At 36.3% G+C, this 115,343-nt stretch carries 91 protein-coding genes, 1 tRNA gene and 1 pseudogene (1 of these 93 running past the window's edge); 45 read left to right on the forward strand and 48 right to left on the reverse strand.

Annotated elements, in window-relative coordinates:
- The 5 genes from IEW45_RS03085 to IEW45_RS03105 all read right to left on the reverse strand — a co-directional run.
- The coding region (locus IEW45_RS03085; RefSeq protein WP_188619776.1) for an FIDD domain-containing protein at positions 1–3,042 on the reverse strand (3,042 nt) is incomplete at its 3' end.
- Between the two features lie 215 nt (positions 3,043–3,257).
- Positions 3,258–6,251, reverse strand: a complete 2,994-nt coding sequence (locus IEW45_RS03090) for an Ig-like domain-containing protein (protein WP_188619777.1) — start codon at positions 6,249–6,251, stop codon at positions 3,258–3,260.
- A gap of 101 nt (positions 6,252–6,352) precedes the next feature.
- Positions 6,353–10,708, reverse strand: coding sequence for an Ig-like domain-containing protein (locus IEW45_RS03095; RefSeq protein ID WP_188619778.1), 4,356 nt, complete (start codon positions 10,706–10,708; stop codon positions 6,353–6,355).
- Between the two features lie 87 nt (positions 10,709–10,795).
- Positions 10,796–12,190 carry a peptide-N-glycosidase F-related protein gene (locus tag IEW45_RS03100; RefSeq protein WP_188619779.1) on the reverse strand — a complete coding sequence of 465 codons (1,395 nt, stop codon included), beginning with the start codon at positions 12,188–12,190 and terminating at the stop codon, positions 10,796–10,798.
- 96 nt (positions 12,191–12,286) lie between these two features.
- Entirely contained in the window at positions 12,287–16,231 is a 3,945-nt protein-coding gene (locus tag IEW45_RS03105) for an ATP-binding protein (protein ID WP_188619780.1), read from the reverse strand.
- A gap of 497 nt (positions 16,232–16,728) precedes the next feature.
- On the opposite strand from IEW45_RS03105, the gene IEW45_RS03110 reads away from it, so the two are divergent.
- Complete coding sequence (locus IEW45_RS03110) at positions 16,729–23,721, forward strand: RemA C-terminal-like gliding motility protein (protein ID WP_188619781.1); 6,993 nt, start codon at positions 16,729–16,731, stop codon at positions 23,719–23,721.
- 194 nt (positions 23,722–23,915) lie between these two features.
- The gene (locus tag IEW45_RS03115; RefSeq protein WP_188619782.1) at positions 23,916–25,562 is read left to right on the forward strand and encodes a hypothetical protein; all 1,647 of its coding nucleotides are present in this window, start codon (positions 23,916–23,918) and stop codon (positions 25,560–25,562) included.
- Between the two features lie 80 nt (positions 25,563–25,642).
- Here IEW45_RS03115 and IEW45_RS03120 read toward each other — a convergent pair whose 3' ends face one another.
- The 5 genes from IEW45_RS03120 to IEW45_RS03140 all read right to left on the reverse strand — a co-directional run bounded on the left by IEW45_RS03120 (position 25,643) and on the right by IEW45_RS03140 (position 34,428).
- Positions 25,643–28,909, reverse strand: a complete 3,267-nt coding sequence (locus tag IEW45_RS03120) for a collagen-binding domain-containing protein (RefSeq protein ID WP_188619783.1) — start codon at positions 28,907–28,909, stop codon at positions 25,643–25,645.
- A gap of 321 nt (positions 28,910–29,230) precedes the next feature.
- A complete protein-coding gene (locus IEW45_RS03125; protein WP_188619784.1) occupies positions 29,231–30,283 on the reverse strand; it encodes an Omp28-related outer membrane protein in 1,053 nt (350 codons plus the stop codon).
- 41 nt (positions 30,284–30,324) lie between these two features.
- Positions 30,325–31,077 (reverse strand): T9SS type A sorting domain-containing protein, encoded by a 753-nt coding sequence (locus IEW45_RS03130; RefSeq protein WP_188619785.1) that lies wholly within the window; start codon positions 31,075–31,077, stop codon positions 30,325–30,327.
- A 101-nt stretch (positions 31,078–31,178) separates the two neighbouring features.
- A complete protein-coding gene (locus tag IEW45_RS03135; RefSeq protein WP_188619786.1) occupies positions 31,179–32,684 on the reverse strand; it encodes a T9SS type A sorting domain-containing protein in 1,506 nt (501 codons plus the stop codon).
- 265 nt (positions 32,685–32,949) lie between these two features.
- The gene (locus IEW45_RS03140) at positions 32,950–34,428 is read right to left on the reverse strand and encodes a TlpA family protein disulfide reductase (protein ID WP_188619787.1); all 1,479 of its coding nucleotides are present in this window, start codon (positions 34,426–34,428) and stop codon (positions 32,950–32,952) included.
- A 286-nt stretch (positions 34,429–34,714) separates the two neighbouring features.
- On the opposite strand from IEW45_RS03140, the gene IEW45_RS03145 reads away from it, so the two are divergent.
- The 3 genes from IEW45_RS03145 (at position 34,715) to IEW45_RS03155 (ending at position 37,978) form a co-directional block, all read left to right on the forward strand.
- Complete coding sequence (locus tag IEW45_RS03145) at positions 34,715–35,191, forward strand: TlpA family protein disulfide reductase (RefSeq protein ID WP_188619788.1); 477 nt, start codon at positions 34,715–34,717, stop codon at positions 35,189–35,191.
- Positions 35,192–35,194: 3 nt separating this feature from the next.
- Entirely contained in the window at positions 35,195–36,880 is a 1,686-nt protein-coding gene (locus tag IEW45_RS03150; RefSeq protein WP_188619789.1) for a DUF6029 family protein, read from the forward strand.
- A 123-nt stretch (positions 36,881–37,003) separates the two neighbouring features.
- Positions 37,004–37,978 carry a Gfo/Idh/MocA family protein gene (locus IEW45_RS03155; protein WP_188619790.1) on the forward strand — a complete coding sequence of 325 codons (975 nt, stop codon included), beginning with the start codon at positions 37,004–37,006 and terminating at the stop codon, positions 37,976–37,978.
- Positions 37,979–37,988: 10 nt separating this feature from the next.
- On the opposite strand, the gene IEW45_RS03160 is transcribed toward IEW45_RS03155, so the two are convergent.
- Positions 37,989–38,990 (reverse strand): GntR family transcriptional regulator, encoded by a 1,002-nt coding sequence (locus IEW45_RS03160; protein WP_188619791.1) that lies wholly within the window; start codon positions 38,988–38,990, stop codon positions 37,989–37,991.
- 101 nt (positions 38,991–39,091) lie between these two features.
- Here IEW45_RS03160 and IEW45_RS03165 point away from each other — a divergent pair, with 101 nt between their 5' ends.
- From IEW45_RS03165 to IEW45_RS03175, 3 genes are read left to right on the forward strand one after another with little or no spacing between them, the layout of a single operon-like run.
- The gene (locus IEW45_RS03165) at positions 39,092–40,132 is read left to right on the forward strand and encodes an aldose epimerase family protein (RefSeq protein ID WP_188619792.1); all 1,041 of its coding nucleotides are present in this window, start codon (positions 39,092–39,094) and stop codon (positions 40,130–40,132) included.
- 6 nt (positions 40,133–40,138) lie between these two features.
- Positions 40,139–41,311 (forward strand): galactokinase, encoded by a 1,173-nt coding sequence (gene galK / locus IEW45_RS03170; RefSeq protein ID WP_188619793.1) that lies wholly within the window; start codon positions 40,139–40,141, stop codon positions 41,309–41,311.
- Between the two features lies 1 nt (position 41,312).
- On the forward strand, positions 41,313–42,362 hold the full coding sequence (locus IEW45_RS03175; RefSeq protein WP_188619794.1) for a UDP-glucose--hexose-1-phosphate uridylyltransferase: 1,050 nt from the start codon (positions 41,313–41,315) through the stop codon (positions 42,360–42,362).
- 65 nt (positions 42,363–42,427) lie between these two features.
- Here IEW45_RS03175 and IEW45_RS03180 read toward each other — a convergent pair whose 3' ends face one another.
- The gene (locus IEW45_RS03180; RefSeq protein ID WP_188619795.1) at positions 42,428–42,742 is read right to left on the reverse strand and encodes an HPF/RaiA family ribosome-associated protein; all 315 of its coding nucleotides are present in this window, start codon (positions 42,740–42,742) and stop codon (positions 42,428–42,430) included.
- A 214-nt stretch (positions 42,743–42,956) separates the two neighbouring features.
- On the opposite strand from IEW45_RS03180, the gene IEW45_RS03185 reads away from it, so the two are divergent.
- From IEW45_RS03185 to IEW45_RS03195, 3 genes are all read left to right on the forward strand, one after another.
- Positions 42,957–44,054 (forward strand): mechanosensitive ion channel family protein, encoded by a 1,098-nt coding sequence (locus IEW45_RS03185; RefSeq protein WP_188619796.1) that lies wholly within the window; start codon positions 42,957–42,959, stop codon positions 44,052–44,054.
- Between the two features lie 85 nt (positions 44,055–44,139).
- Positions 44,140–45,174, forward strand: a complete 1,035-nt coding sequence (locus IEW45_RS03190) for an AI-2E family transporter (protein WP_188619797.1) — start codon at positions 44,140–44,142, stop codon at positions 45,172–45,174.
- Between the two features lie 52 nt (positions 45,175–45,226).
- Entirely contained in the window at positions 45,227–45,943 is a 717-nt protein-coding gene (locus IEW45_RS03195; RefSeq protein ID WP_188619798.1) for a porin family protein, read from the forward strand.
- Between the two features lies 1 nt (position 45,944).
- Here the strand turns inward: IEW45_RS03195 and IEW45_RS03200 are convergent, their stop codons facing one another.
- The 3 genes from IEW45_RS03200 to asnS form a co-directional block, all read right to left on the reverse strand.
- Complete coding sequence (locus IEW45_RS03200) at positions 45,945–46,562, reverse strand: hypothetical protein (protein ID WP_188619799.1); 618 nt, start codon at positions 46,560–46,562, stop codon at positions 45,945–45,947.
- Position 46,563: 1 nt separating this feature from the next.
- On the reverse strand, positions 46,564–48,030 hold the full coding sequence (gene rpoN / locus IEW45_RS03205) for an RNA polymerase factor sigma-54 (RefSeq protein ID WP_188619800.1): 1,467 nt from the start codon (positions 48,028–48,030) through the stop codon (positions 46,564–46,566).
- A gap of 123 nt (positions 48,031–48,153) precedes the next feature.
- Entirely contained in the window at positions 48,154–49,587 is a 1,434-nt protein-coding gene (asnS, locus tag IEW45_RS03210) for an asparagine--tRNA ligase (RefSeq protein WP_188619801.1), read from the reverse strand.
- A 136-nt stretch (positions 49,588–49,723) separates the two neighbouring features.
- On the opposite strand from asnS, the gene IEW45_RS03215 reads away from it, so the two are divergent.
- Complete coding sequence (locus IEW45_RS03215) at positions 49,724–50,050, forward strand: DMT family transporter (protein ID WP_188619802.1); 327 nt, start codon at positions 49,724–49,726, stop codon at positions 50,048–50,050.
- Here IEW45_RS03215 and IEW45_RS03220 read toward each other — a convergent pair.
- The 4 genes from IEW45_RS03220 to IEW45_RS03235 all read right to left on the reverse strand — a co-directional run bounded on the left by IEW45_RS03220 (position 50,047) and on the right by IEW45_RS03235 (position 54,772).
- A complete protein-coding gene (locus IEW45_RS03220; RefSeq protein ID WP_188619803.1) occupies positions 50,047–52,527 on the reverse strand; it encodes a DUF5686 family protein in 2,481 nt (826 codons plus the stop codon). The genes IEW45_RS03215 and IEW45_RS03220 overlap by 4 nt on opposite strands.
- A 94-nt stretch (positions 52,528–52,621) precedes the next feature.
- On the reverse strand, positions 52,622–53,182 hold the full coding sequence (gene frr / locus IEW45_RS03225; RefSeq protein WP_188619804.1) for a ribosome recycling factor: 561 nt from the start codon (positions 53,180–53,182) through the stop codon (positions 52,622–52,624).
- Positions 53,183–53,215: 33 nt separating this feature from the next.
- Positions 53,216–53,923 carry a UMP kinase gene (gene pyrH, locus IEW45_RS03230; protein WP_188619805.1) on the reverse strand — a complete coding sequence of 236 codons (708 nt, stop codon included), beginning with the start codon at positions 53,921–53,923 and terminating at the stop codon, positions 53,216–53,218.
- A 69-nt stretch (positions 53,924–53,992) separates the two neighbouring features.
- Complete coding sequence (locus IEW45_RS03235; protein ID WP_188619806.1) at positions 53,993–54,772, reverse strand: patatin-like phospholipase family protein; 780 nt, start codon at positions 54,770–54,772, stop codon at positions 53,993–53,995.
- 101 nt (positions 54,773–54,873) lie between these two features.
- On the opposite strand from IEW45_RS03235, the gene IEW45_RS03240 reads away from it, so the two are divergent.
- Complete coding sequence (locus tag IEW45_RS03240) at positions 54,874–55,485, forward strand: thioredoxin family protein (RefSeq protein WP_188619807.1); 612 nt, start codon at positions 54,874–54,876, stop codon at positions 55,483–55,485.
- An 18-nt stretch (positions 55,486–55,503) separates the two neighbouring features.
- Here the strand turns inward: IEW45_RS03240 and IEW45_RS03245 are convergent, their stop codons facing one another.
- The 6 genes and pseudogenes from IEW45_RS03245 to IEW45_RS03270 form a co-directional block, all read right to left on the reverse strand.
- On the reverse strand, positions 55,504–56,124 hold the full coding sequence (locus IEW45_RS03245) for a YiiX/YebB-like N1pC/P60 family cysteine hydrolase (RefSeq protein ID WP_308421023.1): 621 nt from the start codon (positions 56,122–56,124) through the stop codon (positions 55,504–55,506).
- A complete protein-coding gene (locus IEW45_RS03250; protein ID WP_188619808.1) occupies positions 56,121–56,741 on the reverse strand; it encodes a hypothetical protein in 621 nt (206 codons plus the stop codon). Before IEW45_RS03250 ends, IEW45_RS03245 begins: the two co-directional genes overlap by 4 nt.
- Positions 56,725–57,417 (reverse strand): tRNA pseudouridine(55) synthase TruB, encoded by a 693-nt coding sequence (gene truB / locus IEW45_RS03255; protein ID WP_188619809.1) that lies wholly within the window; start codon positions 57,415–57,417, stop codon positions 56,725–56,727. Before truB ends, IEW45_RS03250 begins: the two co-directional genes overlap by 17 nt.
- 6 nt (positions 57,418–57,423) lie before the next feature.
- Positions 57,424–58,233 carry an undecaprenyl-diphosphate phosphatase gene (locus IEW45_RS03260; RefSeq protein WP_188619810.1) on the reverse strand — a complete coding sequence of 270 codons (810 nt, stop codon included), beginning with the start codon at positions 58,231–58,233 and terminating at the stop codon, positions 57,424–57,426.
- Between the two features lie 86 nt (positions 58,234–58,319).
- Positions 58,320–58,568: pseudogene (locus IEW45_RS03265) on the reverse strand (DUF3098 domain-containing protein); the annotation flags it as partial.
- A 70-nt stretch (positions 58,569–58,638) separates the two neighbouring features.
- Positions 58,639–59,511 carry a cell division protein FtsX gene (locus IEW45_RS03270; RefSeq protein ID WP_188619812.1) on the reverse strand — a complete coding sequence of 291 codons (873 nt, stop codon included), beginning with the start codon at positions 59,509–59,511 and terminating at the stop codon, positions 58,639–58,641.
- Positions 59,512–59,653: 142 nt separating this feature from the next.
- Here IEW45_RS03270 and IEW45_RS03275 point away from each other — a divergent pair, with 142 nt between their 5' ends.
- The 3 genes from IEW45_RS03275 to IEW45_RS03285 all read left to right on the forward strand — a co-directional run bounded on the left by IEW45_RS03275 (position 59,654) and on the right by IEW45_RS03285 (position 64,384).
- Positions 59,654–62,719 carry a leucine--tRNA ligase gene (locus IEW45_RS03275; protein WP_188619813.1) on the forward strand — a complete coding sequence of 1,022 codons (3,066 nt, stop codon included), beginning with the start codon at positions 59,654–59,656 and terminating at the stop codon, positions 62,717–62,719.
- A 140-nt stretch (positions 62,720–62,859) separates the two neighbouring features.
- Positions 62,860–63,579 carry a hypothetical protein gene (locus IEW45_RS03280; RefSeq protein ID WP_188619814.1) on the forward strand — a complete coding sequence of 240 codons (720 nt, stop codon included), beginning with the start codon at positions 62,860–62,862 and terminating at the stop codon, positions 63,577–63,579.
- A 109-nt stretch (positions 63,580–63,688) separates the two neighbouring features.
- Complete coding sequence (locus tag IEW45_RS03285; RefSeq protein ID WP_188619815.1) at positions 63,689–64,384, forward strand: zinc metallopeptidase; 696 nt, start codon at positions 63,689–63,691, stop codon at positions 64,382–64,384.
- 86 nt (positions 64,385–64,470) lie between these two features.
- On the opposite strand, the gene IEW45_RS03290 is transcribed toward IEW45_RS03285, so the two are convergent.
- Positions 64,471–64,752: a hypothetical protein gene (locus tag IEW45_RS03290; protein WP_188619816.1), complete on the reverse strand. Its 282-nt coding sequence runs from the start codon at positions 64,750–64,752 to the stop codon at positions 64,471–64,473.
- A 242-nt stretch (positions 64,753–64,994) separates the two neighbouring features.
- Positions 64,995–66,365 carry a saccharopine dehydrogenase family protein gene (locus IEW45_RS03295; RefSeq protein ID WP_188619817.1) on the reverse strand — a complete coding sequence of 457 codons (1,371 nt, stop codon included), beginning with the start codon at positions 66,363–66,365 and terminating at the stop codon, positions 64,995–64,997.
- 98 nt (positions 66,366–66,463) lie between these two features.
- On the opposite strand from IEW45_RS03295, the gene IEW45_RS03300 reads away from it, so the two are divergent.
- Together IEW45_RS03300 and pckA are read left to right on the forward strand one after the other, a co-directional pair.
- Positions 66,464–66,850 carry a DUF423 domain-containing protein gene (locus IEW45_RS03300; protein ID WP_188619818.1) on the forward strand — a complete coding sequence of 129 codons (387 nt, stop codon included), beginning with the start codon at positions 66,464–66,466 and terminating at the stop codon, positions 66,848–66,850.
- 79 nt (positions 66,851–66,929) lie between these two features.
- On the forward strand, positions 66,930–68,531 hold the full coding sequence (gene pckA, locus IEW45_RS03305; protein ID WP_188619819.1) for a phosphoenolpyruvate carboxykinase (ATP): 1,602 nt from the start codon (positions 66,930–66,932) through the stop codon (positions 68,529–68,531).
- A gap of 154 nt (positions 68,532–68,685) precedes the next feature.
- Here the strand turns inward: pckA and IEW45_RS03310 are convergent, their stop codons facing one another.
- The gene (locus IEW45_RS03310; protein ID WP_188619820.1) at positions 68,686–69,432 is read right to left on the reverse strand and encodes a uroporphyrinogen-III synthase; all 747 of its coding nucleotides are present in this window, start codon (positions 69,430–69,432) and stop codon (positions 68,686–68,688) included.
- 15 nt (positions 69,433–69,447) lie between these two features.
- The gene (locus tag IEW45_RS03315; protein ID WP_188619821.1) at positions 69,448–70,116 is read right to left on the reverse strand and encodes a DUF4271 domain-containing protein; all 669 of its coding nucleotides are present in this window, start codon (positions 70,114–70,116) and stop codon (positions 69,448–69,450) included.
- 101 nt (positions 70,117–70,217) lie between these two features.
- Between IEW45_RS03315 and IEW45_RS03320 the strand changes: the two genes are divergently transcribed.
- The 3 genes from IEW45_RS03320 to IEW45_RS03330 are packed head-to-tail and all read left to right on the forward strand — an operon-like array spanning position 70,218 to position 72,760.
- Positions 70,218–70,940 carry a polyprenol monophosphomannose synthase gene (locus tag IEW45_RS03320; protein WP_188619822.1) on the forward strand — a complete coding sequence of 241 codons (723 nt, stop codon included), beginning with the start codon at positions 70,218–70,220 and terminating at the stop codon, positions 70,938–70,940.
- A 22-nt stretch (positions 70,941–70,962) separates the two neighbouring features.
- Entirely contained in the window at positions 70,963–72,306 is a 1,344-nt protein-coding gene (locus IEW45_RS03325) for a dihydroorotase (protein ID WP_188619823.1), read from the forward strand.
- Positions 72,307–72,325: 19 nt separating this feature from the next.
- Positions 72,326–72,760 (forward strand): DUF4296 domain-containing protein, encoded by a 435-nt coding sequence (locus IEW45_RS03330; RefSeq protein WP_188619824.1) that lies wholly within the window; start codon positions 72,326–72,328, stop codon positions 72,758–72,760.
- Positions 72,761–72,788: 28 nt separating this feature from the next.
- Here the strand turns inward: IEW45_RS03330 and IEW45_RS03335 are convergent, their stop codons facing one another.
- Entirely contained in the window at positions 72,789–73,805 is a 1,017-nt protein-coding gene (locus IEW45_RS03335; RefSeq protein ID WP_188619825.1) for an NAD-dependent epimerase/dehydratase family protein, read from the reverse strand.
- Positions 73,806–73,922: 117 nt separating this feature from the next.
- Between IEW45_RS03335 and tyrS the strand changes: the two genes are divergently transcribed.
- The gene (gene tyrS / locus IEW45_RS03340) at positions 73,923–75,224 is read left to right on the forward strand and encodes a tyrosine--tRNA ligase (protein WP_188619826.1); all 1,302 of its coding nucleotides are present in this window, start codon (positions 73,923–73,925) and stop codon (positions 75,222–75,224) included.
- Between the two features lie 48 nt (positions 75,225–75,272).
- On the opposite strand, the gene IEW45_RS03345 is transcribed toward tyrS, so the two are convergent.
- From IEW45_RS03345 to IEW45_RS03370, 6 genes are all read right to left on the reverse strand, one after another.
- Positions 75,273–76,253 (reverse strand): LuxE/PaaK family acyltransferase, encoded by a 981-nt coding sequence (locus IEW45_RS03345; RefSeq protein ID WP_188619827.1) that lies wholly within the window; start codon positions 76,251–76,253, stop codon positions 75,273–75,275.
- 82 nt (positions 76,254–76,335) lie between these two features.
- Positions 76,336–77,289: a T9SS type A sorting domain-containing protein gene (locus IEW45_RS03350; RefSeq protein WP_188619828.1), complete on the reverse strand. Its 954-nt coding sequence runs from the start codon at positions 77,287–77,289 to the stop codon at positions 76,336–76,338.
- Positions 77,290–77,420: 131 nt separating this feature from the next.
- On the reverse strand, positions 77,421–78,224 hold the full coding sequence (locus tag IEW45_RS03355; RefSeq protein WP_188619829.1) for a T9SS type A sorting domain-containing protein: 804 nt from the start codon (positions 78,222–78,224) through the stop codon (positions 77,421–77,423).
- Positions 78,225–78,335: 111 nt separating this feature from the next.
- Positions 78,336–78,683: a T9SS type A sorting domain-containing protein gene (locus IEW45_RS03360; protein ID WP_188619830.1), complete on the reverse strand. Its 348-nt coding sequence runs from the start codon at positions 78,681–78,683 to the stop codon at positions 78,336–78,338.
- A 122-nt stretch (positions 78,684–78,805) separates the two neighbouring features.
- Complete coding sequence (locus IEW45_RS03365; protein ID WP_188619831.1) at positions 78,806–79,933, reverse strand: beta-helix domain-containing protein; 1,128 nt, start codon at positions 79,931–79,933, stop codon at positions 78,806–78,808.
- A gap of 143 nt (positions 79,934–80,076) precedes the next feature.
- A complete protein-coding gene (locus IEW45_RS03370; protein WP_188619832.1) occupies positions 80,077–82,875 on the reverse strand; it encodes a TonB-dependent receptor in 2,799 nt (932 codons plus the stop codon).
- A gap of 182 nt (positions 82,876–83,057) precedes the next feature.
- Between IEW45_RS03370 and IEW45_RS03375 the strand changes: the two genes are divergently transcribed.
- On the forward strand, positions 83,058–83,741 hold the full coding sequence (locus tag IEW45_RS03375) for a response regulator transcription factor (RefSeq protein ID WP_188619833.1): 684 nt from the start codon (positions 83,058–83,060) through the stop codon (positions 83,739–83,741).
- A complete protein-coding gene (locus IEW45_RS03380; RefSeq protein ID WP_188619834.1) occupies positions 83,741–84,784 on the forward strand; it encodes a sensor histidine kinase in 1,044 nt (347 codons plus the stop codon). The genes IEW45_RS03375 and IEW45_RS03380 overlap by 1 nt, the downstream gene beginning before the upstream one ends.
- On the opposite strand, the gene IEW45_RS03385 is transcribed toward IEW45_RS03380, so the two are convergent.
- Complete coding sequence (locus IEW45_RS03385; RefSeq protein WP_188619835.1) at positions 84,758–85,819, reverse strand: glycosyltransferase; 1,062 nt, start codon at positions 85,817–85,819, stop codon at positions 84,758–84,760. The two genes, IEW45_RS03380 and IEW45_RS03385, sit on opposite strands and share 27 nt — an antisense overlap.
- A gap of 97 nt (positions 85,820–85,916) precedes the next feature.
- On the opposite strand from IEW45_RS03385, the gene trmB reads away from it, so the two are divergent.
- The 8 genes from trmB (at position 85,917) to IEW45_RS03425 (ending at position 91,180) form a co-directional block, all read left to right on the forward strand.
- Positions 85,917–86,591: a tRNA (guanosine(46)-N7)-methyltransferase TrmB gene (gene trmB / locus IEW45_RS03390; RefSeq protein WP_188619836.1), complete on the forward strand. Its 675-nt coding sequence runs from the start codon at positions 85,917–85,919 to the stop codon at positions 86,589–86,591.
- 1 nt (position 86,592) lies between these two features.
- Positions 86,593–87,234: a LysE family transporter gene (locus tag IEW45_RS03395; protein ID WP_188619837.1), complete on the forward strand. Its 642-nt coding sequence runs from the start codon at positions 86,593–86,595 to the stop codon at positions 87,232–87,234.
- Between the two features lie 16 nt (positions 87,235–87,250).
- Positions 87,251–87,583, forward strand: coding sequence for an MGMT family protein (locus IEW45_RS03400; protein WP_188619838.1), 333 nt, complete (start codon positions 87,251–87,253; stop codon positions 87,581–87,583).
- A 127-nt stretch (positions 87,584–87,710) separates the two neighbouring features.
- Entirely contained in the window at positions 87,711–88,841 is a 1,131-nt protein-coding gene (locus tag IEW45_RS03405; protein WP_188619839.1) for an Mrp/NBP35 family ATP-binding protein, read from the forward strand.
- Position 88,842: 1 nt separating this feature from the next.
- Positions 88,843–89,082 carry a NifU family protein gene (locus IEW45_RS03410; protein ID WP_188619840.1) on the forward strand — a complete coding sequence of 80 codons (240 nt, stop codon included), beginning with the start codon at positions 88,843–88,845 and terminating at the stop codon, positions 89,080–89,082.
- Between the two features lie 125 nt (positions 89,083–89,207).
- Complete coding sequence (locus IEW45_RS03415; protein WP_188619841.1) at positions 89,208–90,260, forward strand: NAD(P)/FAD-dependent oxidoreductase; 1,053 nt, start codon at positions 89,208–89,210, stop codon at positions 90,258–90,260.
- A 4-nt stretch (positions 90,261–90,264) separates the two neighbouring features.
- Positions 90,265–90,597, forward strand: coding sequence for a 2Fe-2S iron-sulfur cluster-binding family protein (locus IEW45_RS03420; protein ID WP_188619842.1), 333 nt, complete (start codon positions 90,265–90,267; stop codon positions 90,595–90,597).
- Between the two features lie 109 nt (positions 90,598–90,706).
- The gene (locus tag IEW45_RS03425; RefSeq protein ID WP_188619843.1) at positions 90,707–91,180 is read left to right on the forward strand and encodes a glycosyl-4,4'-diaponeurosporenoate acyltransferase CrtO family protein; all 474 of its coding nucleotides are present in this window, start codon (positions 90,707–90,709) and stop codon (positions 91,178–91,180) included.
- A gap of 52 nt (positions 91,181–91,232) precedes the next feature.
- Here IEW45_RS03425 and IEW45_RS03430 read toward each other — a convergent pair whose 3' ends face one another.
- From IEW45_RS03430 to IEW45_RS03445, 4 genes are all read right to left on the reverse strand, one after another.
- Positions 91,233–92,606 carry a T9SS type A sorting domain-containing protein gene (locus IEW45_RS03430; protein WP_188619844.1) on the reverse strand — a complete coding sequence of 458 codons (1,374 nt, stop codon included), beginning with the start codon at positions 92,604–92,606 and terminating at the stop codon, positions 91,233–91,235.
- 156 nt (positions 92,607–92,762) lie between these two features.
- Entirely contained in the window at positions 92,763–94,817 is a 2,055-nt protein-coding gene (locus IEW45_RS03435) for a M43 family zinc metalloprotease (RefSeq protein ID WP_188619845.1), read from the reverse strand.
- A 107-nt stretch (positions 94,818–94,924) separates the two neighbouring features.
- Positions 94,925–95,710 carry a DUF3050 domain-containing protein gene (locus IEW45_RS03440; protein ID WP_188619846.1) on the reverse strand — a complete coding sequence of 262 codons (786 nt, stop codon included), beginning with the start codon at positions 95,708–95,710 and terminating at the stop codon, positions 94,925–94,927.
- A 228-nt stretch (positions 95,711–95,938) separates the two neighbouring features.
- Positions 95,939–97,117 (reverse strand): acyl-CoA dehydrogenase family protein, encoded by a 1,179-nt coding sequence (locus IEW45_RS03445; protein WP_188619847.1) that lies wholly within the window; start codon positions 97,115–97,117, stop codon positions 95,939–95,941.
- Positions 97,118–97,276: 159 nt separating this feature from the next.
- On the opposite strand from IEW45_RS03445, the gene IEW45_RS03450 reads away from it, so the two are divergent.
- Entirely contained in the window at positions 97,277–98,242 is a 966-nt protein-coding gene (locus IEW45_RS03450; RefSeq protein WP_188619848.1) for a peptidase associated/transthyretin-like domain-containing protein, read from the forward strand.
- 1 nt (position 98,243) lies between these two features.
- Here the strand turns inward: IEW45_RS03450 and IEW45_RS03455 are convergent, their stop codons facing one another.
- The 3 genes from IEW45_RS03455 to IEW45_RS03465 are packed head-to-tail and all read right to left on the reverse strand — an operon-like array spanning position 98,244 to position 100,114.
- Entirely contained in the window at positions 98,244–98,966 is a 723-nt protein-coding gene (locus IEW45_RS03455) for a tRNA1(Val) (adenine(37)-N6)-methyltransferase (RefSeq protein WP_188619849.1), read from the reverse strand.
- A 55-nt stretch (positions 98,967–99,021) separates the two neighbouring features.
- Positions 99,022–99,552 (reverse strand): ribosome maturation factor RimM, encoded by a 531-nt coding sequence (gene rimM / locus IEW45_RS03460; protein WP_188619850.1) that lies wholly within the window; start codon positions 99,550–99,552, stop codon positions 99,022–99,024.
- A gap of 16 nt (positions 99,553–99,568) precedes the next feature.
- Positions 99,569–100,114 carry a 30S ribosomal protein S16 gene (locus IEW45_RS03465; RefSeq protein ID WP_188619851.1) on the reverse strand — a complete coding sequence of 182 codons (546 nt, stop codon included), beginning with the start codon at positions 100,112–100,114 and terminating at the stop codon, positions 99,569–99,571.
- A 230-nt stretch (positions 100,115–100,344) separates the two neighbouring features.
- On the opposite strand from IEW45_RS03465, the gene IEW45_RS03470 reads away from it, so the two are divergent.
- From IEW45_RS03470 to trxA, 3 genes are all read left to right on the forward strand, one after another.
- A complete protein-coding gene (locus IEW45_RS03470; RefSeq protein ID WP_188619852.1) occupies positions 100,345–100,827 on the forward strand; it encodes a DUF6252 domain-containing protein in 483 nt (160 codons plus the stop codon).
- Between the two features lie 146 nt (positions 100,828–100,973).
- Complete coding sequence (dnaE, locus tag IEW45_RS03475) at positions 100,974–105,470, forward strand: DNA polymerase III subunit alpha (RefSeq protein WP_188619853.1); 4,497 nt, start codon at positions 100,974–100,976, stop codon at positions 105,468–105,470.
- 118 nt (positions 105,471–105,588) lie between these two features.
- A complete protein-coding gene (trxA, locus tag IEW45_RS03480) occupies positions 105,589–105,906 on the forward strand; it encodes a thioredoxin (RefSeq protein ID WP_188619854.1) in 318 nt (105 codons plus the stop codon).
- Positions 105,907–105,961: 55 nt separating this feature from the next.
- Here trxA and IEW45_RS03485 read toward each other — a convergent pair whose 3' ends face one another.
- Positions 105,962–106,309: a winged helix-turn-helix transcriptional regulator gene (locus tag IEW45_RS03485; RefSeq protein WP_229665883.1), complete on the reverse strand. Its 348-nt coding sequence runs from the start codon at positions 106,307–106,309 to the stop codon at positions 105,962–105,964.
- A 111-nt stretch (positions 106,310–106,420) separates the two neighbouring features.
- On the opposite strand from IEW45_RS03485, the gene IEW45_RS03490 reads away from it, so the two are divergent.
- The 3 genes from IEW45_RS03490 (at position 106,421) to IEW45_RS03500 (ending at position 108,654) form a co-directional block, all read left to right on the forward strand.
- Complete coding sequence (locus IEW45_RS03490) at positions 106,421–107,485, forward strand: NADH:flavin oxidoreductase (RefSeq protein ID WP_188619855.1); 1,065 nt, start codon at positions 106,421–106,423, stop codon at positions 107,483–107,485.
- Positions 107,486–107,566: 81 nt separating this feature from the next.
- The gene (locus IEW45_RS03495) at positions 107,567–108,493 is read left to right on the forward strand and encodes a DUF58 domain-containing protein (RefSeq protein ID WP_188619856.1); all 927 of its coding nucleotides are present in this window, start codon (positions 107,567–107,569) and stop codon (positions 108,491–108,493) included.
- Between the two features lie 87 nt (positions 108,494–108,580).
- Positions 108,581–108,654: transfer RNA gene (locus IEW45_RS03500), tRNA-Asp, on the forward strand.
- A gap of 185 nt (positions 108,655–108,839) precedes the next feature.
- Here the strand turns inward: IEW45_RS03500 and IEW45_RS03505 are convergent.
- Positions 108,840–110,135: a hypothetical protein gene (locus IEW45_RS03505; RefSeq protein WP_188619857.1), complete on the reverse strand. Its 1,296-nt coding sequence runs from the start codon at positions 110,133–110,135 to the stop codon at positions 108,840–108,842.
- 1 nt (position 110,136) lies between these two features.
- Positions 110,137–110,979 carry a hypothetical protein gene (locus IEW45_RS03510; protein WP_188619858.1) on the reverse strand — a complete coding sequence of 281 codons (843 nt, stop codon included), beginning with the start codon at positions 110,977–110,979 and terminating at the stop codon, positions 110,137–110,139.
- 192 nt (positions 110,980–111,171) lie between these two features.
- On the opposite strand from IEW45_RS03510, the gene IEW45_RS03515 reads away from it, so the two are divergent.
- The 6 genes from IEW45_RS03515 to IEW45_RS03540 all read left to right on the forward strand — a co-directional run bounded on the left by IEW45_RS03515 (position 111,172) and on the right by IEW45_RS03540 (position 114,968).
- Complete coding sequence (locus tag IEW45_RS03515; protein ID WP_188619859.1) at positions 111,172–111,648, forward strand: hypothetical protein; 477 nt, start codon at positions 111,172–111,174, stop codon at positions 111,646–111,648.
- A gap of 66 nt (positions 111,649–111,714) precedes the next feature.
- Positions 111,715–112,266, forward strand: coding sequence for a crossover junction endodeoxyribonuclease RuvC (gene ruvC, locus IEW45_RS03520; RefSeq protein WP_188619860.1), 552 nt, complete (start codon positions 111,715–111,717; stop codon positions 112,264–112,266).
- A gap of 7 nt (positions 112,267–112,273) precedes the next feature.
- Positions 112,274–113,449 carry a radical SAM family heme chaperone HemW gene (hemW, locus tag IEW45_RS03525; RefSeq protein WP_229665884.1) on the forward strand — a complete coding sequence of 392 codons (1,176 nt, stop codon included), beginning with the start codon at positions 112,274–112,276 and terminating at the stop codon, positions 113,447–113,449.
- 15 nt (positions 113,450–113,464) lie between these two features.
- Positions 113,465–114,229, forward strand: a complete 765-nt coding sequence (locus tag IEW45_RS03530; protein WP_188619861.1) for a cyclase family protein — start codon at positions 113,465–113,467, stop codon at positions 114,227–114,229.
- Positions 114,226–114,576 (forward strand): DUF4260 domain-containing protein, encoded by a 351-nt coding sequence (locus tag IEW45_RS03535; RefSeq protein ID WP_188619862.1) that lies wholly within the window; start codon positions 114,226–114,228, stop codon positions 114,574–114,576. The genes IEW45_RS03530 and IEW45_RS03535 overlap by 4 nt, the downstream gene beginning before the upstream one ends.
- A gap of 26 nt (positions 114,577–114,602) precedes the next feature.
- Complete coding sequence (locus IEW45_RS03540; RefSeq protein WP_188619863.1) at positions 114,603–114,968, forward strand: MmcQ/YjbR family DNA-binding protein; 366 nt, start codon at positions 114,603–114,605, stop codon at positions 114,966–114,968.
- A 3-nt stretch (positions 114,969–114,971) separates the two neighbouring features.
- On the opposite strand, the gene IEW45_RS03545 is transcribed toward IEW45_RS03540, so the two are convergent.
- Positions 114,972–115,343 carry the final stretch of a phosphatase PAP2 family protein gene (locus IEW45_RS03545; protein WP_229665885.1) on the reverse strand. Its footprint extends 486 nt past the window's final position, so 372 of the gene's 858 nt are visible here — the last part of the coding sequence; its start codon lies off the right edge, out of view; it ends in the stop codon at positions 114,972–114,974.

Consider the following 115,343-nt stretch of genomic DNA (forward strand, 5'->3'; position numbering starts at 1 on the left):
ACCAGGGTCTAAATCGGTGCCGAGTACTTCTCCGTCTTTGATGGTTAGGTCAAAGATTGCCTCTCCGTCGGTGTCGTCACTGCCGTTGTCGCACAGCTCGTAGTCACTTGGTAGTTGTGCTTCGGGTGTCGGGTGTACAATCAGGTCGAGTGTTACGATGTCGAAGCATTCGGTTTGACTGCTTTGTACGCGGATATACAGGGTTTGTTGCCCGTTGCTGGTTTGGGCTTGTATGTTGCTGTAGTTTCCGGTGTTGGGTATTGGGTTGGCATTGTATGTGGCATCTGCTTGGGTTTCGTGTACGGTGATGTCTACGTTTCCGCCCAGGGCGTTGCTTATTTGTTGTAGTACGGGGTCTATGTTAAAGATAGCTACCTGGTCGTTGTTGAAGTCGCATTCTTCGAGTGGTGCGGGTTGGGGTGCTATGGGTGCGGGCAGTACTTCGAGTTCCACGGGTGTGATGGTGACACACAGGGTGGCTTGGTCTACTACGCGGGCATAGATGGTGCTTGTGGGTGCGGTGAACGGGCTGCTTAGGTTGTCGTTTCCGCCGGCTATTGCTGCGGCTTGGTCGGTATAATAGTATACGTCGTAGCCGGATGCGCCGTCGATGACTACGGGGGTCATCTCGGGGGTTTCGAATTGGCCTTCTCCCGGGATTTCTTCACAGGCGTAGAAGGGTTCTAGGTTGGGGTTGATTACGGGTAGTGGGTTGACGATGATGTCAAAGGACCCTATGCTGCGGCATCCGAAGTCGGATACGGCGGCTACCCAGATGGTTTCCCCGCCCGGGGTGGTGTTTTGGTAGGCTTCGGGGGTGGTGATTGGGTTGTTGCCGCTTTGGGCGTCGTTTTGGCTTGTATAGTATTCGGCGGTTACTCCTGCTGCGCCGTAGGTGATTTCGGCTTCACGGGTGGTGAGGTCGAAGGTTTCTACTCCATCGGGTGAGTTGTTGTCGTCGCATAGTTCGTAGTTGCTCGGGGTTGGTAACTCGGGTCTTGGGTGTACGATGAGTTCCAGGGGTTCTACGCCGGCGCAGTTGGTGGTGTTGCCTTCTTCTGTGACGCGGATGTAGATGGTGCCGGTGATGGCGGAGTAGTTGGCTATATCGGCTATTGGGGTGCCGCCAAAGGTTGCGCCGTCTTCGGTTTCGTGGAAACTTATGGTGTAACCGCTCTGGTTGTTTATTACTTCTGAGACTGCAGGGGTTAAATTGAATATGGTGTAACCGTCGTTGTTGTCGTCGCATTCTTCTAAAGTGGTTACAGGGAAGGTGGTGGGAGCTTTGTTTATAGTTATGCTTACTGTAGTACTGCTTTCTGAAATACAGTTTTCAGCATCTTCTGCTACAGTATATGTTATATCATGAGTTCCTGCAATACTTGATGTAAGGTCTATGATTCCTGAATCAGCATCTATTACTACACCTGCTGATGCTGTAAATGTTCCTCCTGTCGTTGCATTTGTATCCATTACAGGGGTTACTGTATTTTCGCTTTCACATACTTCACTTGGTAAAGTGAAATCAGTTATAGGTGTTTGTCCTTCAACTATTGTCACAACTAAAGGAACTGCTGTACTTTGGCAACCTTCATTTGTTTCCTGAATAACGTAATAGGTTGTACTGCCTAAATTAGAGGTGTCAGGTGTTGGTGCATTTGGTAACTCTGAACCATTTAAGTAATAAAGAATTGTATTGTTTGGGTTGTCTAAAGGAACATCCAACGGTATTGCTGTTTGATTTTGGCAATAAGTAATATCTGTTACTGTAGGGTCAGGAGGGTTATCTCCTGTAAAGATTACTTCTATTGAACTTGTACAATATTGTGTAGTCCAATCAAAATAATAACTTCCCTGAGCAGTAAAACCAGATATTTCGACATTATTAGCTGTAGGATCTGAAAAAGTAACAGGTGAAGGGTTATTAACATCGGCTGACCATGTTCCCGTTCCTGCTGCTTCAAGATTAGCTACTAATTCCCCACAATTTAAATAAAAGGGGCTTGGAGTGATTATACCGTTATTTGCTGTAAAACTAATAGAGTCCAGAAAATTTCCTACACTGGCTCCGCCTACACTTGATACTGACTGAAATATAAAACGGGTTACTGTTTGCCCGGCGGGTACAGTATATGAACCTGTATTATAACTCCATGCGGTATTACCTGTAGAAACACTGGTTACAGGGCTATATGGTCCTCCCGGAGGTCCTGCAAGTAGCTGACAAGTATCTGTACCTTGCCTTCCCCTATGGGCAAAACCGTAATTAAATACAGTGGGTTGTGGTGTTTCATAATCCTGATATACACCTGATACTACATTAGCATTTAATTCGATAAACTGATCTCCACTGTACGAAGGTATATTTTCAAAGTTAGGAGCCTGCCAAATTTCCATCATCTGATCAGAAGCAGTAGTTCTCCACCCCTGCATAGTATTGTGATTAACAAATTCAGGATAAAGTGAAGATGCTAAGTCAGGTGATTCAAAATCATAATTTATAGTAGTAATTAAACAATCTGTTTGATTATTTCCTGATGGTGGCGGGGGAGTAGTTATACAAACATCGAGCGTATTACTAAGGCTTGGCACTGATGTGTTGAAATAAATTTTTACTTTATATACTTCGCCTATTGTTAAATTTGTTGCATTAAGTACATTATTTTGGCTACACGAAAGCTGTGTTAAGCTCCCGCAGTTTCCATCATACAATACTATAACGATGGGTTGTGCCGTTCCTGTGAAATTAGAAAGGCTGATAGTTTGCGATGTGGAAGTTGCTGTAAACTCATACCATATATCTGCACCATTTTGTGAAGTACAGTTATCACCTTCTGTTGATGTTGTAGCTTGAGTAAATGTAACCGTAGTACTGTTAGTACATGTTTCATCAGAATTAACAGGAAGTGGAATTGATCCCGAGCAATTGTTATTGCTGGGAGGCAATAGCAATTTATTTTTGGCAAAACTATAATTACATATTAATAGTATTAGAGTAAAAGCAATAGTTTTTATTTTATAATAATTCTTTTTCGATTTCATGGGTAATGCAATTTTTGCTTGGCTTTCTTCTTTTCTTTTTTAATACTAGTTTTTTTGATTTTCAGGGTGTATTACTAATTGTTATTTCGAGTCTAAAAATAGAGCAAAATTCTTATATAGAAATTGCAGGCTACCAAAATAATGAAAAACTACTATTTATCATTTGTTGCTATCTATGAAAAAAGGTAGCCTGCTCATTCTGTTTGTTTAAATAACTATTGCTGTCTGTTTATATAAACCCAGCCTGTTTTATTTTTACCTGTGTTTAACTGTAAAGAATAAAAGTAAGTACCGGTAGGCAGTTCATCTCCATCGCTAGATTGACCACTCCATTGATTTGTATAATTACCGTAGCTGAATACTTCTTTACCATAACGGTTAAAAATACTTATACTGGTTACATTAAATCCGGTAAGGTCAAATGTATCATTCATATCGTCGCCGTTAGGCGAAATACCACGAGGTATTAAACAAGCTATGCTATCTACATTTTGTATTAGTGTTGCAGAACAACTGTTTCCTGCCACAGGAGTTATTATAACGGTATAGTCACCTTCCTGTTCAGCCTCAACTGTGCTTTCGGTACTTATTACAGTGCCCGAAGGGTCGAGCCATTGGATAGTTACATCATCAAAAGTATAATTTCCATCCAGTGAAACTTCCAGTGTATAAGCAGCATCTACACAGCCTCCTATAATTCCTAAAACAGGTGTAGGTATTATTGCTATATCAAAACTACTTTCGTCAGTACAATTACTTCCCGGTGTTTGGGCATATATATAAATAGTTTGATTGGCTGTTATTTCTGCCCCTGCCGTAAGCATATCTCCTGTAGCTCCTGTACCGGTATAATAATTATTATTAGCACTAAGAGCCGGTAATATATAAGAATCACAGGCGGTTTGGTTATTTATTAAATCAGCTTGTGGCATTGCTATAATTGTTACTGTAAGCGGAACTCTTGTACTTTCACATCCGTTTGTTTCCGATTGGCTTACATAGTATGTTGTAATACCTGCCACAGATGTATCAGGTGTTGGGGCTTCGGATAGTGGTGTGCCTCCTGTTTCATCGGTATACCATATTGCTGTATGGTTTGCCAGTACATCCGCCGTAAGTGCTGTTGCTGCTGTCCCCTGACAATAATTTACATCAGTTACTGTAGGTGCTGGTGTGTTGATGATTGTAATACTAAAACTACTTTCGTCATTACAGTTTGTACCTGCAACCTCGGCATATATGTATATTGTTTGGTCGGTTGTTATTTCATTACCAGCCGTAAGCATATCCCCTGTACCTCCTGAGCCGGTATAGTAATTATTGTTGGCACTTAATGCCGGTAATGTATAAACACCGCACTCATTTACATCAGGTAAAATGTCTGCTACCGGCATTTCTGTAACAGTAACAGTTATGGCTGCTCTGGGGCTTTCGCATCCGTTATTGCTTAGCTGACTTACATAATATGTTGTAATACCTGCTACAGATGTATCCGGGGTAGGGGCTTCCGCTAAAGGTGTACCTCCTGTTTCATCGGCATACCAAATTGCTGTATGATCAGTTAAAATATCAGCAGACAGTACTGTTGCAATATCTCCTGTACAATAGTTTACATCGGTTACTAGGGGTGCAGGAACATCGCCACCGGCATAGTTTATTACTATGGTACTGCTGCAAAAAGGCGTACTCCATTCGTAATAATAGTCTCCGGAAAGCGTAAAGCCTGATATTGTAGTGGAATTACTGTTAGGGTTTGCTATTATAGTAGGTGCAGGGTTTGTGCCCAAAGGAATCCAGGTACCCGCGCCTATTGCTTCAACATCTACTACGGGATCTCCACAATCCGCAAGAACAGGACTAGGTGTTATTATACCTGTACTTGCTGTAAAAGATATAGCATCTAAAAAGTTACCAATTGTAGAACCTCCGGTACTGCTTACTGATTCAAAAATAAATCGGGTAACTGATTGTCCTGCAGGTACTGTATAAGTTCCGGTATTATAATTCCAACCGGATGTATCTGCAGTAGAAGTAGTTACTGTTGTATACGGTCCTCCGGGAGGTCCTGCCAGTAATTGACAAGTATCAGTACCCATACGGCCTCTGTGTGCAAAACCGTAATTAAATACTGTTCCTTCAGGAGCGGTATAGTCCTGATAAACGCCCGATACAAGATTAGCATTTAATTCTATAAATTGGTTACCACTATAAGAGGGTACTCCGTTAAATCCTGTAGACCAATATTCCATCATCCCATCTGAGGCTGTAGTTCTCCAGCCCGGTACAGCGTTTTGATGAAACATTCCCCAGCCGCCTAAATCAATTTCAGGTTGTTCGAAATCAAAATTTATTGTGGTTACCAAACATTCATTATTACCTTGACTAGCATCAGGGGTTGTAACGCAAATATCGCAAACATCACTTAGTAAAACCGGAGTACTTGAGTTAAGTGTTATTCTTACTTTATAAGTATTACCTGTTGTAAGCCCTACTGCACTTATACCATTGTTAGTGTTGCAGTATAGCGGTGCACCCAGCGTGCCACAATTGTCTTCGTAAAGTGATAGGGTATAGGGCTGTGCGGTATTATTACCTACCGTAAAGTTGCTCAGTGTAATAATATGAGATGGGTTTTCAGCTACAAATTCATACCACACATCTCCGCCATTAACACCTGTACATACGGCATCAGCAGAAGGAGTTGCTCCTGAAAAAGAAACATCTGCAAAATCTACACAGTTAGAATCTGGGTTTACTGTAAGTTCGGTGGCTCCCGAACATTCATCATTAGTAATAGGCGTTATACATGTAATAGTAGCCATCCACCCTGTATTAGGATTTAATCCTGATGTAAACCGGAATGTTATACAGCCACCAGGAGTTGGGGAAACAATGGTTCCCGGATTGGTTGCTGAGTATGTTCCTATTAAAGGAGCAGATGTATCTGTACCATCATAAGCATAAAGGAAATCAACGTTTCCGTTTAATACGAATTGAGTGAATTCAAATCGTAAAAGGTCATTGGCACTATCAGAACAAAAAGTCATAGTACGGTCTTCCTGTGGGCCATAGTTAACAAATTGCCCTCCTGAGTCGGTAAATGTACCTGAACAGGTAGTTATATTGGCACCATCAATCATACTATAAGTCTGCCCTTGCATAATGTGAAGTGCAAAAAGACAAACCACGGTGAATAATAACTTTTTCATAATTTTTTAATGTTTTTAGGTCATATAGCCTTGGTGTGATTAAAAAGCCAATGCAGATATAGCAAAACTATACCTGCATAAGCTTTAGACAGATTCAATAATTACTGTTTCAGCACTTTAACTGTACTGATATTATTATCAAAATGTATCTTAACTATATAGTAACCTGCTTGTAAATTTTGAAGGTTAACGTTACTTGATGTTCCTGTATATACTTCCTGACCAATCATATTATACACTTTAACCTGTTGTATTTGGTTTGTTGTGTTTATATACAATATATCTGATACAGGATTAGGATAAACAGAGAATTTGTCTTTATTAAATTTTTCGGTTGATAATGGAATGTTTATGACTATTTCTATTTCATCGAAAATAGTACCATCAGCGTCTGATGTTGCTCTTACAGTTACAGTACCGTTTGCTATTGCCGTTACCACACCATTTTCATCTACTGTAGCAAATTCACTTCCTGATGTTATCGTCCATGTTACATCAGTATTCGTAGCATCCTCAGGAGTTATTGTAGCTATAAGCTGTAAAGTACCTCCTTCGGTAGTAATTTCTGCCGGAGCATTGTCTTGTACTGTTACGGTTAAACCTGTTACCGCTACAACTTGGTTAGAGATTGTTATCTCTATTTCGTCATAAACAGTACCATCAGCGTCTGATGTTGCTCTTACCGTTACTATACCGTTTGCTATTGCTGTTACTATACCATTTTCATCTACCGTAGCAAATTCACTTCCTGATGTTATCGTCCATGTTACATCAGTATTAGTAGCATCTTCAGGAGTAATAGTAGCTATAAGCTGTAAAGTACCTCCTTCGGTAGTAATTTCTGCTGCTGCATTATCTTGTACTGCTACAGTTAACCCTGTTACAGCCACTACCTGATTAGATATTGTAATCTCTATTTCGTCATATATTTCTGAGTCGCTTGTTAAAGCTGCTCTTACTGTAACTGTTCCGTTACCTATAGCTGTTACTAAACCGGTATTGCTTACTAACGCATATTCAGCTCCGTCAACTATAGTCCATGTTACCTGTTCTGTTTCCGGTGTTACAGTTGCTTCCAGTTGTAATGTACCGTTATCTGTTGTTATTTCAGCAGGGACATTATTTTGTGTACTAACTGTTATACTAGGGTTTTGTTCTTCTGTAATAACAATAGTGTAATCATGGAAGTTACCGCTTCCTTCTCTGTCAAAAGTATCACATGCCTGACCTGCTGTAATAGGAGGGTTTGCAGCATTATCTCCCCAAACAGCAACTACTCTCATTCTATACGTTCCCGGAGTAATATCTGATGGTAATACAAATGAATTTTCAACTATTTCTACAGGGTTAACCCATTCCGGCGTGCCTGCAAACAGCATTTCTCCTGCATCATCAAAATCTCCATCAGCATTAAAATCAGCATATATTGCAAAGGACATCCAGTTTCCTAATGTTATAGAAAAATCTACTGTTTCTCCTATTTCATGTGTCGTACTTAATGCTAAGTAATCATAATCAAGACAGCTTGCAGTAGTAGCATCATTGTTTATATCTCCTATGGATACGGTTCTTAATCTGTAATTTCCACATCCAAGACCTGATGTAAATACAGGTGTACAATAACTGATTTCCTGACCTGAAACGGTGATTGTAATTGTATTACTAACAGTACCGTCAACGCTGGATGTAGCTGTTACAGTAACAGAGCCGTTGCCTGTAGCAGTAACTAAACCATTTTCATCAATAGTAGCGAACTCAGAACCTTCTGTTATTGTCCACTCGACTGATTGTGAAGCTCCTTCAGGCAATACAACTGCTTCCAATTGAAGTGTGCCACCATTTGTTGTTATTTCAGCAGGAACATCGTTTAGCGTGTTTATAGCTAATGTTTCAGGGTTTACTGTTTGTGTAGCCTGCGTTTCGCAGATACTTAAAGCAATAACAGCTGTTGTAGTAGCATCATTACCCGAAGTTTCTTTATTGAAAGTTACAGACTCTATCAGTTTGTTATGATTTTCTTCATCTAACAGAAATTCTGTTTGGAAAAGCTGCGTTTGTGTTAATCCGCTAAAGCTGTTAACCGGAGCCCAGGCAGCTGTTGTTATTACTGAAACTCTACCAATACTTCCCATAGCTACTGTAGAAGCGTCAGGGCTTGTTGACCACCAGTCTGAAGCATTTTGTGAAGCAAAAGTTTGAGAAGAACCATCAGTAAAATTAACTACTACATCAACATTATTACTGCCTTCGGCACTTACCCACGCTATATAAAGTTTCTCGGCTTTTTTCTGCTCCGTCAGTTCCAGAGTGCCGGTATTACTGGTTGTGTTTCTTAAAACTAAAGCATTATTACCTGTGTAATCTGCTATTTGATATGCTAAACCTTCTGTAGCACTGCTTTCTATATATCCGCTGTTAGGAAGCCCACCTCCGTATGCTGCTGCGCTTGCTCCTGAAAAGTGCGGGTTAGTTGGTACAAAATCCTGAGCATAAAATGCGTTTGCCGCATCTATTTGGTGGGTTGCTTTTTCATTAGCATCACCTCCTGTACCTTCTGCTACAACATCATGGTTAAATCCTGTAAGTGACAATGGTGTAAATACACATTCTCCTGATTGAACAGACTCTGTACTTTCGGCACTTACCGCTAATAGGGATAAACGGATTTCGCTGCCCCATTCGGCTGTCTGGTCGCCATCAAAAGAGAAAGATAAACTTGTTATGGTTTTATTTTGGTTCGCTTCGTCAATAGCTATTGTATATTCGTAAAGTCTTGGGTTTGTAGCATCACCTTCCAGATTGTTGTTTGCTCTGTTAACCCTGCCCATACCTTGTATTGCTGCTCCTGTACCATTGTACCAGTCTGATACGGTAACTGTAGCTGCCTGTGTGGTACTGTCATCAAAATTAACCGTAACATTTAACGGTAAATATTGCACTCCGCCTCCTGCCATAGCAGTAAGTAAATATAAATTACTGGCATTTTCTACCGAAAGTTCAAGTGCTCCTGTACTTGTTCCTGTACCTACATAATCAGGGGTAAGAAATAATGCATTATCTCCTGAGTAATCAGCAAGCTGAAATGTAACACCGGGAGTAAGAGCGCTGTTTATTAAACCATCAGCGGGTAATCCGTATGTTGGGAAACCGGATCCTGAAGTTTCCTGAAAATCTAATGACACTAATGCTCTGCTGTTTACTTCATCAAAGCCTATATCTGAGCTTGCAGAAGCATCACCAATACCATTCGCTATAATATCATGGTTAAAGCCTGAAGTAATGGTTACCGGGTTAATAGTTGTTACGGGAGTTTCTACCGAAGCATTAAGGTCATATTCCATCATTACAAGTTTTCCCAGACTGTTATCTGAAAAAACTAATAGTAAGTGGTCATCTGAATTAACCTGTAATGAGTTATATGTAGCTTGTCCTGCAGAGATATATCCATCTCCTATTTGTTCCCAAGTGTTTTCTGATTCATTATAGCCTACTACATAGTTTTTAAGAAAATCGACATCTTCCCAGTTGCTAACTGCAACATAGGGTGTACCGTCAGAACTAACAGCTATACTCACGTGTTGTACTCTTCCTGCTGTAAAATTTGCAGTACCTAATTGTGTCCAGGAAGTACCATCGTATTTTTTTACATTTAGTTTTTGTCCTCCGGCTGAATTGGAAACATAAGCTAAATAAAGATTATCATTATCATCTACAGTTATTGCTGATTTGTAATTTTCTGAATCAGAAGCAGGAGCGATATTTGCTTCTCCGCCTGTAGGTATCCACTCCGTTGAGGCGTCTGCTGTTACATCATTTTCATATACATGTACATAACCATTGCTATTAAAACTAATATACATCTTGTCATTAGAGTCTATAACAGCATCTATAAAGAAAGGTACTCCTCCTGCAAAGCCTGTTGTACCAACCTGCTCCCATGTACTGCCTACATATCTTTTTACAGTACCGCTATCCTCGCCGTTTGCAACCAATAGTATATCGCTATTACTTACGGCACTGGTTTGGTGGTTAATTCCGTTTTCTGTAGGTTTCGGTAATTCTGTCCATGATGTGCCGTCAAAAAGCCGAACTTCCATACCTGAATCAGGCCAACTGCTTTGATTTGTGAAATATACATTTCCGGAGTTATCAATACTAAATGAGTTATAGTTGGCATAGCTATCTGTAATACCTGCTGTACCGCCTACATAGCTCCATGCACCATCAGAATATTGTTGAACTGTTCCTTTTGAAACAGAAAGATCATAATAGGATACATAAACTGTTCCGTCTTCAGTTAGAGCAGTACTTACAGAACCTCCTCCTCCGGCAGAGAAGCCTGAAGATGGATCTATATATTCCCAGCTTTGAGCATTTAAACCTGTATAAAACAAGATTGTTAGCAGGGTAAGAAGGGTTTTACTTCTCCCGTGCAGACTTAAGGTAATTTTATTCATAACATAGGATTTTTAGGTTAATTATTCTGGTTGTAAAAGTAATAATTTTTATAAAGTCTAAATAAAAATAAAAGATTTTGTAAGTTTTTACTGTTTAACTACTTTGCTTATAGCAATTTGGTTATTAGCAAATGTGATTTTAACTATATATAAACCACTTTGCAGTGTTGAAAGGTTTAATATAGAGGATTTTGATTGTAATACTGTTTGTCCTGTAATGGAAGTTATTGTTATATTTTTTACAGTTTCCTGAGTATTAATACTTAATACATCTTTAACAGGGTTTGGTATTAAACTGTATTTTGGCTTTTCAACAACAGTTGCATCAAGAGTTTCACTATAGCTTTGTAAGTATACGGACATTGGGAACTCTCCTTGGTCTCCGCTAAACACTGCGTCGGGTACATCTATTTTAAATGAGTGTTCTCCTGCTGAAAGGTCTCCAAGATCTATTACACGGATAGGAATTTTATCTCCTGGGCACCAGTTGCTGAAAGACGCCCATTCAGCTTCTGTTCTCGGGCTTGGTCCATATATTCCGTTTCCTTGTGTATTGTATTCTCTAAATGGTTCGCAAGATTCTCCTCCCGGCTTATAACTTAATGCCAGCTCCTCATCAAAGTATATATAATGCCATCTTCTGATGTATTCTTCTCCTCCTGCATTAGCTCCGTGGTTTGATGTTATAAGGTGTAGTTTTGCGTTTGGTACATCTTCTTCAAGCGTAAATGTTATAGTTCTTACTGTTTCTCCTAAAACATCAGTACCTTCAAGTGTGTAATCCCTAAGTAGGTATTTAAAAGAAAGAGGCAGTAAAAAGTTATCTCCATATTCTACTGTAGTATCTAAATCGGTTACAAATTCTAAAGTACCGTAGAAAACATCATTTCTGCCGGCACAACCTGCTACTTCTGTATTAGCAGCGTATGGAACGCCAAATAGTTCTAATTCAATCCAGATATCGTATTCTGCTAAAATTGTCTCATCTTTAAAAATCTGAGCAACATTATCTATTGTAAAATTATAGGGTACTTCATCAGGTTCTATATTTTTATTCATAAAAGGGGTGATGTATCTGCCTATCTCTATTCTTTCTACTTCATCATAGGTATATGATTCCTGATTTTTTGGTACAAATGCTATGTTTGCACTACCAATTCTGTCATAATTATCACATGCAGCTTTAATAGTAATATTCATTGTTAATGTATTGCCGAAAGTTGCTAATTCATCTTCGCTAAGTTTTCGGGTATAGCAAGAATTACTAAGACGTAGTATTCCTTCAGGAACAGGTTCATTTACTGTTTCGGCATATCCATCATAAAACAGGATTTCATCAAATACAGTAAAGGTAGAAGGATATTCCTGGGCAATACTTTTTGATGCGCTACTTATAAGTACAGTTAGCATAAAAAGTTTTACAATACTCTTAAAGTTGATTCCTTTTACATAAGGATTAAAAGGGAAAGTAGTTTTATTCATAGTTAAAGTAAAGTTTAAAAAAATGTTAAAGTGTAAAACTCTAATTTTTTTAACATTAACTATGTAAAATATGTTTCAAATACTGTAAATAATGTTTCAGTTTATATTTTTTTGGCTGTATTCCGTAGGGGTTACAGCGTATACCTCCTTAAAACATTTACTAAAGTATGATGGGCTTCCAAAGCCTGTTTTATATGCTACTTCTGATATGTTATAGTTTTCCTTTAATAGTAAAACTGCTTTTTTAAGGCGATATACTTTAATTATTTCACCTGTACTCATGTTGGTGAGTGTTTTTACTTTTCTGTGTAAACTTGTTCTGCTCATATTTAATTCTGCAGCCAATTCTTCAACATTCAAATTTTCATCATCTAACCTTTTTTCTATAACATTATATACTTTTTGTAAAAAAACATCTTCTACTACATTTTGCTTTTCTTCAGTTTTTTCATCATCAGGTAGCACTTTAAATTTTCTGTAGATGTAGTTTCGTTGCTTTTTTTGTAATTCAAGCCTGTTTTCTATTCTCATTAATAATTCTGAAATATTAAACGGCTTGGTAATATAGTCATCTGCTTTATAAGACAATCCTTCCAATTTACTTTCGGTATCTGATTTGGCAGTTAGGAGTATAATGGGGATGTGGTCTGTATTAATATCTTCTTTTAAAAACTTACACATTTCAAACCCATCCATTTCGTCCATTAAAACATCACTTAATATTAAATCAGGAATAATTTTAAGAGCCATATTAATACCAATTTTACCATTTTCTGCATGGTATATATTGTAGTAAGGCTTTAGGCTTGTAGCTATAAAAGAGGCTAATTCATAATTATCTTCAACTAAGAGTATTGTTGGTTTATTATTTGCTGTTTCAGTTAAATTTATTTTTTCTTTTATTTTAGTATTTTCAGGATCATTAACTGTAGTTTGGTTGCTTATTTTGTTGTATGGCAGGAAAATATTAAAAGTAGTTCCGTGATTTTCTTTTTGTATTGAACTATTTACATTTATTGCTCCTCCTTGTAATTCCACAAGTTCTTTTACTAGTGACAGCCCTATCCCTGTACCTACTTCTTTTTTATCAGACTCGATATGATAAAATCTTTTAAAAATATTCTTAAGTTCATTTTCCGGAATTCCTTTACCTCTATCCTCTACTTGTAGCGTAATACCTTCATGTTCTTCTGTTAGTTTTACGGTAATAGTATCTTTATTATTACTATACTTAAGTGCATTGGAAAGCAGGTTGTATAAAATTCTTTCTACTATTTCCGGAGCAAAAAAGTATTCAGCTTTTTGAGGTCCTTCAAACCTTATACTGTTATTTTTAATAGCAGCTTCTTCACTAAATAAGCTAATTACCTGTTTTATTTCAGATATAATATCCCCCCAACGCATGTGTGGTTTTAAAGCACCTGCCTCCAGTTTAGCTATATCCAGTAATTGATTAGTAAGATTTAAAAGGTTATTGGCATTTTTTGTTATTATAGACAGGAGGTGTTTTTGTTGTTGTTCTTCTTTTACTTTTTTTAGTTGTTCCGCAGGTCCCATAATCAGGGTTAGGGGAGTTCTTAATTCATGTGTTATGTTAGAAAAGAAACGACTTTTAACTTCATCCATCTCTTTAAGTTGTTCCGTTTCTTTTTGTTTTAGCAGTATTTCATTTTTTATTAACCCTTGCTTTATACTATATTTTATAAACACTATAGTTATGAATAGTGCTAAAAAAATGTAGATACCAAATGCCCACCACGTAGCCCACCACGGAGGAGATATTTTTATAGCGAGTGATTTTACTATGGTACTCCACTTTCCTGTAGTATTAGTAGCATTGGTTTCAAAAATGTAATTTCCCGGAGGGATTTTTGTATAAACCGCTTCTTTTTTATTTCCTGCAACTACCCAGTTATTATCGTAGCCTTTTAATCGGTATCTGTATATTATATCTTGCGGCTGGCTAAATTCCAGTGCAGCATACTCTATTGCCAGTGTATTTTGGTTATAAGGTAAAGCAATACTTGTTATTGTATTGAATGGTGTTTCAGTCTCTGTATTAAAGGAGAGGTTATTTATTTTAATTCCTGTAATTGCAATATTAGGGTTAAAATTATCTTCTTTTATTTTCAGAGGATCAAATAGTACTCCGCTCTCAACACCTCCAAATGCAACTTTACCATTTGGGAGGTATAATTGATGATATCTGTTAAACTCGAAACAGGGCAATCCATGACGTTCTGTAAAAGTTCTGGTTTGGCGTGTTTCAGGGTTAAACCTGCATATACCTTTATTAGTACCCATCCAAATGTAGCCTGATTCATCTAACAGGATAGAATATATAACATTATCAGGAAGACCATCCTCTACAGAAAATAAAGTGCTTTCATAGGTGTCTTTAGAAAAACGAATCAAACCATGGCTGCTGGCAATCCATAAAATATTTTTTTCTTTTTCATCAGGTATGCTACCATATAATTTTTGAGAAGGGATTTTATATTTTTCAGTATCACCGGAAATACGTGTAACTATATTTGTAATTAGATTGACATTAATTAATCCGTCATATTCTGTAGTTATCCATAAATTATTATCGTCAGCATATATATTACTAGGAGAAACCCTATAGCCAATTACGCTTTTTAATTGAGAGCCGGAGAAAATTATTTCCCATGATGAGGCTTCCTCTTCGTATCTGTATATAGTATTCTTTTTGTCTATTACTATAGGAGTTTTGTTTTTAGATAGTGTTATACCGGCTATTTCATTAGAAACAGTAGGCGAGGTATCAGGTAAGGAAGGGAGTTTGTATAATTTATTTTCAAAAGTGTAAAAAAAGCTAACAGTTCGGTTAACGGCTATCCAAATTTTATTTTTTTCACTATCTCGAACAGATCTTAAATAGTAGGCAGGAGGCAAATCACCTCGTTTTGACGAGTTGATATCAAAAAAATTGTAAAAAGATATTTTCAATTCTTTTTCAATTAAGTCTACTGCAAAATCTTCTTTATATTTAAAGGCTTTAAAGTCTGTTTTTAAGTCAACCAGATAAATACCATCAGTATTGGCTCCCAGCCAAATTAAACCTGATTTATCTACTAACAGTGATTGAGTTTCACGACTATTATTTATAACTACTTTTTTGGTAAAGCCTGCTTTTTCAGTATAACTGTAAAGAGTTCTGTTTAATTGTAGGTATTCTTTATCTGTATCAGCTTTAGCTAAAAGTTTTCCGTTAAAAGTAACTTCTTCAGGTAATTTTATTTGTTTAAATTCAATTTTTTCAGGAGTAAAAATATATAGAGATTTTTTCCCTATCCACATTAAATCCCCGTTTTCCTTTTCAAGGATAGAAGGTATTTCTTCGCCAAAATCAAATTTATAATCTGCATCAAACGGGTAGGGGGTGTTGTATTTAATAAATTCATTAGAGGCTGTGTCAAATTTATTTATAGCATTTTTACTGAGTACCCATATATTAGATTTAGAATCCTCTATAATAGAGTAAATTTCATCTGTACTAAAACTATATTCATCAACTATAGCTTTTGTTGTTGTTTCTTCTATAGCAGGTAAATTAAATTTACATACTTTACCATTTTGTGATATATACCAAAAAAAATCGTCTTGAGAAATTAACCATCCTCTTCTTGCAATTATTATCTTATTCTGGTCTAAAAAGTCTCTACTTATAATATGATTAACCTTGTGTGTTGTCATGTTAAACACATCAATGGCACCGCTATCAAAACGTAGCCACAAATCTCCGTTTTTCCCCTTTATTGAGTTAGATATAAAATTTGAAGAAATAGAGGAGTTATCTCCGGGTTTATTCTGGAAAATTTCAAAATTATTTCCATCATAACGTGCTAAACCGTTATGTGTACTTATCCATATAAAGCCTTCTTCATCTTCCGATATACCGGATACAAAGGATTGAGGTAACCCGTTTTTAACAGATAAATGCCTTACGTTTTGCGGGAAAGATAAAGTATATACTAATAAAAAAGAGAATAGATATATTAATCTTTTTTTAATCATTTTAAGATAAAATAACTTTGATTGATTTCTTTTTGTTATGAATTTTATCGCAATGTAGTTAATAATTTATGACTACCGTAGGGTAGAGGTGTTAAAGTAGGCTGTACGAAAAGTCTCTGATTTTTTTAAATAAATTACTCTAAAAGATTATTAAAAAATTGTTTAATACGTTATGAACTATACAACTATCATTTTGGGATTAACTATTTTAATTTCGAAATAATTGAAAAGACTAGAGTTCTTTATAGTTGTACTTGTCTTTATCCTATTATATAGTATAATAATATAAGATTACTGCTTAAACTGAGAGGTTATTTATTAAAGTTTTATTACAGCCTGAAAGCCCCATTCTCCTTAACATTTGTAATGTTTTTTAATAAAATTAATATAGTTAATAAAATTTTAAAAAAGTTAAAAAATTTAATGTAAATATACGATGTTTGTAGATTTATAAAAACATAGCAAAAAAAATATCTAATAATTAAATAATTAGCAAAATGAATAAAAAATTACTTTTTAGCTTAAACGTTATGCTAATGCTCTTCTCAGTCACTATTACCTCTGCACAAACTACAGTTTTTAGTGATGATTTCAGCACTTCAACCGGTAGCAGCTACACATCAACTAACGGTGCTGTAGGAACCAGTACAAGTTGGGCGCAAATTCGTAGCGGTACGGATATGGGTGCCAGAATCAATTCCGGATTTCTAACACTTACCAATGATGCAACGGGAGCAGGAAATTCTAATGGCTGGATTCTTGCCTATGTGTCTTCCGCATCCTTCAGTACTCCCTATATAAGTACTTTGAATAATAATCCGGGTATGGTTACCTGGACGTTCAATATGCGTCAGATTCGTTCAAACCCATCAGGCCCGGCAAACGGAAGTTATGCAAATGCTTTTGTATTGGCAGGAACTTCCAATACCACTGCAACAACAGGTTCAGGATATGCAGTACTATTGGGTAATAATGGTAAAACCGACCCTTTACGACTTGTGAGATACACTGCGGGTCTTCGTACATCAACGAATATACTATCATCTAATACAAGTGGATTATCAGATTTTGGAAATACGCATTTAAGTGTAAAAGTTACTTATACTCCAGGGTCTAACACGTGGGAACTTTTTGTAAGGCAAGACGGCGGTACGTTTAGTAACCCTGAATCAGGCAGCCTTGTTTCTCAGGGAACGGCTGTAAATAGTAGCTCTACAGGAACATCATTACCCTTAACAGGTGCGTTTTGGAATGCTTCTACTAAAAAAAACCAGACAGCTTATTTTGATAATATTGTAGTTAAGGTTACAGAACCGGTTATCACCTCTTTATCTCCATCTTCTGCAATAGCAGGTACCGGAGCTTTTACACTAACGGTGGAAGGAACTGATTTTACTCCTTCCAGCACAGTAAGGTGGAACGGTAGCAGTAGGACAACTACTTATGTGTCTGACACACAGCTTACGGCTTCAATCCCGGCTACCGATGTTACTACGGCAGGTTCTGCCAGTGTAACGGTAGCTACCGGGACGGCAACATCTAACACGCTGACCTTTATAATAGATCCTGCTGCAACGCCATCTATTTCAACCTCAACAACTGCACTCACAAGTGTTACCACGGTTACAGGAACGGCATCAACAACGCGAAGTTTTACAGTTACGGGAGCTAATCTTACCAATAATGTAACTGTAGCCGCCCCTGCAAATTTTGAGGTTTCTACCAGCAGTTCTTCGGGATTTGCCGACAGCATCAGCCTTACACAATCCGGCGGGACTTTAACAGGGCAACCCGTTACGGTCTACTCAAGAATAAAAGCTTCGGCACCTGCAGGTATTTATTCAGGAAATATAATACTCTCTACAACGGGCGGTACTAACAAACAGGTAGCAGTATCAGGTAAAGCCCTTGCTCTTGAGCCTGCAACCTCTGCTACCAATGTTACTTTTAATAATGTAGGGGCTTCTGCTTTTACTGTTAATTTTACTGCCGGTTCGGGCACTAACAGGTTGGTAGTACTAAAACAGGGAAGCGCTGTAACAGCAATTCCCACAGACGGAACATCGTATACCGCCTCTGCTACATTTGGTTTAGGTTCAGATATCGGTTCGGCAAGCTATGTGGTGTATAACGGAACTGCTTCTTCTGTTACAGTAACAGGGCTTACAGCCTCTACAAGTTATCATGTGGCAGTATTTGAATTTAACGGAAGTGCGGGAACGCAAAATTATAAAACCACAACACCTGCTACAGGCAACAGAACAACGCTTAATGCACCTTTAGGGCTACAGGTAGCTACGGCAAATACAGCGTATAAAGTAGATTTTGACAGTACTGTTGACGGTGTGAATAATGGCACTTATGCAGGTACAGGAGTATCCAGTGTTCCGGAATCGGGAGAGCTTAACTCGTATTCATGGGCTTTTACAGGCTTTACAGATGGTGCTGTAAACTATGGAGGGGACAGCGGAGAGGATACGGTATATGACTCGGGCAGTTCCGCAGGAGGGGAAACCGCTGGCGGTATTTATGCTTTTGAGGTAGAGCAGGGCAACTACGCTTTGGGAATACAGCCTTCCACAGGAAATTTTGCTCCGGGTAGCATTACATTCCGTTTCCAAAACCAAACAGGAAGTACCATTACCTCATTAAGTGTAGGATATAAAGTATATGTGTATAATGATGAAGCAGGCTCTAATAGCCTTAATTTAAGCTATTCTTCCAACAACAGCACTTATACCAATGCTACCGCTGTAAACCATACCACAACAGCCGTAAGCGATGCCGTACCGGGATGGAAGGCTTATTATAAAGTAGTAACCATTACCGGATTAAATATTGCAACCAATAATTATGGCTATTTACGTTGGAGCGGAACAACTGTTTCAGGTACAGCATTTGATGAAATTGCCCTTGATGATTTAGTGGTTGTAGCTAACCCTACCACCTCGTTTGCATCATTTGCCGGTAATGCCGAAACATTTACGGTTGCGGGTAATGCCGAACTTTCAGGAAATATAACCGTTTCGGGTACAACTACTTTCTCAAACAACAGTTGGTTGAATCTTTCATCCAGTACACTAACGCTGGAAGGGCAGGTTATCAATACCACTATAGGAGGGTTAAGAGGTAACGGAACAGGCTCATTAATAAGTTCGGGTACAACCAACCAAACTTTGAGCTTTGACCAGACTACGCCCGGTACAACTAATACCTTTACTAACTTTACAGTTAGTACAACATCGTCCAATACAGTTACTGCAGGAAATGTACTAAATGTTTCAGGTATACTGACTATAGATACGGACCAAACACTAAATATGGGCAGCAACGCTCTGGGAGGGGCATTATCTACCATAAGTAATGACGGAACCATTTCGTCACAAAATACCTCTGCTGCTCCCTGGACATCAGGCAGGACATGGTCAGGCACAGGGAAAGTTATACTTAATAATAGCTCATCAGCGCAAACGCTGGTTCCCGGTACGTATAATGATGTGACCATAAGTACCCCCGGAGGAGCTACAACTTCGGGTGATGTTACAGTAAATGGTGCATTAAATATTACAGTATCCAATCCTTCATCTTCAGCAGGTGGGCTGGCTACAGGAACTAATACTTTGTATATGGGAGGAGATGCCACTAATACAGGTATTGGCGAAGTTAGCGGTATTGTAACCCGAAATACAGGCATTATAAGTAATAAATTGTATACGTTTGGAAACCCATATACCTCAATACGGTTTGCGGACGAAGGTATATTGCCTACTTCTATGAGCCTGAAAATTACACCGGGTACAGCTCCGGCGGGTAAAACAGATGCTATTTTAAGAACTTATGATTTTATACAGACCGGCGGAAGCGCCACCAAAGCCGTTATCAGTGCCCGTTACCAGGATTCAGAGTTGAACAGCAATGATGAAAATCGTCTTGTGGACTGGGTAGTGGTTGTTTCTCCGTTGCAAACCATTGAACAGAGTCGTACCAACTACAGTACTACAAATAATTATGTTGAATTAGCTAACGTGAATGTTGCATTTTTTGAGAGCACTTTCGGTAACAGACTTTTAACATTAGCCGATGCAGAAGTAGCCACAGCAGTATGGAACGGATCGGTAAGCGACTCGTGGACTACAGCCGCCAACTGGACACCTAATGCCACACCTTCGGACAATACTAACGTAATTATTCCGGATGCTGCTACCACACCAAACGATCCAACATTAAACCCAACAGTTACTATAGGAACACTATCAATTGAAGCAGGAGGAATTGTAAATGCTCCTGATGACTCCCAATTAATTATTACCGGAAATAATGGAGCCTGGATAAATAACGGCACCTTTAACCCGGGAGGTGGTACAAGTACTGTTACTTTTAATAATACTACGGCAGATGCGACTATTGCGGGAAATACTGATTTTAATAACATTACTATTGCAAGCGGTACGTTATTGCGTACGCTTACCAATAATCAAATGAATATAGCCGGTACATTTACCAATTCAGGCACATTTATATCTAATGTTGTAGAAAACACGGTAGAGTATAGCGGTACTAATCAAACTATTGTTGCACCCGGTGGCAGTACTCCTGCCTATCATAACCTTATAATCAGCGGAACGGGTGCTGTTTTCCCAACGAGTTTAAACATAAGGGGCGACCTTACCCTTAATCAGACTGTTGATTTTACAGGAAAAACAATAGCCATGACAGGAACCGAAGCACAATCTATCGGGGGTACTTCAATGCCTGACTTTAATAATCTTACGATCAACAATTCGTCTGCTGATGTTTCGTTAGCTGCTGATGTAACAGTATCAGGTACACTTACGCTTACCACCGGACTCTTCAATATAGGAGATTATGACCTTACTTTGGGCGCAAATGCCGTGTCGGGTTCATTCTCATCTACCACCATGATAGTTGCCGATGGCGACGGGTTAGTGAGGAGACCTTACACAGCAACAGGTTCCTATACTTTCCCTGTTGGTGAAAAAGTAAGCAATACAACTTATTCACCCATAATAGTTAATGTAACTTCAGGTACGTTCAGCAATGCTTATGTAGGGGTTAATGTGCGTGATGCCGTACACCCAGACAATAATAGTATTGATGCTTACCTTACCCGATACTGGAATGTTACCCAAACAGGAATAACAGATGCTATAGCTAATATTACCGCTACTTATGTAATTGGTGATGCTGTTGGTGGCGAGGCAGCTTTAATATCGGCACAACTTGATGGAGGTTTTGATGTTGTCTCTAATCCGTGGGTAAAATTCAGTGCACTTTCTGGCAACACGCTAACAGCTAATAATGCTTTATTAACAGAAGGTCAAACTTCTGTATTTACAGGAATTACTGCTCAAAACATATCTGCACAAATAACTGGAGAAGGTACTTTCTGTCAGGATACCGAAGTTACCCTTACAGCTGAGGTAACCGGCGGTGATGCTCCTTACACCTATGAATGGAGCAATGGACTCGGTAGTGGAGAAACTGCTATACCTCCAACAGATACTGCCGGTACAATAACCTATACGCTTACCGTAAGAGATGCCAACGGTATTGCTTCAACAGATACAGCCGATGTAGTTGTTACAGAAAACCCAGAGGCAGGAACGTTATCGGCAGATCAGGTAATTTGTGCAGGCAGTACCCCAAGTGCCATTACACTTTCCGGATTTACCGGAACAGTGGTAAGGTGGGAACGCTCTATTACAGGTACTTTTACAAACCCTGCATTTATATCGAGTACTTCGCCTACCTTAACCGGAGCTGAAATGGGTAGCTTTACCACTACCCGTTACTTTAGGGCTGTGGTGCAAAATGGCTCATGCCCGGTAGTATATTCTAATGTTGTGGCCGTTACTATAACCTCTACAACATGGGACGGAAGCACATGGAGTAACGGTGAACCCGATGCAACAAAATCAGCCATATTTAACGGAGATTATACCGCATCGGCAGATATAGAGGCTTGTACCATACAGGTAAACGGCACGGCAAATGTTACCATCCCCTCCGGCTTTAATGTAACTGTTAACGGGGCAATAACAGTATCTGGAGGCAACTTTATAGTAGAAGATAATGCCAATCTTCTTCAACTTACAAATGCGGTTAATTCAGGTAATATCATAGTGTATAAAAACAGTTCATTGCTGTACAGGCTCGACTATACCATATGGTCTTCGCCGGTGGAGGGACAAAATCTAAAGGATTTTTCACTGTATACGCTCAATGACCGTTTTTATTTATATAACTCCCTTACTTCGTTATTTGAAACTACCGATCCTACCGCGCAGGATTTTGAACCGGGATATGGCTATTTAATACGAATGCCTAATTCAGACAGTGAGCCAGGCTACAATAACGGCTCAACACCTATTGTGTTTACAGGAGAATTTACAGGTGTACCCAATAACGGAGATATTAATGTGAGTGTTACAACGGCAGGCGACGCTTATAATATGTTAGGTAACCCTTATCCATCAGCAATAAATATTCATGCTTTCTTCGATACCAATGTGGGAGCTATAAACCAAAGTTCGGCGTTATACTTCTGGAGAAAAAGAAATAATCCTGATGCCACAACTTATGCAACCATAACTAAGCTTGCTTATACGGCTAATGATGCCGAGGGAGGCGATACCGGTTCATCTACTTTTGTGGGAGATCCTTCGGAATGGGTTATTAACACAGGTCAGGGCTTTTTTGTACAGGCAGAGAGTTCTTCAATAGTGTTTACCAATGATATGAGAAGGGCGGTTAATAACGGACAGTTTTTCCGCGCTCCCCAAACAGATGAACAGCCCTTGATATCAAGATTGTGGCTTAACCTTAAAGATACCCAAGGTTTAGGTTTCTCTCAAACCGCAGTGGGGTATACTGATGAAACTACTACAGGTATAGATTACGGTTGGGATGGAAAACTATTATCTGATGGCACAATTGCACTATATTCGCTTGCCGAAGGTCTCGAACTTTCGGTTCAGGCAAGGAATCAATTTACTATAGACGATGCTGTTCCTTTAGGGTTTATGGTTAGCGAACCCGGTATATATGTAATTGAAGCCGATCATTTTGATGGCGTTTTTGCAGAAGGGCAACTAATATATATTCATGATTTATATACTGAGACTTATACTGAGTTGTCTCAGGGAAACACTTATGAGTTTAATACCGATGCCGGTAGGTTTGATAATAGGTTTGAAGTTGTTTATACAGCCGAAGCTCTTGGTAATAATGATGTAGAAGCAGATCCAAATACAACCTTTATTTATAAGCAGGATCAAAACCTGATAGTTAAGAGTTCTTCAATGCTTAAATCAGTCTTTATATACGATATAAGAGGAAGGCTGATACATAGTAAAGCTGATTTAAACAAAAAAGATTATACTATAAACAACCTTGTTGCCGAAGAACAGATGTTGATTATTAAATTAAACACTGAAAACGGAACAATCTATAAAAAACTTGTTTATTAACTTATTTGTCATTCAGTACTTACAACAAAAAGGGATAAATCATTTCGATTTATCCCTTTTTTATATGATTCTAAATATTTTTAAACTTCTTTGTTTAAGTTTTTGTAAACTATTAAAAATCCCCATTTATAAGTACTTTTTCTCTTTTTTAATTGTTTAGCTTAGTAGCTACTAATTTATTACAACTAAAAATTATGAAAAAAGCCGAGTCCTTATCTGCGGATTTATTGATTACTGAGAGTCTTAGCAGTAGTCTTTTTCAGGAAATAGCAAACGAACTGGAAACAGGAGTTGCTGCCCCTGATGCTAAACTTGTAGAGTTTAAAGTAGAGCAAAAAATTACCAATCTTGATGCCAGTGCCGAATTTAATTTCGGCGGGTTTGTAAATTCAAACTCTAAGGTAAATTCAATGAATACCAATTATACCGCAGCATTGCTTTCGGATAAATACCAAACCATTACTAATGCCGATGGAGAGGTACTGATTTTAAAACGTTACGGTATAGGTTTCTCTTTAATGTTGGAAGTTAAAGATGTTGAAACTAAAATAAACGCAAACTATGGTGTGGTTGCAGCAGCGGGAGCATTAAACCTTTCTAAAGTTGGTTATAAAATATCAGTATATGGCGTACTGTCGCCACAACTGGTGCAGTACTTACCAAAACAGGAGGGTGATTTTACAAATGAAGTTTTCGGTCAGATTCAAACATTTTTTGAAAAAGCAAAAGAGCATATTGGTGATATGAGTAACTCATCTTTATATCCTATAGAGGTGATTAAAAGTTCTCAAATGAAACCTGAAAAAGATAATATTAAGTCAATTTACTTTGCCGCTAAAGCTGTGGCTTCAGGAGAAAGGCTTGCAGATTGTATAAAAAGGTATCAGTCTAAAAATCTTGCTGTTGATGATAATGTAGTACAGTTTATATATGATTATTTTGGAGTTAAAGATGCCTATGTAACACCCGGAGTTACACAAAAGCAAAATGCTGCAAAATGGCTTGCGGGACAATACAATAAAATTGAGAGGACACCTCTTGAGGGAAGTTGGGTAGAGATTGACTCTTCTTATGTTAACAGTATTGACCAAGATAGTGAATATAAACCTCACCCTGTTCCTGCTGACTGGGCTACTGTAGGTAAGGTGCTGGAAGATGAAGCGTTTGAGGTAAGTGCTAATTATTCTTCTGAAATAAAAATAGCAGCAATGCTTAATACATCTTCTAAGTTCAATACTTATACACTAGGCAGACGCATTGTGCATTACCTTGATACCTCCGATAACGCTCCTGCGGGCAGTAAAGTAATGGAAACCCGTTATGGTGTTGGTATAAGGGTATTACTGAAAATTTCGGGTGTGGAGTTTGGTACAGAGATTAGCTTTGCTAATATTGGTGCAATAGCCGAATTGAATTTAGGAAATGTAGAATACGAAATTTCAGGGATAGGAATTAATGATGTTGAATTGGTTAAGTTATTGCCTGTGCCGCAGGATATAAATCAGAATACTTTTAATGAAATAAATAAAACGATTGAAGATTTAAAGACTAAAATATCTGAACTGGATCCTGCTGATTTTGAACCACAGGCTTTACGTATAAGAGTAGAAGAGCCTGAAAAGGTAGACCCGACTTTAAAAGCACAGGCTGCAGTATTAGCATACCGAAATATTGTAGAGAAAGAAAGGCTTAACGAAACGCTTAGTAAAGCTAAGGCATTAGGGTTACCCGAAGAGCCTATTAAAGAAGTTTACAAAGAACTAGACATTGAGGGTAATGACAGACCAAGACGATCTGATAAACTTGAAGCAAGGGACTGGCTTGAGTTTGATGAAGAGTAAGTAGAATAATTTGAACTATTTGTAAATAAAAAAGAGCTGCCATTCGGCAGCTCTTTTTATATTATAATACAATGTGTTTATTATTTAAACACGATTTTAGAAGTTCCGAAATCCATTGTAGGGCTTGTAATGTTAAGGAACATTAACCCTGAAGGAACATCAAAATTAAATTTGAACTCATTTCTTCCTTCCTGTAGTTGTACAGGTGCATTGTAAATAAGTTTACCTGTTATATCGTGTAGCGTTACATTAGCTGTTGTAGCACTGTCACTATACAGTAAGCAGTTTACAGTACCGAAAGATGGGTTAGGGTACACCATAAACTCATTATTCATATTGTTTAGTAGCTCTTCATATCCTTCAGGAGCTGATTTAGTAAACTTCACATTCTCTATAGTTAAGTCAAGGTCGTTTGTACCTGCTTCAACCGGTAGGAATGTAAAGGTAATTGTTGTTAAATCATCGGCTGTAATTTCCTGATTTGTTTTTGTAGATGTAAAGAAGCTGAAAGGAACGTAATACGTTTGTTCTTCTTCTCCTACATTAATAAGGGCTCTATACTGGTGTGTCCACTCTTCTATAGATGATTTTACTAAACCTAACTCAAGTAATCCGCTTCCTTTTGCTGTGAACGATAAGTATCCGTATTCTGTATAATCAGCAGAAAGATTACCCGGTAGTAATGATTTGTAAAGCGTTAAGTAGTCATACTCACTATGTGCTTCCAGTTTTACATTTCTGTTAACCGGCATTTCATCGTCTTCATATACTCTTTCAAAATCATTGTATACAGTATAGCCGTTTATAGTAGTATAGGTAGCATCATAATCTAAGCCCCAGTTACCATCAGCATGATAAAATGCATCCTGAATTTCACCGTCTACTTTTATTAGACCATCATATTCGTAACCATCTTTAATTTCAAGTCTAACGGTTTGCTCTAATTCAGATTTGAATGGGTTGTAACGTAAAGCAAAACCATTAGTTTCACTATATACTTCATCCATTGTTATCTCTACACTTTTAGATTCTTCTGTACTTTTTAGTTTAAGTACCATATCTACACCGTCTCTCGAAACTTTCGCAGCGTATGTTTTAGGTAACTTTTGCACTTCTGTTTGTTCAATAGGTGCGTAAGCAGCTAAATTGTCAAGTATATCTTTTACCAGTTTGGTAGTGTTTTCAGGAACAGTAGCCCATACCTGGAAGTTATATACATTGTTAGAAACGTTATACTGGTTTACGTACCAGTTTGTTTGTAATGTGTATTTGTTTTCGTTGTTGTTTTCACCAATAGCGAAAGAAATAGCATATTCAGTAACTCCGTTACGTTGCTTAATAGCCTGCATTAAGAAGTTGTAACCTTTTACCTGAACTGTTTTTACATTTAGTATTTCAGCTCCGCGAAGTCTGTCACAAGATGCCTTAGTGTGGTTATATACTTTATCTACTGTTTTAACACCTAAAACAACAGCTTTAGTTTTTCCGTCTAATGAAAAGTCAACACTTAAAACTTCCTGAGCAATAGTATAATCTAAAATATCAGTAGGAGAAGTGATATTACCAACGTTACCCGGTGCTAATTGAGCAGGGAACATATCTAAAAGTGTTTGTCCGTTACCCGAGCGTGCTGCATATTGAGTAGTCATACTACTTTTGTTGTATATGTTAGCACCGCTTTTAGTAAAGGTAGTTGGTACGCTCTTCATTTTTCGCTGTACATATCTTTTAGTAACAGCATCACCTAAACTTTCACTTTCTAAACCACCATCGTTACCTGTATTAACATCTTCTGATGCTATTACTACAGGCACAATTGTAGTTGTTTCGCAACCGTTGTTATCAACAGCGCTTACAATAACTTCATAATAACCTGCTTGTGTAAACTCAAAGTTTACTGTGCTTTGGTTTGCATGTAAACCTGAACCTTGTCCAGGTAATGTCCAAGAGTAGCTGGTAAAATCAGCACTGTTAGTTAGTGTAAATTGTTTTGTTATAGAACCTGAACCTGTGCTTGCTGTAGTTTGTGTAACTGTTGCATTTGTAGCTTCATTAACTACTACTTGCATTGTTTCATCATCAGAACCGTAAGTGTTAGTAGCCGTAAGTTTTACCGTATATGTTCCTGCTGTAGTATATGTTTTTACAGGAGTCATATCGGTACTTGTTGTACCGTCACCAAAATCCCAAGAATAGGTTATTGGTGCTTCCGGTTGTGCAGCACCACCCGTGTTAGAACCATTGCTGAATTCAAATGAGTTACCTGCTAAACACTGCGTAGTATTGTTTACATTAAATACAGAAGTAGGAGGTACGCCTGCTACAGGAGCACAACCTGTTATTGAAGGAGCGAATTTTGCATAGTGAATTTCGCCACCGCTTTGTAATAACGACTTACCAATAACCTGACCTTCTATGTTCGATTGGTTAACAGTTTTGGTTATATCAGCAAAAGGAGCGAAAACAGTACCCTCAATAGTTGAGTTTCCTGCTATATTTAAAGTATTAGTGTTGTAGAAGTTATATAAGATGTAAGGACATTGGTAGAAACCAATTCCTGCCTGATTCCAAACGTTCCAGTTAAATGTACCCGGAGCATCTACATTTATAATTAATATTTTTGATGCACTCGGTTGTTGGTTGTATGTAAATACCTGAACGTTGTTTAGGTCTGCACCTGTAACATTTAAATAGTTTACACCATTTTGCAGGTTTATTTTAACCTGATTGGGGAGGTTAGTGTTGGGTATTGACTGTCCGTTAGGGTTAGTTAGCTGTGCATTACCGGAACATTGAGAAATACTTAATGAAGTAGCTCTCATTTCCTGAAACGCACTGGCAAAGTCTAATAAACCTGATTGGAAAACAGGGTTATTGTTTACGCCTACACCTAGTTGGTTAGAATTAGCCTGAAGCATAATCTTCGGAGAAGAGTTATAGTTCGAATTAGGTGTAATTCTGATAGGTGAAGCAGCGTTGTTCTGGTCGTAATACCAAACGTTTGACCCTGTTCCGTCACCTATTTTCACGTAGGCATTTTGGTTAACCTGTAGTGCGTTACCGGACTGGTAGTTAACTTTACCGTTAACAAGTAAGCCAATTTTAACACCGTTTACCATAAAAGTACCGGGATCATGGATAGAAACCTGATAGTTTCCTGCAACTGTTAAGTCACCACCGCAAGCAACAGGACCTTCAGTCTCGTTGGTTACAAGAGTCATGTTGTTTTCTGTAAAGACATTGAAGTCTTTAGCCGGTGTAGTAGGGCTCTGGCTGTGGGCTATGTTTGTAGCCGACAGGAATATTGCTGATATAGCAACAGTAAGTTTAAGTATTTTATTTAGCATATAAAGGGGGATTTAATAAGTAAATAATTTTGCGCAAATGTAATAAAAAAAGACTTATAACTTGTGTTATTATTTATTTGTTTTAAGACGTAAATTATTTTTTATGTATTGGTTATGAGTTTTTTAGTTTAATTTTCTATGTAATAATATATCTTTTTTCATCTGAAAAAATAGAGTACAAAAATAACTATCATATTCTTATTATGATTTATGAAGTGTGTAGAATTAATACTACAAGTACAATCTGTATACAATTGTATTAATATAAAAAGCCTTTACAGCAATGTAAAGGCTTTTTAATTTTATAAAATTTCGAGTTTTTTATAATTCTTCAAACTCTTGTACTTCATTAGGGTGTGCACTCCTAACATTTAGTGCATTTCCTTCTGCATCGGTAACAAAAGCAACAAACTCTATGTTTCCTGTATTGGTTATATTTTCAGGAATTGATATATTAAATGATTTTGTATATACGTTTAATATTCCTGTCTCGTTGTTTGGTATAATTTCTCCCATTAAAGGAGTTAGGCAAGCTCTAAGTACATGGTTGTGTTCAAAATCTACTATAGGATCTTCACTGTTATAGTAAGTCGTGTAATTATGTTGGTCATATATTAAACCGTTTTCTAAAACATACACTACCAGTTTAAGCTCATTACCGAAGTCTTTACCAAATTTTACATTAACATCAAGAGTTATGTCATTACCGCTAATTGCAGTATTCATAGCTACTCCTAATTTAGGGTTTTCGCCTTGTGTTAGTGCTATTACCTGATTAATGTTATTAGGTTCCGGGTTATCCCATTGTGTAAGGCGGTTTAATAAACCTTTAGGATACCCGGGAATATCTATGTAATTTTCTAGTTCCGATGAATCAAAATTATACGGGTCATATACAGGACTGGACTCGTTAGAACTAGGTCTGTGTATGGCTACTGCCACAACATCTTCTGTTTGTTGATGTACCAACTCAATACCATAAGCAACCCTAGGGCACCATCCGCACCAAGTACCGGTATAATCTTCAATTAATACTCTTTTTCTGAAGTTTATTCCTGTTCCGTCATGAAAGTTAATAACTATAGGGTCAGCTTCTACTTCAAAATAAGTAGCGGTAACTTCATAATTACCTACAACATCAGTTGTAAATGTATTACCTTCAATTTCCTCGCCATCTACAAAAAATACAGTATCATCGGTAAGGTCATTGCCTTCATTGTCTTTAACAGTAAAAGTAATAGTTTCATTTATTACTTTTACAGAACTGTCTGCTGTTAATATTATATCGCTATAGGAGTTTAATATGTCGTAATTTTTACTACAACCGACTAAAGCCAGGCAAGCGATAAAAAGCAGTATAAGATTCTTTTTCATTTTACATCAACATCTGATTGGTTATACAAAACAGTCTTTGATTATTTTTTTACAATTTTTACTTGAGACGTTCTATTATCCTCAGTAGTAAATTTAGCTATGTAAATAGATGAAGTTAGTGCAGAAAGGTCGATGGTTTGATAACCGTTCTTTATTGCAGCAGCTTGTACTTTTTTACCATTAAGGTCAAATATTTCTACATTAGCAGCTATAGAAGAGTCTAACTGTAAAGCATCTGTTACAACTGTGTTTTTTAAATTAATACCAAGGTTAGAAAGTCCTTCTATATCATTAACTCCTGCTGTAGGGTTGTATACGTAAGAAAAGCTAAGTAAAGTGCCAACTTCAGTACCATCTGAAGTGAATTGTACTAGAGACATATTGTAAACTACGTTTTCGCCTGCAGTATCTCCACCATAACCACTAGCAAAGTGGTCATCAATATGATTAGTTCCTCCCGCTGTTATTTTTCCTTGTTCTAGATTACTAGGTACAGAACTTCCTTCTGACACGGAGAAGTAACATTGTTCTCCAAAACAAAAGAAAATAAAGAATTCGTTTCCGGCAGCATTTTCCATAGAGTCCATTCTTAATCTAACATATATATCGTCGTTAGTAAGGTTGGTAACTACAATAGGCATATATCCATCTTCTCCTTCATCAGTATTTAAAGAGTTAGTAGTGTAAGTATAACCGTCAGTTATTGTAACACCGTCTTTCCCTGTAACGCTTACTGTTTGTGCCTGTACAGCAAAGGTTAACATTGCAGCTGCAGCTAGTATAAATTTTTTCATAATGTTAAAATAGAGTTTGTGTATTTAATTAAAAAGGCTATTGGAAGTAAATAAACTTACTTCCAATAGCACCAAATATAAATTATTATTTTTTTACGCGATTACTTTATTACAAGTTTTAGCGTTTTTTCAGCAGTATTCTCACCAGTTACTTTTGCAATATATACACCTGGCTGAAGTTGGCTAAGGTTCATAGTATCTCCGTTATTAATACCTTTTTGAGTGTGAACAGTTTTTCCTGTTACATCAATTACAGTTACATCAACAACACTTTGAGTTGCGAAGTTAAATATACCTGTTGATGGGTTAGGGTATATAGAGAACTCATCAGTATTAAATTTCTCAGCATCCAGCTGTCCATTAGTTTTAAATGTAGCTTCTTGAATAAATACTTGACCAGCAAAGTCTCCGTCACTTTCAAATAATGTTGTAGCTCCGTCCGCAGTTTCAAATATAATTCCGTGAGGTACGTCTGGTCCTGATTCATTGTAAGTCCACCCGTCTCCATAAGAATCTGTCATTGCTACCATATAACAGTCAATATCTTCTAAAGTTACTACATATTCAAAAGTTTGCTCATTATCTGCAGCAGTATAGTTTGGTGTATTCCATACTATATTTCCTGAACTGTCAAGTATATAAGCTTTCATTTCATTAGCCCACTCATCAGTGTGGATAGTAACTTTAATGTTTTGATAGCTGTCTACAGAAGCATTAGGAACTACTGTAAAGTTTTCAGAAGCTAGGTTTTCAGGAATTGTAGCTACAGGAGTCTCACCATTTACCTGAGTTAACTCTACTTGATATTCAGCACTACCGTCAAGTTCTACGTTTTCAAAAGCTACAGTTTGTGCTTCGAATAAACCTAATTCTACAGTAAATGTTTGAGTATCTACAACTGTACCGTTCTTTTTAAGGTCAATAGTAGCTGATGTTACGTTACTACCAAAACTTGTTAAGTTAAAGTTGATGTCTCCTGTGCTTTCACAGTATCTTGCATCTCCCGCCTCTATTTTAGCCCAGTTTTCAACACCTTCAAGCTGAGTACATGCTCCGTTGATGAATTGTGTAAGTTCTGCAGGTGTACCTCTTTCAATTTCGGTAACTATTCCTGGTTCACCCACACCTTGTGGGCATATAGCAAACATAGTTGGGTATCCCGGGATATCGTATTCTGCACCAACATTATCGTTATTTATTATTGGATATGGAGTGCCTTCTGTCCAGTCACCTAGTGGGGCCGGTGGAGCCGGTATACCTGACGGTAAATCCTGAGGTAAATCCTCGCCGAAAATTTCACCTTCCGGAGTTCTCCAGTCAGATTCAATATAAATTACTGCGATTTCATCACTTCCTTCCGGACCATAGGCATGGTAAATATCAGAAAGGTAATGTGTGTTGTGAAAACTCCAACATGGACCACACCATGCAGCAGACATATATACTACTACTGTTTTCCCTTCATCAAGATAAGCCTGTAATGATATCTCTTCTTGAGTTACTACATCTGTTCCGCTAAAGTCAGGAGCCTCACTCCCGTCAGCTATCTGTGCATTAGCTGAAAAACCTGCTAAAGCAAGCAATCCTAAAAGTAAAGTTTTTTTCATTTTTTCTAGAAATTAGTTGTCTTAATTTTTATGTAACGTTTTTTTTATGAAATGTTATATTTTTAACTAATTATAAAAATATAGTTCATTTTTATCCGAAAGTATATAAAATAAGTTTATTTCCAAAATTTACATTAAAAATTTTAGTTAATTAACATTTTCTAGTGTTAATGCGGTATTTAGGCTATTTCCCTATGGATATAGTAGGGTTTTATGTAGATGTTTATTAATTCGTTAATGTGTTTAGTTAAACTAAAAATAAATATTATTTAATGATTAGTTTTTCTGTTTTACTGCTGTTGTTACTTTCTATTTGAGCAATGTATACGCCTTTTTGTAGTGTGCTTAAATTAATACTGTTGCCATTATCAAGTTGTTTACCGCTGTACACCGTTTTGCCTGTTAAGTCTGTAATAGTTATAGCAACAGGTATTTCGGTTTTAACGTTGAATATACCGTTAGAAGGGTTAGGGTAAATTACAAATTCATTACTTTTGATAGTGTTTGTAGATAGTACCCCGTTAGTTTTAAAAGCATACCTTTCATTTAACACATCACCAAAATCATCTACTTTAATACGAAGAACCTGATTTCCGTTTCCGATAATTTCTATTCCCGGCTCTATTTCTCCTAAGTCAGTATTCCAGCCATCGCCAAAATCATCATAAAGGTTGATGTGGAAACACTCTTGTGTTCCTTCAGGTATAATAACATTATAATATTTAGCTGTTAAACCATCGGGACCTCCGCCTCCTGAGTTGTTTTCGTTGCCGGGTTCATACTCGTCACTTATAAGTATTTCCTCGTTACTGTCTCTAATGTCCCAACTTATTTCTCCGGGGTAGTAGTCAGTATATACTATTATAGTTAAGTTGTTTCCTGCTTCTGGAGTTTCTTCAAATACAATAGTGCTTTTTTCAAGAGGTCCGTTAAAAACTGAACCACCATTAACCTGAGTAATCTCTACAGTATAGTCATGTGTCGAATTAAATGTAATATCATTAAAAGAAGCGGATAAACCTGTAAAAGCCTCGATTGTTTCTTCAGAGAAAGTTTCCGAATGGATAGTTGCTCCGTCTTGTTTAAGAGAAACTTCAATACTATTTATGTCATTAGTTCCATAGTTCGTGATCTTAAAATCAACATCATTTATACCTGAGTTATCGCACACTCTCATGGAAGGAGTTGTTATCTCTGCATGGTTTTCAATTCCAGTCAAATCGCCATTACATCCTGAAATCTGTCCTATATAATGTCCGCGTGGGTCAGGGTTTGAAGCAGGACCCTGTATATGGAACTGAGATCCGTCAGGACATATTTTTATCCACGAAGGATACCCGTCTACAGGATAATAATACTGTATAGTGTGATCGTTAATAATTGGGTAAGGGGTTCCTTCAAGCCAATTTCCTCGGCTTGCTGTTGTTAATCCTTTCAAATCATCCATTCCGGTACCCGGGTCGCATTCAATAAATAACATTACTATCTCATCAGACCCATCAGGACCGTATGCCTGGTAAATCTCTGAGAAGTAATGACCTGAATGGTAGCCCCAGCAAGGAGTACACCAAGTAGCAAAGAAATCAAGTATTACTGTTTTTCCATCATCAAGGTAGTCTTGCAAATGGTGCTCGTTGCCATTTATATCGGTAGCTGTAAAATCAGGAGCAGCACCTTCAATAGGTATTTGGGCGTTAACTGTAGAAAAAGTTAAGATAATCAGCAGGAGGAATAATTTTTTCATTGTTAATAGAGGTTAAAGTTATTGGTTTTTGTTAAATAGGTGATTTATATTTAAAGTATATTGATTTTAGTTAAATTATTTTCCGAAAGTATGTAAAAATATTTAAGTTACAAAATGTTTAAGTTGTACTTATACAGTGTTTTACCTCGCTAATTAGCTTTTCTCTATAGATATAATAGGGTGTTTAAGGCTTTTATTTTTTTAAAGAAAAAAGGATGGATAATGTCAAAAAATTTTTAATATTGCCGAATAACAACACATTTATTAAAAACATAACTAAATTATAATGAAAAAGATATTCATACTTTTCTTGTTTTTAAGTTTTTCAGCTTTTGCTCAAAAACAAATGCCTAATGTTACTATAAAGTCAGTTAATAATAAAAGGTATAACGTTAAAACCGATTTTAGTGAAGAAGATAAAATATACGTTTTTGCTTTTTGGGCTACATGGTGTGCGCCATGTATTAACGAGCTTGATGCCATAAAAGAACATTACTCAGAATGGAGTAAGGAACTGAATATGGAAGTTGTGGCGGTTTCTATAGACGACTCCAGAACACAAAGAAGAGTAAAACCGCTACTTAACGGTAAAAACTGGCCTTATACTATACTTATAGATAATAACCAGGATTTAAAAAGAGCACTTTCTATAGTAAATGTGCCATATACTGTAGTTGTAAAAAACAAAAAAGTAGTATATGTACACAATGGTTATAGCCAAGGAGCAGAAAACGAGTTATATAACAAACTCAAGGAACTATAGAAAATGAAAAGACTATTACTGCTGCTTTTACCTTTAGCAACCGGGGTTTTGTATGCCCAGGAAGAAGAGGAAAAAGAAGAGGTTAGGATATACGGTGGTTTCGAATCGAACACGCAATGGTATCTTAATGATGAAGGGAGAGGTATTGAACAACCGAGTAACCCAATACGTTCTAACAACTATTTTTTAATAAACTCTCAATACAGTAATTTCTCTGCAGGCTTTCAGTTAGAAGTATATGAAAGTGATGCATTACTGAATTATAATCCCGGTTTTCATGATGGGGGTGTAGGTACGTATTACATGAGCTATCAGACTGAAAAGCTGGAATTGACTGCCGGTTATTTTTATGAACAGTTTGGTAGTGGTTTACTACTGAGAGCATGGGAAGACAGAGCTTTGGGGATTAATACAGCATTACGCGGAGGACGTGTAATATACAGACCGAGTTATAATGTAAAACTTACAGCATTATTCGGTCAGCAACGTACAGGTTTCGAGGTGTCAGACGGAAGAATATACGGTTTCGATTCCGATTTTAATTTAAGTACATTATTTAAATTTGAGCAAACTGACCTTTCAGTTGGTGCTACATATGTAGGGCGATATGAAAAGTTAAACATGCCAGACCCGTCTTTTAATGAATTAACCAGTGCAGTAGCAGGTAGAATTAATTTTATACATAATTCATTCTATGCCTCAGGAGAGTATAACTATAAAGAAGAAGACGGTGTACTTGATGTACAAAACCGTATAAACAATGAGTTTGTTAAGCCCGGTAATGCTATATTGCTAAACTTTGGTTATACGGGCACAGGTTTAGGGATAGATGCTACTGTAAGAAGAACGGAAAATATGAGTTTCCTTTCGGAAAGAGAGCCAACTTTTGTTGATGCAACTTCTTCGAGCCTTAACTATAACGACAAGGTATTAAACTTTGTTCCTGCCTTAACTAAGCAGCACCACTCTAATCTTGCTAATATTTATGTATATCAGGCACAAAATAAAGTTGATTTTGTAGACCAAGGTATAATGAAAGCAGGAGAAACAGGAGGACAAATTGATATTTTCTACGAATTTCCGAAAGAAACAACATTTGGGGGTAAATATGGTACTAAGTTAGCCTTAAATGCTTCCAGCTGGTATAACCTGCCGGGGCAATATCGTTATGCGCCTGCGGATTATGATACTGACTTTTTCGGTGTAGGAGAGAAATACTTTTCTGATTATAACATTGAGATAAAGAAAAGACTTTCTGAAACATGGCTTACTAATTTTTACTACATAAACCAGTACTACAATACACAGTGGTTACAAGGTGGTGAAAAAGTAAAAAGTAACATTGTTACGGGAGAAGCCATTTATAATTTTGATACCACAAAGTCTATACGTGTTGAAGCAGAACACATGTGGGCTGATGCTGACAGAAAAAACTGGGCAGGAGGTACTGTAGAGTTAAACCTTAACGATAAATACTCACTGTATGTTTGGGATATTTATAATTATGGTAATGATGATGAAGATATGCAAACACATTACTATAATGTTGGAGGAGCATACAGGCATGGAGCTACACGTATCGCAGTAAACTATGGTCGCCAGCGTGGTGGTCTGGTTTGTGTAGGAGGTGTATGCCGTTTTGTCCCCGAAAGTACAGGATTTACACTTTCACTAAATACAGCGTTTTAAAGAGTAACTAACCAAACACCATAAAAGTCCTTATTACTTCGGTAGTAAGGGCTTTCTTTTTTATTATACTTTGTAGCTGTAAAAACTTTAATATTTTTATAGAGGTAAAATTTATTAATAGTGATGAGTAAAGACATAAATTGGGGAATAATAGGTTGCGGTAATGTAACAGAATTAAAAAGTGGACCTGCATATACTAAAACAGAAGGCTTTAAACTATATGCTGTAATGCGTCGTGACTTGGCAAAAGCAGAAGACTATGCTAAACGCCATAATGTTCCTGTTTTTTATAATGATGCAGACAAACTTATAAATGACCCGGATGTTGATGCAGTATATATTGCTACCCCGCCCGATACTCATAAATATTATGCGCTAAAAGTAGCAGAAGCAGGTAAGCCATGTTGTATAGAAAAACCAATGGCACCCAGTTATGAAGAATGTAAAGTTATTTGCGATGCCTTTGGTGAAAAACAAGTGCCCCTTTTTGTAGCCTATTACAGGCGTTCTTTGCCAAGATTTAAACAAGTAAGGGAATGGATAGACAATGGGGAGATAGGAAAACCACGACATATAAACTGGTTATTGACCAGAACGCCATCGCCTGCAGATAAATCAAAAGAATATAACTGGCGTACTGATGCGGCTATTGCGACAGCAGGCTATTTTGATGATTTAGCCAGTCATGGTATTGATTTATTTATACAAATGTTAGGTAAAGTTATCGAAGCTAAAGGTATTGCATTAAACCAACAGGGATTATATTCCGCTAAAGATGCTGTTACAGGTTGCTGGCTTCACAATACCCGAGTTACCGGTTCGGCAACATGGAACTTTGGTAGTAATTCCAGAGAGGATATAGTGGAGCTATATGGTAGCGATGGTAAAATAACATTTTCTGTTTTTGGAGAAGAACCTGTAGTGTTGGAAAATAACAATGATAAAAAAGAATTGTTTATAGAAAACCCTGAAAACATACAATTATATCATGTGCGTAATATGAGAGAGCACTTGTTGGGAAATAGTGTACACCCTTCTACAGGGGAAACAGGAGCGCATACCTCTTGGGTGTTAGATAAAATTGTAGGGAAGCTTTAGTATTGTAACTTTAAAGCGAGTTGCGTAGTAGTAATTGTGATTGATTTTCTATTGTTTCCCGTTTGTTGTTTAATACCATTTCGGCAAGTAGTTTACCCATATCCTTAAAGTCTGTAGATATAGTAGTTACACCGTTTTCTACAACTTTTTTTAGCGGAGTATCATTGTAAGAAATAATACCAAAATCAGTACCGGTTTGTAGCTCTTGCTTTTTAGCCTGTAGTATAATGTTTACCAAGTGCCTGTCATCAGGTACAATGTAAACCTCTCCTTTGTTTATTGTGTTCGTAGTGAACTCTGCTACTATATCATATTGAAAATTCTGCCGGATACAATATTGGGTAAAACCCTTTACCATGCCTTTTGGTTGTTTAAAATCATCAAACACTAAAATCAACTTTTTGTAGCGTAATAGTTTTTTATGCGCTTGGGTTAAACCATTAAAAATATCTTTCTCAAAATTTTGATGTACCGAAGGATAATTGTAAAGCTCTTTGTTAGTTTGATCTAAAATATATACATCCTTTTCAGGGAGTTGTTTTATGCTCTCGGCAGCTTCTTTAAGGTTGGTGGGCATAATAACATACTTAGAGTAATAGCCGTTATTTTCTTTAATCAGTTTTTTAAAAACATCAGGATTAAAATAATGAAAGAAAACATCAGCTTTAGCCTGATTGCCAATTGTGACCATAAATGAATTGTATAAATCTTCTTTAAAGGTGTTTAGTTCATCAAACAAAAGAAAAATGCGTTGTTCATGGCTTATAAACTCCTCACTCTTCACATAATACCCTTTTCCCTTTGCGGCATATATAATGCCTCTCTTTTTTAGTTTTTCATAGGCTAGGAGTACAGTATCACGCGAGAGTGAAAACTCAAGGGCTACTTTGTTTACGGAGGGTAATTTTTCGCCTCTTTTCAGTTTTTTATTAGCAATGGCATCAATTACGCCTTCTGTTATTTGCTGATATTTTGGTGTTCCTGACTTCGGGTTAATAGTAATAATTTTCATGGTCTCAAATACTGGTAGGGTAAAGATACTAAAACTGGTAGGTAGTAGTAGGTTTTTATAATAGTAAAAGTTTATATTTGGAGAGCTACTTATAGTAAAAAATGAAAACTAAAAAGCTGATTAACAAATATAAAAAATCACTTTTCGGGAATTTTCCCGGGGGGACTCCCATATATAGCTATACCATTAGCAATAAAAACGGTATGGCACTAACAGTAACCAATTATGGTGCTGCTATTACTTCGTTGGAAATTCCTTCCAAACAAAGAGAACTACTTGATGTTGTTTTAGGATTTAATGATGCTGAGAGTTACATAAAATCGTATGCTATTGCCGGAGCACCTTACTTTGGTGCTATAGTGGGGAGGTATGCAGGGCGTATTAAAAACGGAACATTTACCTTAAACGGTAAAACACATCAACTGACTAAGAACTTGAATGATGCTCACACACTGCATGGCGGCAGGAATGGGTTTAGTTCGGCTTTATGGCAGGCTTCTCACGATGAAAAAGCAAATACATTGCATTTTACATACACCGGTACTAACGGAGAGGAAGGCTTTCCCGGAGCGTTAAAAGTAAAAGCAACCTATACATTAAATAGTAAAAATGAGCTTATTATAAGCTATACAGCAGAGTCTACTGAGGATACTATTATTAATCTTACCAATCATAGTTATTTTAATTTAGATGGACATACTGCCGATGTACGGGATCAGTATTTAAAAATTAATGCTTCAGAGTTACTGGAGGTGGATAATGAGAATGTTCCTACAGGGGCATTTATAAATGTAGCCGAGAAAGATTTTGACTTCAACGAGTTTAAAAACTGCCCTGAGACTATAGATGATTCTTTTATCACTGCCGGAGATATTACTAAACTGGTAGCAACTTTAAAAAGTGAACAATCAGGTATAGCGATGGATGTTTATACCAATCAGCCTTCGGTACATGTATATGTGGGAGGTAGTTGCGGAGAGATAGCAGGCAAAGAAAAAGCTGTTTACCACAACCATAGCGGTATTTGTTTTGAAACACAAAACTATCCTGATGCACCCAATCAGCCACATTTTCCCAGTGCTGTTTTAAAAAAGGGAGAAGTATATCAAAAACAAACAATTTTTAAGTTTAAGCACTTATAACAACCAATGAGCAAAGAGACACTAATACAACAAACACAAGGTTTTTTTCAGGAGCGTTTTAAAACGGAACCACAGCATGTTTTCCTCTCTCCGGGAAGAATAAATATAATAGGGGAGCATGTAGACTATAATGATGGCTTTGTATTACCTGCTGCAATAGATAAATATGTTTGTCTTACCATATCATCCACAGATGATACTACCTGTACCATAGTAGCTAAAGATATTGAAGAAGAGTATACTTTTAACCTACAATATAGTTTACATCCGGTAGACCAAATGTGGGTTAATTACCTGCTTGGGGTTTTAAGTCAGTTAAAAGATAAAGGCTTTAATCTTAAAGGTTTTAACCTGGCTTTTAGCAGCACAGTGCCTATGGGTGCAGGGCTTTCTTCTTCCGCAGCATTAGAGTGTGGTGTTGCTTTTGCCATGAATGAAATGTTCAGCTTAGAGTTAACAAAACAAGATATAGCCTTAATAGGGCAAAAAGCAGAACATACTTACGTAGGAGTTAAGTGTGGTATTATGGATCAGTTTGCAAGTGTTTTCGGTAAAGAAAATAAAGTTATAAAACTGGATTGTAATACACTGGAGTATGAATATCATAATGCTGATTTTAAAGACTATTCTTTACTACTGTTAGATAGTAATGTAAAGCATACCCACCTAACATCTGGCTATAACACCCGAAGAGAAGAAGTAGAAAAGGGGATAGCAATATTAAAAAGTCATTTCCCTGAAGTAAAAAACTTCCGAGATTATACAGAAGAACAAGTAGAATCGGTTAAAGAAGAACTGGGTGATACGGTGTATAGACGTTGCCTTTTTGTAGTGAAAGAAATACAACGTGTGCAAGATGCAGTAAAAGCAATGGATGCTTCCGATTTTAAAACGCTTGGAACATTAATGTTTGAAACGCATAACGGACTATCTGAAAACTATGAAGTGAGCTGTGAGGAACTTGACTTTTTAGTTGATACAGTACGTAATAATGATGCTGTTATTGGCTCCCGAATGATGGGAGGCGGTTTTGGTGGCTGTACTATTAACTTAGTTAAAAAAGGTAGTGAAGATGAGGTTATAGCGCAAGTGAGTAAGGCATACAAAGAGAAATTTACTATTGAATTAACAGCATATAAAGTAGCAGTTTCGGAAGGAACACATACTTACAAAAAATAAAATGGAAAAATTCGACAATAACGAACATCCGCACCGCAGGTATAATCCATTAACAGGAGACTGGATTTTAGTTTCGCCACATCGTGCCAAACGTCCTTGGCAGGGGCAGGAGGAAAAACCTGTAGCCGGAACTTTACCAATGTATGATGAAAAGTGTTACTTATGTCCCGGTAACGAGCGTTCGGGAGGGGTACATAATGAGCAGTATACGGGTGTTTATGTTTTTGATAATGATTTTCCTGCACTGCTACAGGATGAAGTAGCTGTTGAAGAGGAAAGTAATGCTTTATTTCAATTAAAACCTGAAAGGGGTATTAACAGGGTAGTCTGTTTTTCACCACGTCATGACCTTACTCTGGCAGAAATGGAAGTGCCTGCAATAGTAGAAGTAATAAAAGCATGGAAATTTCACTATAATGATTTAGGCGGTAGAGATTTTATTAATCACGTTCAGATTTTTGAAAATAAAGGAAGTGTAATGGGGTGTAGTAACCCACACCCGCATGGGCAAATATGGTCGCAATCATCATTACCTACTTTAGTGCAAAAAACTCAGGATAATTTGCTAAAGTATTATCAGGAAAAAGGGAATAGTCTTTTAGCAGATTATTTAGAAGAAGAACTTAAAAAAGAAGAGCGCATAATAGCAGTTAACGATAGTTTTGTGGCAGTTGTACCATTTTGGGCAACATGGCCTTACGAAACAATGATAATAAGCCGGAGGCATTTTGGCAGGATTACGGATATGACAGCCCAGGAAACAGAAGACTATGCCGCAATGCTAAAAACAGTAGCGGTAAAGTATGATAACTTGTTTAAAACATCGTTCCCTTATTCATCAGGAATACACCAGGCACCTACTGATGGGGAAGACCATGCTGAATGGCATTTCCATATGCATTTTTATCCGCCGTTGCTTCGTTCGGCTACTGTAAAGAAATTTATGGTAGGTTATGAAATGATGGCAGAGGCACAACGTGATATTTCACCCGAAAAGAGTGCTGAAATATTAAGAGCGCTGCCAACTACCCATTATAAATTCAGTAATTAATATGCTGAAATGAAAAAGCTCCTGAAAATATCAGGAGCTTTTTTTATGAAAAAAATCGTTTTTATTTAGTGAGCGTTCAGTTTCCCGAATGTGTGTTCTAATGCATGTTTAATTCTGTCTGTAGCACCCGAAACAGCTTTTTCAATAGTATCGGCATGGTGTTCAACAGCTATAGGTTTTAACCCTGCAACACGGGCTTCAATCAGGCAACGCTTATCTCTTTCGCCTCCTTTGTGACTATTTTCATCTCCAAGGTGTACTTCCAGTCTTGTAATTCTGTCTTCATACTTCTTTAAAGTATTTTGCAATATATCAGTGAAGTATCCCTCTAATCTTTCGTGTCCTTCAATGTTGTTATCGGTATTAATCTTTACTAACATAGTTTTTGTGTTTTAGTTATATATAACAAATATAATAACAAAACTATAAGAGTCTTATGATATTTATCATAGTTAACTAAAGATTAAGTCTTTCTGTTAAAGTAATAGGTTTTTGTGTAACTACATCGTTTTATGTTAAGGTAATCTTTAATCAGTTCAATCACACAATTCGTTTTTTTAATTTTATGCCTCTTAACTTAAAAATCAGCAAACTATGAATTTCAGTAATCTTGATACTACACTTGTAAAATATATAATATTTAGTATTGTAGGACTCGGGGTTAGTTTTGCTGTTATTTTTTATGTGTTAAAGAAAGTAGGTAAAAATCCAAGAAATATATTGCCTGTAAACTTTGCGCATCGAATTAAAATACCACTTATACTTTTTATAACGGCACTGGTATTACGCATTGGTGTTTCAAGCGATGTTTTTGATGAATCGTACGCCTCTATAATAGGACATATAGGTACTATTTTAATAATTATAAGTTCAACCTGGTTTATTATTATAGGTATACGAATATTAAAAAGAACCCTGATTAAAAGGTATGATATTAATGCATCTGATAATCTTAATGCGCGAAAAGTATATACTCAGTTTAATATACTGGAAAAAGTAGCTGTTTTTATAATAGTAATATTAGCTATAGGTGCAGGGCTAATGAGTTTTGACAGTATACGCTCTATAGGTGCCAGTGTACTGGCATCGGCGGGTATTGCCGGTATAATAATAGGTTTTTCAGCACAAAAAGCACTGGGTACGCTATTAGCAGGAATACAAATAGCTATAACGCAACCCATACGATTGGATGATGTAGTAATTGTAGAGGGAGAGTGGGGGCGTATTGAAGAAATTACGCTTACCTATGTAGTGGTAAATATTTGGGATAAAAGGAGACTGGTAGTGCCTACTACCTATTTTATAGAAACACCTTTCCAGAACTGGACACGAAGCACATCGGAAATTTTAGGTACGGTTTTTATTTATACTGATTTTCACGTTCCTGTAGATGAGATAAGAAAGGAGTTAACTCGTTTACTTGAAAGTACTGATCTGTGGGATGGTAAGGTAAATGTAGTTCAGGTTACCGATGCGAAAGCTGATGTTATGGAGGTAAGAGCTTTAATGAGTGCTAAAGATTCCGGTATAGCGTGGGATTTAAGAGTATATGTAAGGGAGAAGTTAATCACCTTTTTACAGGAAAATTATCCTGATAGTTTACCAAGAACAAGAGTGTCTTTTGTAGATAAAAATACCAGTGAGAAGATTGATAATGATAGCAGCCCTGGAAATATTCCTGATGCAAAGTAGAAGTGCTAAATATTAAAGTTAATACAAAACAACCAGACTTTTCTTTACTTTTAAGTATCTTTAAAAGTAATTTATAATCAATACAATGGCATCCGGTAAAAAAATACTTTTTAATGGTACAGTAGCTATAGTGGGTATATACTTTTTTTGTTTATGCATTATAGAAAGTAAACCTTTTTTAGCTCCTTTTTTAACAGCTATAGTGCTTTCCCTTTTAATGCTTCCTGTTTCAAACAAACTTGAAAAATGGGGTGTAGGTCGGGTGTATGCATCGCTTATTAATACTATTTTACTGTTTTTATTAAGTTTAGGTTTTGCAGCATTAATATCATTACAGCTAACTGAATTTATAGGAGACTGGCATAAAGCCAAGCAGCAAATAATGCCTAAAATAGAGCAGGTGGAAGAAATGTTATATACCACGACTCCCATAGAAAAAGAAGATGTAAAGTTAAAAGACAGCATGTCCTCAAGTAAAATGGGACAGGCTGCATTAAGTTTTGTAAATAGCTTTTACTCTTTTGCGGGAGACTATTTGCTTACATTTATATATATCTTCTTCCTACTCAATTACAGGCGTAAATTCAGGAGGTTTTTTATAAAGTTATTTCCTGATGACAGTAAAGAGGAGGTATCTAAAGTATTGAGTGAAACTGCTAATATCACACAAGGTTATTTGTTTGGTAAGTTTTTGCTTATGCTTTTCTTAGCTATAATCTACGCCATAGGTATGGGAGTTTCGGGAGTTGAAAACTTTATAGTAATAAGCGTAATAGCCGCACTTTTAACAATAATACCTTATATAGGCAATATTATAGGTTTTATAATAGCGATAGGTTTAGGGTATATAACCACTGGCGACACAACAGCTTTAATAGGTATAGTAGCAACATTTACGGTAGGACAGTTTGTAGAGTCTTATATTTTGGAGCCTTATGTGGTGGGAGATAAAGTAAATTTAGATCCTTTAATTACAATACTTGTAGTTGTAATTGGCAGTATTATGTGGGGCGTTATGGGTATGATACTTTCTGTACCGTTATTGGGTATAGCAAACGCTATTTTTAGCCATGTAAAACCGTTAAAACCTTTCAATTATTTGTTGAGTAAGGACGAATAAAAGCTATTATACAATAACTATTTTGCATATTTGTATTCTCAATTATAAAGTTATGCGCCTTTTCTTTCTGCTTTTAGCTTATTGTACAGTATATACTTGTGTTGCACAAACCGAGGGCTTAGAAATTACTCAAGAACAAGATACTACTTTAGTAGCAGACCCTAAATATAGGGAAGATCAGTTTTATGCATCAATATCCTATATATTAATGCAGGGTAAACCTGATTATTATTCTCAAAATTCATTTTCAACAGGGCTCGGTTTGGGATTTTTAAGGGATATGCCTGTTAATAAAGACAGAACGTATGCTATAGCTGCTGGTTTGGGATATTCGTATAGTAACATAAAGCATAACTTTAGGGTGAATGAAACAGCAGGAGATTATTTTTATGATATTGCTGATGGTAATGAATTTGATAAAAATAAACTGGTACTTCATTATTTAGAGTTACCTATAGAACTACGCTGGAGAAACTCTAATGCTGTAAGCCATAAGTTTTGGCGAATATATGCAGGTTTTAAAGTAAGTTACCTTTTTGCAGACAAAGCCCAGTTTTACCCAAAAGGAAGCGGGAGCTATAAAATAAAAAACAATAGCGATTTAGAAGATTTTGTTTACGGAGCATACCTTTCCGTAGGCTGGAATACATGGAACTTTTATGCGTATTACGGGTTAACTCCTATTTTTAAAGATGGTGCAAAAATGGATTCCGGAGAAGATATTAACCTTAATGTTGTAAACTTTGGTTTGATGTTTTATATTCTGTAGTCTAGAATACAGGAATAAGCCATACAAACCATAACAGTATTTGCGGAATAACTCCCGCTAAAGCGCCTGATACTATACCTGAAAGTGAATGTTCATCATCTTGCAGTCTTGCAGAAGCAACCAAACCACAACAGAGTATAAGTAGTCCTATAAGTATTAAAAAGTTAGTATGGTAGTAAACAGCAATGCTTATAACAAACAAAGTTAAAGATGAAACCCCCATTACATGCAGGCTTATTTTTCGGTTAAATATTACAAGTGTAAGTGCTGTTAATATACTAATTGAAATGCCCAGAAAATAATAATACAACTCCGGTATTACCAGGTTGGCAAGACTGTGTTTTATTAAAGTAAAGAGCAAAATAGCATAGAACGCCAAGGGTAGCCTTCTTTCTCTTTTATTTATTAGCATTTTAGTGCGCACTATTCCTAATGAGCGAAATAAATAAAAAAGCGATATAGGTAATAATAGCGTGAGTATTAAAACCTCTATAAAAGCAAGATATACTTCGTGTTTGTGGAAATAATTAAGCGTTACAAAAAAATAAAATAACGTAGCGTATGTTGGTATAAGCAACGGGTTAAATAAGTAAGAGAAAAATAACAGAAACTTTTTCATACTATATTTTCTTCCGCATCCTTGCTACAGGTATATCCAGTTGCTCACGGTATTTAGCAATTGTTCTTCTTGCTATAGGGTACCCTTTATTTTTAAGTAGTTCAGCCAGTTTATCATCAGGTAAAGGCTTGCGTTTGTCTTCTTCGTCAATAACGTTTTGTAGTATTCTTTTAATTTCTATGGTAGAAACATCCTCTCCCTGGTCGTTTTTCATCGCTTCAGAGAAGAACTCTTTAATCAGTTTAGTGCCATAAGGAGTATCTACATACTTACTGTTTGCCACACGTGACACGGTTGAAATGTCAAGCCCTACTAGGTCAGCAATATCTTTAAGAATCATGGGTTTCAGCTTGGCTTCGTCGCCATCTAAAAAATATTCTTTTTGATAATGCATAATGGCATTCATAGTAACAAATAATGTTTCCTGTCGCTGGCGTATAGCATCAATAAACCACTTGGCAGAATCCAGTTTTTGTTTAATAAACTGCACTGCATCTTTTTGCTTTCCTGTTTTATCTCTGGAATCCTTATAGCTTTGCAGCATGTCTTTATAATCTTTAGAAACATGCAGCTCCGGAGCATTTCGCCCGTTAAGTGTAAGTTCCAGTTCACCATCTACAATTTTAATGGCAAAATCAGGAACTACGTGTTCTATAATTTTATTACTACTGTCATAAGAACCTCCCGGTTTCGGGTTAAGCCTTTCAATTTCATCAATAGCACCACGTAGCTGGTCTTCGCTAATGTCAAACTTCTGCATCAGCTTTTTGTAATGCTTTTTAGTAAAAGAATCAAACTGATTTTCCAGTATTGCTATAGCGAGGTCTATAGTTTCGGTAGGTGTTTTGTGTTTTAGTTGTAGTAATAAGCATTCTTGTAAGTCGCGGGCACCAACACCTGCCGGCTCCAATTGGTGGATAATATGCAGTATGTTTTCTACCGTTTTTTCATCGGTATAAATACCTTGTGTAAATGCCATATCATCTACAAGATCTGATATACTACGGCGAATGTACCCTGTATCATCAATACTGCCAATTAAAAACTCAGCAATATCCCTTTCATTCTCACTAAGTATAAAAGTGTTAAGTTGTTCAATTAAACTTTGGTGGAAACTTACATGCGCGGCAAAAGGCATTGTTTTTTCCTCATCGTCATCGCTGTAATTATTTGCCTGTAGCTTATAACTTGGTACATCGTCGTCGCTTAAGTACTCATCAATATTTATTTCGTCAGTTTCAATTCTGTCATTATCATCATAGTCGTCGTATTCTTCATACTCATCATTGCTGTACTCATCTTGTTCGTACTCGTCGTTTTTACCGGCTTCAAGTGCAGGGTTCTCTACCATTTCCTCTTTCAGGCGTTGCTCAAAAGCCTGAGTAGGAAGCTGTATTAACTTCATCAGCTGAATTTGCTGAGGAGATAATTTTTGAGATAGTTTTAATTGTAAATTCTGCTTAAGCATAAGTAAACACTGTGATTATTGTAGTATAAAAATACAAAAACAGGTATTACAACCCTATGCTTTTTAGATAAAATTATAAAGCTTGAGTGTAATACCTGTATTTACAGATATGTAAGATTATTTTTAGAAATCAGCGTTTTGCGGTGTTCTAGGAAAAGGTATTACATCACGAATGTTAGTCATACCAGTTACAAAAAGTACAAGACGCTCAAAACCAAGACCAAAGCCACTGTGTACTGCTGTACCAAAGCGGCGGGTATCAAGATACCACCATAGCTCTTTTTCATCGATGCCCAGTTCGTTAATTTTGTCCTGTAGTACCTCCAGTCTTTCCTCTCTTTGTGAACCGCCTACAATTTCTCCTATACCCGGGAAAAGAATATCCATGGCTCGAACGGTTTTACCGTCATCATTAAGCCTCATGTAGAATGCTTTAATATCGGCAGGGTAATCAAATAATATTACAGGTGAATTAAAGTGTTTTTCCACAAGGTAACGCTCATGCTCACTTTGCAGGTCGGCACCCCATTCATCTATAATGTATTTAAACTTCTTCTTTTTATTAGGCTTAGAGTTTTTAAGTATATCTATAGCCTCAGTGTAGCTTACACGCTTAAAGTTATTTTCCAGTACAAAACGCAGTTTTTCAAGCAATGTCATTTCACTACGTTCGGCAGCAGGTTTCTTTTTGTCCTCTTCTTGTAACCTTTGGTTTAGGAAGGTTAAATCTTCAGGACATTTTTCCATTGCATAGCGAATAACGTACTTTATAAAGTCTTCTGCTAAGTCCATGTTAGCATCAAGGTCGTTAAACGCAACCTCAGGTTCTATCATCCAGAATTCTGCTAAGTGACGTGACGTGTTAGAGTTTTCCGCACGGAAAGTAGGACCAAAGGTATATACCTGACCTAATGCCATAGCATACGTTTCAGCTTCAAGCTGTCCTGATACTGTAAGGTTTGTTTCTTTACCGAAGAAATCCTGTGTATAATCTACTTTACCTTCCTCGTTTACCGGAGGATTTTGTGCAGGTAATGCAGTAACACGGAACATTTCTCCTGCTCCTTCAGCGTCACTACCGGTAATAACAGGCGTGTTTACGTATACAAACCCTCTATCCTGAAAATAGTGGTGTACTGCGAATGACAGTACCGACCGTACTCTCATTATAGCACCAAATACATTAGTACGCACACGCAGGTGAGCATTCTCTCTTAAAAACTCAAGAGAGTGCTTTTTAGGCTGCATTGGGTAGTCCTCGGCATCAGAGTCGCCCAGTATTTCAATGTTCGTAACCTGTATTTCGTATTTCTGTCCCGAACCCTGGCTTTCTACAAGATTTCCTTGTATAGCAACTGCAGCTCCGGTTGTAATTCTTTTTAAAGTTTCTTCCGGTGTGTTTTCAAAGTCAATAACACACTGTATGTTATGTATTACCGAACCATCGTTCAGTGCTAAAAAGCGTTTGCTTCTAAAAGTTCTAACCCATCCCTTTACTGATACTTCATCCACTGGCTTAGTGCTATTCAGTAGGTCTTTAACTTTTGTATGTTTCATTTCCAATTTAATTACTTTTTTATATGATGAGCTAATAAATTGCTCAATGATAATGTAAATGCCTGCAAATGTACTAAAAACAACAAAAAACTTAAATTGAATTGCTTTAATATTTAGAAAACTTTACATTAACACCATGAACTGGATATTACTTGTTATAGCAGGACTGTTTGAAGTAGGGTTTGCTTCATGTCTTGGTAAAGCTAAAGAGACTACAGGCTTAGCTTCTACTTACTGGATGATAGGCTTTTTTGTTTGTCTTACTATTAGTATGTTTTTATTGTATAAAGCAACGCAAAATTTACCTATAGGTACTGCTTATGCCGTTTGGACGGGAGTTGGTGCAGCAGGTACTGTTTTGGTAGGGATTTTTGTTTTTAAAGAACCTTCTGATTTTTGGAGGTTGTTTTTCCTTACTACTTTAATAGCTTCTATTATAGGATTAAAGGTAGTATCACACTAAAGAAGTTTTAGCATAAATGATACTTTTATAGCTATATTCCTGTCAAAACGCGGCAGGTGGTAAGGACCATACCTGTAAAATGCTGAAAAGCCTAAGCCTTTAAATATTTGATTAAATTCGAAACCACTCTCGTAATACCCTTTTTCCAGTGTGTTATATGTAATGCCGTTGTGTTCTTGAGCGTCTTCCATATTACCCCATGCAAAGCGTGTTACAAATAAGGGTTCCAGCTTTAAAGCCCTGAATATTGTAAAACGGTTTAAACCGTATTTAACCTGACCTATTACATATTGACTGGAGTAAAATTCATTAAAATACATTGTTTCAAAACTGTTTTTACCCGCAAACGTTATTCTTTTTAAAATGCCGTTTTTATTCAGGTTGTTAGGCGATGTGTTGTAAAGATGGGTAAGAGGTGTATCGCCAACTGCTACTCCGGTTTGTAGCAGCATTTCTAACTTTTGTCCGTTTAAATATTTTTTTTGAAACTCAGTTCTGAAATCAAGTTTACCAAAATTAAGGTCGCTACCCATAATGCCGGGTAATGCCTGCATATATTGAAATGTAAATTGAGGGAAGCGCTCATCAGTTTCTATTCTGCCCGAAGGTGTTTGCATAAAATCACTAAAAGGATTCCATTGTAAAGCCAGTGTAGCTGTTGCCAGTTTAAATAGCGGATAAATTTTATCTCCCGGAGTAAAAATGTAATTGAATTTCGGGTTTATGCGGCTTCGGGCAATTTGTAAGTTTGCTTCGGTTTTAGGTATTGCTTTTGATTCGATGTGTATTTTCCACGTTTCGTGATTGTAAAAAGTAGAAACGTTAATAGGGCGGGGGTCATATAGCTTAAATACTTTTTTATCAGTAGCGAATGATGTGCTTGCAATTTCTTTTACATCATCCGTGTACGAAAAGCCTACCCATGAGCTGGAAAATTTATGCACCCTGACACTTCCGCCTATATTATACTTAAATATACCGTCTTTAGTACCATAGGCATTATAACCGCTTATCCTGAAATTATCGGCTAACTTGTTATTAGTAATTCCGCCTATTCCTAAACGAAACCCTTCGTAGTTGTTATATTTAATAACTTCTCTTAGGTTAATGTCGAAAAAGCCGATAGGTATATACCCATTAATAATTTTTTTACCTAAAAATATTTTCTTTTCCAGCTTTTCTTTAGCCACTATACTGTCCAGTGCAATGTAGGTTTCCATGCTTCTGGAGTCGAGTGTGTCGCGTCTGTACTTATTCCAGTATTCTTCAGGTCGGTTTATCGCTTCATCCTTAATTTCTATAGCAATACCGCCATGTTTAATAGTTACGGGTGTATTGTATTCGTAATCAAAATTAACTGATTCGGAGAGCAGGTATACATAATCAGAAGCCTCTTTATCTCTGTCTTTACCACTGGCAGCATCAAACCGTATGGTTTCCCCTAAAATGGTAATATCATGTGAACTGTTCCCTTTGTTTATTTTAAGTTTTTTCCCTTCAGGAAACCATAAGTTGAGTTTTTTTTCATAGCGAAATAAATGTGTAGAAGTAACATCTAAAACACTTTTTGCCCTGAGTACTGCTTTAGCAACACCATAATTTTCGCGGTCTATATAAATAACCCCTTCCAGTTTTTTCTTTTTTCTTTCTCTTTTAGGTGAAAAGTATATCATGTAAGTATCTCTGCCTTCAACCGCAATAGTATCCAGTATTTTATACTGGTAGTTGCTAAGAGCGTCATCAGCCAGAGGGCCTGCGTATTTGGTTTCAACCAGTTCAATATTGTTTTGGTATATAGAATAGGATTGCAGGGTTAGGCCTATAATTTCGTATAGCGGTTGTTTAAAACCTGCCATACGTGTTGCCAGTATATTTTCTTTAAGTCCCTGTTCTTTATTGAATTTAAATTCAGATACTTTTTCTGTTTGGTATAGGTGCTGTTTTTCAACCAGTTTCTTGAATTTAAAATCAGTAGAATCAATTTTTTGAAAACGCCTCCCTATACGCTCATATACATAAATAGAGTCAAGCTTACCGGAAATAGAATCAGGGTTTGCAGTTACTAAAAGCCTGTTGTAGCTTTTATATTTAAAGCTGTTTAGCTTTTTCTGTGGGTCATTATCAGGTTTTTTATAAATTACCTTTCTTATAAGTATGTTTGCAGCATTATTGCGCTCAACAACAAGCTCTTTTAGTTCCTCGGCGTGTTCTTTAAGTAATATTGTATAGTTACTCTTGCCTCGGGTAGCTTTAACTTTTTGTTGCTTATAGCCGGTATAGCTTACTATAAACCATTTTTGCACTTCTGTAGAGAATTTACCGTCAATATCTGCTGCCAGTGTTTCTCCCTCGTCAGTAATAATAGTAGCATAGGGTAACGGGGTGTTACTTTTACGATCCTTTACAATTCCTGTTACTGTAAATTGTGCATGGCAGGTAAAACTTATAAAAAAGAGCAGTAGTGCAAGGTTTTTCATGTACCTTTTTTATACTAGGAACGACAGAAAGTGTCCTTTATTTCTGCAAAGATATGTATAAATAAAAAATCCGCCATTTCGGCGGATTTAAAAATTATACTTTCATTATCTCGGCTTCTTTGTGTGAGAGTATTTCGTCAATCTTTTTTATGTAACTGTCTGTTAATTCCTGTATATCGTCTTCTGCATTTTTACGAGCATCTTCCGATACGCCTTCTTTTTCCAGTTTTTTAATATCGTTATTAGCATCTTTACGAGCATTTCGTATACCTATTTTAGCTTCTTCCGCTTCCGCTTTAGCTTGCTTTACAAGGTCTTTTCTGCGCTCTTCTGTAAGTGGCGGTACATTTATAATAATGCTTTCACCATTATTCATTGGGTTAAAACCTAAGTTTGCTATTATAATAGCTTTTTCTATAGGCTGCATCATAGCTTTTTCCCAAGGTTGTACGGTTATTGTTCTTGCATCAGGAGTATTAACGTTTGCTACCTGTGCAAGAGGTGTTTGTGCTCCGTAGTAATCAACCATAACACTACCCAACATGGCAGGGCTTGCTTTACCGGCACGAATGTTTAGAAACTCTTTTTCAAGGTGTGCTATAGAACCATTCATAGATTCTTTTGCGGTATCTAAAATAAAATTTATTTCTTCCATAAGGTTAAGTAATTCTCAGTTTCAATTAATATTTTAAACGCTAACGGTAGTACCTACTGTTTCTCCTTCACATACCTTTACAAGGTTACCTTCTTTGTTCATATCAAAAACAATAATCGGTAACTCATTTTCCTGGCTTAGTGTAAAGGCTGTAGTATCCATTACATTTAGTCCTTTATTAAGTACGTCTTCAAAAGTAAGGTTATCATATTTTTTAGCAGCCGGATCTTTTTCCGGGTCAGCAGTATATATACCATCCACACGAGTACCTTTCAGTATAACATCGGCATTAACCTCAACACCACGTAATACAGCAGCAGTATCGGTAGTAAAGTATGGGTTACCAGTACCTGCACCAAATATTACAATACGTCCTTTTTCTAAATGGCGTACAGCTCTTCTTTTAATGTAAGGTTCGGCAATAGCTTCTACTTTAAGTGCTGTTTGTAATCGGGTTTGCATACCGGCATCTTCAAGAGCACCTTGCAATGCCATAGCATTTATAATGGTTGCCAGCATGCCCATATAGTCGCCCTGCACTCTGTCCATTCCGTTACTGGCTCCGGCTACACCTCTAAATATGTTACCGCCTCCTATTACAATTGCTATTTCTACACCTTTATCGTGTATTGATTTAATTTGGTCAGCATACTCGGCAAGCCTTTTAGGATCTATACCGTATTGCCTGTCGCCCATTAGGGCCTCACCACTTAATTTCAGGAGAATTCTTTTATATTTCATAGGGTTGCGTTGACTGGTGCAAATATAGTAATAAATGTTTTTTGAAAAACTCTTTTTCGTTATCGGTAATTATACAAGAAGCTCTTCATACGATTTTTTTGCAGCTTCGTACCCTACTTTAAAAATTTTCTCCATTTTAGCTTTATTTGTTTCAAAAGTGTTGTAAAGTGCCAGTTCATCAGGGCTTATAACCCAATCGCAAAGGGTAAACTTCTGCATATTAGTATTAGCCGATAGTAGTTCGTAAGCACGTGTGGTAACAGCTTTTATTGTTTTTAAATCTTTTGCTTCTACTTTTTGCATAGGGCTTACATACACGCCTATAAGGGTTTCGCAGCGGCCCTGTAAAATATCAGTAGGGAAGTGGTTTAATATACCACCGTCACTATATAACTTATCGTCTATTTTATGGGGAGATATAACTCCGGGAAATGCTGAAGATGCCAGTATAGCATCAACAACTTTTACTTCAGGACCAAATATGCGCAATTTGCCCGATACTAAATCGGTAGCCGTTAAATGCATTTTGTATGGAAGCTCTCCTAATAGTTTGTCACCAAATACACTTTCAAAATAATTTTTAAATGCTTCGGAGTCTATAAAGCCGGGTTTACGAAAAGTAAAATGTCTCCAGTGGAAAAAATATATAGATTTAAAAAATTCCAGTATTTCCTGAGGACTTTTCCCGCATGCATATAGCGCCGATACTATAGCCCCTGAACTGGTGCCGGCTATATGTGTAGGCTTAATGTTTACTTCTTCTAAAAATTTAATTACTCCCGCATGGGCTATGCCTTTTGTTCCTCCGCCGGAAAGTATTAGCCCTACGTTGGCTCCGTCTATTTTCATTGGTTGTAAATTATCCAACTAAAGTACATTTTTTTTGTGTATTGTAAGGGTTGGTTGCTTAGTAAAGTTGGTGTAAATTTGTAAGAAATAAACATTGCACAATGGAAACACTTATTGCCGAAAGCCTTGAAAAAAGCTATAGCTACTCAGAGTACAGAAACCATATATCACAACTTTTATTAGACGGTTTATCAACAGGAGATACACAGTCAGAAGACCTTACGCATTATAGTTCTCTTAATGAAGTAAGAATGAATCGCCTTGATAGAACTATTAAAGTTACGCTTGAAATAAGCGAACGATTAAAGAAAATAAACAGAAGTTATATACTGCTTGTAATTACCGAAGGTTGGTGTGGGGATGCTGCACAACTTGTCCCTATAATGGATAAAATGGCAGCAGAAAATGATTTGTTAGATTTACGTTTGGTACTACGCGATGAAAATGATGCTTTAATGACGCAGTTTTTAACTAACGGATCGCGCTCTATACCTAAACTGGTTTTGCTGGATGCAGAAACAAATGCTGTTTTAGGCAGTTGGGGACCAAGACCTAAAGGTGCTGCACAGTTAATAAAGGACTATAAAGAAAAGTTTGGTGTAATTAACGAAGAAGCAAAAGTTGAACTCCAGAAATGGTATTTACATGATAAAGGAATGTCTACAATGGAAGAAATTACCACAATGCTTGAAGAGAATGCCCAAACTAAGTAATCAAATCAATCTAAGCGATTAAGGTTCAATCCGGTCTATAATTTCAATTTTGTCTGATACAGACATTCCGCCGGGGTTACACCCCGGTAGCCCTTCGGGTATTGTTGCACCAATGCTTTTGTAATATTCTACCCATGCAGGGAAAAACTCATTAGTATTGGGTTGCTTATACGTCATGGGGTAAAGCTGAAAAAATGGTTTACCGCCATTGGCAAACATAAAAGCATCGTAAATAAGCTCTGAGCAATAATAATTGCCGTTGTCGTATACATATTCATCGTCATACGGTACTCCCATTTGTTGTAATGAAAAACTAATAGCTAACGGAATTAGTTTTTTATACTTCTTTTTAACCCTGCCTACATACATAGGCTTTTTAGTATTTTCAGAGAATTTTTCCAGAGTAGTTAACCTTACAGCACTTCCTGCTGCTTCTAATATATATATACTGTCGTTTTTGTAATAAACCATACCCATATGGCTAAAATCGTTACCGTTATAGCCTTCGGTTACGGCTTCAATAGCATCGCATAACGGACCGCAATCCATATCCTGAAAAATAAGGTCACCATCCTGTAACTGCATTTTTTGTGCAGAAGCGCTTATGCTAATTAATAGGAATAAAATATATCGTATCATTTTTCAAAAAGCTTTAGTAAAGAGATACCTATGCTAAAATTACCTACCTGATTTATGTTTTCTTTATCAGGATTAAACCCATAAAGACTAACATCTAAATTAATGGCTAAAAATTCGCCAACAACTAACCCCAATCGGTATTTTTGGTATGTTCCTGAAAGGTTCCCACGACCTATAGCAAAACTGTGTCCTAAGCCTGCCTGTGCTATAATGGAGCTATCATCAAAAGCATCTACAGTAAAAGTAAGCATGGCATATACAGGTACTGCTACCAGTTTATCTGATGAAGAAGTGTCAACTCCCGTATTGGCTGATAACCCTAACCAGGAATTGTAAAGATAGCCATAACCAAAGTGTCCTTCAAGTCCATCGGGAATTATAAAGTCAGATAGTTCAAGTTCACCATCTCCATCATTACCTTCCGGGTTACCTCTTACCGACATATTAATTGCTAACTGTGTAAAAGGTATAAAGCCCCTGCCTTCTTTTTCTTTCTTCTTTTCTCTTGGTTCAGAACTTGTAATAAATACGGTTTCCGGTTTCTTTTTGTTTTGGGAGAAACAGGAAAAAGACATTAGTAAAATAACAGTAAATAAAAAGTTAGCTACTGATTTCATTTTCAAACATTTCAGGAGTTATAGCATCTTCAACGGAAAAATCTCCTATTTTAGTTCGTCTCAGTACGGTTAAATGCCCACCTGATTGTAATGCTTCACCAAAATCGTTTGCTAAGGAACGAATGTAAGTACCCTTACTGCATACTACCCTGAAATCTACTTCGGGTAAGTTTATTCGGGTAATTTCAAACTCGTGTAGGGTTACTTTTCGTGATTTTATTTCGACTTCTTCTCCTTTACGGGCATGCTCATACAGCCTTTTGCCATCTTTTTTAATGGCAGAGAAAATAGGCGGTTTTTGGTTTATCTCACCTAAAAATTGTTCGGTAGTTTTATTAATAAGCGCATCATCAATATGCTCGGTAGGGAAGGTTTGGTTTATCTCGGTTTCCAAGTCGTATGATGGCGTGGTGGCACCAATATGAAATGTACCGGTATATTCCTTTACCATCCCCTGTAATTCAGGTATACGTTTAGTAAACTTCCCTGTGCAGATAATTAATAAGCCTGTAGCAAGAGGGTCTAACGTACCTGCATGACCAACCTTAATTTTTTTTAAACCCAGTTGTTTTTTCAGTGCCCACTTTACTTTGTTTACTGCCTGAAAAGAACTCCATGTAAGAGGTTTGTCAATTAATAAAACTTTTCCGTTTGTAAAATCTTCAGGTGAAGTCAAATTGAATTAATTGTAAGTTAAAAAATAAGCCAATAGTAAAGAGCCTGCTATAATTCTGTACCAGCCCCAAGGTTTAAACCCGTACTTTTTAATAAAGCCTATAAACCCTTTTATGGCAATAACAGCAACTATAAAGGCAACAATATTACCCACAAAGAACATAGTAAGCGTATCTGATGATTGTGTAAGCAATTCATACCCTTTAAGTCCTGTATGGTCGTATGTTTTTAAGAAAACAGAATATAATGTTGCAGCAGCCATAGTAGGTACAGCAAGGAAAAAAGAGAACTCAGCAGCAGCCTCTCTGGTTAAGCCTTGTTGCATACCCCCTATAATAGAAGCAGCCGAACGGCTTGTTCCCGGCATCATGGCAATACATTGCCAAAAACCTATGGCTATTGCTTTTTTGTTAGATATATCTTCTTCCTTTTTAATAGGTTGGTTCTTAAAAAAGTTTTCTATAAAAAGTAAAATAACACCACCCACTATTAATACTATAGCAATGGGTATAGGGTTGCCCAGTGCACTTTCAATAAGGTCGTCAAAAAGGTAACCCAGTATTAGTGCCGGTATTACAGCAAGGAATAACTTAAGGAAAAAGTTAACACGAGTAAAATCGAAGAACTTTTTCCAGTACAGGGCAACTACTGCAAGTATAGCCCCGAATTGTATAGAAACCTGAAATAACTTTACATAATCATCTTCCTGAATGCCGTAGTACGAACTGGCAAAAATCATGTGCGCGGTAGATGATACAGGTAAATATTCAGTAAGCCCTTCTATAATAGCAATGATAACAGCCTGAAAAAAATCCATTATTATTTTTTGTTTTTAAAGTTTTTAATGGCTTTATCTTTTGGGAATGTTTCTTCTTCACCCTTTACAGGGACAGCCTCTATCGTTTCCGGTTTCTTCATTATTGCATATATAGTAACCCCAAAACCAAGTAATACCAGAGTAGGAGCAAGCCTTATTCTGCGAAAGTTAAATATAGCATCGCTAAAAACTTTTGGGTCGTCACTACCGCCACCAGCCATTAGTATAAAGCCAAGAGCTATTACTGCTATACCTATGTAAAGTATTTTATAATTAACCTTCTCAAAAAGGAAGTGTGTTTTTATTTCGTTTTTGTTTTCTGTTTTATTTTCCACGTTATATGGTTTTTAAATTTTTCAGATTTTTATCTTTACTATTGCCTTATGCCTTTTCGCTATAGACTGATTAATACAAATCGTCTGTACGCAGGTTAAGGAATCGTTGTGTAGCGAAAAAAGTACTTATAGCCGCTATTACAATACCAAATAGCAGTACACCTGCAAAAACTATTGCATTGGGCACCCAGTCCTCCCAAATATTTAATACAGGGAATTTTTGGTCTAAGTAATATATAAACCACAATAGCGCCGCTATAGCACACAGTGAACCGATAAGCCCCAGCTTGATACCCCTCCAGATGAACGGCCTGCGGATGAATGATTTAGTAGCACCTACCATTTGCATGGTTTTAATAATAAAACGGTGCGAGTAAATAGAAAGCCTTAATGAGCTGTTTATAAGTAGCATGGATATAAATGCCAGTACTCCGCTTATAATCAATATCCAGAAAGAAATCCTTTTAATGTTCTCATTCGCCATTTCTACCATAAGCACATCATACGTAACATCACTAACCTCAGGGTTAGAACGAAAAGCTACTTCAATTTTTTTAATGCTGTCCGCTTGTACATAATTCCCTTTTAAGTGCAGGTCATACGAGTCAGATAGCGGGTTGCTGTCTAAAAGGTTCTCATAGTCGCCCATAATATCCCTGTTATTGGCAGCAGCCTCTTCCTTAGTAACATAAGCATAGTCTTTTATGTACTCGGCATCTTTTAATTTTTCACCAAAAGCCTTAACGGTTTCAGGGTCTGCATCTCTTTTAAAGTAAACCGAAATAGGTATGTTTTCCTTTACATGACCCGATATTTTGTCGGTATTAATAACAAAAAGCCCCAGTGCACCCAGCAGGGTAAGCACTATGAACATACTGAGTATCACGGAAAAATAAGAGGAAAGAAGCCTTCTTTTCTGAAATTTCTCAAAAGATGATGCCATATAAATTAATTTTAGGGGTAAAAATAGTAAAGAAATTTGTTAAACATACTTTATAACGTCCAAAGTTTCTACATTCGTACAATAACCTTAAATTTGCGGGCATTAAACCGTTTCAGTACGATATAAACTTTTCAAAGACAGCATGAAATACCACCACAAAGAAATTGAAGCCCGTTGGCAAAAATACTGGGCAGAGAACAAAACCTTTATGGCGGAAGATACTTCCGATAAGCCAAAATATTATGTATTGGATATGTTCCCTTACCCATCAGGTGCGGGGTTGCATGTGGGGCATCCGCTGGGCTATATAGCTTCTGATATTTATGCGCGCTACAAGCGTCATCAGGGCTTTAATGTGCTACACCCACAGGGGTATGACAGCTTTGGGCTTCCGGCAGAGCAATATGCCATACAAACAGGGCAACACCCTGCGGTTACTACCGAAACCAATATTAAACGCTATCGTGAGCAGCTGGATAAAATAGGTTTTTCATTCGACTGGGACAGAGAGGTACGTACATCGAACCCTGACTATTACAAATGGACACAATGGATTTTTGTGCAGTTGTTTAATTCATGGTACAATAACGATACGAACAAAGCAGAAAGCATTTGTACCCTTATTGCTGAATTTGAAGCAAACGGAAACAGCAAAGTAAATGCGGCATGCGATGATGATATAATTGCTTTTACCGCCGATGAGTGGAAAGGCTACAGCAAAGAAGAGCAGGAGCGTATACTATTACAATACAGGCTTACCTACCTTGCCGAAACCGAAGTAAACTGGTGCCCTGCACTGGGTACGGTACTGGCAAATGATGAAATAGTAAACGGTGTTTCCGAAAGGGGAGGACATCCTGTAATTCGTAAAAAAATGAAGCAGTGGAGCATGCGTATATCTGCGTATGCCGAAAGATTACTGCAAGGTTTAGATACTATAGACTGGACAGAATCGCTTAAAGAAAGCCAACGTAACTGGATAGGGAAATCAGTTGGGGCATCGGTACTGTTTAAAGTAAAGCAATCCGTATCGCAAAAAGATATGGTAGACTATTTAGTAACAGGCGATGATACAAGCGAAGATGTAATTGAAGTATTTACTACCCGCCCTGACACTATTTTCGGGGTTACGTTTATGACGCTTGCACCGGAGCACGAACTGGTAGCTAAAATTACTACTCCTGAACAAAAAGCAGCCGTTGAACAGTATATTGAAGCTACAGCAAAGCGTAGTGAACGCGATAGAATGTCTGATGTTAAAAATATCTCAGGTGTGTTTACAGGGGCGTATGCCGAGCATCCGTTTACTAAAGAGCCAATTCCAATTTGGATAGGCGATTATGTATTGGCAGGTTACGGTACAGGTGCGGTTATGGCGGTGCCATGTGGCGACCAGCGTGATTATGACTTCGCGAAGCATTATGATATTCCTATTAAAAATATATTTGAAGGCGTAGATATTTCGGAAGAAGCCTATAGTGCTAAAGACGAAACCAAACTAAAAGATTCTGATTTTCTTGACGGGCTATCATATAAAGAAGCTACGAAGAAAGCTATAGACCAACTGGAAAAAATGGGGCAGGGTAAAGGTAAAACCAATTACCGCCTGCGCGATGCCGTATTTAGCCGTCAGCGTTATTGGGGAGAGCCGTTCCCGGTATATTACGTAAACGGTTTACCGCAAATGATTGCTACCGAGCATTTACCAATTCGCTTGCCGGAAGTAGAAAAATATTTACCAACCGAGGATGGGCAACCACCACTTGGTAATGCTACAACATGGGCTTGGGATACTGAAAAAAACCAAGTAGTAAGCAACGAGCTGATAGACGACAAAACCATATTCCCGCTGGAGTTAAACACTATGCCGGGTTGGGCAGGTAGCTCGTGGTACTGGTTGCGTTATATAGACCCGCGTAATGATGAAGCGTTTGTATCGCCCGAGCATGAGGCATACTGGCATAATGTAGATTTGTATATAGGTGGTAGCGAGCATGCTACAGGGCACTTACTATACAGCCGTTTCTGGACAAAGTTTTTAAAAGACAGAGGCGAAATACATGCCGATGAGCCTTTTAAAAAGCTGATTAACCAAGGGATGATATTGGGGCAGAGTGCTTTTGTATATAGAATTCATACTACCAGTCTTTTAACAGGAACAAAAAGTGGTCAAGATTTAGATGAACATGTTGGAAGGCATTTTACATCTGATATATATATAGGAACTACATTGTCTAAACAACTTGAAAATGATTCTCAAGAAATGGGTGTTTGGGACAAGTTACTTAGTTTAATCAATGAAGAGGTAAATAAAGCTAATCATAATTTAAAAGATGGGGAGCTAAAGTATAGTCATTTTTCAGGTTTTGATTCAATACCATATCATGTTGATGTGAACTTAGTTGATTCTTCAGATAAGGTTAAATTAGACTCCTTTAAAAATTGGTTACCTGAATTTAAAAATGCGATATTCATTGATGATAATGGTAATGTTACGGAGGAAATAGTTGTAGGTCGCGAAGTTGAAAAAATGTCTAAGTCCAAATATAATGTAGTAAACCCTGATGATATTTGTGAGGAATACGGAGCTGATACATTACGTTTATACGAAATGTTCCTTGGGCCCTTAGAGCAGGCTAAACCATGGAATACAGCAGGAATAACAGGCGTTAGCGGTTTCCTTAAAAAATTATGGAAACTGTATTTTGATGATAGCGGGCTTATTGTGAGTTCAGAGCCTGCAAGCAAAGAAGCATACAAAATATTACACCGTACCATTAAAAAAGTACAGGAAGATATTGAGAATTTCTCGTTTAATACGTCGGTAAGTTCGTTTATGATTGCTGTTAATGAGCTAACCGCCATTAATTGTCACAACCGTACTATACTGGAACCTTTAGCGGTGTTAATATCGCCTTATGCACCACACATTGCAGAGGAACTATGGCATCAGTTAGGGCATCAGCAAAGTATTGCTACTGTACCATTCCCGGTATTCAACCCTGAATATTTAGTGGAAAGCAGCAAGGAATACCCGGTATCGTTTAACGGTAAAATGCGTTTTAAAATAGAATTACCGCTGGATATGCCTAAAGATGAGGTAGAAAAAACTGTTATGGCTGATGAGCGTACCGTAGCACAACTTAACGGGCGCGAACCTAAAAAAATAATTTTTGTACCCGGTAAAATTATTAACATAGTAGGTTAATTTTTAACCTGTTAAAATATTGAGGAGAGCAACAACTGTACAATATGGTTGTTGCTTTTTTCGTTTTCAGGATTAACAAGATTTTTTTGGCATGTCATTTGGTATAGCCAAAAGCAATCATTAATCAATATTCAATCATTATGAAAAAAATCTTACTTGCAGCTATCTGCTTTGTTGGGGTTCAGTCATTAACCGCACAAGAAACGAACAGTTCTACTACAACAACCACTTCTTCTGTAACTATTAACGAAACTACTGTAGACGATAATTACCCCTTTAAATTTTATTTTGGTTTTGGTATTTCGGTGCCCGGCGATTATAAAATTAACGATAATCTGGGGGCAGCTGGAATGCCTCAGCTAAAAGATGCTATGCCTGAGTTTATAATAGGTTATAATATTGGCGGCAAAAAAGTTTCTGTGGATATAGAGCTTGCTGCGAGCTATCTGGACAAAAAAACGAGTTCGGACAGGATTAAATATACAGGTGCAAACATAGTAGTACGCCCTCATTATGTGATTCTGAATTCTGAAAAATTTACATTTTCAGGAGGTTTAGATTTGAGTTATCAAATGAATAGGTTTGACCTGTATGAAAGAGGGAATGTAATCGATTTAAATAACCTTAACCCTGGTACGCACACCGGTCATATAAACCTTTATAATAAGCAGTTAAATGTAGGGCCTTCATTAACGTTTATAGCATTTAAAAATTATGACATTCCCGTAAAACTTACCACAGGTTACCAATGGTCGGTACTAAGTAGTAAATGGGAATCGGAAGTGGCTAATGTGGCTAACTCATTACGAGAAGATGGACAAGGACGCTTTTATGCAAGGCTAAGTTTTTACCTAAACTAATAGCCTTATTATATCCGTTATCTGACAAAAATTCATAAAAAGCCAGTCTGAAAAGATTGGCTTTAATTTTGCTATATTATTTTCAGAATCAAAAAAAGCTGAACAGAAAATGTTAGGATATTATTTATTAATAGGAATTATAGCGCTAGCCAGTTTTGCGGTAAGCGCCAAACTAAAATCAAAGTTTGCACATTATAGTAAAATACGCTTACAAAATGGAATGAGCGGTGCGGAAATAGCGCAGCAAATGTTACATGATAACGGTATTTATGATGTAAAGGTAATTTCTACTTCAGGTAGACTTACCGATCATTACAACCCTGTAAATAAAACAGTAAACCTTAGTGAGGCAGTGTACAATCAGCGTAATGCCGCTGCTGCCGCTGTAGCTGCCCATGAGGTAGGACATGCTGTACAACATGCAACAGCATATAATATGTTACAGTTGCGCAGTAAATTAGTGCCTGCGGTAAATATCTCTTCCAGATTATCAGGGTTTTTAATTTTTGGTGGTTTAATATTGGGAGCCACACAAGGTTTAGTTATGGGCTATTATATTGCAGTATTAGGTTTAGTGCTTATGGCTGTAGCTACTTTGTTTAGTTTTATTACCCTGCCTGTAGAATATGATGCCAGTAACAGAGCTTTAAAATGGCTAAAACAATATAATATGCTTACTCCACAGGAGTATGACGGTGCGGCTGATTCGTTAAAATGGGCTGCAAGAACGTATGTGGTAGCAGCGTTGGGTGCATTAGCATCATTATTATACTGGGCTTCCCTTATTTTAGGAAGTAGAGATTAACGGTTGTAAATAAACTTATATAAAAACAAAACCGCCCCAAAAGGGCGGTTTTTGAATTAATAGGTGTATATAAATAGTTAGGGATGTTACATCCTTACAATTCCGGTAACGTATGGTTTACCGTCAAGAGGTTTAAAGATTTCTACGATTGCTTCCCATACCGCATCAGATAGTGGCATAGAAGCCTCGCACTTAAATCTGTAGTTCATACCTGCTACAACTTGTGTAGACACTGCGAAAGGTTTATAGTGTACTCCTACAAAGCCTTTCATTGCTTCATCAAATACTTTTTGATCTTCTGCAGTTAAATCATGGTAGGCGCTCCACCCACCAAGTACTGCTGGTCGTACTGCTTCTTTTGTTGACATAATTTTTTAGTTAGAATTTTTTTCCTACTCATAAGGCTTTTCGGAAACCGCCCGTTTTTTAAGTGGTTACTGTTCCACTGTTTTGATTTTCAATATATTGATTATTGCAAGGTATAATAAATAAGCATATAAAAAATACGTGAAAATACCGTTTTTTTAATCAGGTACTTTTATTTGGTTTTTATAAAAAAAGCCTCCCATACGGGAGGCCTCAGAGTAAAATTGGGTTAGTTAACAAGGAGTTAGCTTGCTACATTTTGCGGGTTATACCCCATATATTTTGTTTCCTTTTCGTTAAACACAATACCAAATTCCTCCAGCTCTTTAAGTATGGGCTGGTATATTTCTTTGTGTATTGGTAGTTGCACTCCAGTAAGGTTTATATTTCCGTTTAGTATTTGGAGGGTAGCCATAGCTACCGGCAGTCCTACAGTTTTTGCCATAGCGGTATAGGTTTGGTTTTCTCCTATACATACCATAGTAGCATCTATTTGTTTACGTTCTCCGTTTAGCTCGTAGCCAAATTTATGATACATAACAATCATATCTTTATCTTCTTGGCTAAGTGTCCACTTATCACTAAGTATTTTTTCCAGTATTTGTGCAGGTGTTGCGTTAGCCAGCCCAACTTTCTTGTTAGGGTTAAAAATATCCAGTTCCATTAATTTATCCCACTGAATATCATCCTGCTCTATTTTAAGTAAGTGTCTTAATTTAAGCTCAACAGAGTCGGTGGGGTGGTAAGGTAAAAAGGCATTGGTAAAGTCGCGGTAACTCATGTTTTCAGAATCTTCCATAACATAGTTATCATCTGTCATCCCTAATTGTACAAACATATTCCATGTTTTAGAAAAGCCTACTCTGCGTAATGTGCCCCTGTATAATGTTAAAGCATCATCCAAACCATATACTCCTTTATATTTAAGAGAGTCGCGGTTTGCGTAGCCTTCAAATCGCCCGAAACCTTCTACTTCCATAAACTCAGTACGGCGGAACAGTTTATTATAAGGTATGTATTTAAACTTGCCTTCCTGTATAAACTTGGCAGCACCACCTTGACCTGCCAGTACAACATTGCGAGGGTTCCAGGTAAATTTATAATTCCATAAGTTATTGTCAGATTCAGGAGCCACTAAACCTCCACAAAATGATTCAAATAAAAGTACTTTACCACCTTTATCTCTTATAGAATCTATAACACTCATAGCGCTCATGTGGTCAATCCCCGGGTCTAAACCAATTTCATTCATTAGTATAATCCCGTTTTCCTTAGCCTGTTCGTCAAGTTCCATCATAGCAGGGCTAACGTATGAAGCGGTAACCATATTCTTTTTATATTTAATACAGTCTTTCGCTACTTCATAATGTAGGCTTGCCGGAAGCATTGATATAACAATATCAGCACCACTTATGTATTTCGAACGTTGTTCGTCATTATGAATGTCAAAAGCTACGGGTGTAGCCCTTGGGTGATTTTGTGTTTTTTTTGCAGCCAGTTCTTCCGATAGGTCACCAATTGTAATATGTAAATTTTCGGTTTCAGCTTTTTCTAACAAGTATTTTATTAACCATGTTGCCGAACGTCCGGCACCTATAATTAAAATATGTCTCATTGCTAACTCTAATTATAACACTTAAGTTGTGTTTTGTTATAAATTTCGACGTAAAGTTCTACAAACTTTTTAATTTTACACTATAATTTTTGAGAAAAATGGATAGAAAAATTTTAAGTACTGCTGCCCTATTGGGAGTAATTGCAATTGTATTGGGTGCTTTTGGTGCTCACGGATTAAAAAAAATAGTTGAGCCAGAGTCAATTGCAACTTTTGAAACAGGTGTGAGATATCAAATGTATAATGCTCTCTTTTTATTGTTTGTAGGGGTAACGCCTCTTGTTACTCAAAAAGCTAAAAAGCTAATTTTTACACTTGTACTAATTGGTGTGCTGTTTTTTTCAGGATCTATCTATTTTTTAGCCTGTAATTCGTTGTTTTCTTTTGATTTCAAAAGAATAGGAATAATCACTCCCATTGGAGGATTGTTATTAATTTTAGGTTGGGGGGTACTCTTTTTAAATTTAATTAAACGAAAGGGATAAAAAAATTATAATTCTATATGGTTTAAAATTTATTTTTTTACATTTGTCCCATATAACAATGCAACTTAATCAGAAAGTTATGGATAATTCTAGCCTTTTCACGAAAACGATTTCGTTAGAGAGCATGGGTATTAAAAATGCAGATATAAAATATCAGTTATCTCCGGATGAGTTACATGATATTGCTGTTGAAAAGGGGCAGGGAGTAGAATCTGCTGCGGGAGCTTTAGCTATTAATACCGGTGAGTTTACCGGTAGATCGCCACAAGATCGTTTTATTGTTGAAGATGATATAACGAAAGACAGGGTATGGTGGGGTAATATTAACCAACCATTTGATAGTGATAAATTTGATGCTTTATATAATAAGGTAACAGAATACTTATCGGGCAAAGAAATATATGTACGTGACAGCTATGTGTGTGCTGACCCTAAGTACAGAATGAATGTAAGGGCAGTAACGGAGTTTGCTTGGTCAAACCTTTTTTGTCATAACATGTTTCTTCGTCCTGAAGAATCAGAATTAGAAAATTATACACCTGAGTGGCATGTAGTATGTGCACCGGGCTTTATGGCAGACCCTGAAGTTGACGGGACACGCCAGCATAATTTTGCTATATTAAACTTTACACGAAAAATTGCACTTATTGGTGGTACGGGTTATACAGGAGAAATGAAAAAAGGAATTTTCTCTGCGCTTAACTTTATACTACCGGTATTTAAAAACACTTTACCAATGCACTGTAGTGCTAACGTTGGTGAAGATGGTAATACAGCAATTTTCTTCGGTCTTTCGGGTACGGGTAAAACTACCCTTTCAGCTGACCCTGAGCGTAAGCTAATAGGTGATGATGAACACGGATGGACTAATGAGAATACTGTATTTAACTTCGAGGGAGGTTGCTATGCGAAAGTAATTAACTTAAGTGAAGAAAACGAACCGGATATTTTCCGCGCTATAAAAAGAGGTGCGCTTCTGGAAAACGTTATCTTTAAAGAAGGAACTAACGAGGTTGATTTTGAGGATACATCAATAACACCTAACACGAGGGTGAGTTATCCTATTTATCATATTGATAATATTCAGCCGGGTTCTATAGGTAAAAACCCTAAAAACATATTCTTCCTTACAGCGGATGCGTTTGGGGTATTGCCTCCAATATCTAAATTAACACCGGGTCAGGCAGCGTATCACTTTATTTCGGGTTATACTGCTAAAGTAGCAGGTACCGAAGCTGGTATTAACGAGCCTGTGCCTAACTTCTCTGCTTGTTTCGGAGCGCCGTTTATGCCGCTGCACCCAACAAAGTATGCAGAGATGCTTAGTGCTAAAATGAAAGAGGCAGGTGTTAATGTATGGCTTATTAATACTGGTTGGACAGGTGGTCCTTACGGTGTTGGTAGCCGAATGAAATTAAAGTATACAAGAGCAATGATTACCGCTGCTCTTAAAGGAGAACTGGATAATGTGGGTTACGAAACGCATGAAGTGTTTGGTATAGCTAAGCCACAAAGTTGTCCTAATGTACCAGAGGAAGTATTAAATCCAAGAAATACATGGGAAGATAAAACTGCTTACGATGCGAAAGCACGAGAACTTGCAGAGTCTTTCAAGAAAAATTTTGCCAAGTTTGAGGAGTATGCAAATGAAGAAATTCTTGCAGGCGCCCCACTGGCATAAATGTGATTTTAGAATAGATGCGAAAAGCCGTCCAGTATGTATGTATTGGGCGGTTTTTTTTGAGGTTTAATTACATGAGGATATAAAAAAAGCAGCCTATTTAATAGGCTGCTTTTTTTATGCTTTTCTGTTAGGTATTCTTCTTGTCAAGATGTTATTTTTTGTTAACCTCCACTATATATTTTTCTAATGCCATCGTCATAGAAGGTGTGTCAGGAGCCGGAGCCATAATATCTATGCGTAGCTCTCTGTCTAAGGCTTCTTTTTGTGTTGTACTTCCAAATACCGCTATACGGGTATTGTTTTGTTTAAAATCAGGGAAGTTTTTAAATAACGATTTTATTCCCGTAGGGCTAAAGAAAACAAGAATGTCATAATATACATCCTTCAAGTCAGAAAGGTCACTCATTACAGTACGGTAAAACGTACCGGGAGTCCAGTCTACTTTTAGTTTATCAAGTGTTAGCGGTATATCATCATTCAACTGGTCAGAAGCTGGTAAAAGGAATTTTTCGTCCTTATACTTTTTAATTAGCGGAGAAAGATCCGCAAAGTCCTTTTGTCCAACATAAATTTTCCTTTTCCTGTACACTACATACTTTTGCAGATAAAAAGCCACTGCTTCACTTTGGCAAAAATACTTCATTGTTTCAGGAACTTTATAACGCATTTCTTCTGCTACTCTGAAAAAATGGTCTACAGAATTTTTACTGGTAAGAATGATGGCTGTAAAATTAGTAAGGTCAATTTTTTGGTGTCTTACATCTTTTGCGCTTACACCCTCCACATGAATAAATGGTCTGAAATCTACCTTTACTTTTAGTTTTTGTTGAAGTTCAAAGTACGGTGAATTTTCTACTTTAGGTTCGGGTTGCGAAACCAAAATTGTTTTCACTTTCATATTTAAGATGTTCTTTTACTTACTGTTAGTAAACCAATAATACATGAAATAATAGGGTGCTATTTCAAGAGTGCAAAGATACAAAATAAAATAGAACAATTTGCCTAGAATCAAATTTTGATATAACCGTAATGAAACTATGTATGATATTATGATTCCTGTGAAAATTATTCCTAATAATATATATATGATAAATGTCTGCGGAGGCTGATTGTAAAATAGTATAAACGTAACAGGTAATAGTAAAAAACCTATATAAGTGCGATAGCTTACTTTTTGTAAATTAAACATATCAGCAAACTCTTCTATGTTAAAACAAACCGCAATAATCTTTTCAATTAAGTATTTAGAGGTTATAAAAACACAAATTAAAGTAAACAACTGCACAAAGGTTATCCAGTCAGTTTTCTCAGCCATTCCAAAATAGCTTAATGTTAGCTGTATTAAAAAGGTAAAGGATATTATCTGAACAATAAACAAGGGTATGGTGAACCCGTTTAATAAATTGTTATTGTCTTTATATATCTTTATATATTTGTCAGACACTCCCAGTTTGGCAAAGTCATTAAATCGGTTTCCGTATGTCGCCCTTGCTATGGCTATAAGTATAAAGCAAAATATAAACAGAAAGGTTGCCCAGTCTTTGCTCCATAATTCCCGTTCTGTTACTATTATATTCAGCATGATGCAAAATTACTAAAATTCCACATGAAAAATTATTACAATTTAATTATGAAACTGACGTTAGAAAAGCACTATTTTTGCACCAAAATTTACGGTTACTAATGAATGATGGCATAGTTATAATTCCTACCTATAACGAAATTGAAAATGTTGAAGCCATAATAAGAGCTGTTTTTGCACTAAACACAAGTTTTGATATATTAGTAGTAGATGACAATTCTCCTGATGGTACAGCAAACCGTGTTAAACAATTGCAGGCAGAATTTCCGGAAAGGCTTTATATTGAAGTAAGAGCCGAGAAGTCAGGGCTGGGAACTGCCTATGTGCATGGGTTTAAATGGGCCTTAAAAAGAGGGTATGAATATATTTTTGAGATGGATGCCGATTTCTCTCATAATCCTGTAGATTTGGAAAGATTACACCAGGCTTGTGTAAACGGGGCAGATATGGCAATAGGTTCTCGTTACAGTAAAGGGGTAAATGTAGTAAACTGGCCACTAAGCAGGGTGTTAATGTCCTATTACGCATCAGTATACGTAAAGCTTATTACAGGTATGAAAATACACGATGCCACTGCCGGGTTTGTATGTTATAAGCGTAAAGTACTGGAAAGAATAAGGCTGGAAAGAGTAAAGTTTGTGGGATATGCTTTCCAGATAGAAATGAAATACAGGGCACACTCTAATGGTTTTGTAATAGTAGAAGTACCTATTATTTTTACAGACAGAACAAAAGGAGAGTCTAAAATGAGCAACGCAATTATTAAAGAGGCCATATTTGGCGTTATAAAGCTTAGAATAAAAAAATTACTAAATCAATTATAGTATTATAATAAAGTATAGAGCAATGAACAGGGTTTTAATAAAGAATGCCAAAATTGTAAACGAGGGGACTATATTTGAAGGCGACCTGTTAATAGAGGATAAATTTATTAAAGAAATAGGGGATAGTATAAGCCCGAAATCGGCAGATATAAAAATTATTGATGCTGAGGGTAACTACTTAATTCCCGGAATGATTGATGACCAGGTACACTTCAGGGAGCCGGGCTTAACGCATAAAGGGAATATTGAAACCGAATCGCGTGCGGCTGTGGCGGGAGGTATTACATCTTTTATAGAGCAGCCTAACACAGTACCAAATGCAGTAACGCAAGAACTGCTTGAAGATAAATACAAGCGTGCTGCCGAAGTATCGTATGCTAACTACTCTTTTATGATGGGGGGCACTAACAACAACCTTGAAGAGGTGCTTAAAACTAACCCGAGGAATGTAGCGGGTATTAAGCTGTTTTTAGGTTCTTCTACAGGTAATATGCTGGTAGATGATGAAGCAGTACTGGAGAAAATATTCAGTAGTACCAAAATGCTTATTGCTGCCCATTGTGAAGATGAGGGCACTATTCGTGAAAACTTAGCAAAGTATAAAGAAGAATACGGAGATGATATTCCTATTAGATACCACCCGGAAATAAGAAGTGCAGAAGCTTGTTATATATCATCGTCAAGAGCAATAGCATTAGCTAAAAAAACAGGAGCAAGATTACACGTATTCCATGTTTCTACAGCAAAAGAAACAGAATTGTTTACTAATAAAATTCCTTTAGAAGAGAAAAAAATAACAGCAGAGGTATGTATACATCACCTTTGGTTTACTGATGCTGATTATGATAAGAAAGGAAGTTTAATAAAATGGAATCCGGCAGTTAAAACCGAAGCAGACAGAGATGCTTTATGGAAGGCGTTACTTGATGACAGAATTGATGTAATTGCTACAGACCATGCACCACACACATTAGACGAAAAGCAGAACCCATATACAAGTGCTCCTTCAGGAGGACCGCTAGTGCAGCATGCTGTGGTGGCTATGTTTGAGGCATACCATCAAAAGAAAATATCAGTAGAGCGTATTGTAGAGAAAATTTCTCATAATCCTGCAAAGCTGTTTAAGGTAGAAAAAAGAGGATTTATTAAAGAGGGCTATTATGCCGATTTAGTTTTGGTAAACCCGGGGCTGCCATGGAATGTAAAAAAAGAAAATATTCTCTATAAATGCGGATGGTCTCCGTTTGAAGGCACAAACTTTAAATCGAGAATAACCCATACATTTGTAAACGGGCAGTTGGTTTATAACAACTTTAAAGTAAAAGACATCCGTTGTGGTGAGCGTTTACTTTTTGACAGAGAATAGAAAGAGAATAAAAGGTAATATGAAGAAAGCTATAGTTGTACTTTTAGGAACACTTACATTATTTACTGCCTGTGGAGAGCATGAGGCAGAAAAACCGGAGAACCTTATAGGTGAAGATGAGATGGTTGATATATTGTATGATATTACTTTGCTACAAGCAATAAAATCGTACAAACCAAAAAACCTTAGAGATAATAATGTAGATGCAACCACATATATTTATAAAAAGTATGACATAGATAGCGTTACGTTTGCCGAGAGTCAGTCCTATTATGCTGCTGATTTAGAAGTATATGAGCGCATTCATAAAAAGGTGAAGGCCAAAATGGAGATAGAAAAGAAAAAGTATGAGCCTGAAGATAAGAAAACAGATAAAGATACTATAGGGCAGGCAAAAGACATTGATAAAAATGCAGCGGTAAAAAAAGATAGTCTGGACGAGAAAGACAAATAAAAAAGGGGAGTTTTAAAACTCCCCTTTTTTATTTCTTTATTGCAATGCTACCGGGTTTAAAATTTTCAGCAAGCTGCTTTATATAGCTTTTCATTTCTGTAAAATTATACCCCAGTTCATTTTTTATTTTGCTGTTATCATATTTGTAATGGCTGTGAGACGAATTAGCCATAAAACGGGTTAAAAACCTTTTTCGGCGCAATAGCTTAGCAAAAAGCCAATCCATTCGCCAGGCAATACTACTCATTAACTTTGTAGCGTATACCGGAGGTCTTTTTTTGTTCATTCCATCAGCAATAGCAAATAATATCTCGCGATAAGAAAGGTGAGTCCCTACTACAGTATAGCGTTCTCCTGTAATACTACTTTCCATTAGCTTAATCATAATATTAGTAACATCTTCTACAGCTACAACACCGCAACTGCCTTTAGTGTAAAAATAGAGCCCGTTATAAACCGTTTTAAACATAGCCCCACTACCGGTAGCAAAACCATAACCAAAAACAATTCCCGGGTTTACTATAACTACATCTATACCTTCCTGCCATCCGCGCCATACTTCCATTTCCGCACCATGTTTGCTTATGGCATAATCATCATGCTTTACTTCGGGGTTCCATTCTGTTTCTTCCGTAATAGTCGGCTCGTGTTCTTTGGCATCGCCTAATGCAGCTATAGAACTGACATGACACAGTTTTTTAATGCCGTAATCAATACAAAAGTTAACAATGTTTGCAGTACCCTCAATATTTACTTTTCGCAGTAAATCTTCATCAGAAGGGTCAAACGAAACACAAGCCGCACAATGATATACATGGGTAATACCCTTAAAAGCCTTTTCAAGAGAAGGAATGTTGTTAATATCACCTTTAACCCACTCTATTTTTTCAAACAAAGAAGCCTTTTCATAATAACTGAAAAGATTTTTGGTTTTGTTTATTCTTGACGCTGTACGGTAAAGTGCACGGATAGGAATGTTTCCTTCTGTTAACTGAAGTAAGAGGTGTGCACCTACTAAACCTGTACCGCCGGTTACTAGTATCATGGTTACAAATGTAATTGATAGTTTATAAATAAATATGTGCAGTTGTACACTTTTTTTGATGCTTTTTGACGCAGGTAGCCTCAAGTTTGTATTTTTGTATTCCAATAAACAGCAAGAATGAAAAATTTTGTAGAAGAATTGCAATGGAGAGGCATGGTGCACGACATTATGCCGGGAACAGAAGAACAACTGAGTAAAGAAATGACAACTGCCTATATTGGCTTTGATCCTACTTCTGACTCACTGCATATAGGGAGCCTTGTGCCTATTATTATATTAGTACACCTGTATAAGAGCGGGCATAAGCCTGTTGCACTTATAGGGGGTGCTACCGGTATGATAGGTGACCCTTCAGGGAAATCAGATGAAAGAAACCTTTTAGATGAAGCTACACTGAATAAAAATGTAGCCGGTATAAAAGGGGTGCTGTCTCGTTTTCTTGATTTTGATTCACAAGAAGAAAATGCTCCGATACTGGTTAATAATTATGACTGGATGAAAGAATTTTCTTTTATCGATTTTGCACGTGATGTAGGAAAACGAATTACAGTTAACTACATGATGGCGAAAGACTCCGTTAAAAAACGTTTAACCGGTGAGGCAGGGTCAGGAATGTCATTCACAGAGTTTACGTATCAGCTTATCCAGGGGTATGACTTCTACCACTTATATAAAAACCATAACTGTATGTTACAGTTAGGGGGGAGTGACCAATGGGGGAATATTACCACAGGTACAGAACTAATTCGCCGTATGACGGACGAAGAAGGTGCTAAGGCATACGCTATGACCTGTCCGCTTATAACGAAGGCAGACGGTTCTAAATTCGGTAAATCAGAAGGTGGAAACGTATGGCTTGATGCTGATAAAACATCGGTATATAAGTTTTATCAGTTTTGGTTAAATACTACGGATGAGGATGCAGAGAAGTACATTAAGATATTTACATTTTTAGATAAGTTAACCGTAGATGCCCTGATTGAAGAGCACAGGCAAGACCCTGGAGCTAGAAAACTTCAGAAGAAACTGGCAGAAGAGGTTACTACATTTGTACACTCTAAAGAAGAGTTGGAGGAAGCAATTAAAACATCTGAGTTTGCTTTTTCAAACTTCACAAAAAAAGACCTTATTGCTAAAGGAGAAAAAGTGTTTATTGACGTTTTAGGAGAGTTTTTCCATGCTGAGGTTACTAAAGAACAGCTTGAGAGTGCTGAAGGTATTATTGAAATACTTTCGGATACTACCAGTATTTTTCCTTCAAGAGGAGAAGCTCGTAAGGCTTTAAAAGCTAATGCAGTATCTGTAAACAGAGAGAAAATAAATGATTCTTACGAACTGAGCGAAACTGACTTTATATTCGGTAAGTATATTTATATTCAGTTTGGTAAAAAGAAGAAGTATGTTATTACAGTTAAGTAATAATATACTTTACTATATGAAAAAGCGGCTTATGCCGCTTTTTTTATGCTATAATACCATTAAGTTACACCCTCTTATATCAGAGTTGTCAAACCTGCCTAATACCTCAAAAGACTGATTGGTGTATTTTTTACCCAAGTCCTGCGTAGCAATAAACGAGCAGGAATTTATATTGGCTAAATCTATTACATTAATACCACCGGTTTTGTTATAGTCTACATAGCTAAGCGCATCTTCCGTATCGCGTATTAAAATGTCCATCCAAGGAGGGCATTCAAATACGCCATCACCTAAAGAGTAGGCTTGTGAGAGTAATTCGGTCATGCCATATTCCGAGTGAATTTTATCTACCCCAAAACCTTTACAAAGTATGGTATGTAGTTCTTCGCGTATTATTTCTTTTCGCTTACCTTTCATGCCTCCCGTTTCCATTATAATGGTGTTTTTTAGCTTAAAACTTTGTAGGTCTATAAGGTCGAGCAGAGCATAGGTAACCCCTATTAATAATACATTTTCACCTGAGTTGTCCAGTTTTATAAGTTTTTCTATTAACTCAGCATAGTTATGCAGATAAAACCCGCTGTCAGGGTTATTAGAGGCTTCTATCAGGTCATTTACCATATATATTAATGATGACCCTTCTCGTTCTAAATAAGACGGGAGAAGGGCTAAAACAGTGTAGTCTTCTATATTGCCGTAAAACTGTGAAAATGCCTGCCTGAAACTTTGTTCGTAGTAACTTAAATCAGTAACCAAATGTTTGCTGGTAATGCTCCTTGTCGTGCCACTGCTGGTAAATGTAGTTTGTACAGGCTCTTGCGAGCTAAGTATCTCATGTGATTTAAAAAACTGGATGGGTAAAAACGGGATATCCTTTATAGTTTTTACATTCTGTTTATTTCTGTTTAAGAAATTACAAAACTCCTGATAAACGCTGTTGTTGTCGTATTGATGACGAAATACTTTCAGTGTAATTTTTTCAAATTCTTTTTTAGATGATATACTAAAAATGTCAGGAATTGTTATCAAGGCTATTTAGTTTTAAGCAAAGGTATAAAATAAAAAAGCACTGCTTTCGCAGTGCTTTTAATTATATAAGATTTTTGTGTACTTATTTTACAACAAGTTTTCTTGTAGCCGTTTTACCGTCTTCAGTAATTTTTACAATGTAAACACCCGAAGTTAGGTTAGTAACGTTTACAGTTCCGTTTTTAGTTACTGTGTTTGCTACTTGTTTACCAAGAACATCATATATAGCTACTGTTTTATCAGCATTGTTATCAGATGTTATGTTAAGAGTGCTACCAGTAAGTGGATTAGGGTACATTTTAAGTCCTGAGATAGAGTCAAATTTTTCAGTCGCTAATGTAGAGAACACTCCCATTGGTACTGCGGTAGTAAATTGATCACAGTCCACTCCGTCAAGAGCATCATTTCCACCGTAAGTAAATGAGCTTGAATCAAAGTTACCTCCATTTGCAGCTACACCATTATTTCTTGCAGCATAACTGTCTTGAAAAGCCCACGTTGCATCAAGGTCATCTCCATTGGCAACATCTAGCGGGTTACCATATTGGTCTATTACTTCTATTAAAGTATCACCGTTGTAATTCGCTACTCTTATGGCGTCGTTACCATTAGGGTTTGGAGCATATCCTGAGTATATAACATGCTGAGCATCTATATTTGGATATAAATCTTCAAATATAGGTAAAGCACCTTCATAAAAAGGAGTACCATTATTGTTTGGCATATTAACAGCATATATAAATGAATCAGTAACTTCACCGAAATCACTCATATACATACCTATTCCACCCCAGTATTCTTCAGCTTCTGTGGCAGCACCGTTAGATTCTACCTGAAGTCTGTAATCATTAGAATTGCTTCCGAAATCAATGGTTCCTGAAACATACATTTCAACGATTCTGGGACTAAAAGTTCCGTCTGTTTCTTCACATCCACCGTGAGGTAATGTTCCGTCAACTACTTTAGTAATTACTATGCTCTGCCCGAAAGACACAGCAGAGAAAAGAACTAATGATAGTGCGTAAATTTTTTTCATGTTTGGGAATTATTTAATTAGACAGCAAATGTATATAATAGAGATGTTTAGTATGTTTCTAAATTGTTATTTTAATGAAAAAGCCCCCTCAATTTATGAGGGGGCTTTCTAAATTATATTTTAACTAGGTGTTACTTTACAACAAGTTTTCTTGTAGCGGTTTTACCTTCTTCAGTAATTTTTACAATGTAAACACCAGAAGTTAGATTAGAAACGTTTACAGTTCCGTTTTTAACTACTGTATTTACAACTTGCTTTCCAAGAACATCATATATAGCTACTGACTTGTCAGAGTTATTGTCAGATGTTATGTTAAGAACGTTACCTGTAACAGGGTTAGGGTAAAGTTTTAATCCTGCTATATTGTTTGTTTTTGAGCTTGCTGTAGACTGGTCATAGAACATTACATTATCATATAATATAATACCGGAGTCAGCACCATTTTCTTGCTGATATACTCTGAAGTCTAGTCTGAATGCAGTTGCATTAGCAGGAGCTACAAGTGTATAAGTAACCTCTTGCCATCCATTGCTGTTTTCAATATAGTTAGGGCGAAGAATATCTTGATTGTCATCCATTTGCGCACCGTCTGCATCTCTCCATGAAGCCCAATGTCTACCCTTTGCATTGTCGCTTTCGTCTTTAAACCAATAAGAGAAAACATAAGTGTTCCCTGCTGTCACAGGGATGTCCTGAATTACAAGTTTAGTGTTTCCTGTTCCTGCAGGGGCTGTAAATAAAGCCGCACTTGTTCCTTCTTGTATGTCTGTAGTTTCTTGTGTTATGCTACCACCATTATCACTAGTGTAAATGGTAAATCCTTCAGGTGCCCCATCTGTCCATGCTTCAAAACCTCCGTTTGCAACTAAATTAGTTTGTGCATTTACTGTAAATGTGCCAAGGGCAACTAATAATAAAGAGTAAAATTTTTTCATTTGCTATTATTTTGCGAATTAGTTTAACAACAAAAGTAAGAATAAAAAATAAAAGAGAGAAAAAACAAATCTAAAAATAAATTGTTTTTTTATGAATACAATTTTTTGTAATTACTTTATTATGAGCTTTCTAGTTGCAGTAGCTTCTCCTTCTTTTATTTTTATGATGTATACACCGGCAGGAATATTTGAAATACTAAGTTCTTTTCCGCTAATTGTAGTTTGAAGTATCTTTTTACCTAGCACATCATAAATCTCAACATCTTTAGATAATGTGTTATTTTTAGAGCTTATATATACACGATCTGCACTGGTAGGATTCGGGTATATATTTAATCCTTCTATAACAGTAGTATCATTCTGTTTTGTAAACGGTTTATTTTTTTCTGCAGTTTGTGCAGAAGCAAATACGCTGAATAAAGCGCATGCTATAAGGCTGTAAATGTATTTTTGTTTCATAATAAACGCGTTTTTCCAAAATTAAATATACAAAAAAGAAATCAAATAATATACCAAAAAAATACCCCTTCAAATTGAAGGAGTATTTTTTAAGAATATTTTATATGAAGTTTATTTTAAACTTACATTTTAGTCCACCCTTGAGCCCACGTAGGTAAAGCAGAACCATTTCCAGCTCCTGTGTTTTCACCTAGAGTGTAGAATTGGTTTTCACCTTGGTAGTTTGTTACAGTAGGAACGTTTACAAGAGTAACATTTGTAAATGTTATTTCGTTATTGTCTAAGTGTGCATTAGATTCAGGGTCGCTTTCTGAATCTTTAACATTAATAGCTGTTTCGAAACCATCTACATAGAAGTTTTCAACAGTCCAGAAACCTCCACCTTCTTTAATGTATATTCCACCTTCAGTACCACCACCTACTACAGAGATGTTTTTAAGGGTAGCGGTTGTAGTTGGAGTTGCTGCAAAGTCATCACCATTGTTAGAACCTTCAACACCAGCTTTAGCTCCGTCTTTTATGTACCAGTACTCACCAGTACCACTCCATCCGTCAGCAAAGTCGATAGAGTCATCCCCACTACCTATAGATACTAAGTATTTACCGTTTACAGCACCTCCGAAGAATTCGATACCGTCATCACCACCTTTGTATGACTGAACATATTCAAAAGTAGTACCAGAACCTACACCGAAAAGAGATACTCCGTTAAATTCTTTATCATTTGTAAATGTAGCACCTGTGTACTCAACTCTCAGGTAACGGATGCTTCCTGATGAATCGTTATTAACAGTACCACCGTAAGTTAAATTACCTACTTCAGACGTGGCAACTTGTCCTGTAGAACCACCTTTGTTAGTGTTTGCACGACCACAAATTACAAGTCCACCCCAATCTCCTTCAGCAGGTGTAGCTGAAGCAGAAGTCATAATAACCGGGTTGTTAGCTTCACCATTAATAAATATTTTACCGCCTTGAGCTACTGCTATGTAAGCACTAGTACCGCCCTGAGCTTCTATTCTTGTACCAGCCGGTATTGTAAGCTTAGCACCGTCCTGAACTACAAAAGCTCCTGTAAGTGTGTACGTCTGACCAGCATCTAATGTTGCTGTTTCTCCACTTGTAAGTGTTCCTTGAAAAGAGGCTGGATCAATAACAGTGTTGTTATTGTCATTGTTGTCATCATCGCTGCTGCATGATGTAACTGCTAATGCTGATATTGCAAGCATTGAAAGAAGCAATTTTTTCATCTGTTGTGTTTTTAAGTTTTAGTATAAATTTATTGGCAAAAGTATTTGTCTTTGATTAACCGTTATTTGTGTAAACATTAAGTAATCGTTAAAATAATTTCTTGTTTTATACTTAATGTTACTTAACTGTTAACTGTTGTTTTTTAAAATTTATAAGTTACAGACATGCTGCCAAATAACCCTTTTTTGTATGAAACTACGTCAACCTCATTACTGTTAGTGCTGGAAGCATTAGCATCAATTTCTTGCACTCTTTGTACTGTAGGGTCTAAAAGGTTTTTTAATGACAGGCTAACGTTTAGATTTTTGGTTATATCACTTTTAAAGATAAAGTCTAATGTTCCTACTGCTTTATCAACTAAATCTCCTCTACCGTTAGTACCAATAGCATATAATCTGTCAGAAAAATAGTTGTAAGCCACAGTTGCCATTAATCTTCTGTCTTGGTTAAATTCATAGTTATAGCTTATGTCACCATTAACTAGCCAGTCAGAAGCTCCTGTAAGTCTTCCTTCGTCATTTGTAAAACCTACACTATAACTTGTTTCTCTGGTAACCTTTTCTCTGTCAAAATCTTGATTGTGATACATATAAGTGGCATTTGCACCTACCGATAATGCATTACTGTACATTTCGCCTTCACCATGCTTAAAGTCGAATATATCTTTTCTTGCTTCAAATTCAGCACCTATTACAGTTGCTTTTTCTCCTGTATTAATCCAAGAAACATCATTAGTTGCAGATGCAATGATTACTTCATTTATTGGGTTTTGTATGTACTTCCCAAATGCTGTGAACGAAATAACCTCTGTACTCTTAGGGAAGAATTCCCATTTAATATCAGCATTATAGTTGGTAGATTCATATAAATCAGCATTACCAATATAAGTTTGTACAACCTCTTCGTATAGGAAAGGTGCTCTTTCTTTAAACTGAGGTAATGTGTATGTTTTACTGGCAGCAAACTTCAAGTTGTGTTTATCATTTAGTTCGTATTTAAATGATAAACTAGGTAGCACCTGTGTTGTATTAAGGCTACTGCTACCTCTTGAGATAGATGTGTTCCAGTCTATGTCTTGTTGGATAACTTCAACGCGTCCACCTGCAATTAAAGTAAACTTAGGAGATAATTTATATTCAACTGCAGCAGAACCTGCATGAATAGTTTGGTCTCCATTATAAGTTTGTGGTTGCAGTGCGTTAGGAATACCTGAACCACCTCTAAAAGTTACAATACTATATAGTCCTTCATCAAAGTTTTCTTGAGTAAAGTAGCTATCTAAATCCTCAAGCGTTACTACAGGTTGAGTAACACTGTTGTCAGCTAATTTAAAATTGTATTGAGTGGCTTCAAAATCAACTGATTTTATACGTCCGCTATACCCTACGGTTAATTTACCTTTATAATTATCTTCAGAATTTTTAGAGAACCTGTAGTTGCTAAATATGTTTGCAGCAACTTCATTTTCGTTTAAATCTTGGAAATACCTGTGGTTATCAGAGTTTGAAAGGTCATTAAGTTGTCTTATAGTTAAGTCACCATTATCGTCAATAGGTCTTAATGTATTTTGCATTCTGTCCGGAATAACGTTGTTTACAAAGTTGTAAGATACTCCCCAGTCAAGGTCAAGTCTTTCTGAAAACTTATTAGTACCTAAAAGCTGGTTTACATAGAGACTTGTTCTGTTAAATGTAGAACGTCTTACTATACCTCCACCATTAGGAGCGTTATCAAAAATATCAATTACACCATAAAACTCATCATGATTTTGAGAGGTAGAGTTTATATATAGTGAGTTAAAGTTTAGCTTATGATTGGTATTTATGCTGTAGTTAAGGTTACCCATTCCTGTAGTATTAGTAAGGTAACTGTATGACTGATAGTCAAAATCTTTTCTTGCAATACCTTGTGCACTTACCGAACCTCTTGCGATACCTTCTCTATAACCATACTGGCTGTCAAAAGACCCTGTAGCAAAAAAGCTCATTCTTCCTTCTTCACCAACATCATAAGAATCTCCACCTCTAATGGCAAAACTACTGTTTATAGGTGTAGCTGTTTCTCTGTTCCAGTTTGTTGTAAAATTGTACCCGTTTAAAGGATTTGATGGTTGTTTTTCGTTTGAGAAACCTGTAAAGTTTGGACCATCTTGTAAATAAAACTTATCCTGCTCAATAGCGTTTGTACTAATACCTGTACCTATACTGATTTCGAAGAAACCATTTCCTTTATAATTTTTGGACGATATATCTATGTTAGCTCCGGCAAAATCACCATAGTTTTTAAGGCTGTAGGTTTTATCTATACCTATATATTCTACGATATCAGCAGAAAATATGTCCAGTTGAATATTCTTTTTAGATGGGTTATTGGATGGTAATGGTAATCCATTCATGGTAGACATATTGTATCTGTCACCAAGACCTCTTACATATACACTACCCGAGCCTTCTTGTTTAGAGATACCTGTAGTTTTAGAAACAGCGGTAGCAACATCACTAATACCTTTTCTTGCCATTTCCTGTGCACCTATACTTTGTTTTATTTCTACAGCTTTTTTCTGTTGTAATAATAGTGCTGATTCTTTTTCGCGACTAATAGTTTTTTCAATTACTATATCTTGTAATTGAACGCTGGTAGAAGCCATTCCTTTGTTTATAACTTTAGTTTCACCTGCGGCTACAGATACAGCAACCTCTATGGTTTCATATCCTAAAAAGCCAAAAACAAGAGTGTGGTTTCCTGCCGGTACTTTAAAACTATACTCACCATTCATGTCAGTATTAGTTCCAATATTTGTACCTTTAAGAGCTACACTTGCAAAAGGTAGCGGTTCGTTATTCATGTCCAGGTCTGTCACTGTACCTTTAATAGTACCTGATTCTTGTGCATAACCTAAAGCAAAGATAAACAGGGAAATAAATAGAAATTTAAGTTTCATTTTGTGTTGTTTAAATTTGATGCAAAGAAACCCCAAGCCTAGAAATGCTATGTTAACAAAAGGTTACTTTTGTATTTGGTATTTATTACGAAATTGTTAACAGATTAAATTATAGTTAACCTGTTTCTTACTTTTGTATTATCTTTACCTTTACGGCGCAAAACAATACGCAAAGTGTCATTATGAAAAAAAAAGACATTAAGATCTTACTTGTTGATGATGAGCAAGATATTCTTGAAATTGTAGGTTATAATCTTAGCCAGGAAGGGTACAACGTTATAACAGCAACAAATGGAAAGGATGCCATTGCCAAAGCTAAAAAGGAGCTGCCTCACCTTATTATTATGGATGTTATGATGCCCGAAATGGATGGTATGGAAGCATGTGAAACAATAAGGAAAGTTCCTGAGCTTAATAACGTTATCATAACATTCCTTACTGCTCGTAATGAAGATTATTCTCAGGTAGCAGGGTTTGATGCGGGTGCTGATGATTATATCGCTAAACCTATTAAGCCGAAGTTACTTGTTAGTAAAGTAAAAGCACTTTTAAGAAGGCTTAAGGATGATGAAAACAAAGGTGATATTTTAAGAGTAGGTAATATTGAAATAAATCGTGAAGAGTACAAAATTGTTGTAGACGACAGCGAGATAATATTACCAAGAAAAGAATTTGAACTTTTCTATTTATTAGCAAGCAAGCCGGGTAAAGTATTTAAAAGAGAGGAAATACTGGACAAGGTTTGGGGTAACGAAGTTGTTGTAGGTGGCAGAACAATAGATGTTCACATTAGAAAACTTCGTGAAAAAATAGGAGATGAACTGTTTAAAACAATAAAAGGAGTAGGCTATAAGCTGGAGATTTAGTGGCAATAAATTTTAAGAAATCATATCGTTTTGCTGTAAAATCAGCAACATACATTACACTTTTTTCTGCCTTTTTATTAACGGTACTGCTATACCTTTTTGCCGAAATAAACACAATCTTTATTTTGGCTTTCTCTGCATCATTATATGTTTTTTCGTTTTTTGTACTTCAGTATAGGGTAGAACACTTTATATACAGAAGGGTGAAAAAAATATATGATGATGTCTCACTTCTTGATTCTACAACCCTAAGAAACAAACCTATAACTACCGATATGGTAACCCTTACAAGGGAGGTTCAGAAATTTGCCCGTGACAAGAAGTTGGAAATTGAAACACTTAAAGTTCGTGAGGAATACCGTAGAGAGTTTATGGGTAATGTATCGCACGAATTAAAAACACCACTATTTACCGTTCAGGGTTATTTGTTAACGTTGCTGGATGGTGCCATGAGTGATAAAACGCTTCGTAAAAAATATTTGCAACGTGCTGAAAAAGGAGTAGAACGCCTTATATATATAGTTCAGGATTTGGATATGATATCTAAACTTGAGCTTGGCGACCTTAACCTTAACTATACCAAATTTAATATAGTTGAAGTAGTCCAGAACGTATTTGATATGCTGGAAATGCGTGCAGATAAAAAAGGTATCATGTTAATGTTTGATATGAAATACCTTAAACCAATAATGGTATTTGCCGATAAAGATAAAATTCAGCAGGTAGTAACCAATTTGGTTGTAAACTCTATTAAATATGGTAAAGAAGACGGTACTACCGAGGTAAGTATCGAAGATTTAGTAAATAACAAAATTATTGTAAGAGTTAAAGATAATGGCGAGGGTATAGAGAAACAGCATATACCAAGACTGTTTGAGCGCTTTTACCGTGTAGACAAAAGCGGAGCCCGTTCCGAAGGAGGTTCAGGCTTAGGTTTGGCTATAGTAAAACACATAATAGAAGGTCACGAAGAAAAAATGTATGTAGAAAGTAAATTTGGCGAAGGGTCTGAGTTTTCATTCACCCTCGAAAAGACCAAATAAATCTTTCCATCTCATATCACTCCCCAGATTTTTCAATCCTTTATACATATCTATTTTATCTAAATCCTCTACTTTAAAAGCATGTTGTCTAGCATAAGGTACAAGTCCGCTTTTCTTTAATTTATGCGCTAAATATTCTTGTTCATATTGCCCGGGGGTAGGTATAAAGAAAGCCTTTTTACCTAGCTGAGCTAAATCCATAATGGTAGTATAACCTGAACGACACAATACCTTGTCACTTTCATTAAAAGCCTGCTCTAATGCAGAACCATTCATAAAATTGTAGAAAGTAATATTGTCTTTTACTGATACTTTTTCCTCAGGTTCCACAACACCTTTTATAAAAATAACTTTGCCTTTATAGCGTGTCAACTCCTGGCTAAGTCTTTCTTCCAACAAAGTACGTTGTGGTTCAGGACCTGAAAGTATAGCCATAAGGTCATACTTTTTTTCTAACTTCTTTTTATGAAGTCTGCTTAAAGGTCCTATGTACTTTACCTTAAGCTCTTCTGTTTCCAAATGCCCTAATTTACCCGACAGGTTAGGAGAATCGGCAACATCGGGAACCCAGCACTCATTAAATTTTTTAATGAATACCTGATGTACTTTTGATGTGAACCATGTAGTGTTGCCGGTTAGAACTTTTAACTGATGTGTTATGAAAACAGAGGGTATGTTTTTGCAATATACTCCCAGTCGATTATCGGAAATTATACCACTAATGTTATATTCTTTAATCAGTTTTTGTACCTGATTGTTTTCCCGGGTAACGGCTTTTATCATATTCGGGATTTGTCCCATTAATTTTAATTTGAAAAAAGCACCGTTTTTGGCATATTCTATTTGGTATGGAGGCAATTCTAAAGCATGTAAATTAGGGAACTCTTTCTTTAAAAGTTCTAATGCTACGCCATCAGATGCAATTACAGGTTCAAAACCATGATTCTCCAATGCCTCTATCACGGGTATACACCGTGTAGCATGGCCAAGACCCCAGTTTAGCGGAGCTACCAAAATCCTTTTCCTGTGTTGCAATGTGTTGTTTTTTGATAAGTAGTTAATAACTGCGAATGTAAAATTATTTGCCGTTCCGTATATTTCTTTAATTTTACCAAAATTTTAAGAATTAGTTTTGGGAAGCAAGAATAAGTTAAAGAGATTCAGGGAAAACGAGACATTCTCGAATGTTATACAGCCTGAAAGAGAGGATGCACTTGCAGGTAATTTTAACCTGAAAGGCAAATGGGGGGAAGCGTTTTTTAAAAACGATAACCCAATAGTTTTAGAGCTTGGTTGTGGTAAAGGAGAGTACACTATTGGTTTGGCCCAACGATATCCTAATACTAATTTTATAGGTATAGATATTAAAGGAGCGCGTTTTTGGCGTGGTGCTAAAACAGCTCTTGAAAAAAATATTAATAATGCGGGTTTCCTGCGTACTCAAATAGAGATAATAGACCATTTTTTTGCTGAAAATGAGGTTTCGGAAATTTGGATAACATTCCCCGACCCACAAATAAAGTATAAACGTACTAAACACAGGTTAACTAACACTGAATTTTTACAACGTTATAAAAAAATACTAAAGCCTGAGGGGGTAGTAAATCTTAAAACCGATAGCGAGTTTATGCATGGTTATACATTGGGTTTACTGCATGGTGAAGGACATGAGGTTATATATGCTAACCATAATGTATACAGAAACGAAGGTGCGCCGGAAGCTGTTACAGCTATACAAACCTTTTATGAAGAGCAGTATTTAGAGTTAAATAAGCCTATAACCTACATACAGTTTAAAATAAAATAATATGGATTTTCTCCTGCCTTTTGTGCTGGGTTTTATTGTAGCGGCTCCGGGAATATTATTACCGGGATTGCTAAATATAACTGCAGCAAAAATTAACTTACAAAAAGGCAGGCAAAGAGCCATTATTTTTGCACTGGGTGCCAGTGCTACTATCTTTGTACAGTCATACATAGCAGTTTCCTTTGCTAAATTTTTAAATAAAAGACCCGATGTAATTTATTTACTACAGGAGGTAGGTTTAGGTATTTTTATAGTACTAAGTATTTTTTTCTTTTTCATTGCCAAAAAGCCTAAACCTAAAACTGACGAGGAAGTGGAAAAGTTAAGGAATAAAAGCAGATTCGGAGAGTTTTTTCTGGGTATGCTGCTTTCTGCACTAAACGTTTTACCCATACCTTTTTATGTTTTTGCGAGTATAGCGTTATTCAGGCAAGGGTATTTTCAGTTCGACGATACTTCTTTTATATTCTTTTTTGTTATAGGGGCAGTAATAAGCTCATTTTTAGTGTTTAATCTTTATATTAGTTTCTTTAAGCGATTTGAGCATAAAGCTGAGTTTTTCCTTAGAAATATAAATTATTTTTTGGGAGGGATAACCGGTTTAGTAGCTGTTATCACGCTTATTAAAATGATGAGAAGCTAAATAAAGCAATAAAATTATGGCTACAGGTAACGATAACTTTTTTCAAAAAGTATATCAGGTAGTAAGGCAAGTGCCTTATGGCAGGGTAACATCTTACGGAGCTATAGCAAAATACCTTGGTGCTGCGCGCTCTTCGCGTATGGTAGGCTGGGCTATGAATGCCAGTCATGGTCTGGATGACGTTCCTGCACACCGTGTAGTAAACAGACATGGACTACTGACAGGGAAACATCATTTTGAAGGAACAAACCTTATGCAGCAGTTGCTGGAAAATGAAGGCGTGGAAGTAATAGAAAATAAAGTGCAAAATTTTGATGTGCTTTTCTGGGATCCTGCTAAGGAATTATAAGTATTAAACTACTGTATTGTCTCAATTTTTTAGCTAAGCCAAAACTTTTACATATCAGCTTTTACTCTTATCTTTGTAATTTAAAATAAGTCTTAGTTAACAGGCTGTTACAGAAAGCAATATTTATATGAAATTAGATAGAAAAGAGATACTTAAATCACTTGAAAGTATAACATTGGCAGGAGAAGGTCAAAACATGGTAGAGAGTGGTGCGGTACGTAATGTGCTTACTTTTGGAGACGAGGTTGTAGTGGAGTTGGTTTTAAGCACGCCTGCTATGCACATAAAAAAACGTGCTGAAGCAGATATAATTAAAAACATACAGGAGAATGTTTATAAAGACGCTAAAGTAAAAGTAAACATAAAAGTAGAAGCTCCTGAAAAACCTGAAATAAAAGGAAAAGGAATACCGGGTATAAGTAACATAATAGCGGTATCATCCGGTAAGGGTGGTGTAGGTAAATCTACCGTAACGGCAAACCTTGCCGTATCATTAGCAAAAATGGGCTTTAAAGTAGGTATACTGGATGCTGATATTTACGGACCTTCAATCCCAATTATGTTTGATGTAGAGCGTGAGCGCCCTATATCGGTAAACGTAGACGGGAAATCTAAAATGAAACCAATACAAAGCTACGGTGTAGAAATACTTTCTATAGGATTCTTTACTACACCTGAGCAAGCTATTATATGGAGAGGTCCAATGGCTTCGAAAGCATTAAACCAAATGATTTTTGATGCAGATTGGGGCGAACTTGACTTTATGCTTGTAGACCTTCCTCCGGGAACAGGAGATATCCACCTTTCTATAATGCAATCGTTACCAATAACAGGTGCAGTTGTAGTAAGTACTCCGCAGGCAGTAGCACTTGCTGATGCTAAAAAGGGAGTAGCTATGTTCCGTCAGGAAAGTATAAACGTTCCTGTACTGGGTATTATAGAAAATATGGCATATTTTACACCGGATGAATTACCTGATAATAAATATTATATCTTTGGTAAAGAAGGAGCTAAAAACTTAGCAGAAGATTTAGATGTTCCTTTCCTTGGTGAAGTTCCTATTGTACAGAGTATACGTGAGGCAGGAGATTACGGTCGTCCGGCAGCAATGCAAACAGCTACGCCTTTAGAAACATCTTTTGAAGAACTGGCACGCTCTGTAGTACAGGAAACGGTAAACAGAAACGAAAATCTACCACCAACAGAGGCAATAAAAATAACTACAATGGCTGGCTGCTCAGCAGTTAAAAAGAAGTAAGATGACAACACAGGAAATTAAAATGAATGTAGAAAAGGCGTTAGAAGAGATACGTCCTTTTTTAGAGTCTGATGGTGGGAATATTTCTTTAATAGAAATAGAGGATGACAAGCATGTAAAAGTGCGACTAGAAGGTGCATGTGTAGGGTGTAGTGTAAACCAAATGACACTTAAAGCAGGTGTTGAAACTACTATAAAAAAATATGTACCGCAAATAGAAACAGTGGTAAACATTGCCTAAAGGCAGTAACAATAAATATTAATTTCAGTGATATATTTTATTGACTGATAATTATCATATAACAACTAGGCAGTTTTAAGGATATTTGTTGTCCTTAAAACTGTTTTTTTTAAATGTGTTTCACAATGATTACAACAGATATACTTATTATCGGGGCAGGTCCCACAGGACTTTTTGCCGTTTTTGAAGCAGGATTGTTAAAACTGAAATGCCATATAATTGATGCGCTTCCGCAACCGGGAGGGCAGTTGGCAGAGCTATATCCTAAAAAACCTATTTTTGATATACCGGGCTACCCATCTGTAATGGCGGGAGAATTGGTCGATAACCTGATGGAGCAAATTAAGCAGTTTCAACCGGGATTTACACTTAACGAAAGAGCAGAAACTATAGATAAACTGGAAGACGGAACATTTATAGTAACTACAAACAAAGGAACCAAACATCATGCAAAGGCAGTAGCTATAGCAGGGGGGTTAGGTAGTTTTGAGCCTCGTAAACCACTTATTGAGAATATTGCAGATTATGAGGAAAAAGGTGTAGAATACTTTGTGAAAAAGCCTGAAATATTTGAAGGCAAACGTGTAGTAATTGCCGGTGGTGGTGACTCAGCGTTAGACTGGAGTATTTTCCTTTCTAATGTTGCTTCAGAAGTGACTTTAGTACACAGGAGAAATGAGTTTAGAGGAGCTTTAGATTCTGTAGAGAAAGTACAGGAACTTAAAAAGCTGGGTAAAATAAACCTTATTACTCCCGCAGAAGTAAAAGCTATAAAAGGAGAAGAAAAGGTAGAGTCGCTTGTAATTGAGCGTGAAGGTGAAGAAATGATAGTAGAGACTGATTACTTTATACCATTATTCGGGCTTACACCTAAATTGGGACCAATAGCTGACTGGGGGCTCGAAATAGAGAAAAATGCTATTAAAGTAAACAATGCTTTAGATTACCAAACCAATATAGAAGGGGTTTACGCCATTGGAGACGTTAACACCTACCCTGGGAAGTTAAAACTAATTCTTTGTGGTTTTCACGAGGCTACTTTAATGTGCCAGAGTGTATATAACAGGCTAAACCCGGGCAAAAAATATGTACTTAAATATACTACTGTAAGTGGTGTAAATGGTTTTGACGGTACGCGTAAAGAAGCAGAGAAACAAGTTGTAAAAGCAATAGAGTAGTAGTATGGCAGCAGATATAACCATAAAAATAACCGATAGGGAAGGTGTTGTGCATGAAGTACAAGCGCCAACAGATATGGCGATGAATATTATGGAGTTATGCCGTTCTTATGAGCTAGCGCCTGAAGGAACTATAGGTGTATGTGGTGGCATGGCTATGTGTGCTTCTTGCCAGTGTTATGTACTTAACGATGTTGAACTGCCCGAAATGGAAGCTGATGAAGATGCTATGCTTTCGGAAGCGTTTTATGTTAAGCCAAATAGCCGTTTAGGTTGCCAGATACCGATTACAGAAGAACTGGACGGACTTGAAATTGAATTAGCTCCTGAGAGTTAATAGAATCCTATACAAATAGAGGGCTGCTAATATTTAGCAGCCTTTTTATTTTACTTATATTTAGCTCCAAGTTTAAACACCAACTGAAAATTAATTACAACTTTTAAAAATGATTAAATACATAACATTTGGTATTGCTATATCATTTATATCTTGGTTAGTGGGAATGTTTTTTAATGTTGTTTTAGCAAAAACAAGGTATTATGAAAAGCTATCAAACCTAAACATACTAAAAAGTAAATCACTTAATAGGAATATAGGTGTTGGTGTTATTAAGTGGTATATACTAAATACACCGTTTAAATATTTTAATCAGAAGTTAAAGGTAGATGGCAAAGCAGGAGTAAGCCAGTTGAATGAGCTGCGAAAAGAAATGACATATGCTGAATTGGGTTATTTAATAGGTTTTATTTTTGTGAGTGTTTTTATAGTAGTGAATTTGGTTAAAGCTAATTATTTAGCTGCCTTAATCATTATGATTATTAACATACTGATGAATTTATATCCATCTTTATTACAACAGCAAAACAAAAGGCGTATTGACAGGCTTATAAAAATTGCAGAATTTAAAAATAAAAGATAATAAAAAAGCCCACTTAATTAAGTGGGCTTTTTTATTATAAATTAATAGGGTTTTATTTCTTTACAAACTTCAATACTTTACTTTGAGAACCTTTATTAATTCTTATAAAGTAAATACCATTACTGTATGATGATGTATTTACAGTAAGGTCATTTGCTGAAGTTACCTCAGTACTAATCACTGTTTGCCCAAGGTTGTTGTATATAACATAATTATCAGGCAGTTCTGCTGCGCCTATGTTAAGTATGTTTTGTGTTGGGTTAGGGTAAACATTAATACCATTTAACAGTTCAAAATCTTTACTGTCGGCCAAAGGCATACATGCAAGCGATGTTTTAAGCGAAGCCCTGCGTGGAGAGTTTTGTAGAACGGCAAGTATACGCTCTTTTTGATCCTGAGTAAAAATGTTCATACATGCATCATTAGTATAGTCCATATAGTTTTCTATCATGTCGTAGTTAGAGCAACTGTAGTGCGAATTACAGCCACCGTTAGGACCGCTTGATGCAGGTGTATCATCGCAATAGTCACTAAAACTACACGATTCGTTGTTATAGGTATTACCCCAAATATGTATTAAACCCAGAGAGTGTCCTACCTCGTGAGTGGTAGTTCTGCCTTTATCATAAGGAGACTGGTAGTTCCCGCTTGAGTATATGTCTCTGCTTCCGAAATATTCGTAATGAATAGCTACTCCATCAGTATTTGCACTTCCTCCGTTTGACGAAATACCCTCCAGTCCTGATGATGAAGGAAATTGCGCATATCCTAACACACCTTCTAAATCTCCACCAAAATTACAAACCCAGATATTAAAATAATTATTTGGGTTCCAAATAGTATTAGGTTTTAAAGTGTTTTCAATTTGAGATTCACTCCAACTCGATTGCCCATAATAAACCCTGTCGATACCATTTGTAGCATTTCCCGAAGGGTCTACCTGTGCTAAACAAAACTCTATTTCAACATCAGCACCTACCACATTACTGTTATACCCCGGGGTGCCAATCATTCTTCTGTAATCTTGGTTTAAAACAGTAATTTGTGAAAGCACCTGTTCATCAGTTATGTTTTCGTTACTGCCTTCAAAAGGTTCGTTATGTATAACATGTACTACAACGGGTATAGTAATTATTTCGTTTGTGCTGTTTGCAGAAGCAGTAACTCTTTTAGCTTGGTTTTCCTGTATCTTTCCTGAAATCCATTGTTCAAATTCAGCATTCGTAGCACGTTTAGGGTGTTTATTTTGCAGGTACTCTTCATACTCTGTAGTAATACATCGTATTGTGCCTGTTTCAGTGTTAACACTGTTAGGATGAAGTTGCTTTCCAAATACTTTAGGCAGTTCTTGTGCATTTATAGTAAAACTACACACTGCTGCAAGCATAGTAAAAAGTAAGCTTCGGTTAGTATATCTTCTTCTCATTGTTAAAAAAATTATAATATCGTGCAAGATATTGTATACCAGATGATAATGAAAATGTTTTTAGTTAAATGTTGTGTGGCTTTAATATTTGATTCTCAATAAACAAAAAAGCCCCCGCAGTACGGAGGCTTTTTAAACTATATAAGTGTATTTATATTATTGTTTTACAAACTGTAATGTTTCAGTAGTGCTACCACCATTTACTTTTACAAAATAAACGCCGTTAGCAAAACCTGATATATTAATAGTAGTGTTGTTAGTTGTAATAGTACCGTTAGCGATTACTTGACCTAAATTGTTATATACAGTATAGTTTTCAGGTAGTACTTTACCTTGTGGAATACTAATATTTACAGATGTATTAGCAGGGTTAGGGTATAACACTATATTACTTGTAGCAAAATTGTTAACTCCCGCTGTTGAAGTAACTCCGAAAGGAACCATAACTTGGTCAGTAAATGTACCGCCTTCAGCAATTATATCACCATCGATAGTAGTTACAGAGAAATAACCATTACCATACTCACAACAAATACCGTCTCCTCCTAAATCAAGCATTGCAAAATAGTAACACTGGTCAGGGTCTACATCAATAGTTTCAGTATAAAGTTGATTGTCATTGTAAAAGTCAGAATTCCATGGGTTTTCAATATCAATGTTACTGAAAATAGGGTCTTCATTACTGTCCAGTAATGCCCATATTGTTTCATCACCATAATCATCAGTCATAACATTTACAATTATCTGGGTAGTGTTATAAAACGCTACAATAGTAAAATCTCTTGTAAATGTATCATTACTACTAATTTCATCTGTAGTCCCATTAACAGACGTTAATGCTCCATTAAAGCTGTGCTCTCCTGATTCAACTGTTATTTCGTCTAAAGTTATAATAGTTTCCTCATTCGTTTCCAGGTTACCTTCCCAGTTATAAACAGCATCGTTTTCACCATCAATATTATAAGTAATAACAGCGCTGGTTATAGTAGTGCTACCTTGGTTACGTAAAACCATTGAAGCTACAAAAGTGTCACTACAGTCATTATTAAGTTCATTAATATTTAAAGCACCGTCAAGCTCAGGAACTATACCGGGCTGACAACCTAAAGAAGTTATTAACGATGCTCTTCTTGGGGAGTTTAAAAGTACTGCCTGCATTCTTGCTTTTTGGTCCTGAGTAAATACATTCTGGCAATCATCTACCGTATAATCCATGTAGTTTTCTATCATATCCTCTCCCGGAGATTGAGGGCAAGAGTCTGTTCCTACTGTACAGCCTTGGTTAGCACCTGCTGCAACCGGAGTGTCATCACAATAATCATCTGCACTACAATCACCATCACCCCAAATATGCCTTAGCCCGAAGAAATGACCTACTTCGTGAGTAGCAGTACGTCCTTCATCTTTACCTGATACATCATCATAAGTACCTTGTGGATAAATTTCTCTTGACCCCATGTGAAGGTGACCAATTACTACACCATCAGTATTTGCTGCTGTAGCTTGTCCTGTACCATCAATGCCGGGTAAGCCTGATTGCGTAGGAAATTGTGCATAACCTGCTAACTCTCCTCCGAAAACATAGGCATAATCAACTACCCATATATTTAAATATTGTGTTGGGTCCCACTGTGTTTGCGGTTTTACATTAGCTTCAATATCTTCCATCTGCCAGCCATTCCCATCACCCATATTGTAACGTATAATACCTGATGTAGCAATACCGTTAGGGTCACGTTGTGCAATACAAAATTCAATTTCCATATCAGCACCTACAGGGTTTTCATTATACCCCGGGGTATCCATCATTTTTCTGAAATCCTGATTTAATACAGTAATTTGAGAAAGAACCTGCTCATCTGAAATGTTTTCATCAACTCCCAAAGGAGAACCATTGTGTATTACGTGTACTACTACCGGAATTGTAACAACCTCGTTTGTTGAGAACGGAGTGTTGCCCATAGCTACAGTTTGTGCTTTTATTGCATTTACCTTTGGGGCTAACCATTGCTCAAACTCTTCAGTTGTAGAACGTTTTGAATTTTTTTGGCGGAGTAAGGCTTCATATTCTGTAGTTCCGCATTTATGAATTTCTTGTGTTAAGTTTTGACCGAAAACTCTCCCTTTTACAGGTGTTTTCTCCTGAGCATTAGCGCTCAGGGCAAATGTAGCGGTTAGTAGTAACGCTACTTTTAAAGTAAATTTTTTCATGAAGTTTGAAATTTATGTGCCGAAAATAATCATTTATTTTACATTCAGCCGGTATAAAGCAAAAATCCTGCCCATTTGGGCAGGATTTTTTGTTAAAGTTTAAATTTTTATATAGAAGCCATATCAGGGCTTAGTATTTTTTCTTCAATGGCATTCCATAAACCTATTCTTTTTTCAAGAGCCAGTTTAGATACTTCTTCAGCTTCTTTCCATTTATCGCTATCATTTCCGCATAACTGGTTAATCATCTCCATAGCCATAGGTCCATGCTCATCACCATCCAGTTCTATATGTCTCTCAAAATAATAAATTAGTTTACTAAGGTCTGCTTCCGGGAAGTTTGACTGGAAGTTTTTAAGTATCTCAGTAAACATTTCCGGAATTAAATCTTCACGACCAAATGTAAATGCCGCAGCTATTTCGTGAGGTTTACCCTGCTCAATAATCGTAAAAGTGAATTCTAAAAACTCTTTAATACCATCGGGTAGTCCACTTTGTCTTATAGAAACAAAAATATTCTGTGTTTCAATTACATTGTTAAGGAAATTTTCAATTTCCGATGTGTCGGCTCCGCAGGCTTCCATAGCATCAACATACATTTCAAAATGACTTTGTCTTTTATTGTCAATATTAATATCTGTTTCTTCAGCTAAAACAATTTCATTTATTAAATAACGTGTTTGACCATTTCCTGTGGGTAGCCATGGAGTGGTAGTACAAGTAAGTTTAACCTGCAATGCTTTAAGCAAAGACATAAAGTCCCACACGGCATAAACATGTCCCTGAACAAAATATCTTAAATCATCTAAAGTTTTTACTTTGTTATAAAGTGAATGGTTTAACAGCTGTTCCTTTTGGGGTAGGATGCTTTTATTTATAGTATCGATATTCATAGCATTTTATATTTAATACAAAATTAAAAAAGCCATAGTGCTTTTGGAAGTGTTTTGGTATTGTTTTTATCTATACAATAATAGTGCCTGTTTAAAACAGGCAGTTTCCTGAAATAATAAACGTGTAAAAAACTGTTTTGGTTTATAGATTGATAATTTTTTTGATTTATATAAATAAAAAACCCGCCTATTAAATAGCCGGGTTCTGAATTTATTGAAAGTTATTTTCTATTTAAAAGCTGCATGCCCTGTAACATCCATACCTGTTATTAACAGGTGAATGTCGTGTGTACCTTCATAAGTAATAACACTTTCTAAGTTCATCATGTGGCGCATTATAGAGTATTCTCCTGTTATACCCATACCGCCTAACATTTGGCGTGCTTCACGTGCTATAGTAAGAGCCATATCTACATTGTTTCTCTTAGCCATAGATATTTGTGCTGTTGTTGCTTTACCTTCATTTCTTAATACACCAAGTCTCCATGTTAATAACTGCGCTTTAGTGATTTCGGTAATCATTTCAGCAAGTTTCTTTTGCTGTAATTGTGTAGCGGCAATAGGTTTATCAAACTGTACGCGCTCTTTAGCATAACGTAGAGCAGTATCGTAACAATCCATAGCTGCACCTATAGCACCCCATGCAATACCGTAACGGGCAGAGTCAAGACAGCCAAGTGGTGCTCCTAAACCTGTTTTGTTTGGTAATAGGTTTTCTTTAGGAACTTTTACATTATCAAAAATAAGTTCTCCGGTAGCCGAAGCTCTTAAAGACCATTTATTATGTGTTTCAGGAGTAGTAAAGCCTTCCATACCACGCTCTACTATAAGCCCGTGTATTCTTCCTTCTTCATTTTTTGCCCATACTACAGCTACATCAGCAAACGGTGCATTACTAATCCACATTTTAGCACCATTAAGTAAATAATGGTCACCCATATCTTTATAATTAGTAATCATACCACCCGGGTTAGAACCGTAATCAGGTTCTGTAAGACCGAAACAACCCATAAATTCACCTGAAGCTAACTTAGGTAAGTATTTTTTACGTTGCTCTTCGGTACCGTATTTCCATATTGGGTACATTACTAATGATGATTGCACTGATGCTGTAGAACGTACACCGCTGTCACCTCGTTCTATTTCCTGCATTATAAGTCCGTAAGAAATCTGGTCCAAACCTGCGCCACCATATTCTTCCGGAATGTAAGGACCAAAAGCACCAATATCGGCAAGTCCTTTTATTATTTGTGTAGGAAATTCAGCCTTTTGGGCATAGTCTTCTATAATAGGCGATACTTCACGTTTTACCCACTCGCGGGCAGCGTCGCGTACCATTTTGTGCTCATCAGTTAATAATTCATCTAAATTATAATAGTCAGGAGCCTGAAAAAGATCGGGTTTCATTGTTGTTTATTTTTAGGTAGCAACAAAAGTAAACAAGAAACCTAACAAATCAATAATAATTTGTTGTATTTTTTACGGATAAACTAAACTGATTAACTATTTGCGAGCGTTTTATATTAATATATTAGCTGTAATAGTAGTTCAACTAAAAAATATGTAATGAAAAAGAAGTTTATTTTATCTTTTTTCTTCCTGTTTATTTTATATGTGCAAGCGCAACAAATAACCATATCCCTAAAGGATTCCCTAACTAATAAACCTGTGTCTTTCGCAACAATTTTGTTAGTTCAGGATGATAAGCATTTTTATGCTGATTATTGTAATGAAGAAGGTGTTATTACTATTGAAGAAAATAGAAGTTTTGATGCTGTTACTTTTTCTTGTGTTGGATATAAGGATAAAACCATTACTAAGGAAAAATTAAAGAAGAGCGTTGTTTATCTAACTCCGGAAAGTTACCAGTTAGATGAAGTGGTTATTACAAATAAAAAGGTAATAGATACCCTTTTATTGGGAGAACTTAAAGAAAAAAAGAAGGGCGTATTGCCATTATATATTCAAAATGAGGTAGCCGTTTTTTTTAAAAATGATTTTGAGAGGGATGTGGCTTTAAAAACCTTTCTATTTAAAACATGGCGAATAAAATATAAGACGGCTATTCGATTGCGATTATATAAAAAAAGAATATTTAAGACTTATCATCTTTCACCCAATGATCCTGAAAAAAAGAAAAATTATTATAATACGGTTATTCCCGGAGAGGATTTGTTAGGAGAAAATATAATAATCTATCTTGACCCGCAAAAAAAGGAAATAATTGAAGTTGATTTTTCTCAATATAATATACCAATACCTAAAGGAGGTGTTTTCATAAGCGTGGAATGTTTGGGTTATTATGATGAAAATGGTAATGCAATTAATCCTGATAAGAATAAGTTGTCAGAATTAGAGATGCATACTACAACTGTTGATAATTATTGTATTAAATATACTAATATTACTAGGTTTTGGGTGAATGAAAATCAGCACTATAAAATTGATTATAAATATATTAATAATAAGGAAGCACCTAGAAATGTTTTAAGATCACCTACTTTTGGGTTAAAGGTTGTGAGGTTGGAGTAGCTTACATTTTTAAGTAAAAATCTTTTGTTAAGGCAGTATATTCAGGAGTGTATTGGTGGCGGGCTATTTCTACTATTAGCTCGTCTTCAATAATAGTGTCAGGTTTTTGAAACTTAAAAGCGATAAGGCTACGCTTTATTGCTGTTTCTGGTGTGCCTTTTACTTTTGTAATTTTGTATGGGTATAATGAAAATCCTTGTGCTATTTTTATAAAATTTTCTTCTTCCTTATAAGGTATAACTACTGCAAACACTCCGTATTCTCTATTTAATAATAAGGATGCTGATTCTGCAAGTTCCTCAAAAGGCATAGCGAATGAAAATCGGGCTTTGTCTCTTTCAGTATTACCGGAAGTGTAATCTTCACTATAAAAAGGCGGGTTCGATACTATTATGTCATATTTTTCCTCGTCCTGCATTTCATCAGTAAATTCATCCAGTCCTGCATGGTAGCAGAAAAGGCGGTCACCCCAAGGGCTATTTTCAAAGTTTTCTACAGCTTGTTCGTAAGCGTTGTCTTCAACTTCCAAGGCATCTATCAATTCAGCATTTGTGCGTTGTGCTAACATTAAAGCAATTAAGCCTGTGCCGGCACCTATATCCAGTATGCTGAAAGGTTGGTTGTCTATAGGGGTCCAAGCGCCAAGTAAAACGCCGTCGGTACCTACCTTCATAGCACATTTGTCTTGCTCTATATTGAATTGTTTGAATTGAAATGTAGACATGCTGATTTTTATTTTCAGCAAATATACTATTTCTATGGTATGGAGTGTGGGTAGATTAATTTTCCAAATAAAGGTCAACTAATCCTTCAGGAGTATTAAGGATGATTTTTTTATTATCTCTGTCTACTTTAATAATAAAATCATCTATCATAGGTATAAGGATTTCTATATCTCCTTTTATTATTTCAAAAAGTGGTTGTGCAGAGCTGTCGTTAACACCTATTATAGTTCCTACAGTTCCAAGGCGTTGGTCTTCTGCTTCAAACCCTATAATTTCATGGTAATAAAATTTATTACCTTCCAGTTTGGGTAAGAATTTTAAAGGGAGGTATAATTCGCAGCCCAGTATTCTGTCAGCAGCTTCTTCGCTGTCAATATCTTCAAAGCGAATACGTAAAAAGTCATTTTTATGGAGTTGACTTTTTTCAATAAAAAAAGGAACCAAGTGTTTGTGTATTTCAACAAACACTGATTCCAGTTTTTCGTATAGTTCCGGCTCATCAGTATCTAAGTAAGCCAGTACCTCACCCTTATAGCTATATTTTTTTGCGATTTTACCTAAATAGAAGCATTCTTCTTTATGCATAATCGCAAAAGTTAAATTAAGCTTGGGTTTCTTCGTTGTTTTCTTCCGTAGCTGTTTCTTCGCTTTCGTTTGCAGCTTCCTCTTCGGTAGCAGCAGCGTTAGCTTCTTCTTCAGCTTGTTTAGCAGCAGCTATACGGTCTTCGTTAACTTTTCTTTCCGCTTCAAGTGCTTTAGCCTTAGCATCAGCTTTCACTTTGTCTAAACCTTCAACTTTAGCATTTACTTTGTTAGTTTTTTCTTCTAACCAAGCTTCAAATTTAGCGTCAGCTTGTTCTTGTGTTAAAGCTCCTTTACGAACTCCACCATCAAGGTGATGCTTTAATAAAGCTCCTTTATAAGAAAGGATTCCTCTTGCAGTATCTGTTGGCTGTGCACCATTGTGTAGCCATTTTACAGCTCCATCAACATTTAAGTCGATAGTTGCAGGATTAGTGTTAGGATTGTAAGTTCCTAGTTTTTCAAGGAATTTACCATCTCTTTTAGAACGGCTGTCTGCCGCTACTACCCAGTAAAAAGGTTTTCCTTTTTTACCGTGTCTTTGTAATCTGATTCTTACAGGCATAATCTTTAGATTAAAATTGAGGTTCCCGACCTCTGTTAATTAAGGGTGCAAATATAAGAAAGTTTGTTAGATTAGCGTTTAAATAGAAAGATTTTAATAGTTTTTGTGCTTGGAATTTTCAGATTATTAATTTTTATTGTGATTTCTCTTATTTATACTAGGATATATTCCATAAAAAACTATTTTTGTCGTTACAAAAAAATTGATTTACCTTTTTCTAATTATATATAATGATGAAAAAACTGTTATCACTTATAGTGTTGTTGACCATTTTTAGCTCTTGCGAAGAAGATATAAAGTTTAATACTCCCGCAGTTCAAGGGATTAAAGATAACGAGTTGTGGAAGGCAATAGAATATAGTGCTAGAATATCAAATGGTAATGTGTTAACTATTGAGGCTGACAATGGTTTTGAAACTGTTGTTTTAAGAACAAGTGATTATACTCCGGGTTCATCATACGAATTAGGGGTTGATGATATTAATAAGGCAACTTATTCTCTGGAAGCTGATGGTGTTTCTTTACAATATCAAACAGGCACAGGTATAGGTGATGGGCTTATAGAAATAAGTGATAAACCGGGAGAGACAAATTTTGAACAAGGGTATATTTCTGGAACTTTTCGATTTAATGCTGTCAATAGTTTAAATAACACAGTGAACTTTCAGAGAGGTTTCTTTTATAAAGTGCCTATAGTAGAGACTACTCCTTAATATATACGAATAAAACATAAATAAAAAAGCCTTGCACATGCAAGGCTTTTTTATTTTGATAACTTTATTACTTGTAAAAAATGTATTTTTGTAGCTAGACTATGTGTAGTTGTAATTCTTTATAATTTCCAAACCCTAAGCTTGTTATGTACTTGATATTTGATACTGAAACGACTGGATTACCCAAGCGTTGGGATGCACCAATTACTGATACTGAAAACTGGCCTCGCTGTATACAGATTGCATGGCAATTGCATGATGAAATGGGCAATCTTATAGAGCATCAGGATTATTTAATAAAACCTGAAGGCTTTAATATACCATATGACTCTGAAAGGATACACGGTATTTCTACTGAGCTTGCACAGGAAGAAGGTGTGCCATTGCAGGAGGTACTGGCTAAGTTTAATGCTGCAATAGCCAAATCAAAGTTTATAGTAGGGCAAAATGTAGGTTTTGATGTTAATATAATGGGCTGTGAATTTTACAGACATGATGTAGAATCTCCGCTTGCATCAAAAAGGGTATTGGATACCTGTACAGAGGTTACAGCTGAGTTACTCCGTTTACCCGGAGGTCGTGGAGGTAAGTTTAAGTTACCTACACTTACTGAACTTCATGAATATCTTTTTGGAGAGCCTTTTGCAGAAGCGCACAATGCGACTGCCGATGTTGAAGCTACTACACGCTGTTTTCTTGAACTTATAAGAAAAGAAGTTTATACTCGTGAAGAACTTGATGTAGAACCGGGTTACTTTACAGAGTTTAGAGAAGAGAACCCTCAACCTATACAGTTAATAGGGCTTAAGCATATTAACTTAAAGGCGGCTTCTGATGCTATTAGAAAACGTTTACAAAAGTTAAATCAGGATGATGATGTAAATGTTCCTACGGAAGAAGAGAAAGAAGAACTTAAAGAGGTTAGTTTCGCTCATTTACATAATCATACTCAGTTTTCGGTACTACAGTCCACAATAGCAGTTCCTCAATTGGTAAAAACAGCTGCAAAATATAAAATGCCTGCTGTAGCTATGACGGATCATGCTAACATGATGGGGGCTTTTCAGTTTGTAAGTAATGTTCTTAATCATAATAAAGAAGCAGAAGAGAAAAACAAAGAAGCTATAGAGAATGGAGAGGAACCGCAAGAGGTAATTATGAAGCCTATTGTTGGTTGTGAATTTTTTGTTTGTGAGAATCATACTGATAAATCTCGAAAAGATAATGGCTACCAGGTAGTATTACTGGCAAAGAATAAAAAAGGTTATCATAATTTGGCTAAAATGTCTTCTATTGCTTACACAGAAGGGTTTTACTATGTACCAAGGATTGATAAGCATGTTATAGAAAAATATAAAGAAGATGTAATTGTGCTTTCGGGTAACCTATATGGAGAAATACCCAGTAAAGTATTAAACATAGGAGAAAATCAAGCTGAAGAAGCGCTACTATGGTGGAAAGAAACTTTTGGAGAAGATTTCTATATAGAGCTTATGCGTCATGGTCAGGAAGATGAAGATAGGGTTAATGTATCTCTTATAAAACTTGCAAGAAAGCACGATGTAAAATTAATAGCTACTAATAACACCTATTATATAAATAAAGATGATGCTCATGCCCATGATATTTTATTGTGTGTAAAAGATGGTGAAAAACTAGCTACACCTAAAGGTAGGGGTAGGGGATTTCGTTATGGGTTGCCAAATAATGAGTATTACTTTAAGTCGGGTGATGAAATGAAAAATCTTTTTGAAGATTTACCCGAAGCTATAATTAATATACAGGAGATAGTAGATAAAATAGAGGTATTCTCTTTATATAGAGATGTACTGCTGCCTAAGTTTACTATACCTGAAGAATTTTTAGTTGCTGAGGATAATGAAGATGGGGGCAAACGAGGAGAAAATAAATTTTTAAGACACCTTACTTATGAAGGTGCTAAAAAACGTTATGGAGAAATAACTCCCGAAATAAGTGAACGTTTAGATTTTGAGCTTCAAACTATAGAAAACACAGGTTATCCCGGGTATTTCCTAATTGTGCAGGATTTTATTGCTGAAGCTCGAAACCTTGGAGTTTCGGTTGGGCCGGGTCGTGGTTCGGCAGCAGGTTCAGCAGTAGCATATTGTTTAGGTATTACTAATATAGACCCAATAGCTTACGATTTGCTGTTTGAGCGTTTCCTAAACCCTGACCGTGTGTCGATGCCTGATATTGATATTGACTTTGATGATGAAGGGCGTAGCCGAGTAATGGACTATGTAATTGAAAAATATGGGGCAAATCAGGTAGCGCAAATTATTACTTATGGTACTATGGCTGCTAAATCATCTATACGGGATACAGCTCGTGTACTGGATTTACCACTATTTGAGGCAGATAAGATAGCTAAGCTTATACCTAACATGAAGTTAGCTAAGATATTCAACTTTGATACTGCTTCTTTGCGTGGCGCTCTACGTTCAGAAGAATTTGAAAAGGTACAGGAACTATTAAACATGTCCGAAGGAGATGGTTTAGAAGCAGAAACGATACAGCAGGCAAAAGTACTTGAAGGTTCATTACGTAATACAGGTATTCATGCTTGTGGGGTTATAATTACCCCTGATGATATTACCAACTTTGTACCTGTATCTGTAGCTAAAGATTCTGATTTATACGTAACACAGTTTGATAACTCGGTAGTAGAAAGTGCAGGGTTATTAAAAATGGACTTCTTAGGGCTTAAAACACTTACCCTTATTAAGGATACTGTTAAACTGGTTAAGTATAAAAGAGGAATAGATTTAGATCCTGATAATTTCCCTATTGATGACGAAAAGACATATGAACTTTTCCAAAGAGGGGAAACGGTAGGTATATTCCAGTATGAATCTCCGGGGATGCAAAAATATATGAAGGAATTAAAACCTACTGTTTTTGCTGACCTTATTGCGATGAATGCTTTGTATAGACCGGGACCACTTGAATATATACCAAGTTTTATTCGTAGGAAAAATGGGGAAGAAGAAATAGCTTATGATTTAGATGCTTGTGAAGAATACCTTAAAGAAACATACGGTATTACGGTTTACCAAGAGCAGGTGATGCTTTTATCGCAAAAGCTGGCAGGCTTTACTAAAGGTGAGGCCGATGTGCTCCGTAAGGCGATGGGTAAAAAGCAAAAAGCTGTTCTTGACAAAATGAAACCAAAATTCATTGAGCAGGCAGCAGAAAAAGGACATGACCCTACGATACTGGAAAAAATATGGAAAGACTGGGAAGCCTTTGCGAGTTATGCATTTAATAAGTCACACTCTACATGTTATGCATGGGTGGCATACCAAACAGCATATTTGAAAGCACACTACCCAGCAGAATATATGGCTGCTGTGCTTAGTAACAACATGAATGATATTAAGCAGGTTACTTTCTTTATGGAAGAATGTAGGCGTATGGGGTTACAGGTTTTAGGACCTGATGTAAATGAATCATTCTATAAGTTTACAGTAAACGACCAAAATGCAGTACGTTTTGGTATGGGAGCTATAAAAGGAGTAGGTTCCGGGGCGGTAAAAACTATTGTAGAGAACCGGGAAAAAGAAAAATATAAATCAATATTTGATTTAGCAAAGCGTATTGATTTGCGTGCAGCTAATAAAAAAGCATTCGAAAATTTAGCTTTAGCAGGCGGTTTTGATTGTTTTACTGATACACACCGTGCCCAGTATTTCCACAATGATGGAGAGAATATGACTTTCTTAGAGAAAGCAATGCGTTATGGTGCTAAATATCAGGAAAACGAGAATTCTTCTCAGGTGAGTTTATTTGGTGAGGCGAGTGATGTTCAAATACCTGAACCTGTAGTACCCCCATGTGAAGAATGGAGTACTATGGAGAAACTTGCAAAAGAAAAAGAGGTAGTAGGTATTTATATATCAGGGCACCCGTTGGATGATTATAAATTCCAAATGAAATATTTCTGCAATTCTAATTTAGAAGCTCTTAAAAACCTAGAACAACATGTTAACAGAAACCTGAGTTTCGGCGGTATTATAAGTAATGTTCAGCATAGAGTGGCTAAAAACGGAAAAGGTTGGGCTTCTTTCGTACTGGAAGGGTATGATGAGAGCCACGAATTCAGAATTTTCGGAGAGGAATATTTGAAGTTTAGACACTTTTTAGTAGATAATAACTATACTTATATAAAAGTTATGGTTCGTGAAGGATGGGTAAATCAGGAAGGCAGAAGAGGAGAACCAAGAATACAGTTTTTAGCCATACAGTATTTACAGGACGTATTAACAACTTTTGCTAAAAAGCTGGTTATACAGTTTAGTGTAAGTGATTTAAAAGAAAATGTAGTAGAACGATTAAAGCAGTTATTTAAGGTTAATAAAGGTGAGCATAGTGTAATGTTTGAAGTTATGGAATTGGAAAAAATTACTAAGCAAGTAGCTATGACTAATATGCTAAACGAGCCTGCTGCTGAATATGGAGACCCAAGCGAAGAAACAGAGGTTACAGAAACAGTAATGACTGATGTGGAAGATGTAAAAGTGAAAACTAAGTTAACAATGCCTAGCAGAAAACTAAAAATTAACATATCCAATGAGTTGCTGTATGAGCTGGAAAAGCTTCAGGTAAATTTCAAATTGAATTAAAATTCTTAATAATTTTTATTTATGTTTGTATAGTTAAATCTAATATATCTTTAACGATTAGATTAGATTTTAATGCCTAATTTTGTAAATAATTAATTATAACTAAGATATATTTAATATGGCACAAGAAATAACAGATGCTACATTTGAAGAAGTAGTATTAAATTCAGATAAACCGGTACTAGTAGATTTTTGGGCAGAATGGTGTGGACCATGTCGTATGGTAGGACCAATTGTTGAAGAAATCAGTAAAGAGTATGACGGTAAAGCAGTAGTTGGTAAAGTTGATGTAGATGCTAACCAGGAATTTGCTGCTAAATACGGAATTAGAAATATCCCTACAGTATTAGTTTTCCAAAAAGGAGAAGTAGTAGGTAGACAAGTAGGTGTTGCACCTAAGCAAACCTATACTGATGCTATTGATGCTTTACTGTAACAAAGTAAAAAACGAATATAAAAAAGCCTGATAGAATTATCAGGCTTTTTTATATCTATGCGTTTTGTAAACTTTCTTTTTCAGGACAATTATGTTCTTTATCCCATTTTGCCAGTTGTATAATAATAGGTAATAATGATTTTCCCTTTTCGCTGAGTTTATACTCTACTCTTGGGGGTAACTCTTTATATTCCTTTCTTTCAATAATTCCGTCACTCTCAAGTTCCTTTAATGTTGATGTAAGTACTTTTTTTGAAATAGAATCTATAGCTGCGTGTATTTGCCCAAAGCGTGCAGTACGCTCACGTAATACGTAAATAACTATGGGTTTCCATTTAGTCCCTATTACAGCCATGGAGCGATGCATAGGGCAGTCACTATATCTAAAAACATCTTTTTTCATTACTGGTTACTTATTGGTTACCACTTTATACTATTATTAGTTACAAAAGTAAACTATTGTTTGTTTCTTTGCAGAATATTTTTGAAAAAACTCATTAAATAAAAAAGTAAAATGAATTTCGACCCACTATTTGAACCGTTCCAATATAAAAACCTAACCCTTAAAAACCGTTTTGTAATGGCACCGATGACACGTGCTTTTGCAACAGATGGGATTCCTAATCAGCAAATAGCCGATTATTACTCTCGTCGTGCAGCAGGAGAAGTAGGGTTAATACTTACCGAAGGCACGGTTATAGACCGACCTGCATCTAAAAACGTAAAAGACATTCCAAATTTTTATGGAGATGAAGCTTTAAACGGCTGGAAAAAAGTTGTACAGGATGTTCATGCTCAAAACGGGGTAATAGCCCCACAGATATGGCATGTTGGTAATACCCGTGCAGGAGAATGGCTTCCTGATGCCCCTTTAGAAAGTCCTGACACGATGAGCATAAAAGATATTGAAGATACTATTGCGGCATATGCTAAAGCAGCAAAATCAGCTAAGGATATGGGCTTTGATGCTTTAGAAATCCATGGGGCACACGGGTATCTTATAGACCAGTTTTTTTGGCAGCAAACTAACAACCGTACAGATGAGTATGGAGGCAAAACAATAAAAGAGCGTAGTAAGTTTGCTATTGATGTAATTAAAGCCATGCGTGAAGCTGTGGGGCCTGATTTTGTTATTTTATTGCGTCTTTCACAATGGAAACAACAGGACTACACGGCTAAACTGGCAAGCACACCAAAAGAGTTTGAAGACTGGATACTTCCTTTGGCTGAAGCAGGAGTTGATATTTTCCACGGATCGCAAAGACGTTATTGGGAACCGGAGTTTGAAGGAAGTGACTTGAACTTTGCAGGCTGGCTTAAAAAAGTTACCGGTTTGCCAACTATAACAGTAGGTTCTGTAGGGCTTTCCGGTGAATTTACCAAAGCTTTTACTGAAGGGGCAGGAGCAGAAAAGGCAGATATGTCTGAACTTTTACGAAGATATGAAAGAGGAGATTTTGATTTAGTGGCAATAGGGAGAGCTTTATTACAAGACCCTGAATGGGTTAAAAAAGTAAAAGAAAAAAGATTTGAGGAGCAGCATGATTTTACAGCTTCAAGCCTAAAAAAACTATACTAAATATTTTTTACCAAGAAAGTTTTAAAGCCCTGTAACATTACAGGGCTTTATTGCTATATAATAATGTTTATATTTGGGTATATGAAGTTAGAAAATCAACTACAAAAAATATCATCTTTTTCAAATCTTGAACTTTTAGCCAATGAAGTGGTTGAAGGTTTTATTTCAGGTATGCATAAAAGTCCGTTTCATGGCTTTTCATCGGAGTTTGCTGAGCACAAAGTATACAACCAAGGTGAGAGTACCCGCCATATAGACTGGAAGCTTTTTGCAAGGACAGACAGATTATATACTAAGCGCTTTGAAGAGGAAACCAATATGCGTTGTCATATTATTCTGGACAACTCTTCCTCCATGCATTACCCTAAATTAAAAACCAATCAGCCGTTTTACGAAAATAAAATAGGTTTCTCAGTTTTAGCTTCGGCGGTTTTAATGGATTTACTGAAGCGACAACGCGATGCGGTAGGGTTGAGTGTCTATTCGGATAGTTATGAGTTCTACGCGCCTGAAAAGGGTAGCGGAAGGCACCATAGAATGTTGCTTGATAAGCTGGAGAGTATTCTAAAAGAACCAAAAGAAGCAAAACAGACTGATACAGCAGCGTTACTGCATCAGATAGCCCAGAAAATGCACCGCAGGTCTATGATAGTGCTTTTTACTGATATGTTTCAGCTGGGGGAGAATTCTGACCTGTTTAATGCCTTACAGCATTTAAAACACAATAAGCATAAAGTAGTGCTTTTTCATGTAGTAGATAAAAAAACAGAGTTTAATTTCGATTTTGACAGTACTCCAAGAAAGTTTATTGATGTAGAAACAGGAGAACAGATTAATTTATTTGCTGAAAATGTAAAAGAAGAGTACGAAAAGAGCGTTAGCAAATATTTTAAAAATATAGAAGAAACTTGTATTCAGTATAAAATTAAATATGTTCCTGTTTCGGTAGAAGAAAAATTTGAAAAAATTTTAACCACTTATCTTGTTGAAAAACAAAAGTTTGGTTGATACGGTGTGATTTTTTTTAAATTTTTATTACCAAAACGTTTGGAGAATTGAAAAACAGTGGTATATTTGCAACCGCAATACAGCAATGGTCTGGTAGTTCAGTTGGTTAGAATACATGCCTGTCACGCATGGGGTCGCGGGTTCGAGTCCCGTCCAGACCGCAACTAAGAAGATGAGGAAGCCTTTCGAATAAAAAACGAAAGGCTTTTTTCGCCGAAAAATATTTAAGATTAGTTGTGTTGTTTATACCGCGAGAGCGGTAGGTTTAGTAGTTAGACCAATGAAAAGCTTTCCATTAAATTGGAGGGCTTTTTTGATTATATATATTTTGTATCTGTTTGTTCTATTACTGGTGAAAATGTAGGTTGGTTAATTTAAACCAGTCACAATAGTTTTCGTTCTTACCTTTATCTGCACTTAAAGTAATAATTTTAGAGTTTTCAACAGGTAAGGTTATTGTAGTGTCCTTTTTATAGGTTATATATAATTTTTGGTCTAAAATATTGTCTTTGTATATGGTAAGGTATACTTCTCCGTCTTTAGCAGGATTACAGTTTTCTGATATTAAGTCTTTATTGTTAAACGTAGCGGTAAAAGTTAAAAATTTATCTTTTTCGTTTACTTGAAAGCTAACAGAACTTCCCCTGCCATTACCGGGAATTAAAAAGAGTGTTTCACTTCCTTCAAACCTCACCTCTCCATAGCCGTCCCCTCTTGTTATATTTATACTCTTAGTAATAGATGTATTAATGTTATACATGTTAGGATATTCAGGGTACAGGTTTTTAAAATGTTCCCTCATAGTATCAATTTCTTCATTGCTAATAGTTTTTTCTTTACGAAGTAAAACAGCTGTGGTGTTATCTTTAAGAGGGAATTTTTGTACAACACTATAATGGTCTTTTAAAAAGCCATTTAAAATTTCGTTATTAAAGTAGGCTATGACCTGCTGGTTGTCTTCTCCTAAATGTAAAGCTATCGGGTTAGTAGTAATAACATAATCTGCTAAAAATAATGTATTCGGAAACCTGTCTCTTTTGTCTACGTGTTCTGTAGGCAAAAGTTTATAAATAATATTATTAACATCCGGTAGTTTTATGTTTTTAAGAATATCATTATTTAAAATATCGCTACTGGCAAGGCAATATACCCCTATGCCTTTTTCGTGTAGTTCATTTACTAAATTAGCCATTTTATCAATTTCATAATAATCACTTCTGTAGATAGGTTTACCCTGAATTGAAGAAAAAAGCGGGGCTTTTTTTTCAGGAGTGTTATAACCAAAAACAAAATAATTATTTACTAAAAGAACTAAAAAACAAGTTACACCAATAATTTTATTATACTTATATATAAACATTATACCTTTTATAAAGCTAATAATAACAAGTGGTACTAATAGGTAATAATGCTGAAGTCCGCCAAAATCATTAATACGAGTAAATAAAACTATAATTATAAAGGTACTTATAAAAAGAAAGTAGAAAAAAACTCTTTTCTCTATAATGCCTTTTACAAGCCCTAAGCCTGAAATTATTAAAATTAAGCTTCCAAAGAATAAATTAGTAATATTTAATTGATGTAACAATGAAGATTGCCTGTAAGCAGAGTATATATCGCTATAATCTTTTAAAACGCTCATCTCAAAGAAAGGATAAAAGAAAACTAACATTATAACGGTTGGTATTATCCCTGCAATGAATAAGTTTATACAAGTGTTTTTTTAGTATTGTAAAACTTTTAATTCTAATACTGTAAATACAGTTAATTAAGAATACAGTAAAATAAAATGCTACAAACCAAAATGCATACCACCTCCGGGTGAAGATGAGTAAAAGCATTAATATACCTGTTATAACAGATTGTTTAAAACGTAAACTCCTGAAGTAATTACTGCGTACAAAAATGGATAATACTAATGCAATGTATACCAAACCGGCTATATCTACAAACCCGTAACGCATAGGTATAAGGCAGGGGGTAAAGAATATTATAAAATACGGAAGTAATAGTTTTAGACTTCGATTAATATCAGGATATAGTTTTATAATTAAAGAAGAAAGTATCAGGGCGAAGGGTAAAAAATAAATCAAATAGATACTAAATACATAACTACCAAAGCCCATTCCTAAAATTTTATTTACAGGAGTAAGTAATAAGTTGGGGAGTGTGTTATATTCATCGTGATTAATGGTGTTATATATTTGCTCTATAGCCGCAAAAGGATTTTCAAAGTATAGCTTGGTGAAGTTTATAGATTTTACCCAGTATGCAGCATAATCCCAGTAATAAATAAACCTTTCATTTTTAAGAAGTAAAAATAGTATTATGCCCGGAAGAAAAAGCCCCGCCGTATAAATGATTGTTGAATAGATGCTTTTGTTTTTAACTAAAGTTCTTCTTATCTCCTTTGTAAAAGAAAAGATGAAAAAGAAATAAACGAAATATATAGCTAATGATAATAGAATGGATATGAAGATTTTCATGGGTAATTTTTTCAGATTTCAAATATATAAATTCTGGCTGCTTATTATATCTAAGCCGACTTAAAGTTCAGAAACATCTTTTTTTACTTGCGTTTAATCTATTTAAGAGATAGAATGTTAAAAAGGCAGATGAGCTATAGAGCTAATTATTTTGTTTATTTTTGAATGATGAATTCAAACATCTTTTTATTAATGAAATATTTGCTAGCTTTTTTGCTGTTCTGTAGTGTGGTTTCCTGCAAATGGTTCGATACTAAAGCACCTGATGAACAGGAACTACTGGAGCAGCGCCTTAATGAAATTAATTTAAGGGAAGTTAGTAGTTATCCATCTATAGCGGGATGTGATGCCTTAATGGACAAAAACGAGCGTAAAGAGTGCTTTCTTTCTACTATGGCAGCATTAATACAGAAAAAGCTAACAGCAGATACCCTTATAGTAGAATACGCTGAAGCCGATACCATAAAAGTAGAGGTTACGGTATTCCCTGATGCTACTTTAAATTTTGAACCTAAGTTTGAGACAGACAGTACGGCTTATGATACTACTGCTGTATACAGAGTTATAAAAAGCAGTTTAGTAAATTTTCCCGAAATAGAACCTGCTCAGAAAGAAGGAATACCTGTTACTACAAAGTTTACACTACCTGTTGTTATCAATATAGAGTAGTATTCTGTACAAGCAGTTTATAAATGCTTAGCTTTGTATTAATCTTTATTACTTAAATAATTCAATTTGGCAAACGAGCGTATAATACTAGGTATAGATCCCGGTACTACCATAATGGGGTTTGGTCTAATAAAAGTGGTTAAAAAAGAAATGCAGTTTATGCAATTAAATGAGCTGCAACTAAAAAAATATGATGATCACTATGTAAAGCTTCGTATTATTTTTGAACGTACTATTGAGTTAATAGAAACGTATCATCCTGATGAAATAGCTATTGAAGCCCCATTTTTTGGTAAAAATGTACAGTCTATGCTCAAACTCGGTAGAGCGCAGGGGGTAGCTATGGCAGCAGGACTATCGCGACAGATACCTATTACTGAATATGAGCCAAAAAAGATAAAAATGGCAATTACCGGTAACGGTAATGCCAGTAAAGAACAGGTAGCGAAAATGTTGCAGCAACTTTTAAATATTGGTGAGCTTCCTAAAAACCTTGATAGTACTGATGGTTTGGCAGCAGCAGTATGTCATCATTTTAATTCAGGGAAAAAAATAGCAGGGAAAAGTTATAGTGGTTGGGGTGCCTTTGTAAAGCAGAATTCCGACAGGGTTAAGTAAAGCAGCAATGGGACAAAGTTATAATGACGAAGACTTAATGAGAGATGGAGCGGGAATATATATCCATATTCCGTTTTGTAAACAGGCTTGCCATTACTGCGATTTTCATTTCTCTACATCAATGAAAAAAAGAGAAGCTATTGTCGCAGCGCTTTTAAAAGAAATACAGCTTCGTAAAGACGAATTAGGTAATAAGGAAATAGCTACTATTTATTTTGGTGGCGGTACACCATCTGTCCTATCTGATGATGAAATAAAAAGTATAATAGATGCTGTTTATACTAATTTCACCGTTATTGCTAATCCTGAAATCACCTTAGAAGCCAACCCTGATGATTTATCTGCGCAGCGGATTAAGCAATTAGCTTTGTTACCTATAAACAGGTTGAGTATTGGTATACAATCTTTTTTTGAAGAAGATTTAAAACTAATGAATCGTGCGCATAATACAGATCAGGCAGAGGCGTGTCTTAAAGAAGCGACGAAATACTTTGATAATATATCTATAGACTTAATTTACGGAGTGCCGGGCATGAGTAATGAGCGTTGGCAGCAAAATATAGAAAAAGCACTGTCTTTTAATGTACCTCATATTTCCAGTTATGCGCTAACGGTGGAACCTAAAACAGCTTTACATACATTTGTTAAAAAAGGGATTATATCACAACCCAGTGATGAGGTGGCACAACAGCATTTCCAGATTTTAGTTGACAAACTCAAAGAAAATAACTTTATTCATTATGAACTTTCTAATTTTGGAAAAGAAGGTTATTTCTCAAAAAACAATACAGCTTACTGGTTAGGTAAAAAGTATTTTGGTATAGGGCCTTCGGCACATAGTTATGATGGTGTTTCCCGCAGTTGGAATGTGTCAAACAATACACTTTATTTAAAAGCAATAGAAAGTAACAAATTACCACTGGAAAGCGAAGAACTCACCATAGGAGACCGATATAATGAGTATATAATGACAGGGCTACGGACTATATGGGGTGTTTCTCTGGAGAAAATACAGCAAGATTTTGGGAAGGGGTATTTTGACTACTTACTTAAAGAGTCCGAAACATTTATTGAAAAAGAACTGCTGGAAATAGAGAATGGAAACCTAAAAGTAACTTCAAAAGGTAAGTTTTTAGCAGATGGTATAGCCAGCGATTTGTTTTTCATAAATTTGGAGGACTAATTGTAGTTTCTAAGTATGAGAACAGAAATAACCCATAAGGGAAAAACATATACTGCCGACTTATCGCAACCTTTAGATATATCATTACCATTACAAGCTAATGATAGTAACCCTATAGCATGGTATATTGATAAGCCCGTTATTGAACCTGTAAAAGCAGATGGCTGGGTAGGAAAAGTAAGCGAAGGTTCTACTACAAACTTTAATAATATTTTTTTTAATCCACACGGGCATGGCACGCATACTGAGTGCTTAGGGCATATTACTAAAAACTTCTACAGTGTAAATAAAGCACTAAAACAGTTTTTCTTTTTAGCAGAGGTAATTTCTGTTCAACCAGAGGTACAGGGTGAAGATTTAGTTATTACTAAAGTTCAAATTGGAGGACAGCTTAATGGTAAAACACCTGAAGCACTTGTTATACGTACATTGCCAAACACAGAAGAAAAAAAGCATAAAAACTATAGTCATACTAATCCGCCTTATTTAGCAGAAGAAGCTGCTGTATATATTCGGGAAATTGGTATTGTGCACCTTTTAATAGACTTACCAAGTGTAGATAAAGAAAAAGATGAAGGAAAGCTATTAGCACATAAGGCTTTTTGGAATGTAAAAGATGTTGATAACCTTAATGAAGAGGCAAGGCATAATGCGACCATTACAGAGTTAATTTATGTAGATGATGCTATTAAGGATGGCGGCTACTTATTAAACCTGCAAATCGCATCTTTTGAAAATGATGCTTCGCCGAGTAAACCCTTGTTATATAAACTATTATGAAGACACTGATTAAACTTGAGGAGTTAGCTTTATTTGGCTTAGCTATCTATTTGTTTAGTGTGCTAAACTATGAATGGTGGTGGTTTTTAGTTTTAATTTTAGCCCCTGACTTATCAATGTTAGGGTATGTTTTTGGTAATAAAGCAGGTGCGTGGTCGTATAATTTTTTCCATCATACAGCTGTAGCTATAGTTTGCTATATAGTCGGTTTATTTATCCGAAACGAAACATTACAGCTAATAGGAGTCATACTTTTTGCACATTCCCGAATGGACAGAATGTTTGGCTACGGACTTAAATATGAAAAAGGATTTAAGTTTACCCATTTAGGAGAAATAGGAAAGTAAAGGTTTTATAGGTAAAAAAATAGACTATGAACATTCAGGATTTTTATGAAATATGCCTTTCAAAAAAAGGAGTCACAGAGCACTTTCCTTTTGATGAAGACACACTGGTTTTTAAAGTAGGCGGAAAAATGTTTGCACTTTCTTCATTAAAAGGCTGGGAAGAAGGTACTCCTTCGGTAAATTTAAAGTGTGACCCTGAAAGAGCTTTAGAACTTCGTACAGAATATGAAGGGATAAAACCGGGCTACCACATGAGTAAAAAGCACTGGAATACAGTAACTATAAATAATAGCGATGTTGCTCCTAAATTTTTAAAGGAGTTGATAAACCATTCTTACGATTTAGTATTTAAATCACTTACTAAGAAAATACAAGCTGAAATAGAAACTTAAACTTTAAAAAGTTCCTACAACACCTATTGTATTAGTACCAAAACGAAGATTCCAAGATACCTTTTTTTCCGGTTTGTAAATGTCTTTCTGCTGTAAGTAGTGGTCTATACTATCTACAATTAAAATGCTTAAACCAACCCCTACAGTAACATCAGAAAGCCAATGAGCGCCCTGCCATACACGAGATACCGGTGTAACCAGTCCTAAAGCATATATGCCACCTTTAATCCATGGGCTTTTAAACTGTTTACCTATAGCATAAGCAGTAGTAAAACTAAGCATAGCATGACCTGAAGGGAATGAATGCGCTCCTGCATCTTTAGAAAAAGGTGTAAAGTGATATTGCCCACGTTCTTTATCTGGTCTTGATCTCCC

The sequence above is a fragment of the Flavobacterium suaedae genome (genome assembly GCF_014642915.1).
Taxonomy (GTDB): Bacteria; Bacteroidota; Bacteroidia; order Flavobacteriales; family Flavobacteriaceae; genus Flavobacterium; species Flavobacterium suaedae.

What these genes read in the sequence shown, in the direction of transcription:
- pyrH (WP_188619805.1), bottom strand. Translation starts at nt 53,923, where the DNA reads ATGAAATATAAAAGAATTCTCCTGAAATTAAGTGGTGAGGCCCTAATG.
- IEW45_RS03260 (WP_188619810.1), bottom strand. Translation starts at nt 58,233, where the DNA reads ATGGATTTTTTTCAGGCTGTTATCATTGCTATTATAGAAGGGCTTACT.
- IEW45_RS03140 (WP_188619787.1), bottom strand. Translation starts at nt 34,428, where the DNA reads ATGAAAAAATTATTCCTCCTGCTGATTATCTTAACTTTTTCTACAGTT.
- IEW45_RS03150 (WP_188619789.1), top strand. Translation starts at nt 35,195, where the DNA reads ATGAAAAGACTATTACTGCTGCTTTTACCTTTAGCAACCGGGGTTTTG.
- IEW45_RS03270 (WP_188619812.1), bottom strand. Translation starts at nt 59,511, where the DNA reads ATGGCATCATCTTTTGAGAAATTTCAGAAAAGAAGGCTTCTTTCCTCT.
- IEW45_RS03250 (WP_188619808.1), bottom strand. Translation starts at nt 56,741, where the DNA reads ATGAAATCAGTAGCTAACTTTTTATTTACTGTTATTTTACTAATGTCT.
- IEW45_RS03120 (WP_188619783.1), bottom strand. Translation starts at nt 28,909, where the DNA reads ATGCTAAATAAAATACTTAAACTTACTGTTGCTATATCAGCAATATTC.
- IEW45_RS03470 (WP_188619852.1), top strand. Translation starts at nt 100,345, where the DNA reads ATGATGAAAAAACTGTTATCACTTATAGTGTTGTTGACCATTTTTAGC.
- asnS (WP_188619801.1), bottom strand. Translation starts at nt 49,587, where the DNA reads ATGAAACATACAAAAGTTAAAGACCTACTGAATAGCACTAAGCCAGTG.
- tyrS (WP_188619826.1), top strand. Translation starts at nt 73,923, where the DNA reads ATGAAAAATTTTGTAGAAGAATTGCAATGGAGAGGCATGGTGCACGAC.
- IEW45_RS03505 (WP_188619857.1), bottom strand. Translation starts at nt 110,135, where the DNA reads ATGAGCGTTTTAAAAGATTATAGCGATATATACTCTGCTTACAGGCAA.
- frr (WP_188619804.1), bottom strand. Translation starts at nt 53,182, where the DNA reads ATGGAAGAAATAAATTTTATTTTAGATACCGCAAAAGAATCTATGAAT.
- IEW45_RS03355 (WP_188619829.1), bottom strand. Translation starts at nt 78,224, where the DNA reads ATGAAAAAATTTTACTCTTTATTATTAGTTGCCCTTGGCACATTTACA.
- IEW45_RS03145 (WP_188619788.1), top strand. Translation starts at nt 34,715, where the DNA reads ATGAAAAAGATATTCATACTTTTCTTGTTTTTAAGTTTTTCAGCTTTT.
- IEW45_RS03245 (WP_308421023.1), bottom strand. Translation starts at nt 56,124, where the DNA reads ATGATACGATATATTTTATTCCTATTAATTAGCATAAGCGCTTCTGCA.
- IEW45_RS03445 (WP_188619847.1), bottom strand. Translation starts at nt 97,117, where the DNA reads ATGAAACCCGATCTTTTTCAGGCTCCTGACTATTATAATTTAGATGAA.
- IEW45_RS03130 (WP_188619785.1), bottom strand. Translation starts at nt 31,077, where the DNA reads ATGAAAAAATTTATACTAGCTGCAGCTGCAATGTTAACCTTTGCTGTA.
- hemW (WP_229665884.1), top strand. Translation starts at nt 112,274, where the DNA reads ATGGGACAAAGTTATAATGACGAAGACTTAATGAGAGATGGAGCGGGA.
- IEW45_RS03135 (WP_188619786.1), bottom strand. Translation starts at nt 32,684, where the DNA reads ATGAAAAAAACTTTACTTTTAGGATTGCTTGCTTTAGCAGGTTTTTCA.
- IEW45_RS03105 (WP_188619780.1), bottom strand. Translation starts at nt 16,231, where the DNA reads ATGATTAAAAAAAGATTAATATATCTATTCTCTTTTTTATTAGTATAT.
- IEW45_RS03275 (WP_188619813.1), top strand. Translation starts at nt 59,654, where the DNA reads ATGAAATACCACCACAAAGAAATTGAAGCCCGTTGGCAAAAATACTGG.
- trxA (WP_188619854.1), top strand. Translation starts at nt 105,589, where the DNA reads ATGGCACAAGAAATAACAGATGCTACATTTGAAGAAGTAGTATTAAAT.
- IEW45_RS03415 (WP_188619841.1), top strand. Translation starts at nt 89,208, where the DNA reads ATGATTACAACAGATATACTTATTATCGGGGCAGGTCCCACAGGACTT.
- IEW45_RS03465 (WP_188619851.1), bottom strand. Translation starts at nt 100,114, where the DNA reads ATGCCTGTAAGAATCAGATTACAAAGACACGGTAAAAAAGGAAAACCT.
- IEW45_RS03220 (WP_188619803.1), bottom strand. Translation starts at nt 52,527, where the DNA reads ATGAAAAACCTTGCACTACTGCTCTTTTTTATAAGTTTTACCTGCCAT.
- dnaE (WP_188619853.1), top strand. Translation starts at nt 100,974, where the DNA reads ATGTACTTGATATTTGATACTGAAACGACTGGATTACCCAAGCGTTGG.
- IEW45_RS03320 (WP_188619822.1), top strand. Translation starts at nt 70,218, where the DNA reads ATGAATGATGGCATAGTTATAATTCCTACCTATAACGAAATTGAAAAT.
- rpoN (WP_188619800.1), bottom strand. Translation starts at nt 48,030, where the DNA reads ATGCTTAAGCAGAATTTACAATTAAAACTATCTCAAAAATTATCTCCT.
- IEW45_RS03405 (WP_188619839.1), top strand. Translation starts at nt 87,711, where the DNA reads ATGAAATTAGATAGAAAAGAGATACTTAAATCACTTGAAAGTATAACA.
- IEW45_RS03110 (WP_188619781.1), top strand. Translation starts at nt 16,729, where the DNA reads ATGAATAAAAAATTACTTTTTAGCTTAAACGTTATGCTAATGCTCTTC.
- IEW45_RS03400 (WP_188619838.1), top strand. Translation starts at nt 87,251, where the DNA reads ATGGCTACAGGTAACGATAACTTTTTTCAAAAAGTATATCAGGTAGTA.
- IEW45_RS03310 (WP_188619820.1), bottom strand. Translation starts at nt 69,432, where the DNA reads ATGAAAGTGAAAACAATTTTGGTTTCGCAACCCGAACCTAAAGTAGAA.
- IEW45_RS03115 (WP_188619782.1), top strand. Translation starts at nt 23,916, where the DNA reads ATGAAAAAAGCCGAGTCCTTATCTGCGGATTTATTGATTACTGAGAGT.
- IEW45_RS03455 (WP_188619849.1), bottom strand. Translation starts at nt 98,966, where the DNA reads ATGTCTACATTTCAATTCAAACAATTCAATATAGAGCAAGACAAATGT.
- IEW45_RS03330 (WP_188619824.1), top strand. Translation starts at nt 72,326, where the DNA reads ATGAAGAAAGCTATAGTTGTACTTTTAGGAACACTTACATTATTTACT.
- IEW45_RS03095 (WP_188619778.1), bottom strand. Translation starts at nt 10,708, where the DNA reads ATGAATAAAATTACCTTAAGTCTGCACGGGAGAAGTAAAACCCTTCTT.
- IEW45_RS03295 (WP_188619817.1), bottom strand. Translation starts at nt 66,365, where the DNA reads ATGAGACATATTTTAATTATAGGTGCCGGACGTTCGGCAACATGGTTA.
- IEW45_RS03165 (WP_188619792.1), top strand. Translation starts at nt 39,092, where the DNA reads ATGAAAACTAAAAAGCTGATTAACAAATATAAAAAATCACTTTTCGGG.
- IEW45_RS03325 (WP_188619823.1), top strand. Translation starts at nt 70,963, where the DNA reads ATGAACAGGGTTTTAATAAAGAATGCCAAAATTGTAAACGAGGGGACT.
- IEW45_RS03285 (WP_188619815.1), top strand. Translation starts at nt 63,689, where the DNA reads ATGTTAGGATATTATTTATTAATAGGAATTATAGCGCTAGCCAGTTTT.
- IEW45_RS03215 (WP_188619802.1), top strand. Translation starts at nt 49,724, where the DNA reads ATGAACTGGATATTACTTGTTATAGCAGGACTGTTTGAAGTAGGGTTT.
- IEW45_RS03100 (WP_188619779.1), bottom strand. Translation starts at nt 12,190, where the DNA reads ATGAATAAAACTACTTTCCCTTTTAATCCTTATGTAAAAGGAATCAAC.
- pckA (WP_188619819.1), top strand. Translation starts at nt 66,930, where the DNA reads ATGGATAATTCTAGCCTTTTCACGAAAACGATTTCGTTAGAGAGCATG.
- IEW45_RS03510 (WP_188619858.1), bottom strand. Translation starts at nt 110,979, where the DNA reads ATGAAAATCTTCATATCCATTCTATTATCATTAGCTATATATTTCGTT.
- galK (WP_188619793.1), top strand. Translation starts at nt 40,139, where the DNA reads ATGAGCAAAGAGACACTAATACAACAAACACAAGGTTTTTTTCAGGAG.
- IEW45_RS03235 (WP_188619806.1), bottom strand. Translation starts at nt 54,772, where the DNA reads ATGAAAATAGACGGAGCCAACGTAGGGCTAATACTTTCCGGCGGAGGA.
- rimM (WP_188619850.1), bottom strand. Translation starts at nt 99,552, where the DNA reads ATGCATAAAGAAGAATGCTTCTATTTAGGTAAAATCGCAAAAAAATAT.
- IEW45_RS03155 (WP_188619790.1), top strand. Translation starts at nt 37,004, where the DNA reads ATGAGTAAAGACATAAATTGGGGAATAATAGGTTGCGGTAATGTAACA.
- IEW45_RS03515 (WP_188619859.1), top strand. Translation starts at nt 111,172, where the DNA reads ATGAAATATTTGCTAGCTTTTTTGCTGTTCTGTAGTGTGGTTTCCTGC.
- IEW45_RS03425 (WP_188619843.1), top strand. Translation starts at nt 90,707, where the DNA reads ATGATTAAATACATAACATTTGGTATTGCTATATCATTTATATCTTGG.
- IEW45_RS03450 (WP_188619848.1), top strand. Translation starts at nt 97,277, where the DNA reads ATGAAAAAGAAGTTTATTTTATCTTTTTTCTTCCTGTTTATTTTATAT.
- IEW45_RS03125 (WP_188619784.1), bottom strand. Translation starts at nt 30,283, where the DNA reads ATGAAAAAGAATCTTATACTGCTTTTTATCGCTTGCCTGGCTTTAGTC.
- IEW45_RS03290 (WP_188619816.1), bottom strand. Translation starts at nt 64,752, where the DNA reads ATGTCAACAAAAGAAGCAGTACGACCAGCAGTACTTGGTGGGTGGAGC.
- IEW45_RS03195 (WP_188619798.1), top strand. Translation starts at nt 45,227, where the DNA reads ATGCGCCTTTTCTTTCTGCTTTTAGCTTATTGTACAGTATATACTTGT.
- IEW45_RS03435 (WP_188619845.1), bottom strand. Translation starts at nt 94,817, where the DNA reads ATGAAAAAATTTACTTTAAAAGTAGCGTTACTACTAACCGCTACATTT.
- IEW45_RS03430 (WP_188619844.1), bottom strand. Translation starts at nt 92,606, where the DNA reads ATGAGAAGAAGATATACTAACCGAAGCTTACTTTTTACTATGCTTGCA.
- IEW45_RS03175 (WP_188619794.1), top strand. Translation starts at nt 41,313, where the DNA reads ATGGAAAAATTCGACAATAACGAACATCCGCACCGCAGGTATAATCCA.
- IEW45_RS03395 (WP_188619837.1), top strand. Translation starts at nt 86,593, where the DNA reads ATGGATTTTCTCCTGCCTTTTGTGCTGGGTTTTATTGTAGCGGCTCCG.
- IEW45_RS03530 (WP_188619861.1), top strand. Translation starts at nt 113,465, where the DNA reads ATGAGAACAGAAATAACCCATAAGGGAAAAACATATACTGCCGACTTA.
- IEW45_RS03350 (WP_188619828.1), bottom strand. Translation starts at nt 77,289, where the DNA reads ATGAAAAAAATTTACGCACTATCATTAGTTCTTTTCTCTGCTGTGTCT.
- IEW45_RS03535 (WP_188619862.1), top strand. Translation starts at nt 114,226, where the DNA reads ATGAAGACACTGATTAAACTTGAGGAGTTAGCTTTATTTGGCTTAGCT.
- IEW45_RS03240 (WP_188619807.1), top strand. Translation starts at nt 54,874, where the DNA reads ATGGAAACACTTATTGCCGAAAGCCTTGAAAAAAGCTATAGCTACTCA.
- IEW45_RS03180 (WP_188619795.1), bottom strand. Translation starts at nt 42,742, where the DNA reads ATGTTAGTAAAGATTAATACCGATAACAACATTGAAGGACACGAAAGA.
- IEW45_RS03090 (WP_188619777.1), bottom strand. Translation starts at nt 6,251, where the DNA reads ATGAAAAAGTTATTATTCACCGTGGTTTGTCTTTTTGCACTTCACATT.
- IEW45_RS03440 (WP_188619846.1), bottom strand. Translation starts at nt 95,710, where the DNA reads ATGAATATCGATACTATAAATAAAAGCATCCTACCCCAAAAGGAACAG.
- IEW45_RS03280 (WP_188619814.1), top strand. Translation starts at nt 62,860, where the DNA reads ATGAAAAAAATCTTACTTGCAGCTATCTGCTTTGTTGGGGTTCAGTCA.
- IEW45_RS03300 (WP_188619818.1), top strand. Translation starts at nt 66,464, where the DNA reads ATGGATAGAAAAATTTTAAGTACTGCTGCCCTATTGGGAGTAATTGCA.
- IEW45_RS03200 (WP_188619799.1), bottom strand. Translation starts at nt 46,562, where the DNA reads ATGAAAAAGTTTCTGTTATTTTTCTCTTACTTATTTAACCCGTTGCTT.
- IEW45_RS03370 (WP_188619832.1), bottom strand. Translation starts at nt 82,875, where the DNA reads ATGAAACTTAAATTTCTATTTATTTCCCTGTTTATCTTTGCTTTAGGT.
- IEW45_RS03315 (WP_188619821.1), bottom strand. Translation starts at nt 70,116, where the DNA reads ATGCTGAATATAATAGTAACAGAACGGGAATTATGGAGCAAAGACTGG.
- IEW45_RS03540 (WP_188619863.1), top strand. Translation starts at nt 114,603, where the DNA reads ATGAACATTCAGGATTTTTATGAAATATGCCTTTCAAAAAAAGGAGTC.
- IEW45_RS03365 (WP_188619831.1), bottom strand. Translation starts at nt 79,933, where the DNA reads ATGAAAAAATTGCTTCTTTCAATGCTTGCAATATCAGCATTAGCAGTT.
- IEW45_RS03190 (WP_188619797.1), top strand. Translation starts at nt 44,140, where the DNA reads ATGGCATCCGGTAAAAAAATACTTTTTAATGGTACAGTAGCTATAGTG.
- IEW45_RS03410 (WP_188619840.1), top strand. Translation starts at nt 88,843, where the DNA reads ATGACAACACAGGAAATTAAAATGAATGTAGAAAAGGCGTTAGAAGAG.
- IEW45_RS03185 (WP_188619796.1), top strand. Translation starts at nt 42,957, where the DNA reads ATGAATTTCAGTAATCTTGATACTACACTTGTAAAATATATAATATTT.
- IEW45_RS03485 (WP_229665883.1), bottom strand. Translation starts at nt 106,309, where the DNA reads ATGAAAAAAGATGTTTTTAGATATAGTGACTGCCCTATGCATCGCTCC.
- IEW45_RS03160 (WP_188619791.1), bottom strand. Translation starts at nt 38,990, where the DNA reads ATGAAAATTATTACTATTAACCCGAAGTCAGGAACACCAAAATATCAG.
- IEW45_RS03420 (WP_188619842.1), top strand. Translation starts at nt 90,265, where the DNA reads ATGGCAGCAGATATAACCATAAAAATAACCGATAGGGAAGGTGTTGTG.
- IEW45_RS03360 (WP_188619830.1), bottom strand. Translation starts at nt 78,683, where the DNA reads ATGAAACAAAAATACATTTACAGCCTTATAGCATGCGCTTTATTCAGC.
- IEW45_RS03375 (WP_188619833.1), top strand. Translation starts at nt 83,058, where the DNA reads ATGAAAAAAAAAGACATTAAGATCTTACTTGTTGATGATGAGCAAGAT.
- IEW45_RS03335 (WP_188619825.1), bottom strand. Translation starts at nt 73,805, where the DNA reads ATGATACTAGTAACCGGCGGTACAGGTTTAGTAGGTGCACACCTCTTA.
- IEW45_RS03490 (WP_188619855.1), top strand. Translation starts at nt 106,421, where the DNA reads ATGAATTTCGACCCACTATTTGAACCGTTCCAATATAAAAACCTAACC.
- IEW45_RS03495 (WP_188619856.1), top strand. Translation starts at nt 107,567, where the DNA reads ATGAAGTTAGAAAATCAACTACAAAAAATATCATCTTTTTCAAATCTT.